Consider the following 112,767-nt stretch of genomic DNA (forward strand, 5'->3'; position numbering starts at 1 on the left):
CCCCTTTTCATGTTTGTATATAACGAATCGATTAGGCGATTACGCTAGCTACAACACCGGCACCTACGGTACGGCCACCTTCACGGATAGCGAAACGCAGGCCGTCGTCCATCGCGATCGGGGCAATCAGGGTAACAACCATTTTGATGTTGTCGCCCGGCATTACCATCTCTACGCCTTCCGGCAGTTCGATGGTACCGGTCACGTCGGTAGTACGGAAGTAGAACTGCGGACGGTAGCCTTTGAAGAACGGGGTATGACGACCACCTTCTTCTTTGGACAGTACGTACACTTCAGATTCGAACTTGGTGTGCGGCTTGATAGAACCCGGCTTGGCCAGTACCTGACCACGCTCTACGTCTTCACGCTTAACACCACGCAGCAGCGCGCCGATGTTCTCGCCTGCACGACCTTCGTCCAGCAGCTTACGGAACATTTCAACACCGGTACAGGTGGTAGAAACGGTATCTTTGATACCAACGATTTCTACAGTCTCACCTACTTTAACGATACCGCGCTCTACACGACCGGTAACTACAGTACCACGGCCAGCGATAGAGAATACGTCTTCGATAGGCATCAGGAACGGCTGGTCAATCGCGCGCTCCGGCTCCGGGATGTAGGTATCCAGGTGGCCAGCCAGCTCGATGATCTTCTCTTCCCACTGAGCTTCGCCTTCCAGCGCTTTCAGTGCGGAACCACGAACTACCGGCAGGTCATCACCCGGGAAGTCGTACTCGGTCAGCAGTTCACGAACTTCCATTTCAACCAGTTCGAGCAGCTCTTCGTCATCAACCATGTCACACTTGTTCATGAACACGATCATGTACGGGATACCAACCTGACGACCCAGCAGGATGTGCTCACGAGTCTGCGGCATCGGGCCGTCAGTCGCTGCTACTACCAGGATCGCGCCGTCCATCTGGGCAGCACCGGTGATCATGTTTTTAACGTAGTCGGCGTGACCCGGGCAATCTACGTGAGCGTAGTGACGGGTAGCGGTGTCGTATTCTACGTGGGAGGTGTTGATGGTGATACCACGCTCACGCTCTTCCGGTGCCTTGTCGATCTGGTCGAAGGCGAAAGCTTTACCACCGAAGTGCTTGGCCAGCACGTTGGTGATAGCTGCAGTCAGGGTGGTTTTACCGTGGTCAACGTGGCCGATGGTGCCGACGTTTACGTGCGGTTTATTACGCTCAAATTTTTCTTTAGACACGACGTAGTCCTTCTAGGTTAAACCCGCCTACCGTCGTAGGCGGGGAATCTTAAATTACTTGGATTTGCGCTCTTCGATCACGGCTTGTGCAACGTTGGTCGGTGCATCGTGATACTTGGCGAATTCCATAGCGTAGGAAGCACGACCTTGGGTAGCGGAACGCAGTGCAGTTGCATAACCGAACATTTCGGCCAGCGGCACCAGAGCACGTACGATCTTGCCGGACGGGCCATCTTCCATACCTTCGATCAGGCCACGACGACGGTTCAGGTCACCGATAACGTCGCCCATGTAATCTTCCGGAGTTTCAACTTCTACTTTCATGATCGGTTCGAGCAGAACCGGGTTGGCTTTCATGAAGCCAGCCTTAAAGGCCATGGAAGCAGCGATTTTGAACGCCAGTTCGGAAGAGTCGACATCGTGGTAAGAACCGAAGTGCAGACGCACACCCAGATCCATAACCGGGTAACCAGCCAGCGGACCAGATTTGAGCTGCTCACGGATACCTTTATCAACACCCGGGATGAATTCACCAGGAATGACACCACCTTTGATGTCGTTGACGAATTCGTAGGCTTTGCCTTCTTCCAGCGGGTACATGTCGATAACAACATGACCGTACTGACCGCGACCACCAGACTGCTTGGCATGCTTGCCTTCGATGTCTTTAACGGTGGTACGGATGGTTTCACGGTAGGCAACCTGCGGCTTACCTACGTTGGCTTCAACCTTGAACTCGCGACGCATACGGTCAACGATGATGTCCAGGTGCAGCTCACCCATACCAGCGATGATGGTTTGACCTGACTCTTCGTCAGTCCATACGCGGAAGGACGGATCTTCCTGAGCCAGACGGCCCAGTGCCAGACCCATCTTCTCTTGGTCAGCCTTGGTTTTCGGCTCAACCGCGATAGAAATTACCGGCTCCGGGAATTCCATACGCTCGAGGATGATCGGTGCGTTCGGGTCACACAGGGTGTCACCAGTGGTCACGTCTTTCAGACCGATTGCAGCAGCGATGTCACCAGCGCGTACTTCTTTGATCTCTTCACGCTTGTTGGCGTGCATCTGAACGATACGGCCAAAACGCTCGCGCTTGTCCTTGACGGAGTTCAGCACGGTGTCACCGGAGTTGATCACGCCAGAGTAGACACGGAAGAAGGTCAGGTTACCAACGAACGGGTCGGTAGCGATCTTGAACGCCAGAGCAGAGAACGGCTCGTCATCAGAAGCGTGACGCTCGTCTTTGGTCTCGCCGTCCATTTTCAGGCCGTCGATAGCAGCAACGTCGGTCGGAGCCGGCAGGTACTCGATCACGGCATCCAGCATGGCCTGTACGCCCTTGTTCTTGAACGCGGAGCCACAGGTTACCAGGATGATTTCGTTGTTCAGCACGCGCTGACGCAGAGCACCTTTGATCTCTTCCTCGGTCAGCTCTTCGCCGCCCAAGTATTTTTCCATCAGGTCTTCAGACGCTTCAGCAGCGGCTTCAACCAGATTCATGCGCATTTCTTGCGCCTGTTCCAGCAACTCGGCCGGGACGTCTTCGTAATCGAAGGATACGCCCTGATCAGCTTCATTCCAGTTGATGGCCTTCATCTTGACCAGGTCAACAACGCCCTTGAAGTTCTCTTCGGCGCCGATGTTCAGCTGAAGGGGAACCGGAGTACCTTTCAGACGGGTCTTGATGTGCTCAACGCAGCGCAGGAAGTTGGCGCCGGTACGGTCCATCTTGTTGACGAACGCGATACGGGGAACCTTGTACTTGTTAGCCTGACGCCATACGGTTTCAGACTGTGGCTGTACGCCACCTACGGCACAGTACACCATCACGGCACCGTCCAGAACACGCATTGAACGCTCTACTTCGATAGTAAAGTCAACGTGGCCCGGGGTATCGATGATGTTGATACGGTGCGGTTGGAACTGTTTACCCATACCGGACCAGAAAGCGGTGGTCGCGGCGGAGGTGATGGTGATACCACGCTCTTGTTCCTGTTCCATCCAGTCCATGGTGGCAGCGCCATCGTGAACTTCACCGATCTTGTGACTTACACCGGTGTAAAACAGTACGCGCTCGGTAGTAGTAGTCTTACCGGCGTCAATGTGAGCGGAGATACCGATGTTACGATAACGCTCAATGGGGGTTGTACGAGCCATTGTCATCCTCTTACTAAGGCGCTTGTCCCTAGATAATTAAAGGTGCGCAGAGTCAAAAGACCCTGCGCAAGCGGATTACCAGCGGAAGTGAGCGAAGGCTTTGTTCGCTTCAGCCATACGGTGAACGTCTTCACGTTTCTTGACAGACGAACCCTTATTGTCAGCGGCATCCAGCAGCTCGCCAGCCAGACGCTGAGCCATTGATTTTTCACCACGTTTACGAGCGGCATCAACCAACCAGCGCATTGCCAGGGCATTGCGACGTACCGGACGAACTTCTACCGGCACCTGATAGGTTGCACCACCGACGCGACGAGATTTAACCTCGACCGCCGGACGAATGTTATCCAGAGCTTCTTCGAATACGGCCAGGTGCTCTTTGCCAGATTTGGTGGCAATGATGTCCAGGGCGCCATATACAATGGCTTCTGCAACAGATTTCTTACCGTCAACCATTACTACGTTGACAAATTTAGCCAGCAGCTCTGATCCGAACTTGGGATCTGGCAGGATTTTACGCTGACCAACAACACGACGTCTTGGCATTTCAAATTCTCCGTAACTTCAGGGATTACCCAAAACTAGAAAGCTATCTAACTAGAAACGAATTAACGTTTGGCCTTACTTAACGGAGAACCATTAAGCTTTAGGACGCTTCACGCCATACTTGGAGCGAGCCTGCTTACGGTCTTTAACACCGGCACAGTCCAACGCACCACGAACGGTGTGATAACGAACACCTGGCAAGTCTTTTACACGACCGCCACGGATCAGAACAACAGAGTGCTCTTGCAGGTTGTGACCTTCACCACCGATGTAGGAGGTGACTTCGAAGCCGTTGGTCAGACGTACACGGCACACTTTACGCAGTGCAGAGTTAGGCTTCTTCGGGGTGGTGGTATATACACGAGTGCATACGCCACGCTTCTGAGGGCACGCTTCCAGCGCCGGCACGTTGCTTTTCACAACGAGCTTGATGCGTGGCTTGCGAACCAACTGGTTAATAGTTGCCATCAAAAGGCTCCTGATAATGACTTCATAAACGTGTGGAAAATCCTCCCCGCAGATACGGGGACGCGAAATTTTATGCCCTGTTGTCTGGGGAGTCAAGATTTATACAATTTGCGTCACAAAAGGGCAATTCGGATCCGTTTGATTTCACGACATCACCTTGAATTTTCTTGAAAATATGCTTCTCAACCACCCCAGGTGCGCGGGGAACCTTTTTGCGCAATCAGTGCCACCAGACCCGCCATATCGAGCACATTGCCCACCCGATGCTGCAATCCGCGAGCTTGCAGATCTTCCTGCATCACATACAGCGGGATACCCGCCAGCCGCTCGCTCCACTGGGGAGCCGATGCCGCAATCACGGCATCCTGCATCAGTACCAGCTCATCCTCGGGCTGAAGGTATGAGAGCGCCTCTGCCAGAGCCTGACTCTGAAAGGGGGAGTTCAATATCAGATGCAACATGGAGACCTCAAAAGCTGATGTGAGTCGAACACTGTGCCCAGCGCCGAGCCAGTTCCTGGCGCGGCAGACTCTCGACGGGGATCAGCAGCTCATCCACTGTCACGCCACGCTCTGCCAGCGAGTCAGCACAAACATAGACCTCTTCAATGTCGTAGAGTTCCAGCATTTTGAAGGTGGGCGCGTAGTGGCGCTGCAAAATGGCAGCAGGTTGCTGATCCTTGAGCAGTTGCAGCACGCCGTCCCCAATCAGGAAGAGGGCCAGCTCATCGGTCATGGCAGAGGTGGCCAACAAGGCATCCAACCCTTCCCGGCCGGCGGCATGACCATGGGGGCCACGACTGCAGATAAAGGCGATTTTCTTGCTCATGACTCCCCCTAGAACTGAACCAGCCGATCGGCGGTGAGCGCCGCCTCGGCCAACTGGCCCAGACCGCTCAGACAAAATGGCGGTTGCAGATTGAAGTGCACCTGCCCTGCCCCCTTGGCTTCCTGCTCATCGAGCACACCGCGTCGCATGGCGGCGGCGACGCAGACGTCGATACGGATCCCCTGATCTTCTGCCAGCTCTCGCCACAGACGCACCAGGTCGGTCTCATCGGATGCAGGCAGATGCAGACCGTTGCCGTTGCAGACCCCGTCCTGATAGAAGAACAGGTGGGACAAGGTATGCCCCTGTGCCAACAGGGTGCGGGCAAAACGATAGGCGGTGCTGGCTGATTGGGTGCCATAGGCAGGCCCCGTGACCAGGATGGCAAAACTCAGACTCATAGCAGGACTCCTGTGCTGACCCGGTCCATTTTACGCCAAAAACAAAAAAGCCCCTGCCAGGAGGGGCTTGATTCGATCTGTTGATCAGAGATGGGCAATCGCCTCGACCTCGACCAGCACATCTTTCGGCAGACGAGCCACCTCCACGCAGGAGCGGGCTGGCGCCGCATCGCCAAAGTAGCGGGCATAGACCTGGTTGAAGGCAACGAAGTTGTTCATGTCGCTCAGGAAGCAGGTGGTTTTTACCACTTTGCTGGCATCAGCACCCGCAGCTTGCAACACGGCGACCAGATTCTTCATCACCCGCTCGGCCTGCTCTTCGATGCCGCCGGCCACGATCTCCATGGTGGCAGGATCGAGCGGGATCTGCCCGGAGGTGAAGATCATCTCGCCAACCTTGGTAGCCTGAACATACGGACCAATCGCGGCAGGCGCCTTGTCGGTTGCAATCACTTCTTTAGCCATTCATCTATCCCCTTCTGGAATGAGTTACTCGTTCTCGTCTTCACCCTGCTTGCGCTGTCGGATGTAAAGATAAACGGTATGTTTTGAAATATTGAGTTTGTCCGCCACCAGATTGATCGAATCCTTGATGTCGAAAATGCCCTTCTCGAACAGCTGGGTCACGATGAAGCGGTTCTTGGCATTGTTGGCCACGGTGGGATCGCGGTTGATCTCGTCGATGGTGTTATCCACCGTCTGGGCAACCAGCTCTTCCACGCTGTTGGCGAAGGTCTCTGGTGACTGACGCGCCGCCTGCTGGGGCGTCGGGAAAAATTCGGCCACGAACTCGTGGAAAGGCGCATTGATGTGCAGGTTGATGCAGATCAGCCCCACTACTTGCCGCTCGCTGTTGCGAATGGCGATGGTGCTCGACTTCATCAGCGCGCCGGTACGGCTGCGAGCGAAATAGCTCTGGGTGTAATCCTGGCCAGTGCTCTCGATATCCTTGAGCATGCGCAGGGCGAGATCGGTGATAGGCGCCCCGAGGGTGCGTCCGGTATTGAAACCATTGGCGATCTTGATCACCGACTCGTGCAGATTTTCCAGGGAGTGGAGTACCACTTCACAATGCTTGCCAAACAGCTCGGCCAAGCCATCGATGAGCCCATCGTATGAGCGCAACAATTCCCTGTCTTCATCTGTAAAAGTGCGGCTGATCAGCTGTTCTTCGGGAAGCATGGCTTCCTCGATACCGACAGTCATGTTCTACCCCTGTAATAACCATTCAACTTTCCCGAGTTTTAAATTGCAGGGGAGTAAAGTCAACTTTTTTTGATTTTTTACTCTACAACTTTGCTCTGGATCATCCTGAAACACGCGCTGCGTCTACCTTTGCCGAGGAATTGGCCAACAAAAAGGGCTCCTTGAAGGAGCCCTTTTCAATCACGGATGACGAGTTACTCTTCGTCGAAGCTACCGGCTGCGTTCAGCAGATCCGCCAGGTTCTGCTCCGCTTCATCAGCGGTCACCTGCGGGGTACCAACAGCACGAGCTGCGGCAGCACGCTGGTTGATCCGGCTATGGTGGTAGGCAAAGCCGGTGCCAGCCGGGATCAGACGACCCACGATGACGTTCTCTTTCAGACCACGCAGTTCATCACGCTTGCCACCTACGGCGGCTTCGGTCAGAACGCGAGTGGTTTCCTGGAAGGAAGCCGCGGAGATGAAGGACTCGGTGCTCAGAGATGCCTTGGTAATACCCATCAGTACATGACGGTAGGTCGCAGGGGTCTTGCCCTCGGCAACCAGCTTACGGTTGGCAATCTTCACACGAGCAACTTCAACCTGTTCGCCTTCGATCAGATCGGTATCGCCAGCGCTCAGGATCTCGCACTTGCGCAGCATCTGACGAACGATGACTTCGATGTGCTTGTCGTTGATCTTAACGCCTTGCAGACGGTAAACGTCTTGCACTTCGTTGGCGATGTAGTTGGCGACCGGGCTGATACCGCGCAGACGCAGGATGTCGTGAGCAGACTCAGGACCGTCCGCCAGCACTTCACCCTTCTCAACTTTTTCACCTTCGAACACGTTCAGGTTACGCCACTTCGGAATCATCTCTTCGTAGACGTTGCCACCATCGGTCGGAGTGATGACCAAACGGCGTTTGCCCTTGGTCTCTTTCCCGAAGGAGATGGTACCGGAGATCTCGGCCAGAATTGCCGGTTCCTTCGGTTGACGTGCTTCAAACAGATCCGCAACGCGCGGCAGACCACCGGTGATGTCCTTGGTACCGCCAGACTCTTGCGGGATACGCGCTACCGCGTCACCCACGCCCACGTTGGCACCATCTTCCAGGTTCACGATCGCCTTGCCCGGCAGGAAGTACTGGGCGGCTACATCGGTACCCGGGATCATCACGTCTTTGCCGTTCAGGTCGACCAGTTTAACGGTCGGACGCATCTCTTTACCGGCGCTCGGACGCTCGTTGACATCCAGAACAACGATAGAAGAGAGACCGGTCAGCTCGTCGGTCTGACGAGTGATAGTCACGCCATCGATCATGTGTTCGAACTGCAGGCGACCTGCCACTTCGGTGATGATCGGGTGGGTGTGCGGATCCCAGTTGGCAACGGTCTCGCCAGCGCTCACGGCCTGGCCGTCCTTCACTTCCAGCACGGCACCGTAAGGCAGCTTGTGGCTTTCCTTGGTACGGCCCATGTCGTCCATGATGGTCAGTTCGGTAGAGCGTGAGGTGATAACCAGTTTGTCATCGCTGTTGTGAACGAACTTGGCGTTCTGCAGCTTGATGGTACCGGTGTTCTTGACCTGGATGCTGCTTTCAGCAGCGGCACGAGATGCAGCACCACCGATGTGGAAAGTACGCATCGTCAGCTGGGTACCCGGTTCACCGATGGACTGGGCGGCGATAACACCGACAGCCTCACCCTTGTTAACCAGGTGACCACGGGCCAGATCACGGCCGTAGCAGTGAGCACAGTTACCGAAGTCAGTTTCACAGGTGATGGCAGAACGTACCTTCACACGGTCAACGGAGTTGCGCTCCAGCAGGTCACACAGCTGCTCGTCGAGCAGGGTGTTGCGAGCAACCAGGATCTCGTCCTCGGTACCCGGCTTGATGACATCTTCTGCCACCACACGACCCAGCACGCGCTCACGCAGCGGCTCGACCACGTCGCCACCCTCGATCAGCGGAGTCATCCACAGACCGTCGGTAGTACCGCAATCGTCCTCGGTGATCACCATGTCCTGCGCCACGTCTACCAGACGACGAGTCAGGTAACCGGAGTTCGCAGTCTTCAGTGCGGTATCCGCCAGACCCTTACGAGCACCGTGGGTAGAGATAAAGTACTGCAGTACGTTCAGACCTTCGCGGAAGTTCGCGATGATCGGGGTCTCGATGATGGAGCCATCCGGCTTGGCCATCAGGCCACGCATACCGGCCAGCTGACGGATCTGGGCGGCGGAACCACGCGCACCAGAGTCGGCCATCATAAAGATGCTGTTGAACGAGGCCTGCTCTTCTTCTTCACCCAGCGAGTTGACGTTACGCTCTTTGGACAAGTTCTCCATCATGGCCTTGGAGACGCGCTCGTTGGCGCTGGCCCAGATATCGATAACCTTGTTGTAACGCTCGCCCGCAGTTACCAGACCAGACAGGAACTGGTCCTGGATCTCGGCAACTTCGGCTTCGGCTGCTGCAATGATGTCTTTCTTGGCATCCGGGATGACCATGTCATCGATACCAACGGAAGCACCGGACAGGGCCGCGTAGTGGAAACCGGTATACATCAGCTGGTCAGCGAAGATAACGGTGTCCTTCAGACCCTGCTTGCGATAGCAGGTGTTCAGCAGACGGGAGATGAGCTTTTTGCCCAGCGCCTTGTTGGATACGCACTTGATCCAGTTCTGCGGATTGGCATCCAGATCAGCCTGTTCTGCAGCAGTCAGCACCTTCGGCTCGTCGATCAGGGCGTATTCCATACCTTTCGGCAGGATCAGGCTCAGGATCGCACGACCAACGGTGGTGTTCTTCATCTCGGTGTGTTCACGCAGAGAACCGTCTTCCTGACGCAGGTATTCGGTAATGCGTACTTTCACACGAGCATGCAGATCGGCCAGACCGGCGCGATATACTTTCTCGGCTTCTTTCGGGCCAGCCAGCACCATACCTTCGCCTTTGGCGTTGATACGGGCACGGGTCATGTAGTACAGACCCAAGACCACGTCCTGAGAAGGAACGATGATCGGCTCACCGGAGGCAGGCGACAGGATGTTGTTGGTAGACATCATCAGCGCACGCGCTTCCAGCTGGGCTTCCAGGGTCAGCGGTACGTGGACCGCCATCTGGTCACCATCGAAGTCCGCGTTATACGCAGCACAAACCAGCGGGTGCAGCTGGATTGCCTTGCCTTCGACCAGAGTCGGTTCGAATGCCTGGATACCCAGACGGTGCAGAGTCGGTGCACGGTTCAGCAGAACCGGGTGTTCGCGGATCACTTCGTCCAGGATATCCCAAACGACAGCTTCCTCGCGCTCCACCATTTTCTTGGCGGCCTTGATAGTGGTCGCCAGACCGCGGGTTTCCAGCTTGCCATAGATGAACGGCTTGAACAGTTCCAGAGCCATCTTCTTCGGCAGACCGCACTGATGCAGACGCAGAGTCGGGCCTACGGTGATAACGGAACGACCGGAGTAGTCGACACGCTTACCGAGCAGGTTCTGACGGAAACGACCCTGCTTACCCTTGATCATGTCGGCCAGGGATTTCAGCGGGCGCTTGTTGGAACCGGTGATGGCACGACCGCGACGGCCGTTATCCAGCAGGGCATCGACGGACTCTTGCAGCATACGCTTTTCGTTGCGCACGATGATGTCCGGAGCAGCCAGATCCAGCAGACGCTTCAAGCGGTTGTTACGGTTGATCACGCGACGGTACAGATCGTTCAGATCGGAAGTCGCGAAACGGCCGCCGTCCAGCGGTACCAGCGGACGCAGGTCCGGCGGCAGCACAGGCAGCACTGTCATGATCATCCACTCCGGCTTGTTGCCGGACTGCAGGAAAGCTTCCATCAGCTTCAGACGCTTGGTGGTCTTCTTGCGCTTGGTCTCGGAGTTGGTTTGATCCAGCTCCTCACGCATGGTTTTGACTTCACCTTCCAGATCGATAGCGCGCAGCAATGCCAGGATTGCTTCGGCACCCATCTTGGCGTCAAATTCGTCGCCCCACTCTTCCAGCGCATCCAGGTACTGCTCTTCAGAGAGCATCTGGCTGCGTTCGAGGTTGGTCATGCCCGGCTCGATTACGACGAAAGATTCGAAGTAGAGCACACGCTCGATGTCGCGCAGGGTCATGTCCAGCAGCAGACCGATACGGGACGGCAGGGACTTCAGGAACCAGATGTGGGCAGTCGGGCTGGCCAGCTCGATGTGGCCCATACGCTCACGACGGACCTTGGTCTGGGTCACTTCAACGCCGCACTTCTCACAGATCACACCACGGTGTTTCAGGCGCTTGTACTTGCCGCACAGACACTCGTAGTCCTTCACCGGTCCGAAGATACGGGCGCAGAACAGACCATCACGCTCCGGCTTGAAAGTCCGGTAGTTGATGGTCTCAGGCTTTTTGACCTCACCGAATGACCAGGAGCGGATCATGTCAGGAGAGGCCAGACCGATCTTGATACTGTCAAACTCTTCGGTCTTGGTCTGAGCCTTCAAAAACTTGAGTAAGTCTTTCACGTGTTTCCCCTGTCAGGAGTCTAACCTCGGCGCCCCGGCTGCCAAAACAGCGGGGCGCCCACGTCAATTCTCGAACAATAAGAGCGAGCTCTTACTCTTCGTCCAGCTCGATGTTGATACCCAGAGAGCGGATTTCCTTCAGCAATACGTTGAAGGATTCGGGCATGCCCGGCTCCATACGGTGGTCGCCATCCACGATGTTCTTATACATCTTGGTACGGCCATTCACATCGTCAGACTTGACGGTCAGCATTTCCTGCAGGGTATATGCCGCACCGTAAGCCTCCAGGGCCCACACTTCCATCTCACCGAAACGCTGACCACCGAACTGAGCCTTACCACCCAGCGGCTGCTGGGTAACCAGGCTGTAAGAACCGGTAGAACGCGCGTGCATCTTGTCGTCGACCAAGTGGTTCAGCTTGAGCATGTACATGTAACCAACGGTTACTTTACGCTCGAAGCGGTTACCGGTACGGCCATCGAACAGATCAATCTGACCGGATTCCGGCAGATCGGCCAGCTTCAGCAGGGCTTTGATTTCGCGCTCTTTGGCACCATCAAACACTGGAGTAGCAACCGGCAGACCCTTACGCAGGTTACCCACCAGGGTACGTACGTCGTCATCAGACAGTTCGGCGATGTTCACTTGCTGGGTGTCCTTCTCGCCCAGGTCATAGACCTGTTGCAGGAAGTTGCGCATCTCGTGCAGCTCGCGCTGCTCTTTGACCATGCGATCGATCTTCTCGCCGATACCCTTGGCCGCAAGGCCCAGGTGCACTTCGAGGATCTGACCGATGTTCATACGGGATGGTACGCCCAGCGGGTTCAGTACGATGTCGACCGGACGGCCGAACTCGTCATGAGGCATATCCTCGACCGGACAGATCTTGGAGATAACACCCTTGTTACCGTGACGGCCCGCCATCTTGTCACCCGGCTGGATGCGACGCTTGACTGCCAGATAAACCTTGACGATTTTCAGTACGCCCGGCGCCAGATCATCACCCTGGATAATCTTGCGACGCTTGTTCTCGAATTTCTTGTCGAACTCGGCTTTCAGCTCAACGTGCTGTTCAGCGATCTGTTCCAGTTCGGTCTGCTTGCCTTCGTCTTCGATGGCCAGTTCAAACCACTTGGAGCGATCGAGCTTGTTCAGACGATCTTCGCTGTAACCGGCGGCCAGCAGCAGGTTGCGGGAGCGGCCGAAAATGCCGTCTTCCAGGATCTTGAACTCTTCGGTCAAGTCCTTCTTCGCTTCCTTCAACTGCATCTCTTCGATTTCTTTGGCGCGCTTGTCTTTTTCCACGCCATCGCGGGTAAAGACTTGCACGTCAACCACGGTACCGTACACACCGTTCGGCACACGCAGGGAGGAGTCCTTCACATCGGACGCCTTCTCACCGAAGATGGCGCGCAGCAGCTTCTCTTCCGGCGTCAGCTGGGTTTCACCTTTCGGCGTTACCTTACCAACCAGAATGTCGCCGCCCTTCACTTCGGCACCCACGTAGACGATACCGGACTCGTCCAGCTTGGACAGAGCGGCTTCACCCACGTTCGGGATGTCAGCAGTGATCTCTTCCGGACCCAGCTTGGTGTCACGGGAGATACAGGCCAGTTCCTGGATATGGATGGTGGTCAGGCGATCTTCCTGAACAACACGCTCGTTCACCAGGATCGAGTCTTCGAAGTTGTAACCGTTCCACGGCATGAACGCGACGCGCATGTTCTGACCCAGCGCCAGTTCACCCAGATCGGTGGACGGGCCGTCAGCCAGTACGTCGCCAGCCATGACCGGCTCACCCAACATCACGCAAGGACGCTGGTTGATACAGGTGTTCTGGTTGGAACGGGTGTATTTGGTCAGGTTGTAGATGTCGATACCGGCTTCGCCTGGCATCAGCTCATCTTCATTGACCTTCAGGACGATACGGGAGGCATCGACATAGTCGATTACGCCGCCACGCTTGGCCACTACGGTTACACCGGAGTCAACGGCCACAGCGCGTTCCATACCGGTACCTACCAGCGGCTTGTCAGCACGCAGAGTCGGTACAGCCTGACGTTGCATGTTTGAACCCATCAATGCGCGGTTCGCGTCATCGTGTTCCAGGAACGGGATCAGAGCGGCTGCCACAGATACGATCTGCTGCGGGCTCACGTCCATATACTGGATCTGGTCGGCGTTCATAAAGGTGGATTCACCTTTGTGACGGCACGGGATCAATTCATCTTTCAGACGGCCATCTTCGGTGGTCGCGGCGTTAGCCTGTGCGATCACGTACTTGCCTTCTTCAATAGCAGACAGGTAGTCCACTTCGTCGGTGATCACACCGTCAATGACCTTACGGTACGGGGTCTCGAGGAAACCGTACTCGTTGGTACGAGAGTACACGGACAGAGAGTTGATCAGACCGATGTTCGGACCTTCAGGAGTCTCGATAGGGCACAGACGACCGTAGTGAGTCGGGTGTACGTCTCGGACTTCAAAGCCGGCACGCTCACGAGTCAAACCGCCCGGGCCCAGCGCGGAAATACGACGCTTGTGGGTCACTTCGGAGAGCGGGTTGTTCTGGTCCATAAACTGGGACAGCTGGCTGGAACCAAAGAACTCTTTGACTGCGGCGGAGATCGGCTTGGCGTTGATCAGATCCTGCGGCATCAGGGTGTCCAGGTCGCCCAAGGAGAGACGCTCCTTGACCGCACGCTCGACACGCACCAGACCGACGCGGAACTGGTTTTCAGCCATTTCACCGACAGAACGGATACGACGGTTACCCAAGTGGTCGATATCGTCCACTTCGTCGTTACCGTTACGGATGTCGATCAGGCGCTTCATCACATCGACGATGTCGTCTTTGGTCAGTACACCAGCGCCAGTCTCGTCTTCACGACCCAGACGGCGGTTGAACTTCATCCGACCTACGGTAGACAGGTCGTAACGCTCGGCGGAGAAGAACAGGTTTTCGAACAGCTGTTCTGCAGCTTCGCGAGTAGGCGGCTCGCCCGGACGCATCATGCGATAGATCTCGACCAGCGCTTCCAAACGGTTGGAGCTGGAGTCGACACGCAGGGTCTCGGACATGTAAGCACCGTGATCCAGTTCGTTGGTGAACAGAACCTCGAAATGCTTGAAGCCGGCTTGGGACAGGTTGGCGATCGCTTCCAGGCTCAGTGCCTGGTTGGCGGTCACGACCATCTCGCCAGTTTGCGGATGTGCGTAGTCCTTGGCAGCAACTTTGCCAACAACATACTCAACCGGAACCTCAATCTGGGTAACGGCGTCTTTTTCCAACTGACGGATGTGACGCGCAGTCACACGACGACCGGTCTCAACCACCACGGCGCCATTGGCCACGATGTCAAAGGTCGCAGTTTCACCACGCAGACGCTCCGGCACCAGATCCATCATCAACTTGCCATCTTTTACTTCAAAACCGATGGTCTCGAAGAAGGTGGCCAGGATTTGTTCGGAAGTGAAGTCCAGGGCGCGCAGAATAATGGATGCTGGCAGTTTGCGACGACGGTCGATACGGACAAACAGGTTGTCTTTCGCATCAAACTCGAAGTCCAGCCAGGAGCCACGGTAGGGGATAACGCGAGCGTTATACAGTACCTTACCGGATGAATGAGTTTTGCCTTTATCGTGGTCGAAGAAGACGCCCGGGCTGCGGTGCAGCTGGGAGACGATAACCCGCTCGGTACCATTGATAACAAAGGTGCCGTTCTCGGTCATGAGCGGAATTTCGCCCATGTATACTTCTTGTTCCTTGATGTCTTTGACGGTGCCGGCAGCTGCTTCACGGTCGTACAGAACCATACGAAGCTTGACACGCAGCGGCGCGGAGTAGGTCACTCCACGGATCTGGCATTCTTTTACGTCAAATACCGGCTCACCCAGGCGATAGCTGACATACTGAAGCTCAGCACTACCGGAGTAACTGGTGATCGGGAAAACGCTACGGAAAGCGGCCTCTAGGCCATATTCACCTTCCGGGTCAGCCTCGATGAACTGCTTGAAGGAGTCCAGCTGAATGGACAACAGATAAGGCGTGTCCAGTACCTGGTCTCGCTTACCGAAGTCCTTACGAATGCGTTTTTTTTCGGTATAAGAGTAAACCATAGGGTTCCTCAGCTCGCTGATAAGTGACCCACTCTGTCCCGCGGGACAGCTCTGTCTCAACACCGTTTTGTGTTGGCCCGGACGAAAGAAGACAGTCCGGATTGCTGGTGCACCGAGAGTCGTAAACGGTGTGAAATGCTCTCAGTCTACAGCGCAAAAAGGCTGGTGAACAAAAATTCACCAGCCCTAGCCTGTTTTATCAGGCTAATCTACATAAATGCAGATTATTTGATCTCAACAGAAGCACCGGCAGCTTCCAGCTCTTTCTTCAGAGCTTCAGCTTCGTCCTTGGACACGCCTTCCTTCAGGTTAGCCGGAGCAGCTTCTACCAGATCTTTGGCTTCTTTCAGGCCCAGACCGGTAGCGCCACGAACGGCTTTGATAACGGCAACTTTGTTGGCGCCAGCAGCAGTCAGAACTACGTCGAACTCGGTCTTCTCTTCTACTGCTTCAGCAGCAGCCGGGCCAGCCATTACGGCAGCAGCGGCAGAAACACCGAACTTCTCTTCCATAGCTTCGATCAGCTCAACAACTTCCATTACGGACATGGAAGCAACGGCTTCGATGATTTGGTCTTTAGTGATAGACATGACAAAAATTCCTGATGTTGAATAAACTCAAACAGCCTAAATAGGCGAGAATCAAGCAGCAGCTTGTTTCTGGTCGCGAACAGCAGCGATAGTACGAACCAGCTTGCCAGCAGAGGCTTCTTTCATAGTCGCCATCAACTTCGCAATTGCTTCTTCGTAAGTCGGCAGCGTGGCCAGACGATCAATTTGTGCTGCGGCGATAAACTCACCGTTAAAAGCGCCAGCCTTGATTTCGAACTTTTGGTTCGCTTTGGCAAACTCTTTGAACAGACGAGCAGCAGCGCCCGGGTGTTCGTTAGAGAAAGCAATCAAGGTAGGACCGGTAAATGCGTCGTTCAGGCACTCGTATTCGGTACCTTCTACCGCGCGACGCAGCAGGGTGTTACGCACAACGCGCATGTACACACCTGCTTCACGAGCGGTTTTACGCAGGACGGTCATCTTGTCTACAGTTACACCGCGAGAATCGGCAACAACTGCAGAAAGAGCGCCTTTGGCAGCTTCGTTGACTTCAGCAACAATTGCCTTTTTGTCTTCGAGTCCCAATGCCATTGGCTTAACTCCTGGATTGAATCCGGGTCTATTGACCCAGTACTGACACATCCCCCCTACCTTTACAACAGAGGGGAACGATGCGGTAGCAGGATTCCAGAAGAGAAAGAATCTTTCTCGCTGGGTTTCCGGCACCGTCTACGCAGGAAACATTAAGGCTTTGCAGCCTCCTGCGGTCTTGGACGGAGGTCGAAACCCCCAACCAATCAAGGCGCAAAATTATAGATTAAATTTTGCGCCTTGTAAAACCCATCAATTAGGCCTGAGCTTCCAGAGAAGCTTGGTCTACGGCAACACCGGCACCCATGGTGGTGGAGATGCTGACTTTCTTGATGAATTGACCTTTGGCGGAAGAGGGCTTGCCTTTTTTCAGGGCAACCAGCAGAGCTTCCAAGTTTTCTTTCAGCTGAACTTCGTTGAAAGAAACCTTACCCAGAGTGGTATGGATGATACCATTCTTGTCGTTACGGTAACGAACCTGACCAGCCTTGGCGTTCTTGACAGCTTCGGCAACGTTAGGAGTTACAGTACCAACTTTCGGGTTCGGCATCAGGCCGCGCGGGCCCAGGATTTGACCCAGTTGACCAACAACGCGCATGGCATCCGGGGATGCGATAACTACGTCGAAGTTCATCTCGCCTTTCTTAACCAGATCGGCCAGGTCATCCATACCTACCAGGTCAGCACCGGCAGCTTTGGCTGCTTCGGCGTTGGCACCTTGAGTAAATACGGCAACGCGTACATCACGACCGGTACCGTGCGGCAGTACAGTAGCACCACGTACGTTCTGGTCAGATTTACGAGCGTCGATACCCAGGTTGACAGAAACGTCAACGCTTTCAACGAACTTGGCGGTAGCCAGTTCTTTCAGCAGGGCAATGGCTTCGTTGATGGAGTACTCTTTGGTACCGTCAACTTTTTCGCGAATAACGCGCATACGCTTGGAAAGTTTAGCCATTGTCTTAATCCTCCACTACCAGACCCATGGAACGAGCGGAGCCTGCGATGCAACGTACTTTTGCATCCAGATCGGCACCAGTCATATCCGGCTCTTTGGTCTTGGCGATTTCTTGCAGCTGGGCAACGGTCACCTTACCAACCTTGTCTTTGTTCGGCTTGGAAGAACCAGACTTGATGCCAGCAGCTTTCTTCAGCAGGAAGGAAGCAGGCGGAGTCTTGGTTTCGAAGGTGAAGGAACGGTCGCTGTAAACGGTGATCACGACCGGAGTCGGTGAACCTTTTTCCAGCTTCTCTGTACGAGCGTTGAACGCCTTACAGAATTCCATGATGTTAACACCGTGTTGACCCAGTGCAGGACCAACGGGAGGAGACGGGTTGGCTGCACCAGCAGCAACCTGCAGCTTGATATAAGCTGTGACTTTCTTAGCCATTAGGAAAATACCTCAAAAATGGGTTCTAGCGCCTCGGAGACTTGCTCCTGCAAACGGCTCCCCAACTAATAAAGGGGCAGCGAATTATAGAGATATTCGCTGCCCCTGACAACCGTTAAACGTACAGAATTCAATCAGCCTTTTTCGACCTGACCAAAATCCAGTTCAACAGGAGTAGAACGACCGAAAATCAGTACAGAGACCTTCACGCGGCTCTTCTCATAATCGACCTCTTCAACGGTACCGTTGAAGTCGGCAAACGGACCATCGGCAACCCGCACCATTTCACCCGGTTCAAACAGGGTTTTCGGACGCGGCTTGTCGTGGGCATCCTGCAGACGGTTCAGGATGGCATCGGCCTCTTTATCGGAGATCGGTGCCGGACGGTCGGAAGTACCGCCGATGAAGCCCATGACACGCGGTACGTTACGCACCAGGTGCCATGTGGTTTCATCCATGATCATCTGGACCAGGACATAACCCGGGAAAAACTTGCGCTCACTCTTGCGCTTCTGGCCAGCACGCATCTCGACCACTTCTTCGGTCGGGACCAGCACTTCACCGAACATGTCTTCCATGCCATGCATCTTGATATGTTCACGCAGGGATTTGGCTACACGGCCTTCATAGCCGGAAAAAGCCTGCACGACATACCATCTCATACGTTGTTCACGTTGTTCAGTCATGGCTTATCCTTACACACCGGTAATCAGGTTGACCAACCAGACCAAGGCACCGTCCAGAACGAACAGCAGCAGCCCCATCACGGCGGTCACCGCCAGCACAATCAGGGTTGTCTGAATGGCTTCCTGACGGGTCGGCCATACGACCTTGCGGACTTCCAGGCGAGACTCACGGGCGAATGCCAGTGTTGCCTTTCCCTTGGTGGTTTGCAGGGCTACTGCACCAGCAGCAGCAATGACAACGACCACACCCAGGGCGCGGACGGCAGCGACAACATCGTTGAGCAGGTAATTACCCACTACAGCGGCCGCCAGGATAATGAAAACCAGGCCCCAAAGCAGGGTATCCTTGCTTCCGCCCTGGCTCTCAGAACTAACACTCATACAACCCACCTGTATCTGACGTAATCAAAGACACAAAAGCCCCGTACGAGACGAGGTATATGGCAGGGGCGGCAGGACTCGAACCCGCAACCATCGGTTTTGGAGACCGCTGTTCTACCAATTCGAACTACGCCCCTACACAAGAAAGCCCCTATTATAGGGGCTTTGCTTTATTTATGTAAGCCAAAGATTAAGCGATTACGCTGGCTACAACACCAGCACCAACGGTACGGCCACCTTCACGGATAGCGAAACGCAGGCCGTCGTCCATCGCGATCGGAGCAATCAGGGTAACAACCATTTTGATGTTGTCGCCCGGCATTACCATCTCTACGCCTTCCGGCAGTTCGATGGTACCGGTCACGTCGGTAGTACGGAAGTAGAACTGCGGACGGTAGCCTTTGAAGAACGGGGTATGACGACCACCTTCTTCTTTGGACAGTACGTACACTTCAGATTCGAACTTGGTGTGCGGCTTGATAGAACCCGGCTTGGCCAGTACCTGACCACGCTCTACGTCTTCACGCTTAACACCACGCAGCAGCGCGCCGATGTTCTCGCCTGCACGACCTTCGTCCAGCAGCTTGCGGAACATTTCAACACCGGTACAGGTGGTAGAAACGGTATCTTTGATACCAACGATTTCTACGGTCTCACCTACTTTAACGATACCGCGCTCTACACGACCGGTAACTACGGTACCACGGCCAGCGATAGAGAATACGTCTTCGATTGGCATCAGGAACGGCTGGTCAATCGCGCGCTCCGGCTCCGGGATATAGGTATCCAGGTGGCCAGCCAGCTCGATGATCTTCTCTTCCCACTGAGCGTCGCCTTCCAGCGCTTTCAGCGCGGAACCACGAACTACCGGCAGGTCATCACCCGGGAAGTCGTACTCGGTCAGCAGTTCACGAACTTCCATCTCAACCAGTTCAAGCAGCTCTTCGTCATCAACCATGTCACACTTGTTCATGAACACGATCATGTACGGGATACCAACCTGACGACCCAGCAGGATGTGCTCACGAGTCTGCGGCATCGGGCCATCAGTCGCTGCTACTACCAGGATCGCGCCGTCCATCTGGGCAGCACCGGTGATCATGTTTTTAACGTAGTCGGCGTGACCCGGGCAATCTACGTGAGCGTAGTGACGGGTAGCGGTGTCGTATTCTACGTGGGAGGTGTTGATGGTGATACCACGCTCACGCTCTTCCGGTGCCTTGTCGATCTGGTCGAAGGCGAAAGCTTTACCACCGAAGTGCTTGGCCAGCACGTTGGTGATAGCTGCAGTCAGGGTGGTTTTACCGTGGTCAACGTGGCCGATGGTACCCACGTTAACGTGCGGTTTATTACGCTCAAATTTTTCTTTAGACATGATCGTCCCTCTAAACTAACGCTGAGTACGCGGTGGCAAGCTAACCACAGAACAGTTTATATGATGGATTTGAATCTGGTGGGAAAGAGAGAGGTACTGATGGCTGGTTCGCTTGCCGAACTCACCCTAGGGTGCGGCTCTGCTAACGCCTGAGCCATATCAGCATCTTGGAGCGGGCAGCGGGAATCGAACCCGCATCATCAGCTTGGAAGGCTGAGGTAATAGCCATTATACGATGCCCGCATTTCTCTAACCCAAAGAACTCAAACCGCAGAGAAATATGGTGGAGGGAGAAGGATTCGAACCTTCGAAGGCAGAGCCGTCAGATTTACAGTCTGATCCCTTTGGCCGCTCGGGAACCCCTCCAGACGCCAGATTGTCACAACGGTAATTCTGCTTGCACCCGTTGTGTTTATCGCTTTTGCACGGCAAATAGACGACAGACAGTCAAGCGTCGCGCATTTTATTGTAAGGTTTTGGGGGATGCAACCATTGAACCCGGCAAAATATGCTTTATTGCTGGGAAGTTTGCAAAAAAGCGGGGGCAAACAAGCCAATCCTGCTGCGTCCCTTGTCGCTCCCCCACCCTTGGTGTATGGTCGCCGTGCCCAAGAAACAGTGATGACACCATGACGACAGAGCATAACCCCTATCTGCAATTCACCCGCGAACAATGGGCGTTATTGCGCGATTCGGTCCCCCTGACCCTGACCGAACACGATCTGCAGACCCTGCGCGGGATCAACGAGAAGGTGTCATTGCGGGAAGTGGAAGAGATCTATCTGCCTCTCTCCCGCCTGCTCAATCTCTATGTCAAGGCCAAACAGCGCCGCAGCCGGGTGCTGGAGCAGTTTCTCGGCCAGTCCCGCGGCAAGGGCACCTATATCATCAGCATTGCCGGCAGCGTGGCGGGGGGCAAAAGCACCACGGCCCGTATTCTGCAGGCCCTGCTGGAGCGCTGGCCGGAACACCCGCGGGTGGAGCTGGTCACCACCGACGGCTTCCTCTATCCCAACAAGGTACTGGAAGAGCGCGGCCTGATGCGCCGCAAGGGGTTCCCGGAATCCTACGACATACGCCATCTGGTGGAGTTTGTCGCCAACATCCGCGCCGGTCACGAGAAGGTCGAAGCGCCGGTTTACTCCCACCTTATCTACGACATCATTCCCGATGAGAAGAAGGTGGTGGAGCAGCCGGACATTCTGATCCTGGAAGGGCTCAATGTGCTGCAAAGCGGTATGGATTACCCTCAGGAGCCCCATCGGGTCTTCGTGTCGGACTTCGTCGACTTCTCCATCTATGTGGATGCCGATGCCGAACTGCTGCGTACCTGGTATATCGAACGCTTCCTGAAATTCCGCAGCGGCGCCTTCTCGGATCCCGACTCCTACTTCCATAACTACGCCAAGCTGGCGGAGAGTGAGGCGACCCAGATCGCCAGCAACATCTGGCAAGATATCAACTATCTGAATTTGCAAGAAAATATCCTGCCAACACGTGAGCGTGCCAACCTGATCATGACCAAGGGCCATGAGCACGCCATCGAGCAGATCAAGCTGCGCAAATGATGACGGCAGTTACCGGATAACGAAGAGGGGGCCCGCGGGCCCCCTCTTCTGTTTGGCATCATGAGTGGCCTTGCTGACCCTCAGTCACCCCGGCGCAGGGAGAGCTCGCCCCCCAGATAGAATTTGATCCCTTCGCCTGTCTCCAGTCGCAGGGCGCCGCGATCGTCGATGCCACGAGCGATGCCGCGGATCTCCTGATCACCCATCAGCAAGCGCACCGGGCGACCTGCAAAGTGATCGAGCCGGTTCCACTCATCGACAAAGCTCGCCAATCCGCTCTGCTCGAAGGTCTGCATCGCCCGCTGCAGATAGGCGATCATCCGGGCAGCGAGCTCATTGCGATCAACCAGCTCGGGATTGATATGGCGCAGCTCGGCCCAGGCCTGATCAATCTTCTCACCTTCGCGGGCAGGCATCGCCAGATTGAGACCGATGCCGATCACCAGATGACAGCTGGCACCGGCACTACCGCTCATCTCTACCAGAATGCCCGCCAGCTTGCGGCCCTGATAGTAGAGGTCGTTCGGCCACTTGAGCTCAACCCCCTGATAGCCAAGGGACTCCAGCGCCTCAACCACTGCCACGCCGACTGCCAGACTCAGCCCCATGGCCGCAGCCATGCCCTGCTCGAGTCGCCAGTACATGCTGAGGATCAGCTGGCAACCGAACGGCGAAATCCAGGGTTTGCCACGACGCCCGCGCCCGGCGGTCTGGCACTCGGCCAGACAGCTCTCGCCAGAGCGCAGCTCATTGACCCGATCCAGCAGGTGTTGGTTGGTCGAGCCGATGACCGGAAAACAGTGCACCGGAGCCATCGGGGCCAGTGCCTGCAAAGTGGCCTGATCATAGAGCGCCATCGGCACCGCCAGCCGGTAGCCCTTGCCGGTCAGGCTGAACAGATCCAGCCCCAGCTCCTTGAGTGCCGCCATGTGTTTGCTCACCGCCGCCCGGCTGATACCGAGCTGCTCGCCCAGCTGTTCGCCGGAGTGAAACTGGCCATCGCTGAGCAGGGTAATCAGGGTCTGTCTGATGGGAGTCAGGGTCATGAGAGCACCTCGTCGAGCCAGGTCTCGCCCTGCGGCCCCATAAAGCGCACCTCGTGCTCCAGCACCACGCCAAACATCTGCTCCACGCTATCGCGGACATGGGCCGCCAGCGCGATCAGCTCCATGGCGCTGGCGCCCCCCAGATTGACCAACACCAGCGCCTGCTCCTGATGAACAGCTGCACGACCAATGGCGAAACCTTTCAGACCGCACTGATCGATGAGCCAGCCCGCCGCCAGCTTGGCCTGCCCTTCTCCGGCCGGATAGCAGGGCATCTGCGGGTAGCGCGACTTGAGATTCTCCGCCAGCGCGGCAGGCACCACCGGATTTTTGAAGAAGCTGCCGGCATTACCGAGCACCGCAGGATCCGGCAGTTTGGCCATGCGGGTGGCACAGACGGTATCGAAGATGGCCTGCGCCGAAGGCGCATCACCGAGCGCCGCCAGCGGGCCATAGCCCAGCACCGGCTGCCACACCTTGGGCAGCTTGAGCCCGACGGCGGTGATCAGGTGGGAATCCTGATACTCGTGTTTGAAGATGCTGTCGCGATAACCGAAGCGGCACTCAGCCGCCGCGATCCGTTCAATCTCGCCACTCTGCCAGTTGAATGCCTCGACATAGGAACAGAAATCGGCCAGCTCTACGCCATACGCGCCGATGTTCTGCACCGGCGCCGCACCGACCGTGCCGGGAATGAGCGCCAGATTCTCTAACCCGAACCAGCCCTGTTGCAGGCTGTGACGTACCAGCTGATGCCAATCCTCACCCGCCGCCACATGTAGCAACCAGTGATCGCCACCATCTTCAGCGGCAATCCCTTTGAGCCGGTTGAGCACCACCAGACCGAGAAAATCCGTGGTGAAGAGCATGTTGCTGCCGCCACCCAGATTGAGGCGAGGCAACTGGTTGAGTTGCGGATCGGCACGCAGGGTCGCCAGATCGGCAACCTGCTCCACCTCGGCCAGCCAGAGGCAATACGCATCGAGGGCAAGGGTGTTGAGCTTCAACAAGGAGGCGTTGGCATTCAGTTTCATCGGTCTATCCCGGCTTGGTGCAAGGGCGCAGTCTACCTCAAGTTACCCCATGACGAAAAACCCGAACCCTTTTCGTTCGAATAACAGTGGTTTACAGTAGGCGACTCCAACTGTTGAGGAAAAACTCATGAACAACCAGTTTGCCGTCATCGGTCTGGGCCTGTTTGGCAGTGCGCTGTGCGAAGAGCTGCAACAGCAAGATGCCGAGGTGCTGGCCATCGATATCGACGAGAGCAAGACCCGGCAAATCGCCGCCCTCTGCAATCACGTTATCGTGGCAGATGCCACCGACGAGGCCACCGTTGCCGAGCTGGGACTGGCCAATTTCGATATTGTCTTCGTTGCCATCGGTGACAACCTGGAGACCAGCATCCTCACTACTCTTGTCTTGAAAGAGGCGGGCGTGAAGAAGGTATGGGTCAAGGCGCGCGACAAATTCCACGCCAAGATCCTGCAGAAAGTGGGCGCCGACAAGGTAATCAACCCGGAGTGGGATATGGGCCGCCGGGTCGCCCAGAGCATGCTGGACAACCGGCTGTTCGACTATCTGGAACTGGGCCACGACATGGTGCTGACCGAATTCGTCATCGGCCTGCAATTGAACGGCAAGGCCCTCGGCGACTTCCACCTGCTGCAACAGAGCGATTTCCAGCTGCTCGCCATCAAGCGTGGTGATGTGCTGCACAACGTGCTGACCGGCAAGATGGAGCTGCAACTGGGCGACATCCTGATCCTGGCGGGCAACAAGCACGCCATCGACCACTGGCTCGAAACCCTATGATCAACTGGCGCAGCAGCTACGCCTTCGCCCTCCATCGGGAGCAGGACTCTCGCTGGAGCGAAGCCCGGCTGATCCTCGGCAGCTTTCTGATCATTCTGCTGATTGGCACCATCTTTCTGGTGCAACCCTCCAGCCACAATGGCGAGGTCACCTTCATCAACGCCCTGTTTACCGCCACCTCGGCCATCAGCGTGACAGGTCTTGGCGTGGTGGACACCGGTACCGCCTTCACCTTGCAGGGGCAGATTTTCCTGCTGATGCTGATGGAGATTGGCGGTCTGGGCCAGATGACCATGACCCTGCTGCTGATCGCCATCTTCAGCAAGCGGGTCGGTCTGCGCCAGCAGGTGCTGGCCAAGGAGGCGCTGGGACAAGAGGGCTCGGTCAACATCATCCAGCTGGTCAAACGCATCGTGCTGTTTGCCTTTATTGCCCAGCTGATCGGCACCGGCATCATGGCGATCCGCTGGGTACCCGAGATGGGGTGGGTGCACGGCCTTTATGTCAGCTTCTTCCATGCGGTATCGGCCTTCAACAACGCCGGTTTTTCGCTCTTTGCCAACAATCTCATGGACTATAGAGACGACCCCATTATCAGCCTGACCATCGCCGGTTTGCTGATCCTGGGGGGAATCGGCTTTACCGTCATCGTCGATCTGGTGCGCAACCGCCGCTGGCGCAAGCTGAAGCTGCACAGCAAGCTGATGCTGCTGATGACACCGGCGCTGCTGCTGGCCGGTACCCTGATGTTCTGGCTGCTGGAACACAATAACCCGGGCACCCTCGGCAAGGCAGGTATAGGCAGTCAGCTGCTGGCAGCCTTCTTTCAGTCTGCCAGTGCCCGTACCGCCGGTTTCAATACCATCGATATCGGATTGATGACGCCAGCGGCACTGCTGTTCCTGATGATGCTGATGTTTATCGGGGCCGGTGCCACCTCGACCGGTGGCGGTATCAAGGTGACCACCTTCGCGGTGGTGCTGCTGGCGACCAAGGCGTTTCTCACCAAGCGCCCTGATGTCACCGCCTTTGGCCGCACCTTGTCGCCCCAGATCGTGACTCGTTCGCTGGCCATCATCATCGTCAGCACCATGGTGCTGATGCTGGCGATGTTCCTGCTGATGGTGACCGAGGATCTGCCGTTCGACAAAATCATGTTCGAGACCATCTCGGCATTTGCCACCGTCGGCCTCTCTACCGGCATCACCGCCTCCCTGAGCGAGCCCGGCAAGCTGATCCTGGTGCTGGTGATGATCTGCGGCCGTCTTGGCCCGCTGACCCTGGCCTTTATGCTGGCCCGCCCGGTCGAGACCCGCATCCGTTATCCGGAAGAGAACGTCTATACCGGCTAACCAGCCATGAACACGGGGCAGCCACTGGCTGCCCCGTTTTTATTCGACTCGTTCCTTCTGTGCCTTGAGCCAGCGCCCCGGACTCACCCCCAGCTCCCGCTCGAATGCCCGACCAAAGGCAACGCTGCTGCTATACCCTGCCCCCAGCGCAACCTGCACCATGGGCTCCCCCGCCAGCAGTTGCTGACAAGCGCGCGCCATGCGCCAGCGGGTCAGATAACCGAGCGGTGCTTGGCCGACCCGCTCCTGAAACTTCGCGGCAAAGCGGGCCCGCGACATGCCGGCCTCCCGCGCCAGCGTGGCCACCGTCCAGGGTTCATCCCCGCGCTGATGCATCACCGAAATCGCCTTGGCCAACTGGGGATCGGAAATGCCCGCCAACATCCCCTGCTGGCACATCCCCTGTTCGACCAGATGACGCAGCAACAGGATCAACAGCACCTCAAGCAAGCGGGAGATCAGCGGGTCCTGCCCGTAGCGGGGGTGAAATGCCTCGTCAAACAACTGGTTCAACACTGGCGTCAGGGCAGGCAACTCCCGTAGCGGCAGCACCAGCGAGCCTGGTAATGCCAGTTGCAAAGGCGATGCTCCCCCCTTGCCGAAGGTGACATTGGCACACACCAAATCACAACCCCCCAGCGTTCTGGGTTCAAGCTTGTGAGGACGTCCCCGGGGGAACAGGATCAGGGTCGGCTCCTCGAGCAGCAAGCTGGTTCCCCCCTCTTCACGCAGCATGACGGCACCGCTGCGCAGCAGATGAAGATGTCCGCCACTCGGATAATCATCACTGGAGGAGTTCTGGCACAGGTTGCCGGCGAAGAAGATCTTGGCTTCGGGGGAGGCATGAACCAACAGGGCAGAGAGCGGATCCATATTTGAGACGAATAGTATTTATTTGCAGACGATGTGTGATAAACCGTATCACGAATGACGGCACACTGTCTCCCGTACCTTCACAAACACACAGGAGTACATCATGAGCCGTATCCAACCCGTATCTCAACCACAACCGGCTGCCGCACAGACCCTGGCCACCCTGCAACGCAATCTGGGCATGGTACCCAACCTCTACGCCACCCTGGCCCACTCGCCAGCCCTGCTCAATGGCTTCCTGGGCTTTGCCGAGGCGCTTGGCAAGGGGCGCCTCACTGCCCCACAACGGGAGTTGCTGGCACTGGCTATTGGCCAAGCCAACGCCTGCCAATACTGCCTCTCTGCCCACACACTGCTGGCGGGCAAGGCCGGATTCTCGGCCCAGGCGATCCGCGCAGCCCGACTCGGCCAGGCCTCGGCTCCCCTCGATCACGCCCTGCTGCAACTGGCAACAGCGCTGGTCAGCCAGCGCGGGGTCATCAGTGACGAGCAACTGGCTAGCGCCCGCGATGCAGGCATAGACGACGAGCTGCTGCTGGAAGTGCTCGGCCAGGTGGTGGTCAATACCCTGACCAACTATGGCAACCACCTGGCGGCGACCAAGATCGACTTCCCGCCCGTCACTCTGACCCCTTAAGCAAGGAGCCCCCATGCAGCAACATGACAAAGGCTTTCTGGTCGCCCTGGCGGGCGTGGTGTTGACCCTGCTCTGGATCGGCGTGTTCAAGTTCACCCCGACCGAGGCCGCCGCCATCAAGCCACTGGTAGCCAGCCACCCCTTGATGAGCTGGCTCTATGGCCCGCTATCGGAACAGAGCGTATCGAACCTGATCGGGCTGGCCGAGATAGTGATCGCCCTCGGGCTGGTCGCGGGTTTGTGGCAACCCCGTATCGGTTACTGGTGCAGCATGGGGGCGATCGTCATCTTCCTGGTCACTTTGAGCTTCCTGCTGACCCTGACAGGAGTCTGGAAGGTAGTCGACGGGGTACCAGTCACCGAGTTCTTCATTTTCAAGGATCTGGTGTTTCTCGGTGTGGTTCTGCACTACCAGCACAGGATCCGTGCCAGCTTGTCCACTCAGACAGCCTGACAACAATGCCTTTGGCGCCCGGGATGGGCGCCTTTTTTCGTTATGCCGCCCTGGTTTGGCGCTTGCTGGCCGTCTTGCGCGGTCGGGGCCCGCCCGTCGTGCTGGCCGCCGAACTCTTGCGCTTGGTAAAACGCCGCTTTCCGGCACCCGGCGCCTCCTTGGGCAGGGCGCTGAAGCTGGCGCCGGAGTCCTGCCGCGCCCCCTCGATCAGGCCGTTGAGCTGCTCGGTGAGCGGCCCCATAAACTGCTGGTAGCTACCGTGACGCTCGGCGATCTGGCCGAGGCTCTGCTCCCACAGCGCCGTCATATCCGGCGTGGTAGCTGTCGCGGGCAACGCCTGAACCAGCGCCCGTCCGGTCGGGGTCGCCTTGATGCTCTTGCCCTGACGCACCAGAAAGCGGCGCTTGAACAGCAGGTCGATAATGCCTGCTCGGGTCGCTTCGGTGCCGAGGCCATCGGTGTCGCGCAGGGTCTTGCGGATCTCGGGATCCTGCACATAGCGGGCGATGCCGGTCATGGCCGCCAGCAGGGTGGCATCGGTGAATGACTTGGGCGGCTGGGTCATCTTCTCCAGCAGTTCGCCCCGCTCGCACAGCAGTTGCTCCCCCTCTTTCAGGGCAGGCAGGGTACCGGCCTTCTCTTCGTCGTCATCCTCCTCCACCCCGAGCAGTGCCTTCCAGCCTGCCTTGAGGATTCGCCGCGCCTTGGCCTGAAACAGACCACCGGCGATGCGCAGCAGCACCTTGCTGTCGTTGTATTCGAACGGGGGATAGAACTGCAGCAGGTACTGGCGGGCAATCAGACCATAGAGCTTCGCCTCGTCGGCCCCCAGCGTAGCGGGATTGCCCTGCTTCTCGGTGGGGATGATGGCGTGGTGGGCATCCACCTTGCTGTCGTTCCACGCCTTGCTGCGGATCTTGCCGTCCGCCTCGCTCAGCGCCTTGGCCAGCGCAGGCGCCGTGGCGGCGATGGCGCCACGCACCTGCTCGGCCCGCTTGAAGTGATCGGTCGGCAGATAGCGGCTGTCGGAGCGCGGATAGGTGATGAGCTTGTGACGCTCGTAGAGGCTTTGGCAGATGTCGAGCACCCGCTTGGCATCCATGCCGAAGCGCTTGGCGGCATCGATCTGCAGGCTGGAGAGGTTGTAGGGCAGCGGTGCTGCCTGCTTGCGGGCCTGCTCCTCCACCGATTCGACCTGAGCGGGTTGACCGTTGATCCGGCTCACAACCTTGTCGGCCAGCGCCCGGTTGAGCACCCGCCCCTCCTCATCTTGCCACGGCAGGCAGGCTTCGGACGGCAGCCACTTGGCGGTGAAACGCTCGTTGCTATCGGTCAGCAGATGGGCCAGCACCTCGTAGAAGGGTTTAGGGACGAAGGCCTCGATCTCGAGATCCCGCCGCACCACCAGCCCGAGCAGCGGAGTCTGCACCCGGCCAACCGAGAGCAGCTCGCTGCAACCGGCCTTGCGCCCGAGCAGGGTATAGGCGCGGGTCATGTTGATGCCGTAGAGCCAGTCGGCCCGACTGCGAGCCAGCGCGGAGACCGCCAGTGGCACAAACTCCTTATTGTCCCGCAGCTTGTCGAGGGCGCGGCGCACCGCAGGCGGGTTGAGATCGCTGATGAGACAACGCTGCACCGGCTTGGTTTTCGGGTAGCCGAGAAAGTCGATCACCTCGTCCACCAGCAACTGCCCTTCCCGGTCCGGATCACCGGCGTTGACCACGCAGTCGGCCTGCTTGATCAGCCGCTTGATGACGGTGAGCTGGGTTTTGGTCTTGGGCTTGGCTACCAGCTGCCACTGGGCGGGGACGATGGGGAGATGCTCCATTCGCCACTGCTTGAAGGCGGCGTCATAGGCATCGGGCTCGGCCTGCTCCAGCAGATGGCCGATGCACCAGGTGACCACATCCCCCTGGGCTGTTTCGATAAAACCGTCGCCCTTCTTGTGGGGCTTGGGCAGGGCATCGGCAATGGCGCGGCCCAGCGTGGGCTTCTCGGCGATAAAGAGTCGCATCGGTGGCTACCTGCAATACTGTATATGCAGACAGTATACAACTGCCACCGCGAAAGCCCAACTGCCCCTATTCGTCGAACGGGTGATCGTGGATGGCGGCAAACAGCCGCGCCTGATTGAGCAGCGGCGCATAGTGGAAGGCATTCTCGCCATCTTCCGCCAGCAGGTAGTCGGTCAACTGTTCGCGCACCGCCTCTTGCAGGGTCTCCAGCTTCCACGGCTTGGCAAGGTAGTAGTGCAACCCGCCACGATTGACTGCCTCGACGGTCGCTTCCAGCCCCGCTTGCCCGGTCAGCAGCAGTTTGCGGCTGGCCCGGGTGGTGGCACGCCGGTTCAGCTCCACCAGAAAATCGACACCCAGGGTTCCCGGCATGATGTGGTCACAGAGGATCAGCGCCAGCTTGTTGCCGTCGCTCTCCCACTCCTCCACCACCGCACGCGCCTCATCGACGCTCTCGGCCGCCTCCAGTTCGAAGTGGGAACGGAACGGGGCGAGATCGTGGATCACCGCATCCAGTACCTCCCGCTCATCGTCCACGCACAGGATCAGATAGTGTTTGTTCATTGCTCCTCCTTGGCGACATGGTTTGGCACGCCGCGCGATTGATGCTGGCGACTGCTCAGGCCGCATGCTCCTTGTTGTGGTGAGGCTCGCCCCCGTAACCGGCCTGCCCCATGCCGTCCAGCGGCAGACAGACCCGCATCCGGGTGTAACGGCCCGGCGCCGAGGCCACCTCAATCCGGCCGTGGTGCTGCTGAACTATCTGCAGCGAAACGCTCAGACCGATACCGAGGCCGAAATGTCCCTCCCGCTTGGTGGTGAAGTTGAGATCGAAGATCCGCTGCCACAGCTCGGGCTCGATGCCGCAACCGCTATCCTCGATCTCCACCATGACCCACTCGGGATCCAGCAATCCGGTACGGATGGTGAGTCGCCCCGGGCCGCTCATGGCATCCAGACTGTTGGCGATCAGGTTGGTCCACACCTGTTGCAGGGCGATGGGGTGACAGCGCACCAGCGGCAGCGGCTGGTACTCCTTGCAGAGCTCATGATGCTTGAGGCGGTTTTCGAAAATCATCAGGGTATCTTCCAGCCCCTCGTGCAGGTCCACCAGCGAGGGCTCGTCCCTGTCCTGCCGGGCATACTGCTTGAGGCTCTTGACCAGATCGCCGATGCGGCGGGCACACACCTCGATATTGCGCAGGAAGCTGCCGGTCAGCTGGAACAGCTCCAGCCGGGCGAGCAGCGCCTCCCGCTCGTCGGCAGTGCGGCTGGCAAACCAGCGCTGCCAGTTCAGCTCGTCATCCAGATTCATCTGCACCGCCAGCCGCGCCTGCTGGCGATCACCAAAGCGCCCCTCAGCCTGCCGGGTCTTGTCGCGGATCTCGCTGGTCGAGACCGGCTGGGAGGAGAGCGCCTGACAGAGGGTCTGGTTGCCCAGACCCTTGATGGGAGCTGGCAGCTCGAGATTGACCAGATCGGGGATGGCGGCCCGCAAGGTCTCGCTGCCACGGATAATGGCCGCCACCGGGTTGTTCAGCTCGTGGGCGACACCGGCCACCAGTTGACCCAGCATCGCCATCTTTTCACTCTCCACCAGCTGGGCGTGAGCGGCATCGAGGGAGTTGAGGGTCTGTTGCAGCCGCATCTCGGTACGGATGCTGTTTTGCAGGCGGCGGTTGAAGTGGCGCAGCAGCAGGTTGGTAAAGGAGGGGAGCAGTTCGCTGCGCGCCTGCATCACCCGGGAGAATTGCAGCTTGTCGAGCTTGATCACCTCGGCACCGGTCAGGGTCACGCCGGTGGTGAAGGCGGGTTCACCGGTCACGAAGGACATACCCCCCACCAGCGAGCCGGTGCGGTAGTGCACCACCTCCTGATCGATCCCCTGCTCGTCCCGCTTGCGCAGCACCACCTCCCCCTTGGCGATAAACCAGAGGAAGCTGTTGGACTCCCCCTCGCGGGTCAGCACATGGCCCGGGCTGTAGTGGCGGCAGACCCGCTCCTCGTCATTGCCCTCGAAAAACTGGTAGAGGCCGTCGATCACCACCCGCGACAGCTCTTCATCGCTGCAGTGGGTGTAATCCATAAAGCCCTGCCGATAGGCTGCCAACTGGCGTTCGACATGGGCTCGCAGCAGCTTCTGGTTGTCGAGCACGGCGGCATAGCTCAGCAGATCCGCATCGGGACGCTGCAATACAAAGTGGCTGGCCTGCTCGATCACCGCCCGGCGCAGGCTGCCATCGCGCCAGGGGCGTTGCAGGTAGTAGTCGAGACGACCGAGGTTGACCGCCTCGATGATCGATTTCATCTCCGGCTGGCTGCCGAGCAGGATCTTGCGGCACGCCTCGTGACGGCTGCCGAGGCGGATCAGAAAATCGGCCCCTCTCCCATCCCCCAGCTCGCTGTCACACACCACTACGGCGGGTGGCTGCCCCTTGCGATCCAGCTCGTCCAAGGCCAGCTCCGCCGACCCCTGACCGACCACCACCACCAACGCGAAATGGCCGAGCAGCGGGGCCAGCTCCTGTTCGAATTCGGCCAGCAGTTGCACGTTGGCGGCGACACACAGCAGTGAGAAAGGGCTCATCGGCGACACTCCGTTGTGGCTCACTACTCACTATATCAACTAATCTTGTGGGGTTTTGCGAGGGGGCTAACAGCTGTCGTGGAAAGTTTGCGAATAGATAAATCAGCAATTTACTGAATAAAATTCGATTTATACTTCAAAAAAGAAATAAAAGACAAAGTGTGACAACAATCAAAAATATAAATAATGATAAAGGTCAACGCCTTACCCCTGTCATTACTACTACTATTGGGCTAGTACTATGTAGGTAATTATTGACCGTAGGAAAACGCCGCCATGATTGGAAAACTGATAAGAAAAACCTGGTTCTGGCTCCTGCTGCTCGGGGCCCTGCTGGGTGTCGCGGCAATGGGTGTCACCGTGACCGTGCTGCACAAGACCAGCTCCACCGAATTCTGCGTCTCCTGCCACTCCATGCAGACTCCGCTCGCCGAGTATCAGGGCAGTGTCCACTTCCAGAACACCAAAGGGATCCGCGCCGAGTGCGCCGACTGCCACATCCCGGGCAACCCCACCTCCTACCTGTGGACCAAGATCCGCGCCGTGAAGGATATCTATCACGAGGCGATCGGCACACTGGATACCCCGGAAAAGTATGAAGCCCACAAGCTGCGGATGGCCCAGTCCGTCTGGGACGAACTGAAAGCCAACGACTCCGCTACCTGCCGCAGTTGCCACAGCTACGAGGCGATGGACATTCTGGCCCAGCGCCCCAATGCCCGTGCCGAGCACCCGGTCGCCATCAAGGAGGGCCAGACCTGTATCGACTGCCACCGTGGTGTCGCCCACATCATGCCTGACATGAGCGGCCTGGCTGCCGCCGGTGCCAGCGAGCTGGCGCAGGCTGCGGCCCAGACTCCGGCCAATGTCACCACCCGTTACGCCATCGCCACCACCCCGCTGTTCCTCGATGCCGCCGCCAAGACCGACGAAGGCACCCTGATGCCCTCCACTAGGGTGGAAGTGCTGGCCAACGAAAACGGCCGCGCCAAGGTGCAGATCGAAGGCTGGCAACAGGATGGTGTGAGCGAAGTGTTCTACGCCGCACCGGGCAAACGGATCCTCAGCGTACTGGTCGGCGATGCCGCCAAGAAAGCACTGGTCACCGGCCAGAGCGAAACCGACAGCGCCACCAACCTCACCTGGCATCAGGTCAAGCTGACCGCCTGGGTCGACCAAAGCCAGCTTATCGGCGATCAGGGCAAGCTGTGGCAATACGCCTCCACCCTGATGTCCAACAACTGTACCGGCTGCCACGGCCTCACCGCGCTGGAACACTTCAATGCCAACCAGTGGATCGGCGTCATCAAGGGGATGGAATCTCGTACCTCCCTGACCCCGGAACAGGCTCGCATGTTGACCCAGTATGTCCAGAAACACGCCAGTGACATGAGCGCGGCCCACTAAGGCTGGCACAGAGGATAACCGTTATGACTTTTTTCAATGACAAGAAGACCAATCTGTCCCGCCGCAACCTGCTCAAGGGGCTCGGCGCCTGCGCAGCCCTGCCCCTGCTCGGCGGCATTTTTCCCAAGAGTGCGCTGGCACAAGCCATCAGCACCGCATTGAGTCAGTTCCCGACTCTGGTGCCCGCCCAGAAGGGCATTCTGACCGGCGCCCACTGGGGTGCCTTCGAGGCGATCGTCGAAGATGGTCGCATGGTGCGCGTCCAGCCGGTAGCCGATGATCCGGCGCCGAACGATCTTATCGACATGGCGCCGTTCCAGGTGCACGCCAAGAACCGCATCAAGTATCCCATGGTACGCAAGAGCTGGCTGGAGCACGGCCCGGGCGCCAAGCCCGAGCTGCGCGGCGCCGACGAGTGGGTGCGGGTGAGCTGGGAGAAAGCCATCGAACTGGTGGCCGGTGAAATCCAGCGCGTGCAGAGTGACTTCGGCCCGCAGGCGATCCACGCCGGCTCCTACGGCTGGAAGAGTGTCGGCATGTTCCACAACAGCCGCACCCTGCTGCACCGCCTGATGAACCTCTCCGGCGGTTTCACCGGTTATGCCGGTGACTACTCCACCGGCGCGGCCCAGGTGATCATGTCCCACGTGATGGGCTCCATCGAGGTGTACGAGCAGCAGACCGCTTGGCCCAACGTGGTCGAGAACGCCGAACTGGTGGTGCTGTGGGGGGTCAACGCTCAAGTAACTCTGAAGAACAGCTGGAACATGCCGGATCACGAAGGTCAGGCCGGCTTCATGGCGCTGAAAGAGAAGGGCACCCGCGTCATCAGCATCGACCCCATCTACAACGAGACCGCCAAGCTGGTCGGCGCCGAGTGGATTGCCCCGAACGCCTACACCGATGTGGCCATGATGCTGGGTGTGGCTCACACCCTCTACAGCGAGAAAAAGCACGATCAGGCCTTCCTCGATCGCTACACCGTCGGCTTCGACAAGTTCCTGAACTACCTGCTCGGCAAGGATGACGGCCAACCGAAGAGCGCCGAATGGGCGAGCACCGTCTGCGGCGTCGATGCCAAGGTGATCCGCCAGCTGGCTCTCGACATGGCCGCCAAGCGCACCATGATCATGGCCGGTTGGGGCATGCAGCGTCAGCAGCACGGCGAACAGCCGAACTGGATGCTGGTCACTCTGGCCTCCATGCTGGGCCAGATCGGCCTGCCGGGCGGCGGCTACGGCTTCAGCTACCACTACTCCTCCGGTGGCAGCCCCACCGCCAAGGGCGGCATTCTGGCCGGTATATCCGCCGGCAACGCACCGAAGAACAGCCCGGCACCGATCCCGGTGGCCCGCATCGCCGACTGTCTCGCCAATCCGGGCAAGACCATCGACTTCAACGGCCGCAAGGTGACCTATCCGGACATCAAGCTGGTCTACGTGGCAGGCGGCAACCCCTTCCACCACCATCAGGACACCAACAACCTGCTGCAAGCGTGGCGCAAGCCGCAGACCGTGATCGTCCACGAGCCCTACTGGACCGCCACCGCCAAGCACGCCGATATCGTGCTGCCGGTCACCACCAGCTACGAGCGCAACGATCTGGAGATGGGTGGCGACTACTCCCAGCGCTATGTGTTCCCGATGCACCAGTGCGTGCCGCCCCAGCACGAGTCCCGCAATGACTTCGACATCTTCAGCGCCATCGCCGCCAAGCTGGGCGTGCAGGAGCAGTACACCGAAGGCAAGGACGAGATGCTGTGGCTCAAGCAGATGTACGACGGCATGGCGGCGCAAGCCCGTGGTGCCCGCGTGGCGCTGCCGCCGTTCAACATGTTCTGGGAGTCCAACAACTACATCCGCTTCCCGATCCCCGAGGCCAACCGCCAGTGGATCCGTCACGCCGATTTTCGCGAGAACCCGCTGCTCAACCCGCTCGGCACCCCGTCCGGCAAGATCGAGATCTTCTCCAACACGGTGGCGGGGATGGGTTACGCCGACTGTGCCGGCCATCCCAAGTGGTATGAGCCCAAGGAGTGGGTGAAGAGTGAAGTGGCGGCGCGCTATCCGCTGTCGCTCAACACCTCCCACCCGACCCAGCGGCTGCACTCCCAGCTCGACAACACCCCGCTGCGGGACAAGTTCGCCATCGCCGACCGCGAGGCGATCATGATCCATCCGCTGGATGCCAAGGCTCGCGGCATCGCTCAGGGGGATCTGGTGCGCGCCTTCAACGAACGCGGCCAGATTTTGGTGGGCGCCCTGCTCTCCGAGGATGTGCGCCAAGGGGTGGTGCGGATCTGCGAAGGGGCCTGGTACGACCCGGCCAAGCCGGGCGAAGCGGGCAGCATCTGCAAGAACGGCAACGTCAACTGCCTCACCTTCGACGAAGGCTCGTCCAGTCTGGCGCAGGGCAACTGCGGCCACATGGCCCAGCTGCAGATCGAGAAGTACACAGGCCCGGTGCTGGCCAACACCGCCCACGCGGTACCGGCCAACGGCTAAGGCTATTGCCACCCAATCAAAACGGCGCCATCAAGGCGCCGTTTCTTTATCTGTCTGCCAAAGCGCAGGCATGGGGATGGGTTTAGAACTCCCCTTCCTCCATATACTCCTGCGCGCACTCCACCAGTTGTGGCCACAGCTCTTCCGGCACCCAGGCGTCCGGGTCATCTTCGTCCCCGTCGTACTGGCTCCAGAAATAGCGGCGCAGGCCAGAGGCAAACTCGTCGCTGATCTCGGCCAGCTCCGAGAGCGGCCCCAACCAGGCGATGCGACGCAGGCCGGAGGCGAGATCGTTGATGGCATCCATCAGGGTGCGATCGTCGAAGCTTTGCTCCACCAGCAGGGTGAAGCGCTCGCGCGCCTGCTCGGTCTGCTCCTCGTCCAGCTCGCCCACATCGGCCAGCAGGTCGACAAAATCTTCCAGAAGGAACGCGATCAGGCCATCCCTGTCTTCAAACCACTGGATCTGGGCGCCCTTGACCCCCAGTACAGAGGCATCAAACGAATCGTCAAGGTGACACAGTGCCCACGGATCGTCGGTCATGCTTCTCTTCCTCAGGCTAAAACAAATGCCATATGTTATGCCTAGCTCTCGACTCTTGCCACCTTGGGCAACGAGAGGGAGGCGGCCAGACCGCCCAGTTCGGCGCGGCCCATGATGAAACTGCCCCGATAGGCTTCCGCCAGATCGGAGACGATGTTGAGACCCAAGCCCGAGCCCGGCACCTTCTCGTCGAGCCGCACTCCGCGCAGCACAGCTTTGGCGATCTGATCCTCACTCATGCCGGGGCCGTCATCCTCGATGCGTAAGGTGATCCAGCCCCCCAGCTCGGCGCTGGAGATACGCAGCTCGCTGGCGGACCACTTGAAGGCGTTCTCCAGCAAATTGCCCACCATCTCGTCGAAGTCCTGCTCCTCCACCCCGACCGCCAGATTGGCGGGCACTTGCAAGTCCACCGTCTTGCCCGGATAGAGGCGGGAGAAGGCGCGGCAGATGTACTCCACCCGCGCCCGCACCGGCGTCGAGACCCCGAGGATCTTGGCGGCGCCGGTCACCCGCGCCTTGCCGAGGTGATAATCGATGTGGCGCTGGATCTGGTCGAGCTGCTCGCCGATGGCAGCCTGATCTTCCGGCGGCAACTGGGCCACCTGATTGCGCATGATACTGAGCGGCGTCTTGAGGGCGTGGGCCAGATTGCCAGTGTGGGAGCGCGCCCGCTGCAGCAGCTCGCCGTAGTGGTGCAGCAGCCGGTTGATATCCTCCACCAGCGGCTGGATCTCCAGCGGATAGCGCAGCCGGAACCCCTCCTGATGACCCTCGTGAACCCGCCCCAATTCGCGGCGCAGCAGGTGCAGCGGCCGCAAGCCGTAGACGATCTGGAACATGAAGCCGAGCACCAGGCCGGCGGCAGCAAAGCCGAGACCGAGGAACAGGCTGATGCGGGTCTTGTTGAGGGTCTGGGTCAGGGCGCTACTGTCCTTGGCCATCACCAGAGTGAAGACCCGATCCGAACCGGGCAGCAGCACGGTGCGGGTCATGATCAGCAGCGGCTCCTTGTTGGGCCCCTTGCCGACGAAGAGGTCGGGATCGCCAAACGCCGACTTGAGGCCGTCGCTCTTCAGGTTGGTATCCCACAGGGAACGGGAGCGCCCCACCACATCGCGGCCCAGCTCCAGCTGCCAGTAGTAGCCGGAGTAGGGTTGATTGAAGCGGGGATCGGAGAGGGAGCCGGTGACCACCGGCAGGCCGGTTTTGGCCACTTCCAGCCGGGAGAGCAGATCATAAAGCTGCAGACGCAGGCCGTCGGCTTCCGCCTCCTGCCAGTAGTTGCGCATCATGGTCTGCAGGCTGAAGCCGGTGGCGAACAGAAACAGCCCGCACCACACCAGCGCGATGGCGACCAGTCGCCCCCGCAGGGTTCTCACCAGCCTCATTCGTTAATCCGGTACCCGAGGCCGCGCACTGTTTCAATCAGATCGGGGTTGGTTTTCTTGCGGATCCGGCCGATGAACACCTCCACGGTATTGGAGTCGCGGTCAAAATCCTGAGCATAGATGTGGTCGATCAGCTCGCTGCGTGATACCACCTTGCCCCTGTGCTGCATCAGATAACCGAGCACCCGGAACTCGTGGGCGGTCAGTTTGATGGGAGTCCCTTCATACCACACCTGCGACGCAGCCATGTCGAGCCGCACCCCACCGATCTCCAGAATGGAGCTGGCGTTACCCGCCGCCCGGCGCACCAGCGCATGAACCCGCGCCACCAGCTCGGCCACCTGGAACGGCTTGGTCAGGTAGTCATCGGCACCGGCGTTGAGCCCCTCGATCTTCTCGTGCAGCTGGCCACGGGCGGTCAGCACCAGCACCGGGGTATCGATCCCCTTGCTGCGCCACTCCTTCAGCACGCTCAAGCCATCGCGCCCCGGCAGGCCGAGGTCGAGAATGATGGCGTCGTAGGGTTCGGTCTCGCCGAGGAAACCGGCCTCGTTGCCATCGTGGCAGAGGTCGGTGACAAAGCCGGAGAGGCGCAGCTGTTCGGCCAGCTGGCCAGCCAGAATTTTTTCGTCTTCAACAATCAGAATTCGCATGAACAGGCTTCCACACAGGGGTTATTCGTCATCCTCGACCGGGAGCTTGGGCGGTTCGAACAACCGCTCCAGATGGTGGCCCTTGGCCCACACCAGCTCAAGGTTGTCGGCCCGATAGGCCACCTTGATCACGCTGTTCTCCCGATCGATGACTCGCAGTTCATAGAGCCAGATACCATCCTCTTCCCCCAGATCCACCCGCAACACCCGCACCGGCAATCTGGCCGCCACCTCCATCATTTCATGGAAGGGCCGAACCCGTCCCTCATGGACAGCTTGCTGCAGCATGGCTTCATCAGGCGTGACCGCCTGTGCCAGCACCGGCAGCAATAACCCGAGCAGAGGGAGCGCTCTATTCATGGATGATTCATCTCCAAAAACCTAACATAATGGCGTTTATAGTCTGCCAGCCATGAATCCGGAATGAATATGATCCCGCGCAGTTTCCTGCTGATCCTTTGCCTGTTGAGTGCCACAAGCTGGGCGGCCCAGAGCCGTCTCGACATGGCCGGGCTGGTCAAACTCCTGCTGGCGCAAGGGTATCACGACATTCGGGAAGTGGAGCTGGAAGGGGACAAATTCGAGGTCAAAACCCTCAATCGCCAGGATCAGAAGGTGCATCTCATCGTCGATGCCTACACTGGAGATCAAACAACAAGAGGCCGATTAGGCCTCTTTTGCATTCCAGCGTCCCCGCATGGGGCGCAGCAGCTTCTCCCGCCTCGGCCAGAGCAGGGCGCAGGCCAGCAGCAGGTAGATGAGGGGCTCCCCCCAACCGCTCTTGAGCGACCACCAGTAATGCACCGGCACCAGCAGGGCGATGGCATAGACCCAGTTGTGCAGCTTCTGCCATGCGGCACCCATGCGGCGCTGCAATGCGGGCAGCGAGGTGATGCTGAGGGCGGCCAGCAGCAACAGGGCCACCATCCCCACCACGATATAGCTGCGCTTAACCAGCTCGCCGCCAATCAGCCCCCAGTCAAACTGCAGATCCAGCCCCAGCCACGCCATGAAGTGGAGCAGCGCCCAGGCAAAACACCAGAGCCCGAGGGGGCGGCGCAGCTTGATAAGCTGCCCCTGCCGCCAGCGCTTGGCCAGCGGCGACACCAGCAGGGTGAGCAGCAGCAGGTTGAGCGCCCCCTTACCGAGGTAGTGGATAAGCTCGGGCACCGGATCGCCCCCCAGCAGACCTGCCGGAATGGCAAAAACCAGCCAAAGCAGGAAGCCGAGGGAGCCCAGATGCACCAGCGCCCGCAAGCCGCTGATATGGGCCGGTTTCAATCTCAGTACCATTGGCGCAGATCCATCCCCTGATAGAGCGAGGCGACTTCGTCACCATAGCCGTTGAACATCAGGGTCGGCTGACGCTTGGCGCCAAACACTCCGCCCTCGCCGATGAAACGTTCGCTGGCCTGACTCCAGCGCGGGTGATCCACCTGCGGGTTGACGTTGGCGTAGAAGCCATATTCGTTGGGAGCCAGCAGGTTCCAGGTGGTCGGCGGCATCTCCTCTACCAGCCGGATCGAGACGATGCTCTTGATGCTCTTGAAGCCATACTTCCACGGCACCACCAGCCGGATCGGCGCGCCATTCTGGGCGGGCAGGGTCTTGCCATAGAGCCCCATCGCAAGGAAAGAGAGAGGGTGCATCGCCTCGTCGATACGCAGCCCTTCGACGTAGGGATACTCGATGCCGCCCCCCAAACTGGAGGCCTGCCCCGGCAGCTGTTTCGGATCAAACAGGGTTTCGAAGGCAACAAACTTGGCGCGACTGGTGGGCTCGGCACGGCGGATAATCTCCGCCAGCGAGAGGCCGTTCCAGGGCAGCACCATGGACCAGGCTTCGACACAGCGTAGTCGGTAGATCCGCTCCTCCAGCTCGCTCTTGTTGATGAGGTCCCACACATCGAGGGTAAAGGGCTTGGCCACCTCCCCCTCCACCTTGAGGGTCCAGGGTTCGGGCTTGAGGTAATGGCCGTTGCGAGCCGGGTCGGACTTGTCGGTGCCGAGCTCATAGAAGTTGTTGTAACTGGTGGCCTTCTCTTCCGGTGTCAGCACCAGATTGGCCGGGCGCTCGGCAGGCTTGCTGTTGAGCGGCCTGGTGGCTAACTGGGGAGCATCCTCTTTACCGCGCAGCAGATCGAGTACACCGGCCTGAGTGGGAAACGCCAGGGTGGCCGCGCCCAGACCCAACCCTTTGAGAATAAGGCGGCGGTCCTGATAGACGGCTTCCGGGGTGACATCCTGTTCGGTGAGAGGGTGGGCGGTACGACGCTTGATCAACATGAAAAACTCCCGGGGCTGAGTGAGGCAGTATGGATAAGACCCGCCCCGGCAGATTTTTATTTCACACAGATTTACATCATGTGGTGCAGGGGCAGTGCCTTGGCCATGGTGCCGACCAGAAACAGGACTACGAACACCAGCAGGGGAACGATCACATTTGGCGCCATCAGACTCACTCCATGAGCAGGACAGGGCCTCTAACTATGGCCGACTGTCAGGCCGGTCACCAATGAATTTTTTTCGCGAGCGCAAGCGTATTCCTGAGTTGAAAAGGGTGATGAAGATCACACACAATTCTGCCCCCGCTTGCCGCCCCGATTGCCGGGGGTAGGCTGCCCATTTTGCGAAGCCAACTGAAGAGTCGCCCCATGAGCCCACTGATCGCCATCGCCATCACCACTGGAATTCTATCCGCCGTCTGGGGCTGGATTGCCGTTGCGTTCGGCCTTATCTCCTGGGTCGGCTTTCTCGGCTGCACCAGCTATTTCGCGTCAAGCGGCGGCTACAAGGCGCTGCTGCAAACCATCTTCTGCAACACCAGCGGCATGCTGTGGGCACTGCTGCTGATCCATGGCGACAGCCTGTGGGGGGCGGGCGTGGCGGGTTATGTGATGACGGGGGTGGTCGCCACCCTGATGTGCGTACAGGCCAAGCAGCAGTGGCTCGGCTACATTCCCGGCACCTTTGCCGGTTGCTGTGCCACCTTCGGGGCGGCTGGCGAGTGGCGGCTGATCCTGCCCTCCCTCATCATTGGCGCCTTGTTCGGTTACCTGATGAAGGCGAGCGGCCTCTGGCTCTCCCATAAAACCCAGAAAGCTGACGCCGCTCCGGCTGTGGTCGATCCCGCCTGATTTATCCCTTCGATTTGAAGTTTGCTGCTTCGATACCGTGCCGATTCAATAACTTGTAGAAATCGGTACGGTTTCTGCCCGCCATGTTGGCCGCCAGGGTCACGTTGCCCTCGGTGGTGCGCAGCAAACGGATCAGATACTCCTTCTCGAATTCGGCCCGCGCCTCGTTGAACGAGGGGATGCCGCCGCCGCCGCCACTCAGGGCGGACTCCACCATGGAGACCCCGATCACCGGGCTGCAACAGAGGCTGGCGAGCTGCTCCACCACGTTGCAGAGCTGGCGCACGTTGCCGGGCCAGGCCGCGGCCGCCAGCATCGCCAGCGATTCGGGCGAAAACCCCATGGCGGCGCAGTCGCTGTGGCGGCAACGGTAGTCATCGAGCGCCTGGCGGGCCAGCAGGGGGATATCCTCGCTGCGGGCACTGAGAGACGGCAAGGTGATGTTGGCGACGTTGAGACGGTAGAAGAGATCTTCCCGAAAGCGCCCCTCCTCCATAGCCTTGACCAGATCCTGATGGCTGGAGCTGAGCACCCTCACCTCCGGCGTACCCTGACCATACTCCTCCATCACCTGCAGCAGCTTGGCCTGCAGGGATTCGGAGAGGCTGCCAATCTCGTCGAGGAACAGGGTCGCCCCCTTGGCCTGCTCGAACAGCCCTGACTGGCCATCTTCACCAAACAGCTGCAAGTCGAGTGACGCCCACGAAATGGCGGCGCAGTTGATGGTATGGAGCGGCTTGTCGCGCCGCTGGCTGGCCTGATGCAGCGCCTGCGCCATCGCCCCCTTGCCGGAGCCTGACGGCCCCATGATCAGCACCGGCACCTCCATGGTCGCAATGCTGTGAGCCTGGATCAGCAGCTGTTCCAGCTGGGGATTGCGGGTCAGGATCAGCGACTGCCACTCCTGCTGCTGTTTCGGCCGGGTCAGGCTCAGCGCATGTTCGATGGTGGCAAACAGCTCATCCTTGTTGATGGGTTTGGTCAGGAAGCTGAAGACCCCGGAGCGGGTCGCCTGAATGGCGTCCGGGATAGTGCCGTGGGCGGTCATGATGATCACCGGCAACCCCAGCCACTGGGCCTGGATCCGCTCGAACAGCGCCAGACCGTCCATGCCGGCCATCCGCAGATCGCTCAGCACCAGATCGGCCCGTTGCTGACGCAACCGGTCGAGGGCCCCTTCCGCACTGTCGGCGGTATCCACTTCATAACCCTGACTGCGCAGCCGCATGCTCATCAGTTTGAGCAGGCTGACATCGTCATCCACCAACAGGATCCGGCTCATGGTATTACCTCACGATTCTCGTTCAGCTTGCGCTGGTTGAGCTGGTCGTCGATGGCAGTCAGCTGCTCGATCTGGCGGCGCAGCCGCTGGATCTCCTGACTCTGGTCATCGCGACGGCTGTCGCGAGCCAGCAGCTGTTCGCCGAGGGCGATCCAGCTACGTAAAAAGGCCTGCGCATCGAGACCCAGTTCGGGCAGCATCTGCTTCAGGCGCGCCAGACCGGCGGTGCGATTGGCCACAGATTCGGCGGGGTGAGAGTCCACCATCGCCAGACTGACCCGGCTCTCCAGATCGTCGGCCCCTTTCAGACGCTGACGCTCCTGCACCCGTTGTTGGGGGTGACTGGCCAGCAGCCAGTCAGAGTATTGCAGACGCACCTGCATCTCCTTGTTGGCAAACTCCATCCGCTTGGCAAAAGCGATATCGGAGGACTCCCGCTGTGGCTGTTGCGGCAGCAAGGAGCAACCCGCGAGCAGCCCTGCCATCAGAGCTGGAAATACGCGTTGTATCTTCATAGTCCTCATTTCAACGTCAACCTGAAACAGACATCAGCCTGTTCATCCTCTACCAGAACCAGTTCCCCCCCCAGGCTGTTGGCAGACTCGCGGGCGATGGAGAGGCCCATGCCCGAGCCTTTCAAGAGACCTTGCCGCACTGTGCTGCCTTGCTCGAAGGGTTCAAAAATGCGTTGCTGATCGGCCACGGGGATCTTGGGCCCCTCGTTGGCCACTTCCAGCCAGCTTATCTGTTCATCCTGCCCTGCTCTGATCCAGATATTGCCCCCGCTGGCGCCGTAACTGACGGCGTTGGAGAAGAGGTTATCGAGGATCAGTCGTAGCCGGTAGGGCTCCGCCCACAGGGTAACCGGCACGGTCGGCAAGTGTACACGGATCTGCTTGGACTCCAATGCCAGCCGGTACTCTGCAGAAAGTTCCGACAACATCGGCAGCAGGGGGACGGGTTCCAGTTCGAAGGCCTCCTGCTGACTGAGCCGGTTGAAGTCGAGCAGTCGCTCGATCAGGGTCTGCAAACGCCGACTGTTCTCGTCGAGCATCTGGCAGATCTCCAGCTGATCCGGCGTCAAAGGCCCGACCAGCTGCTCGCAGAGCAGATCCGTCCCCTCCCGCAGCACCGCCAGCGGGGTCTTGAGTTCGTGGGAAACATGGCGCAGGAACTGGTATTTCTGCAGCTCCAGTTCCTTGAGTTTGTCGTGCAGCCAGACGATCCGCTCCCCCAGCAATACCAGCTCGGCAGGGCCGTCAACCGGCTTGGGATCGGGTTCGACCCCGGCTCCCAGACTCAAGATGCGCGACTCAATCTGTCGTACCGGGTGGATGATGAGGTAGGTGAAGATAAAGACCATCAGCAGGCTGAGTGCCGCCACGGCGCCGCTCACCCACCAGAGCTCGCTGGTCAGTCCGGCGATGGTGAGCTGCACCCGATCCATGTGTTCGTCAACCCGGCTGCGGGTGACTATTTCGAGCTGCTTGTTGGCATCGTTGAACTGCTCCAGCTTGTCGCCCGCCGCCGCCGCCCGGGCCAATGCGGCATCCTGCAGGCTGTCGAGCCAGGCCAGCCCCTGATCGAGCCCGCTGTAGAGCTGGCCATCGGTGATGGAGTTGCGGTGCTCCGCCAGCAACACCCGATAACCATCGAGTTGCTGCTGGTAGCTGGTGAGACTGCGGCGATCCCCCAGCACCGCGAAGCGGCGCAAGGTGCGCTCGATATCGATGGCTTGCGCCGTCAGCAAGGTTGCGCGGCGGGTATCCTTGACCGCCCGCTCCATCTCGTCGCTGGTGAGCTGACTGAGGTGGGCAAGGGAGGTGCTGTTGTGCCAGATCATGCCGCCCAGCGGCATCAATACCAGCACAAATCCCATCAATACCACCTGCAGCAGGGAGCGTGGGCGAACCTTGGTCATCATCTCGTCTCTTGCATTCTCACCGGTGCGCCAGCATAGCCGCACCGCCCCAAAAAACAAAACCGGCCAACAGGCCGGTTTGTATTATCTGGATTGTGGTGATTCACGCCAACGCGACAGAGGCCAGACAGATAATCATGATCATCGCCAGCGCGCCCGAGGCGGTCAACAGCGCCCATTTCAGCTCCACACTCATGCAAACCTCCTTTCTGCCAATCAGTGCCGGATCACAATAGATAAGATAATGTTAAGCCATAGTTAATCCGATAACCGTGAGCTGCGTATACATTTCAGATGAGCCCAACCCAGGGAAGGTGAGCATGTTCTATCTGTGTAGCATTGGTTCCAATATTGACCCGCATATCCATGTCAGCCGGGCGCTGGCCGAGCTGCTTGCGAACGTCGGCCCCCTGCGGCTGAGTTCGGTGATCCGCACCAAGCCGGTGGGAATGCACTCCAGCCACGACTTTCTCAACTGCCTGCTGGTGGTGGAGAGCCCGCTCGATGCCGCCCGCCTCAAGCAGCACTTTGTCGCCCTCGAGGTGGCCCACGGCCGGGATCGCAGCGATCCGCTCTGCAAGGTGCACGATCGACCGCTCGACATCGATATTCTGGCCAGCGACAGGAGCGGTGACTTTGCCACGGCAGAGGTCGATTCCTATCTGGCGGAGCTGCTGGCCGAGCTCTGTGGCCATGGCGAGGTGCATGACCCCAAGGTGGCGCTGCAAGTGACGCTCCCCGCCCCGTCGGGCAAGCTCAAACCCGGCAAGGGCTTGCTGACCCGGCAGGTAGGGCTGGAGCCGCTGGTGCTTGGCAAATCTTCAGAGAGTGGCCAGCGCGCGCCCGCCATCCACCTTGATGCTGGCCCCCGTCATATAACTGTTCCCCACCAGTAACTGCACCGCCTGCCAGATGGGCTCAAGTCCCCCCTCCCGCGCCAGCGGTGTTTTCGCCAACACCTGCTGGCGCCATGCCTCGTCATGCTCGTCGAGAAACAAGATCGGCCCCGGCTCTATGGTGTTGACCCGTACCTTGGGCGCCAACTCGCGGGCAAAGCTCATGGCCAGCGAATGGGCGCCCGCCTTGGTCGCCACATAGCTGGCAAAACGGGGGGCCGGGGCATGGATATAGATATCGGTGATATGAATGATGCTGGCGTTTGGGTTGCTGGCAAGCTGGGGGGCCAGCGCCCGGTTTAGCTGGAAGGGGGCCGCCATGTGTACCCGGTAGAACTGCTCGAACTGGGCCAGTTGCGCCGCCGGATCAGTTGCCTGCGGCTCGAAGGCCGAGGCGTTGTGGATCACCAGCGCCAGATCCTGATGGGCCACCAGCACATCGATCAGCTTGCCAACGTCCTCTTCCCGACCAAAATCCGCCTGCACCAGTTCGACCCCCAGTGCCGCCAGCGTGGCCAGCTCCGGCCGCTCGCTGCGATAGCTGCCCGTCACCTGCCAACCCGCCGCCACCAGCTGTTCACAGAGATAAAATCCGAGTCGACGGCCGCAGCCCGTAACCAATGCACGCATACGATCTCCTTTCCCTTTCATGGTCTTGCATGAACGAAGCCCGCCTGCCAGCGGATCACCGCCGATGGCTTGTGCCTATCAATCCCTGCGGCACAAGCCATTGGTCGCGGGCCACCCACCCGCGTCATAGTGGCGGCATCCCCCTCTTGTGGAGTCACCACCATGCTGAAAGTACACCACCACATGGGTCGCCTGACCCACTCCCTCACTGCCGGACTCGGCCTGGCCGAAGCGCTGGATCGCCTGCATCAATCGGGCCTCGGCGGCCTGCCGGTGCTGGATGAGCAGAAACGGCTGATCGGCTTTCTTTCCGAACAAGACTGCATCCCCAGCCTGCTCACCGGCAGCTACCACTGCGATACCCGCACCCGGGTGGAAGATCTGATGAACCGTTCGCCCCTCTCGGTCGGGCCGGATGACAGTATTCTGGAGCTGGCCCGCCAGATGGCTGACGCCAAGCCCAAGATCTACCCGGTGCTGCAACAGGGCAAGGTGGTCGGCATCATCAGCCGCCGTCAGGTGATGCAGGCCCTCAACCAGCAGATGAAGGTGTGCCAGCAGACCTAGATCTGGTAACGCCCCTTGTCACCGATATCGAAGTGCAGGGGCATCCGCCACTTGGCCAGCGCCAGCAAAGTCAACAGGGCCCCGCAGACCAGCGCCACCAGTGCGGCGGCCCACTCCACCCGCAACCACTCCAGCAGCCATAACGCCGGCAGCAATACGGGCACCAGCTTGATGCCGGGAATGGCGAAGCAAAACTGCTCCTTGAACGCCAGCCCGGAGAGGGTCGCCAACGCCGCCCCCAGCACCAGCGCATCCGGCGCCCCTACCGCAGCCAGGGCCAACGCGCCCCACCCAAATCCCTGCAGAATCAGGCGAATCCGCTTGTCGTAGATATGCAGCGAGAAGCCGCAGATTGCGCTTGCCACTGCCAGCAACATCAACCATTGTGCCGACGGGAGCAGTGCCATCCCGCTCAGCAGCGCCGCACCGCGGCAAAGCAGCAACAGGGCTGCCGTACTCAAGCCAAGGCGGTAGAGCGAGACGGTCAACTTGTCGATCCCGTCCAGCGGGCTCTCGATTTCAGGATTTGCCATAAACAGTCGCTTCTAACGGATCAGGTGCCATCCAATATACTGGAATCAGGTCTTGGAATATCTTCAAACGGGCTCAGGAGACGTTGTTTGCGTGTGATCCCCCTGTTTTGGTTGCTGTTTCCACTCGGATTGCCCACCAAAGAGCTGGTGATCTGCGGCACCATGGAGCCCCCGCTCAAGTTTCTCGATGCCGATCAGAAACCCCGGACTCGATATCGACATCGTCACCGCCATCTTCGACAAGCTGGAGACGCCCTTTCGGATCGAACTGACCGACTCCGGTGCCCGCCTCACCCGCAATGCCGAAACCGGCGCCTGCGATCTGGTGATGACCCACTCCTACAAGGCAGAGCGGGAGAGTTATCTCATCTATCCCCAACAGGCCCATCTTCGCCACAGCTGGCACTTCTTCGTGCGCAAGACCGACCTGCTGAAGATCCGCTACGAGACGCTGGCCGATCTCAAACCCTGGCGCATCGGCGTGACCAAGGATTTCTCCTATACCCCTGAACTGGCGGCGGCGATGACCGACCCGGCCTATCAGTTTCAGGAGATCACCATGAACCAGCTGCAACTGCGCAAACTGCTGGCCGGACGGATCGATACCGTGCCGATGCCGCTGGTCACCGCCTTCACCCAAATCAAGGAGGAGGGGCTGACGGGAAAGATCGATTACCTGCCCAAACCGCTCAAAAGCAGCCCCTACTTCAACACCTGGACCCGCGCCAGGGCCGACGAGAATACGCCCGCCCAGATGGCGGCCTACGATGCCGAGCTGCTGCGCATGAAGCGCAACGGCAGCCTCAAGGCGCTCTACGACAAGTACGGCATCCCCTATATCGAACCCTGATCAACGGGTCAGGGTTTCACATCCCGCAGGATCGGGTTTTGCAGCGAAATCAGCGTTTCAGTGGACTGGATCTCGTCGATGGTCTGGATCTTGTGGATCAGCACGGTCTGCAACTCGTCGATGGAGCGGGTCATCACCTTCATGAAGATGCTGTAGTGGCCGGTGGTGTAGTAGGCCTCCACCACCTCGTCCAGCGCCTGCAGCTTGGCCAGCGCCGAGGGGTAATCCTTGGCGCTCTTCAGATTGATGCCGATGAAGCAGCAGACGTCGTAGCCCAGCTTCTTGGGGTTCACCTGAACTCGCGTTCCCTCGATGATGCCCGCCTGCTTCATCTTCTCCACCCGCACATGGATGGTGCCCGGGCTGACCAGCAGTTGTTTGGCAAGCTCGGCATAGGGAATGCGCGCATTCTCCATCAGGGCGGTGAGGATGGCCTGATCGAGATTATCGATCCGATAATTTTCCGGCATTTTTTTGCCCTCACGTTAGCGATACATCATTAAAAACGCCCTTATTTTGAAGAAAAAAACACACAAAGCCTATTTCTATTATCGAATATTGAATTTAGTTGGCAATCTGTTGAAGAATCCTCACATCCAACGGGTTCAAGACAGGTATTCAGCATGAAACAGCACTACATTCGCAGCCAGCAACAGATCAGCTTCGTCAAAGAGATGTTCTCCCGCCAACTCGCCCAGCAGCTGGGTCTGATGGAGGTGCAAGCCCCCATCCTGAGCCGGGTCGGTGATGGCACTCAAGACAACCTCTCTGGCCACGAGAATGCGGTGCAGGTCAAGGTGAAGACCCTGCCTGAGCACAGCTACGAAGTGGTCCATTCACTGGCCAAATGGAAGCGCCAGACCCTGGGTCGTTTCGGTTTCGGCCCGGGTGAAGGCATCTACACCCACATGAAGGCGCTGCGTCCGGACGAGGATCGCCTCACCCCCATCCACTCCGTCTACGTGGATCAGTGGGACTGGGAGAAGGTGATGCCGAGCGAGCGCCGCGATCTGGCCTACCTGCAGGAAACCGTGCGCAGTATCTGGGCTGCCATCAAGGCCACCGAGCGCGCGGTCTGTGCCGAGCACGAGCTGACCCCCTTCCTGCCGGCCGAGATCCAGTTCCTGCACAGCGAAGAGCTGCTGACCCGCTACCCGGATCTCGATGCCAAGGGGCGCGAGCGGGCCATCGCCAAGGAGCTGGGTGCCGTGTTCCTGATCGGCATCGGCGGTGCCCTCTCCCACGGCGAGCGCCACGACGTGCGTGCCCCGGACTACGACGACTGGAGCAGCCACAGCGAGCTGGGACTGGCCGGTCTGAACGGTGACATCCTGGTGTGGAACCCGGTGCTGCAGGACAGTTTCGAGATCTCCTCCATGGGGATCCGGGTCGACGCCGAGGCGCTGCGTCGCCAGCTGGCCATCACCGGTGACGAGGATCGCCTGCAGTACGACTGGCATCAGGATCTGCTGGCCGCACGGATGCCGCAAACCATCGGCGGCGGCATCGGCCAATCCCGTCTGGCCATGCTGCTGCTGCAAAAAGAGCACATCGGCCAGGTCCAGGTCGGCGTCTGGCCGGCCGAGATGAAAGCTGCCGTGCAAGGCATGCTGTAACGAATGAAGGTCATGCCGGCGTCATCACGCTGGCATGGCAACAGGCAGGTGGCCGTCGGGGTTGAGCGAGCGCATCCCCGGCAGGCTGTAAGAAGCGAGGCCCCAGTGGCCGCGCTTCGCAATCGGGGGCTTGCCCCTGCGACCCGCTCAACCCACGTCAGGTCGCTTCACTACATTCCTCCCGGCAATCTTCGGATTGCCGTTTTTTTTACGCCGAAAAACTGTGCTCAAAACCCGCCCCGATCTGGCGCTGGCGTGGCAACCCCGCCTTTCTGCTGCCGGTGCAGTGGCAGGCAAACAACCGATCCACCGCCTCTTCCCGCAGATAGGCACCGAGCACCTCCGCCCGCTGTGGGCCGGAAAACTTCAGGTGCAGGCCGCCGATGACGGCATGGATCCGCTCGTCACCACACACCTCCTTGGCCCGCTCGATGATGTTCTCGACCCCGGCGTGACCGCAGCCGATAAAGACGATAAGCCCTTTGGAGCTCTTATAAGCCAGCGCCGAGTCGTCGCTGATGAGGTCTTTCTCCACCCGCCCACCCCGCACTATGTAGCCGAGCAGCGAAGGCGCAGCCCGGTCGCGCCGCACAATGCTGCCGAGGAACACCAGACGATCCGAGAGCCACACCGGCTCGGCCGAGCAGTGGGGGAGCAAGCCTCTGGCCGGCAGCGACTCCCGAGCCAGCGCCCCCGACAGGCGATAGAGGTTGCGCCGCCAGAAGGGCAGCGACAGGAAGTAGCCCCGCTCGCAGAACACGTCCGGACAGGCAATGAGCGGGATGGGTCTTGGATAGGCAGGCAGCGAGCCGACCCCGCCCACATGGTCGTAATGACCGTGGGAGAGCACCACATGGGTGAGCAAGGCGAGATCGATCCCCATCACGGCGGCGTTGTGGCGCAGCGCCCGGCCACGGCCGCTGTCAAACAGCACCCTGAGGCCGTCACACTCCAACAGCAACGCCAACCCTCGCTCGGGCAGACAGCCTGGCAGATGAACGTCGTCATCCACCAGCACGGAAAACTTCAGCATCTCGCTCCCTCTGAAAACAAAACGCAGGCACGAGGCCTGCGTTTTTCATCGACAATCCCGTTACTGGGTCATGGTGAGGCCATTGCTGTCGGCCCCCAGCACCAGCTTTTTGCCCGGCACAATACGGCCGGAGAGCAGCGCTTGCGCCAGCGGGTTCTCCACCTTGTGCTGGATCGCCCGCTTGAGGGGACGCGCCCCGTAGACGGGATCGAACCCGGCGTGCACCAGCTTCTCGAGCAGCGCTTCGCTCACCTCCACCTCGTAGCCCTGAGCCTCCAGTCGGCCCATCAGGCTCTTGAGCTGGATGCGGGCGATGGACTTGATGTGATCCTCGCCGAGCGGATGGAACACCACTGTCTCGTCGATCCGGTTGATAAACTCCGGTCGGAAACTGCGGGTCAGCACATCCATCAGCATGGCCTTCATCTCGTCGTAATCCTTCTCGGAGTGGTGCTCCTGAATCAGATCCGACCCGAGGTTGGAGGTCATGATCACCACCGAGTTGCGGAAATCGACGGTGCGACCCTGACCATCGGTCAGGCGGCCATCATCGAGCACCTGCAACAGGATGTTGAACACATCCGGATGCGCTTTCTCCACCTCGTCCAGCAGGATCACCGAGTAGGGACGACGGCGCACAGCCTCGGTCAGATAACCACCCTCTTCATAACCCACATATCCGGGAGGCGCTCCCACCAGACGGGCCACGCTGTGTTTCTCCATGAACTCGGACATGTCGATCCGCACCATGGCATCCTGGGTATCGAACAGGAACTCGGCCAGCGCCTTGCACAGCTCGGTCTTGCCCACCCCGGTGGGCCCCAGGAACAGGAAGGAGCCGATGGGGCGATTCGGGTCGGAGAGTCCGGCACGGGAGCGACGAATGGCGTTGGAGACCGCATCGACCGCCTCCTCCTGACCAATCACCCGGCTGTGCAGCTGATCTTCCATCCGCAGCAGCTTGTCGCGCTCCCCTTCCAGCATGCGGGCGACCGGAATCCCGGTCCAGCGGGCCAAGACATCGGCTATCTCCACGTCGGTGACACGGTTGCGCAGCAGGCTGGTCTCCTGCATCTCGGCCTGAGTGGCGAGATCCAGCTGTTTCTCCAGCTCCGGAATGCGGCCGTACTGCAGCTCGGACATCCGGCCCAGGTCGCCTGCGCGGCGCGCCACGTCGAGATCCTGGCGGGCCTGCTCGAGGGCCGCCTTGATGTGCTGGGTGCCGGCGAGCGCGGCCTTCTCGGCCTTCCACACCTCATCCAGCTCGTTGTATTCGCGATCTTTTTCGCTAATTTCCTGATTGATCAGCTCCAGCCGCTTGCGGCTGGCGTCATCGTCCTCCTTCATCAGCGCCTGCTGCTCCAGCTTGAGCTGGATGATGCGCCGCTCGAGACGATCGAGCGCCTCGGGCTTGGAGTCGATCTGCAACCGGATGCTGGCTGCCGCCTCGTCGATAAGGTCGATGGCCTTGTCCGGCAACTGACGATCCGCAATGTAGCGGTGCGACAGCTGGGCCGCCGCCACAATCGCGGGGTCGGTGATCTGCACATGGTGGTGCAGCTCGTAACGCTCTTTCAGGCCGCGCAGGATGGCGATGGTGTCCTCCACGCTCGGCTCTTCCACCAGCACCTTCTGGAAACGGCGCTCCAGCGCGGCATCTTTTTCGATGTACTGACGGTACTCATCCAGGGTGGTGGCGCCGACGCAGTGCAGGTCGCCGCGGGCCAGCGCAGGTTTCAGCATGTTGCCCGCGTCCATGGCCCCTTCGCCCTTGCCGGCGCCGACCATGGTGTGCAGCTCGTCGATAAAGAGGATGACGTTGCCCTCCTCCTTGGCGAGATCGGTCAGTACGGCCTTGAGCCGCTCTTCAAACTCGCCGCGATACTTGGCACCGGCCACCAGCGCCCCCATGTCCAGCGACAGCACCCGCTTGTTCTTGAGCCCTTCCGGCACTTCGCCGTTGATGATGCGCTGGGCCAGCCCCTCGACGATGGCGGTTTTACCGACACCGGGAGCACCGATCAGCACGGGGTTGTTCTTGGTACGGCGTTGCAGCACCTGAATGGTACGGCGGATCTCGTCATCACGGCCGATCACCGGGTCGAGCTTGCCGATTTCGGCCCGCTCGGTCAGATCGATGGTGTACTTCTCCAGCGCCTGGCGGTTCTCCTCGGCGTTGGCATCCTCCACCTTCTTGCCGCCACGCACCTTGTCGATGGCAGCTTCGAGTTTTTCCTTGGTCAGCCCCTGAGCGCGCAGCAGCTCACCCAGCGTTCCCTTGTCGTCGAGGGCAGCCAGCACGAACAGTTCGGAGGAGATGAACTGATCCTTGCGCTGCTGGGCCAGTTTGTCGCAGACGTTGAGCAGGCGGCCGAGGCCGTTGGAGAGCTGCACGTCCCCTTCCACACCGCTCACGCGCGGCAGGCGATCCAGCTCCTCACCGAGACGGGAGCGCAGGGCGTTGATATCCATCCCGGTCAGGGTGAGCAACGGACGGATGGAGCCGCCATCCTGATTGACCAGTGCGGTCATCAGGTGAACGGGTTCGATGAATTGGTGGTCACGACCCAGCGCAAGAGACTGGGCATCGGAAATAGCAATCTGGAATTTGCTGGTAAGGCGATCGAGGCGCATTGCACTCCCCCTTCAAACAGGCAGACGCCGCTTGCGCGGCAAACAACATAACTTTCTGAGATGAAAGATGAGGCCCGTACGGGCTATTTCAAGGGCATGGGCTGGTTATTTTTTCTGCAAAGCGGGGAGAGGGCAGGAGCCCCGCCCTTGCACTATGCAGGGCGGGGAGCTTCATCAGGACGCCAACCAGATGAGGGAGGCCATCCGGCCGGTCTGGCCGTCGCGACGATAGGAGTAAAACTGCTCGCTATCGCTGAAGGTGCAGTATTCGCCGCCATAGACGGCGATAACGCCGGCACGGGCAAGGCGCAACCGCGCCAGCTGATAGATATCCGCCAACCATTTGCCGTCGTTGGCGGAAGGCACGAACGCCGCTTCTGCTTCAGCCTGCTCAGCCATAAAGGCCTCGCGCACCTCGCCACCCACTTCAAATGCTGTAGGGCCGATGGCCGGGCCCAGCCAGGCCAGGACCTCGCCCGGCTCGCAGCCCATGGCGGCGATGCTTGCCTCCAGCACGCCCTCTTTCAGTCCACGCCAGCCCGCGTGAGCGGCAGCCACTACGGTACCCGCCCGATCGCAGAACAGCACCGGCAGACAGTCGGCAGTCATCACGATGCAGGCCTGATCCGCCTCATGGGCGCAGGCGGCATCGGCATCCGGTGCTTGCTGATAATGGCTGCTGACCGGATGAACCACGGTGCCATGCACCTGATTGAGCCAGTTAAGGGGCCCCGGGATGGCGGCTGCCTGCTGCAAGCGAGCACGATTAACCTCGACTCGCACCGGTTCGTCACCCACGTGGGCACCCAGATTGAGGCCGGCAAAGACCCCTTCACTGACGCCGCCATCCCGGGTGGTCGACAACGCCCTGACACACGCCGGGGCTGGCCAGTCGGGTTCGATCCATTTCATCTGTGACTCCTTCAATTCACCGATATAAAAACGGGGCTCCTGCAAGGGAACCCCGTTTGGCATCTGTTCGGGCCGGATGACGCCAGAAACCGACGCAGCAGGCCCTATCGCATCAGTTCCAGACTAAATCATCCGGATTGGCGAGCGTATCCGCACGCAGCACTTCCATCAGCTCCACCATGTCTTGCGGTGTAGCTGAATGCCACTGCATCACTTCACCCGTGATGGGGTGAGCCAGTTGCAGCATGGTGGCATGCAGCGCCTGACGGTTGAAGTTGCGCAGTGCCTGGGTCAGCTCGGGGGTCGCGTTGCGCAGCGGGCGCAGACGACCACCATAAGCGGGATCACCCACCAGCGGATGTTTGATATGCGCCATGTGGACACGGATCTGGTGGGTACGGCCGGTCTCCAGACGCAGACGCAGACGGGTGTGGCCACGGAACTTCTCGTGAACCCGGTAGTGAGTTACGGAAGGACGACCATTGGGCACCACGGCCATATGGGTACGCTGGGTCGGGTGGCGACCGATGGGCGCATCGACGGTACCACCTGCGGTCATGTGACCGATGGCGATCGCTTCGTACTCACGGGTGATCTGGCGCGCCTGCAACGCTTCCACCAGATGGGTCTGGGCGGGTACGGTTTTGGCAACCACCATCAAGCCTGTGGTGTCTTTATCCAGACGGTGCACGATACCGGCGCGAGGTACCTCGGCAATGCCGGGGTAGCGGTGCAGCAGGGCGTTGAGGATGGTGCCATCCGGCGTACCTGCGCCCGGGTGAACCACCAGACCGGCCGGTTTGTCGATCACCAGGATGTGTTCATCTTCATAAACGATGTTGAGCTCGATATCCTGGGCATCCCAGCGAGTATCATCTTCCAGCTCGACATTCACATGCACCTGCTGCCCGGCCAGAATCTTCTCGCGCGGGGTGTTGGCAACCTGACCGTCCAGGGTCACTCTGTCCTGTAAAATCCACTCCTTGATGCGGGTGCGGGAGTAGTCTGGAAACAATTCAGCCAGGGCCTGGTCGAGTCGCTGCCCGAATTGGTGATCCTGGAATTCGCCTGTCAGTTCAATATGCTGGCTCATGTATGGTCTCTTGAGCGGGGGGTATCAATTCGAAATAATCCGGGTATTCTAGCTTTTCTTTTAGCCAAGCATAACGGATACTTTGCCAATTTCGTGGAAATGGACCGGATGTTGTTGATGGGAAAGAAGTCTCACCTGCTGATGTCGCTCGCCTTGGTCGCTACCTTGATCACAGGCTGTTCCAGCACCAAACCCAAGGTACCCGACGAACCGCCGGAGACCCTGTACCAGAAAGCACGCCTCAAACTGGACGTTGGCAATTACGTGCAAGCCACTGAATTGTTGGAGGCTTTGGACTCTCGCTACCCGTTCGGCGCCTACTCCAACCAGGTGCAGCTTGACCTCATCTATGCCTACTACAAGCAGGATGATACCGCTCAGGCGATCGCCAATATCGACCGTTTTATCCGCCTCAATCCGGCGCATAAAAATATCGATTACGTCTTCTATATGCGCGGCCTGACCAACATGGCGGCGGATTACAACTTCTTCCAGAGCCTGTTCGGTATCGGTCGTGACGACAAAGACCCGGCTTATGCCCGTCAGGCATTCCAGGATTTCAAGACCCTGTTGCAGAACTACCCCAACAGCGTCTATGCCGCCGATGCCCGTGCCCGCATGATTGGCCTGAAGAATCGTCTGGCCCGATATGACCTGAGCGTGGCCGAGTATTACGTGAAGCGTGATGCACTGGTCGCGGCCGCCAACCGGGCCAAGCTGATTGTCGAAACCTACCCCGACACAGCCGAAACCGAGAAGGCACTGGAGATCATGGTCGAGTCTTACGACGCCCTGAAGATGCCGCAGCTGGCCAAGCATGCCCGCGAAGTGCTAGCCAAGAACTACCCGGAGAACCGCCTCGGCCGTGGCTGAGTGATACGGATAAACCGGTAACAAAAAACCGATGCCTTGGCATCGGTTTTTTTTATCGCTGCAATTTAGCCACTGATATTACCAGCAGAGGCTCTGCAGACTAGGGTCAGCGTAACGGCGCCTTCCCAGCGCCGTCATCGCAGCTCTTACTTCGCGACATTACCTGCCACATTCAGGGCATCCCAGGTGCGGGAGAAGGGCGGCGCGTAGGCAAAGTCCAGCATGCCGAGCTGCTCGGTGGTCACTCCCATGGTGATGGCCACCGCCAGCGCGTCGATGCGGTGTACCGCCCCCTTGCGACCGAGGATCTGGCCGCCCAGCAGCCGCTTGCTGCCCGCCTCGTAGACCAGCTTGACGTGAATGTCGGACTGACCCGGGCAGTAGTTGGTGTGGCACTTGTCCTTGATCACCACGGTGCGATAGTCGATACCCATCGCCTTGGCTTCCTGCTCACAGAGGCCGGTACGACCCGCCTCCAGTCCCAGCACCTTGAGCGCCGCAGAACCGAGGGTACCCGGGAACTCCTGCTCGGCACCCGCCAGGTTCTCGCCTACCATGCGCCCCAGCTTGTTGGCGATGGTGGCGAGCGGTACATAGACCTGCTGCTGCTTCACGCTGTGCCAGACGCTGGCACAGTCACCGGCCGACCAGACGTTGGCCAGCGAGATGCGCCCCTGACGGTCCACCTTGATGGCGCCGTTGCCGAGCCGCTCGATGCCGGTATCGGCCAGAAACTCGGTATTGGGCTTGACCCCGGTGCAGACCACCACGATATCGGCCTCGTAGTCGCCCCGGCTGGTTCGCACGCCGGTCACCCGGCCATCCCCCAGCAGCGCTTCAACTCGCTCACCCAGATGGAGAGAGACCCCCTGCTCGCGCAGTTCGGTTTCGATGTGCTGGGTGATCTCGCCATCAAACGCATCGGGGATGACCCGATCCGCCAGCTCGATGAGACGCACCTCTTTGCCCTGATGGACCAGCGCCTCGACCACTTCCAGCCCGATAAAGCCGGAGCCGATCACCACGGCGCGGCGATTATTCTTGTCTTGCACCGCAGCTTTGAGCGCCAGCCCGTCGGCCATCCGGCGCAGACCGAATACCCCTTGCTGTTGCAAACCGGGGATGGGGGGCATCACTTCGCGGGCACCGGTGGCGATCATCAGCCGATCGTAGCGGTCGGTGAAGGTGTCGCCGTTGTGCTCCACCTGCAGGGTCTGGGCAGTTGCGTCAACGCTCAGCACCCGATGGCCAATCTTGACCTCGATCCCCTTGGCGGCGAACTGCTCGGGGGTGAACTCGGCCATGTAGCCGGGCTCCTGAAACTCGTCACCGACGAAGTAGGGCAGGCCGCAGGCACCGAAAGAGATCACCTCGGAGGCCTCATACACCACGATGTCGGCATCGACGGCCAGACGGCGCGCCTTGGCCGCCGCGCTCATACCGGCGGCTTCGCCACCGATGATCAGAATTCTCATAGTTTTTCCTCTCAATGGCGCAGGGAGGGCATGCCCTCCCTGCGGTCTATGACGGGAAAGAGTCACCCCTTTCCACAGGCAGATCAACCGACAGCAAATCAGACGGTGGACTCTTCGCCGTCCAGACTCACTTCATGATCGCTGTTGAACACATGCATGTCGGTCTCGCCCATCAGGCGGCTGGTGACCGTCCCTGCGGTGATGGAGCCTGAAACGTTGAGCGCGGTACGGCCCATGTCGATCAGCGGCTCGATGGAGATGAGCAGACCGGCCAGCGCCACCGGGAAGTCCAGTGCGGAGAGCACGATCAGCGCGGCAAAGGTGGCGCCACCGCCAATGCCGGCCACCCCGAAGGAGCTGACGGTGATGATGGCGATCAGGGTCATGATAAAGCCGGGATCCATCGGGTTGACCCCGACAGTCGGGGCAATCATCACGGCCAGCATGGCCGGATAGATACCGGCACAGCCGTTCTGGCCGATGGTGGAACCGAAGGAGGCGGCGAAGTTGGCGATCCCCTCAGGAATACCCAGCGACTTGGTCTGGGTTTGCACGTTCATCGGGATGGAGCCCGCACTGGTGCGCGAGGTGAAGGCAAACGCCAGCACCGGCGTGATCTTCTTGAGGAAGCGCAGCGGGTTGATGCCGACCATGCTCACCAGCAGCAGGTGCACGACAAACATGATGGCGATGGCACCGTAAGAAGCCATCACAAAGCTGAGCAGATTGAGAATATCCGCATAGTTGGAGCCGGAGACCACCTTGGTCATCAGCGCCAGTACGCCAAACGGGGTCAGGCGCAGCACCAGAGTCACCATCCGCATCACGATGGCATGCGCCACGGCCACGAAGTGGCTGAAGCTGGCGAAGATCTCCGGCTTCTTGCGAGCGATGCCGGTGGCAGAGAGGCCGATGAAGATGGAGAAGATCACCACGGCGATGGTGGAGGTCTTGCGCGCCCCGGTCATGTCGAGGAAGGGGTTGGCAGGAATAAACTCCAGCATCATCTTGGCAAACGACATGCTCTCGACGCTGCCGAGGGTAGTCTGCAGCGCAGCACCACGGGCGCTCTCGGCAGCCCCTGAGGTGAGCCCTTCAGCGGTCAGGCCAAACAGGTTGGACATCAGGATGCCCGCCCCGGCGGCGATGGCGGTGGTGAAGATCAACACGCCTATGGTCATGGCGCTGATCTTGCCCAGCGCGGTGCCGCCATTGAGCTTCAAGATAGCGCTGATGATGGAGACCATGATCAGCGGGATGATGATCATCTGCAGCAGCTTCACATAGCCGCTACCCACGATATCCAGATAGTCGATGGTCTGAACAATGACGGGCGAACCTGCGCCGTAAAGCAGTTGCAACGCGGCGCCGAACAGAATACCGAGCCCCAGACCGGCAAATACCCGGCGGGTGAAGCTCACATGTTTTTCCTGTAACCGGTAGAGAAAGAACAGCAAGATGGCGGCGATGGCCAGATTGCCGATAACGCTAAATGTCATGGTATGACTCCCCAAAAAGCGGGCTTGCGCCCGAGAAACAAGAGCAAGCGCCATGCTTGCCCTGGCAACCGTGTCAGACGGTCTGCGCCGTCGTGACAAGAACAAGGGGGTCTATCGCCCCCTTGTCACACATTCACTGCTTCTGCTGTTTCGCTCGCATGATGTTGATGATTTCGATGTCGGTATCCAGCATCCCCTCTTTGGAGAGGCGGCCCAGATTGGCAATGGTCTGGTCCACGTCATCGGAGACGATCCCCTCGCTCTGGGGGATATGCAGGTTGTTGATGGCCATCAGCGAGGACTTCACCGCCGCCGAGGTGGAGGTGGAGACCTTCATGGAGCAGGCGCTGCCCGCGCCGTCGCAGATGATGCCGGAGACATCGCCAATCATGTTGTTGATGCAGTGGCTGATCTGCTGATACTGGCCGCCCAGCAGCCAGGTGATGGCGGCACCGGCCCCCATGGCGGCGGTACTGGCGGCGCAGAGGGCCGACAGCTTGTTCTGATAGGTCTTGATGTAGATGGCCACCAGATGGCTCATCACCAGTGCCCGGGTCAGCTGCTCGTCACTCGCCTTGAGGAAGCGGGCGGCCGCGACCACCGGCATGGTGGCGGCAATGCCCTGATTGCCGGAACCGGAGTTGGACATGGCGGGCAGCATGGCGCCATCCATCCGTGCATCGGAGGCAGCGGAGGAGAGGCGCATCGCCAGCGTCATCAGGTCATCGGAGAGCAGCTTGCGCTCCACCTGCTCGGTGAGGATCTTGCCAATCTTCAGGCCGTAACCCTGCAACCCTTCGTCCGCCAGCGCCTGATTCATGGTGGCGGCCTCGCGGATAAAGTCGATCTCCGCCAGCGGCACTTCCAATGCAAAATCGACGATCTCCCGCAGGGTCATGGCCGGTTTGGCAGATTTGGCTGGCTGGATCTGCACGCCGTGGGCACTGGCCTGCTCCATCAGAACCTCGCCATCCTTCTCCATCAGGATGATACGGGTGTGGTCGGTGCAGATCACCACCCGGGCACTATGGTCCTCCACTTCGGCCAGAACCTCGGCGTAGAGCACGTCCGGCACATCCTTAACATCCACCTTGATCACCGGCAGCAGCGCCTTGGCCGCTTCCACCTGTTCTGGTGTGAGGGTCTTGAGCACCTCCAGCCCGGCATCGGGATTGCCCCCTGTGATGCCGACCGCAGCGGCCACCGGCAGGCCGATCATGCCGGTGCCCGGCACCCCGACCCCCATGCCGTTCTTGAACAGATTGCCACTGACCCAGACGCTGATGCGGGTCGGGGTCTCCCCCAGCAGCTTGCGGCAGTTGGCCGCCGCCAGCGCCACCGACATCGGCTCGGTACAGCCCAGGGCCGGCACCACTTCACGCTTGAGCAGGGTAATAAAGTCGGTCCATTGTGCTTTCATCGCAGTGTTTCTCATGTTCAGGGTGCCCGCAGGCAGTTATTGCTTGTTCAGATCCGCTTTGTGATTACGGATATGCAGATAAACAGTATGACGGGAGATGCCGAGCATCCGGGCAACCAGCTGGGCCGCCTCCTTGATCTCGAAGATCCCCATGTCGAAGAGCCGGGTCACTATCTCCTTGTTGCGCACCGTGCAGGAGAGCGAATCGTCCCGATCCACCTTCTCAATCACCTGGGTCACCAGATCGTCCACCGAGCTGGCAAAGGTCTCGTTGTTGAGCGGAGCCGGTGCCGTGGGCAGCGCAAAGGTATCGAGCAGGCAGCCAAGGGAGGTATCCAGACTGAAGTTCACGCAGAGCATGCCGATGGGCTTGCCCTGCCGGTTGCTGATAGTGATGGAGGAGGACTTCATCAGCGTCCCGTCGCGGGTACGGCTGAAGTAGCTGCTCCACTGGCTGCCCGCCTCCCCCTGCAAGCGGTTCAGGGCAAAGTCGGTGACCGGCGCCCCCTCCCGACGACCGGTGACATGGCCGTTGGCAATCTTGATGACCGATGCATCCAGCGTATCGAACGCATGCAACACCACCTCGCACCCCGCGCCAAACAGCGCGGCCAGCGCCTCGACCGCGGGCTCGAAACTGGCGATCAGATGACGTTCTTCATCCGTTAACGAATTGATCTGGTCAGTGGTGGCTGCTGTGGACATATATGAGTAACTTTGAGTAAACCGCAGTTGATTCTACTATCAACAAGATCAACTAATGTTGAGCGGCATCCCCTTTTTGTTCGCCATTATGCCCACCTTTTAACAAAGTGCGACAAATTGTGAAGCGGCGCACAGCAGGGCGGCAACTCAGAGGTGATAGCGAGCCAGCAACTGCTTGTAGGCGGGGGTCTGTTTGAACGCCTTGAGGGCAGAGGAGAAGCGGATAGCCAGCTGGTCGTGGCCGGGCTTGTGGGTAAACGCGAGGAAGTTGCGGTTGTCGTCGGTCAGCAGACGCGAGCCGTGGCTCACCTGATCCTGCAACCCCTGGGTATGCAGCAAATAGCGACCGACCCGCTCGTTGAGCACCACCCCGTCCAGCCGACCGGCCATCATCAGATGCAGCTGTTTGATGGCATTCCCCTCCCCCGTCATCGGCATCCGGATCACCCCGGGATCGGTCAGAAAATCGGGACTGTAGGCATAATCTTCCTGAATACCTATCCGCAGATCCTTGAGGTCGGAGAGCTGCTTGAAATCCACCGGACGAACCGTCGGATAGAAGAGCACTTCGCCGCTGTAAGAGAGCGGCTCTTCGGGGTAGTGAAGCCAGTGCTGGCGGGAAGGTTCAAAGAAGACGTCGACTACCGCATCCCCTTGCTTGAGACGGGCCTGCTGCAGAACCCGCTTCCAGGGGAGCACCCTGATTTCAGTGCGATAACCCATCTGGCGCAACACGGTACAGGCCAGATCGAGATCGGCGCCGGCCAGCTCGCCATTGTCACCACGCATCACATAAGGGGGCCACAGCTCGGTCAGCAGCGTCAGAGTCGGCGGCTCGTCTGCCGCCACGGCCGAACCAGCACCAAACAGGGAGGCCAGCAGCCAGCCGTACAACCCGATCCTTCGCCATCCCTGACACCACATCATGGAGATCCCTCATGGTCCGTATGGATTGAGGATATACAAGGGATGAGCAATAAAAAAGGAGGCCGAAGCCTCCTTGATATGTGGTCCCTGACGGGCACTTACAGTGCCTTGAGGATCGCCTCGACACTGGCCTTGGCATCGCCAAACAGCATCTGGGTATTCTCTTTGAAGAACAGCGGGTTCTGGACACCGGCGTAGCCAGTGTTCATGGAGCGCTTGAAGCCGATGACGTTCTGCGCTTTCCACACTTCCAGTACCGGCATACCGGCGATCGGGCTGCCCGGATCCTCCATCGCAGCCGGGTTGACGGTGTCGTTGGCACCGATCACCAGCACGGTATCAGTATCGGCGAAGTCGTCGTTGATCTCGTCCATTTCCAGCACGATGTCATACGGGACTTTCGCCTCCGCCAGCAGCACGTTCATGTGGCCAGGCAGACGACCGGCAACCGGGTGGATACCGAAGCGCACCTTGACGCCGCGATCACGCAGCTTCTGGGTGATTTCAGCCACCGGATACTGGGCCTGCGCCACCGCCATGCCGTAGCCCGGGGTGATGATGACGGAGCTGGAGTTCTTCAGCAGGTCAGCCACTTCCTCGGCACTGGTTTCGCGGTATTCGCCCATCTCCTGATCAGCCGTGGAGGCCACGCCATCGGAGCCGAAGCCACCGGCGATCACGGAGATGAAGGAGCGGTTCATCGCCTTGCACATGATGTAAGAGAGGATGGCACCGGAGGAACCCACCAGCGCACCGGTGACGATCAGCAGGTCATTGGAGAGCATGAAGCCCGCCGCCGCTGCCGCCCAACCGGAGTAGGAGTTCAGCATGGAGACCACGACCGGCATGTCGGCACCGCCGATGGAGGCAACCAGATGCCAGCCAAAGGCGAAGGCGATCAGGGTCATCACCAGCAGAGCGAAGGTAGAGCCGCCCGCATTGACGAAGTAGACCATCAGGGCCAGAGAGGCGACCACTGCCAGCAGGTTCAGCTTGTGGCGGTGCGGCAGCATCAGCGGCTTGGAGGAGATGAGACCACGCAGCTTGCCGAACGCCACCACGGAACCGGTGAAGGTCACCGCACCGATGAAGACGCCGAGGAAGATCTCGACCAGGTGGATGTTCAGCATGGCGCCGGTCAGGTGCTCGACCTGGGCTACGCTGGCTGCCTGCTCGAACGCCGCACGGGCGGCTGCCAGAGTGGCATCCAGGTTGGAACCGACGGAGACAACCACTTCAGCCGGTGCGGAGGGGTGCAGATCGATGAAGCTGTTGAAGCCCACCAGCACTGCCGCCATACCCACGAAGCTGTGCAGCACGGCCACCAGCTCGGGCATCTCGGTCATCTCGACCTTGAGCGCCAGACGCACGCCGATGGCACCGCCGATCACCATGGCCAGAATGATCCAGTGAACGCCACTGGTCTCCGGGTTGAACACGGTCGCGATCAGGGCGATGGCCATACCCGCGATACCGAACAGGTTGCCATGTTTAGCCGTCTCTTGCTTCGACAGTCCCGCGAGACTGAGGATGAAGAGCACGGCGGCAACGATATAGGATGCTGTTACCAGTCCTTGAGACACGTTAAACCCCCTTAATCCTTACGGAACATCTTCAGCATGCGCTGAGTGACGGTGAAGCCGCCGAAGATGTTGATACTGGCAATCAGCACGGCGATGAAGGCCAATGCGGTGACCAGAGTCGACCCTTGCCCGATCTGCAGCAGGGCACCGACCACGATAATGCCGGAGATGGCATTGGTGACCGACATCAGCGGCGTGTGCAGGGCGTGAGAGACGTTCCACACCACGTAGTAACCGACCACACAGGCCAGGATGAATACGGTGAAGTGGGAGAGGAAGGCTGCCGGGGCAACGGAGGCGATCCAGCCGAAGGCGGCGATACCGATGGCACCGAACACGAACTTCTTGTTGGAGGGCTTGGCCTCTTCTTTCTTGGCGGCCGGTTTGGCGGCGGCCGGTTTCTGCGGGGCGGCAGAGACGGAGATGGCGGGCGGCGGGAAGGTCACTTCACCGGCCTGGATCACCGTCATGTTGCGCTGAACCACGTCTTCGAAGTCGATGGCAACGTTGCCGTCCTTCTCCTTGCACATCAGCTTCATCAGGTTGACCAGGTTGGTACCGTAGAGCTGGGAGGATTGGGCAGGCAGACGACCCGGCAGATCGGTGTAACCAATCACCTTGACGCCGTTGGCGGTGACATGCAGTTCGCCCGGCACTGTGTATTCGCAGTTGCCGCCAGCCTGGGCAGCCATGTCCACGATCACCGAGCCCGGCTTCATGCTGTCCACCATCTCTTTGGTGATCAGTTTGGGTGCCGGCTTGCCCGGGATCAGGGCGGTAGTGATGATGATGTCCACTTCCTTGGCTTGCTGGGCAAACAGCGCCATCTCGGCCGCGATGAACTCCTCGCTCATCACCTTGGCGTAACCGTCGGAGGAGGAACCATCCTCGCCACCGAAGTCCAGCTTGAGGAACTCGCCACCCATGGACTCGATCTGCTCGGCCACTTCCAGACGGGTATCGAACGCACGCACGATGGCACCGAGGGAACCGGCAGTACCGATGGCAGCCAGACCGGCCACACCGGCACCGATCACCAGTACCTTGGCAGGCGGCACTTTACCGGCTGCGGTGATTTGACCGGTGAAGAAGCGACCGAACTGGTGCGCAGCTTCAACCACGGCACGATAGCCACCGATGTTGGCCATGGAGGAGAGGGCATCGAGGGACTGGGCACGGGAGATCCGCGGCACCATATCCATCGCCATCACATTGATGTTGCGCTCGGACAGCTTCTTGACCAGCTCAGGGTTCTGGGCAGGCCAGATGAAGCTCACCAGAGTGGCGCCATCTTTAATTTGTGCGATCTCGGCATCGGTCGGCGCATTGACCTTGAAGATAAGGTCGGCTTGCCAGACATTCGGCACCACGCTGGCACCGGCAGCCTCGAAGGCGGCATCATCGAAGCTGGCCGACAGGCCTGCGCCGGTCTCGATGGCGACCTCGAAGCCGAGCTTTTTCAGCTGCTCGACGGTAGCCGGGGTCGCTGCGACCCGGGTCTCACCGGCGAGACTCTCTCTCGGTATTCCAATCTGCATGACTATTCCCTGATGGTTAATAAACAATCGCTGCCCAGTGTCTCACTTCTGACGAAACAAGACATGACCAAAGTGCAGGTCCAGGGCTCTTTGTTATGAAAATCAGTAGGCTTTACCTCAACCTCCTGTCATGGTCAGGCCCCCGCTTTTCAGGCGCGAAGGTGATTAGTATCAAATTTTGGAGTTTTATTACAACCGCAGTCCCGACGGCACTCGTACAGAATTCAGCCCATCCCTGGCTACGATTAAAAAAAACAAACCAAATTAGAGGCTTATACCAGTAAAAACGGCTGAAAAAAGTGATCCAACCAGTCAAAAAAAATGTTTTACCGGCCCTCTATCTTAGCGTTTTTTGTTCTTACGAAATCCGCTTTCGTCTCACTTCTCGCAGCGAAACGCCGAAAAGTAACATTTTCCCAACAAAAGCGGGGCCGCTCAGCCGCCAGATGGCGGGAGAGGGCCCCGGCAATTCAATCGTTTCGCCCGTTTGGCACCGATTGGCGGCCCTTACCAGGCCGCTTCATAAATATGCTGGCTCTGCACCAGATCGATATCGCCGTGCTCGCCCAGACGGGCCATACCGTGCTCACCCAGCTTGCCGATCAGGGTGTCGATACCCAGATCTTTCAGACCGTAGTCGCGCAGTCGGGTCTTGACCCCCATCCGCTCGAAGAAGTCGCGGGTCGCGGCGATGGCATCGTCGATGCGCTCCGCTTCGCTGCCGCTGTTCAGACCCCACACCCGCTCTGCGTATTGCAGCAGCTTGGCATGTTTCTGTTTGCGCTTGGCCTGCAGCAGGGCAGGCAGCACCACCGCCAGAGTCTGGGCGTGGTCGAGGCCATGCAGGGCGGTCAGTTCGTGACCCAACATGTGAGTGGCCCAATCCTGCGGCACACCGGCACCGATCAAACCGTTCAGCGCCATGGTGGCACTCCACATGATGTTGGCGCGCACCTCATAGTTGTGCGGTTCGGCCAGCGCCTTGGGGCCCTCTTCGATCAGGGTCAGCAGCAAGCCTTCAGCGAAGCGATCCTGCACCTTGGCATTGACCGGATAGGTGAGGTACTGCTCCACGATGTGGACGAAAGCATCCACTACCCCGTTCGCCACCTGACGCTCGGGCAGGGTGTAGGTGAGCACCGGATCCAGCACGGCGAAGCGCGGCATCACGAACGGCGAGAAGAAGTGCACCTTGTCGCCACTGCTGCGACGGGTGATGACGGCGCCCATGTTCATTTCGGAACCGGTCGCCGGCAGGGTCAGCACTGAGCCGAGCGGGATGGCGGAACGCACTTCGCTGCCGACGGTCTCGAGAATGTGCCAGGGATCTTTGGCCAGATCGTAGTGCGCGGCAGCGGCGATAAACTTGGTGCCATCGAGCACGGAACCACCGCCAACGGCGAGCAGGAAGTCGACCCGCTCGGCACGGGCCAGCTCCACGGCGCCCATCAGGGTCTCGTAGGCCGGGTTCGGTTCGATGCCGCCAAATTCAAACAGGGTCATGCTGGCCAGCTCGTTGCGAATCTGCTCCAGCAAGCCGCTGCGTACCACGCTGCCGCCGCCATAGGTGATCATGACGCGGGCATCGCTCGGGAGCTGCTCGCGCAACTGGGCGATCTGCCCTTGGCCGAACAGGATTTTGGTCGGGGTATGGAGAGTAAAGTTGTTCATCGACATTGCCTTCTTCTGATAGTCAGGGCGGCCAGGCCGCGAAATCGTGATTGCATTTTTCTCCAGAACCACCCTACCATCAAGACAACATCCTGCTTGATTCTTGCCTATTTCTACAAAGCAGCGAAAACAGGAACTGTCGAATCAAAGAGCGCCCATGCAAAACCGTTACAGCGACCTCGCAACCAGATTGACCCGCCACGTCACCGCCCCCGGCATCACCCCATCACCGGTGAAACAGGTCAACCTCATCTATACCACCGAGCACCATGGCCGCACCCCGGTGCTCTACCAACCGCGGATGATCGTTATCCTGCAGGGACACAAGGTGGGTTATCTGGCGGATCAGGTGTTTCGCTACGACCCCAACCACTATCTGCTGATGACCCTGCCGCTGCCCTGCGAGTGCGAGTGCTTCGCCTCCCCCGAGCAGCCGCTTATCGGGTTTACCATCGAGATCGATCTGGTAACCCTGCAAGAGCTGCTGCTGGAGCTGGGCGATGCCCTGCCCGCCCCCGCGCCGCAAAAGAGCGGCGTCCACTCGGTCCCCCTGTCCGAAACCATGTTTTGCGCTGCCGAGCGACTGATCGAGCTGATGGACAACCCGCTGCACGCCAGGGTGCTGGGACCGCAGACGGTGCGGGAGATGCTGTTCCACGCCCTCACCGAGGGGGGCGGCCCGGCGCTGCAGGCGCTCGCCAATCGCCACAACCATGTGGGCCAGATCGCCCGGGTGCTGCGTATGATAGAGTCCCGTTATGCCGACAACCTCACCATGGAGGAGCTGGCGCGGGAGGTGAACATGAGCGTCTCCGCCTTTCACCACCACTTCAAGGCGGTCACTGCCACCTCGCCGCTGCAGTACATCAAGTCGTTTCGCCTCCACAAGGCGCGGATGATGATGCTGCACGATGGCATCAAGGCGGGCACCGCGGCGGCCAGAGTCGGTTACGAGAGCAACTCCCAGTTCAGTCGGGAGTACAAGCGCTTCTTCGGCAGCACGCCGACGGATCAGGCCTCCCGCTTTCGGGATGGCCAGCTGCGCATCATCGAGGGATAACAAGAGAGGGATTACTTATGCGTTCACTGCTTTGCCTGTTCACCGCTTTGCTGCTGACGGCCTGTACCGGGATTGCCGATGGCATCCGCCCCGTCACCGGCTTCCAGCTCGATCGTTATCTTGGCACCTGGTATGAGATTGCCCGCCTCGACCACGGTTTCGAACGCGGGCTGGAGCAGGTGAGCGCCACCTACAGCCTGCGGGACGATGGCGGCGTCAAGGTGCTCAACCGCGGCAAGCAGAGCGATGGCAGCTGGCGCGAAGCCGAAGGCAAGGCCTACTTCGTCGGCAACCCGGACGAGGCGCGGCTCAAGGTGAGTTTCTTCGGCCCCTTCTACGGCGGCTACAACGTCATCGACCTCGACCCCGATTACCAGCTCTCGCTGGTGACCAGCTACAACCACGACTACCTCTGGATACTCTCCCGCTCACCCAACCCGCCCAAGACGAAGGTGGATGCGCTGGTCGCCAAAGCGAAGTCGCTGGGCTTTGCCACCGACCAGCTGATTTGGGTCAAGCAGACCCCTTAAGCCAGCCGTAAAATAACAAAGGGCAGCCCGCGGGCTGCCCTTTCGGTTGCTGGCGTGGCGGGATGATCAGAGCCGGAAGCGACCGATCTCCTGCTCCAGCCGCTCGGTCAGCGACTTGAGCTCGGCCGCCTGCGCCGCCTCGTTGCCCGCCTGCTCGGCCAGCTCTTGCGAGACGTGGCGGATATTCTCGGTATTGCGGCTGATCTCGCCGGTCACCGAGGTCTGCTCTTCGGCAGCCGCCGCGATCTGGGTCGCCATGTCGCTGATGGAGCCGATCGCCTCGTTGATCCGGGCAAGGCTCTGGTTGGCGGCTTCCGCATCCTCCACGCTGGTACCCGCCAGCTGACGGCTGGTCTCCATACCACCCACGGCGCGACGAGTGGTCTGCTGCAGGGTCTCGATCATCTGCTGGATCTCGTCGGTGGAGTCGTGGGTACGGCGCGACAGCACCCGCACCTCGTCCGCCACTACCGCGAAGCCTCGGCCCTGCTCACCGGCCCGGGCCGCCTCGATGGCCGCGTTGAGCGCTAGCAGGTTGGTCTGCTCGGCGATGCCGCTGATGGTCGCCAGAATGCCGCTGATCTTCTGGGCATGGCTGTCGAGCTCATTGATGATCTGGCTGGCATCGGCCACTTCGTCCGCCAGACCGGTAATGCTGCGCTGACTCTGGCCGACCTGGGATTGACCGGCGACCGCCAGTGCGACCGCATCGGTGGCGGTGGTGGCGGCAAACTCGGCGTTACCGGCGATCTCCTGAGTAGCGGAAGCCATCTCGGTCACCGCGGTCGCCACCATCACGATCTCGTCCTGCTGCTGGCGCACCCGCTGGCTGCGAGCCTGCGCCCCGGCCGCCTGAGTGCGGGACTGGGCCGCCAGCTCGACGGTCACATCCCGCAACCGGCTGACGATACCGTGCAGCCGCGCCACGAACTGGTTGAAGTTCTGTGCCAGCTGGCCCACCTCATCCTTGCTGTGGGTGTTGATGTGAACGGTGAGATCCCCCTCGCCGTGGGCGATGTCGTGCAGGGCGTGCGCGACCCGACCGAGATCGGCGAACAGGTATTTGAAGGTGGCGGTGAGCAGGGCACTGAATACCAGCATCAGCAACAGGGTCAGCCCCACCAGCTCCCACAGCAGGCTGCTGAGCGGCGCCTCCAGCACATCGCGATACATCACCATGGCCAGCAGCCAATCGGTGCCCGGTACCGGTTGTACCGCCAGCAGCACATCCCGTCCATCGAGGGTGGCGGCGTGCAGCTCGCTGTTTTCGCGGCCCCACTGCTGGAAGGTGGCGGCAGAGAGTCCCGGCGCCAGCTCGGCGATGGGCTTGAGCGCCAAATCCTTCTGCGGATGGCCGACGATGAGGCCGCTGCTGTCGAGCAGCATGGCGTAGCCCTCACCCTGCACCTTCATCGCCAACACTTCGTCGATCAGCTTGTCGAGCGCCAGGTTGGCCCCCACGGCACCGACCAGCTCCCCCTGATGACGCACCGGCTCGGAGAGGGTGACCACCAGCTTCTGCATGGTGACGCTGACATAGGGGGCAGTGACGATCAGCTGCCCCGCCTTCACCGCATCCTGATACCAGGGGCGCTCGCGCGGGTCATAGTTGCCGGTGTTGAGGGAGGGATCCTGCCGGGTCATCACCCCCTGCGCGGAGCCAAAATAGGTGAGTCCGAAGCCGCCGGAGGTATAGGCCTGCTTCAGGTGCGGCACCAGCTCGGCTTGGGGGTTATCGCTGATCAGATTGACCAGCGCATGGACGGTGTTCTTGCGATCCGTCATCCATTCGCCGATGGCGACCGAGTAGGCGTGGCCATAGTTGACCGCCTCGCTCTGGATGGCGCTCATGGTGCGGGATTTTAGGGTGTGAAAGGCAACGATGCCGAGCAGTGATGCCATCAGCAGCACTACGCCAAGACTGGTGGCCAGCAGCTTGCCGCGCAGAGAGAGGGTCATGACGACGAATCCTTGTTGTTGTGTCAGGCAGGGAAAACCCTGATGTATCAAAGGCTATCGGCCACTCTCTGAACAGACTTTAGTGAATCTGTATACTTTTACATCTATCAACAACAGAAGCCGCTATCCGTGTGAGCAAGATCGCTATTCCATGCTACTGACCATCACCACAACAAAGCAGCAGGCCGCCCGAAGGCGGCCTGTCACTTACCCCTGATATGCACCGGCGGAGTAGGTCAGCTCATAGCTGTGGCTGTAGATCTCGACGATATTGCCGAAGGGATCTTCCATGTAGACCATGCGGTAGGGTTTCTCGCCCGGGTAGTACTCGCGTACCGGCATCCGCTGCTTGCCGCCCGCCGCGACGATGCGCGCCGCCAGCCCCTCGACATCCGGATCCTGCACGCTGAAGTGGAACACCCCGGTCTTCCAGAATTCGAAGTTGTTTTCGCGCTGCTCGCTGTTGGGGAACTCGAACAGCTCGATGCCGATCTTGTCGCCGGTAGAGAGGTGGGCGATGCGGAAGGAGCCCCAGCCCGGGCCAAACACGTCGTTGCACATCACGCCGATGGCGGAGTCATCCTCGCTGATGGTTGTCGCCGGCATGATGAGATACCAGCCCATCACCTTGGTATAGAACTCGACCGCCTTGTCGAGGTCAGTCACCGTGATGCCGATGTGGGAGAAGTTGCGCGGGTAAGTCATACGTCACCTTGAAATTGTGTGTGGGAAACAGGTGACATGATAGGAAGGAGCGACATAATGAAAAATAAGGTCAAACTAATGGAAGGCATAATTTAAATTTATGGTTAATCCGCTCTGGCTCCACACCCTGGTGGTGGTGCATGAAACCGGCAGTTTTACCCGCGCCGCCGAGCGGCTGGATCTCACCCAGGCCGCCGAACAGCTGCGGGCCCGTCTCTCTGACGACGACCCTCACCGCGGCGCCATCACCCTCACCACCCCCGGCAGCATCGGCCTGCTGCTCTATCCCCTGCTGCTCGACCAGCAACAGGAGCACCCCGGACTCACCATCCAGCACCGCTTTGCACCCACCCCCGACATAGTGCAGGCGGTACTGGCAGGGCGCAGCGATCTGGGACTGGTGGATCAACCGCCGGAGCACCCCAGCATCGCCGCCGAGCCCTTTGCCCGCGAACCCCTCTGTCTGGTGGTACCCAACGACGGCGAGGATCCGAGCTGGCAGCACCTCTGTCAGCTCGGCTTTATCGATCACCCGGATGGCCGCAGCATGGCCCGGCGCCTGCTGGGACGACGCTACCCTGGCCAGCGCGTTGACGAGATCCCGCTGCGCGGCTTTACCAACCAGATCGGCCTGATCCTGGAGCCGGTCGCCCGCGGCCTCGGCTTTACCGTGCTGCCCCGCTTCGCCGTCACCGCCTTTGCCCAGCAGGAGAAGATCCGGGTGATCCAGAGCCGGATCGAGGTGATCGACACCCTCTGGCTTATCTACCGCGCCGAGTGGCCGCTCCCCGCCCGCCACCAGCGGCTGGTCGCCGTCCTGAAACAGCGGGTTGCTGCACACTGAATGCTCTTGCGGCAGACATCGAGATCAATGTGGCCACAGTCACCGGGGGGCTAACAACAAGAAGAAAAAAGAGAGGAGAGAGGGATAAATTGGCGAACGCCGGAAATGCGAAAGGCCAGCTCAATGAGCTGGCCTTTCTGAAAATGGCAGGGGCGGCAGGACTCGAACCCGCAACCATCGGTTTTGGAGACCGCTGTTCTACCAATTGGAACTACGCCCCTGCAACAAACGAGGCGTAGTATACAAAGTGGAGATCAAAGGTAAAGGCTTTTTTTACACTTTCGATGCGATTGCACAAATCCCGAACAAGTCGCGGTTGTTTGTGCAGCAAAGCGGGATAACTTGCTGTATTTGCAGCCCTGCCGGGGTAGGAATGGGACATAAATGGGGGTAGGGTGAAATCAGGTACCGGGAGGCCACTTATGCTCAATTACCGACTGCTCCAACAACTGGCGCCCCTCAACTTCAGGGATGAACGCAAAACAGAGGCCCTGCCCGCCTATCTTGAACGGGTAGCGCCGCTGGTGCCCTTTATTCCTGAAAATGTGCTCTCCCAGTGGATTTACCGTCATTGGCGCGGTTTTGAGTCCAACTGGAGCTTTATCGATCTCGCCAACCATCAGTTCACCTGTGAAAGCTGGCCCACCGCGCAGCTGGTGGATCAGGTGGACTCCCGCCATATGGAGGTGATCGAGCGCTGGGGCGAGATGCTGCGTAGCAATCGCTATGTGCGCCGCTCCTGGCTCGGCGAGAAGATGCTGAACGATGGCACCTGGCCGGAACCTGTCATCGTACTGGCGCCGGAGGAGGGAGCCAGCTACCCGAACGGCCATCCCCTGCCCCGCCCCTATTGCCTGCTGGAAGGACACCACAGACTCGGTTATTTGCGCGCCATGGCCCGCGATGGGGAATCGCTGCAAGAGACGCACAGAGTGTGGATTTGTCGTCATGTTTCCGCCACTTAAACGTTTTTCATGCTGAAATTGGCATCATAAATAAAATTTTGACAATTAAAAAACCGGCCCTATAATCTGTCCGGTTTTGAAAAAGGTCGGGACGAAACGATGCAGTTTTTGATTCAGAAAACAGCCTTGCAGACGGGTGGTGCGCACCAGAGCGCCCCCGTTGTTTCCGGTTCCCACCCCAACGATCCCCAGCTATTTTTAAAAAAAGCCCCTGTTTCAGGGGCTTTTTTTTGTGCCCGAAAAACCTCCAATGATGTCAAAGGGAATGCAGACGATGACCAATCCACTCTATAAGAAACATGTCATCTCCATTTCGGACCTGACCCGGTCAGAAATGGAACTGGTAGTCTCAACCGCACAACGGTTGAAGGCTGAACCTGACACCAGCCTGTTGAAAGACAAGCTGGTTGCCAGCTGCTTCTTCGAAGCCTCCACCCGCACCCGCCTCTCGTTCGAGACCGCGGTACAGCGCCTTGGCGGCAACATCATAGGCTTCGCCGACGGTGGCAACACCAGCGCCAAGAAGGGTGAGACGCTGGCTGACTCCATCAAGATCATCGGCTCCTACTCGGATGCGGTGGTGATGCGCCACCCGAAAGAGGGCGCGGCCCGTCTGGCCTCCGAATTCTCCCGCGTGCCGGTCATCAACGGCGGCGACGGCTCCAACCAGCATCCGAGCCAGACCCTGCTCGACCTGTTCACCATCCATGAGACCCAGGGTCGTCTGGACAATCTCAACGTCGCCTTCGTCGGTGACCTGAAATATGGCCGCACCGTGCACTCGCTGGCCCAGGCCCTCAGCCTGTTCAACTGCCGCTTCTTCTTCATCTCCCCAGAAGCGCTGGCGATGCCGGACTACATCTGCGAAGAGCTGGAAGAGAAGGGTATCCAGTTCAGCGTCCACCAGACCATGGAAGAGGTGATGCCGGAGCTGGACATCCTCTACATGACCCGCGTCCAGAAAGAGCGCTTCGACGAGACCGAATACAAGCACATGGCCGCCAAGTTCATTCTGGAGCTGGCGACTCTGGAAGGGGCCAAGCCCACCATGAAGATCCTGCATCCCCTGCCCCGCGTCGACGAGATCGATGTGGCGGTCGACAAGACTCCCCACGCTTGCTACTTCCAGCAGGCGGAGAACGGGGTCTATGCACGCCAGGCGCTGCTGGCACTGGTACTGAACGAAACTGTCTGAGCTTAGGGGAATATCATGTCTGACAAGAACCAACTGCAAGTCGAAGCCATCCGTCACGGCTCCGTCATCGATCACATCCCCGCTGGCCAGGGCATCAAGATCCTCAAGCTGTTCCAGCTGGTCGAAACCCAGGAGCGGATCACCGTCGGCTTCAACCTGAAATCCGGCGCGCTGGGCAAGAAGGATCTCATCAAGATTGAGAACACCCGCCTGACCGAGCAGCAGGCCAACCAGCTTGCGCTGTTCGCCCCGAAAGCGACCGTCAACATCATCGAAGACTTCAATGTGGTGAAGAAGCACCAGCTGGAGCTGCCGGAGTTCATCGCCGGGGTGTTCCACTGCCCCAACTCCAACTGCATCTCCCATAACGAGCCGGTTGACAGCTACTTCCGGGTGCGCGAAGTGAAAGGCGTGGTACGGATGAAGTGCAAATATTGCGAGAAGTCCTTCACTCAGGACATCGTCAGCGAGCGTTACTGATATCTGATTGGGCCCCGCGGGGCCCATTTTTGAACCCTGTCACATCACCAAATTTCCAGTCAGCTATAATTTGCCATCGCAAGATGGTAATGCCCGCTCATTCCCTGCATATAGATGGATTATCAGTGTTTTTGCCTGATAACTGACTGCTATGGCAGATATCGCGCGTTTACCTCCGGTCATCATCAAAGGAATTCGCCGTGGTCAAAACCCTCAGTCGTCCCGTTGCCCAAGAGCCCGATCTGGCCCAGCTGGATGCCTGTCGCCAGATCATCGGTCAGCACTGCTACAGCACCCAGGAAGAGATCCGCCGCGAGCTGTCTGAGCGCGGCTTTGCCGACATCAGCCAGTCCACCATCTCCCGCCTGCTGCGCCGTCTCGGCGTCGCAAAGGCCCAGAATGCCAACGGCAAGAAGGTCTACACCCTGGTCGATGAGCAGCTGGAACCCGCCGGCAGTACCCGCTCTATCCACGACATGGTGCGCGAAGTGGTACACAACCAGCAGATGGTGCTGATCCACACCACTCCGGGGGCCGCCACCGTGGTGGCTCGCCTGCTGGATCGCAACGCCAATCCCGAGATCATGGGCGCCGTCGCGGGCAATGACGTGGTGCTGGTCGCGCCGCGCCATATCAGCCGCACCCGTCAGGCCCACGCCGCCGTGGTGCGCACGCTAGCGCAGGCCCGCTAAGCCATTTCCCCTAAATACATCGAGGCGACCCGCGGGTCGCCTTTTTGTTGCCTGCAATTTTCTGCCCATCACTTCTTACGCCCATAAAAAACGGGAGCCCGCAGGCTCCCGTTTCATCTTGCTTGCCATCCTCAGGAGAGCACGGCGCCCAGACTCAGGCAGACCACGATCAGCACGGTCAGGATACCGAGCAGCGGAGCCACCCACTTCAGCCAGCGCACATAAGGCACCTTGGCGATGGCCAGACCGCCCATGACCACGGCGGAGGTCGGGGTCACCAGGTTCACCAGACCGGAGGCAGACTGGTAAGCAGTCACCACCAGATCGCGGCCCACGTTGGCGAAGTCGGCCAGCGGCGCCATGATCGGCATGGTCAGTACGGCCAGACCGGAGGAGGACGGCACCAGGAAGGAGAGCACCACTTCCAACACGAACATCACGTTGATAAAGACGATGGTGGAGAGGCCGGTCACGATCCCTTCTGCACTGTGCAAAATGGTGTGAGTGATCATGCCGTTATCCATTACCACCACGATACCGCGGGCGATACCGATAATCAGCGCCACCCCCAGCAGGTCGCGAGCACCATCGATAAAGTTGGAGGTCAGCTCCTCCTCGCTCATACGGGAGATGAGACCAACGATGATGGCGGCAGCCAGGAACACACCGGAGATCTGCGCCATCCACCAGCCCAGCACGGCCACACCGTAGATCATCACGGCGAAGGCAGCGACGAAGATACCCAGCACGATTTTACGGGTCAGGGTGAACTCCAGCATCTGGTCACTCTTGTTGCCAAGGAAGTGGGCACGGTTCTCTTCCCACTTGTCAGCCACCAGAGATTTGCTCGGATCGCTGCGCACCATCTTGGCGTAACGCATGACGTAGGCAACGCAGAGCAGCCAACCGGCGACCAGCATGGCAACGCGCAGCCAGATACCGTCGGTGAAGGAGATACCGGCCGCGTTGGCGGCAATAACTGTGGCAAACGGGTTGATGGTGGAACCGAGAGTACCGATACCGGCACCCAGCAATACGGTTGCAGCAGCCACCACAGGGTCGAAGCGGGCGGCCATCATCACTGGTACCAGCAGGGTGTAGAACGGCAGCGACTCTTCGGCCATCCCATAGATGGTGCCGCCTGCGGCGAACAGCGCCATCAGGATCGGGATCATCCACTCTTCCCGGCCGCGCAGGCGGTCGGTCACACGTTCAATACCGGCATCGATGGCACCTGTCTTGGTCACAATGCCAAGAAAACCACCGATGATCAGGATAAAGAGGGAGACGTCGATGGCGCCTGCCTCATAGGTGTCGTGGTTGTAGAGGCCATCGATAGGTGCCAGCAGCACGTCGACGATCCCCTGGGGATTGCCCTCTACCAGCTTGTAGGTACCGGCCACCGGCACTTCTTTGCCGAGGGCTTCGTTCATGGTCATCTCATATTTGCCGGCCGGCACTATCCAGCTCAGGGCGGCCACCAGGGCGATCAGCACAAACAGTATCGTGTAGGCTGACGGGAACTTGAATTTGGTCATGGTCCAGCTTCCTTCTGTGGGTGTGGTATCCATGCAGGCTGCGGGTTGTAGGGTTAGAGGTATTATGCCGCTGTCACATGGTCGAAAAGCCGGGGGTCACCCCCCGGCACCACTACTGCGACCTTAGTCGCCCAGCGTAGCAACCATCACTGCCTTGATGGTGTGCATCCGGTTTTCGGCCTCGTCGAACACGATGCTGTGCTCGGATTCGAACACGTCCTCGGTCACTTCCAGGCCTTTCATGCCATATTTGTCAGCCACTTCCTTGCCCATGGTGGTCTCGTCGTTGTGGAACGCCGGCAGGCAGTGCATGAACTTCACATCCGGGTTCTTAGTGGCGTTGATGACATCCATGTTGACCTGATACGGAGTCATCAGTTTGACTCGCTGATCCCAGGCTTCTTTCGCTTCACCCATGGATACCCAGACATCGGTGTAGAGGAAGTCAGCACCCAGTACACCCTCTTTCACATCTTCGGTCAGGGTGATGCGTGCGCCGGTCTCTTCGGCGATCTGGCGGCACTTGGCAACCAGCTCCTCTTCCGGCCAGAAGGCTTTCGGCGCTACCAGACGGATGTCCATGCCCATTTTGGCGGCACCGACCATCAGGGAGTTACCCATGTTGTTGCGGGCATCACCCAGGTAGGCGAACTTGATTTGATCCAGACGCTTGCCCTTGCCGTGCTCCAGCATGGTCATGAAGTCGGCCAGGATCTGGGTCGGGTGGAATTCGTTGGTCAGGCCGTTCCAGACCGGGACACCGGCGTAGGCGCCCAGCTCTTCGACGATCTCCTGACCGTAGCCACGGTATTCGATACCGTCATACATGCGGCCCAGTACCCGAGCGGTGTCCTTCATGGACTCCTTGTGACCGATCTGGGAACCGCTCGGGCCAAGGTAAGAGACTTGCGCGCCCTGGTCGAAGGCCGCTACTTCAAATGCACAACGGGTGCGGGTAGAGGTCTTCTCGAAAATTAGGGCGATGTTTTTGCCGGTCAGGTGTTTGCGCTCGTAGCCACCGTATTTTGCTTTTTTCAGGTCGATGGCCAGGTCAATCATGTATTGGATTTCGCGCGGGGTGAAGTCCAGCAGTTTCAGGAAGTTACGGTTACGCAGATTAAAAGCCATGATGAGTTCTCTCTATATATGTTTCAGACCAGTTCGGGCAGTAGTGTTGACTACGCATTCTCAGTACAGATGTCGGTAATTACGCATGTACGGTGCGGGTGGCGACGATATTGGTGCCGGCTTCTCCCTTGAGGATGGCGAGGCCATCTTCCAGCGAGCCGATGCCAACCATGCCGCCGGTCGCTTTGACAAATTCACAAGAGGCTTCGACTTTCGGCCCCATGGAACCTGCATCGAACTTGACCCCAGCCAGCTCGTCCGGGCTGGTGACTCGCAGCGGACGCTGGGTCGGTTTGCCCCAATCGAGATAGACGGCATCGGCGTCGGTCAGGATCAGCAGGGCGTCGGCCTTGATCTGCTTGGCCAGATAGGCGGCAGACATGTCCTTGTCGATGACGGCTTCGATACCGGTCAGGCTCTGGCCATCCCAGGTCACCGGGATACCACCACCACCGGTACAGATGATGAGGTGGCCCTGGGCAATCAGGGTTTCGATGGCGTCGCCTTCTACAATGCGCTGGGGCAGCGGGGACGGCACTACGCGGCGGAAGAACTTGCCGTCAGCCTTGACCACCCAGTGCTTCTCTTCTGCCAGGGTGCGGGCTTCAGCCTCTTCGTAGACGGGGCCGATAAATTTGGTCGGGTTGGCGAATGCCGGATCCTTGGGATCGACCTGCACCTGAGTCAGCAGCGCGGTGACGTTACGGCTCGGCATCAGGTTTTTCAGCTCCTGGATCAGCATGTAGCCGATCATCTGAGACTCGGCACCCAGCACATCCAGCGGATAGGGGGATACCTTGGTGTAGGCGCTGTTCTGCAGGGCCAGCAGGCCGACTTGCGGGCCGTTGCCATGCACCAGCACCACGTTGTACTCCTGAGCGATCAGGGCGATGGTCTTGGCGGCCGTTGCGATGTTCTTGCGCTGGATATCCGCTTCCAGTGGCTCACCACGACGGAGCAGTGCATTGCCACCCAGAGCGACGACGACAGTTGGTTTTTTCATAGTGGTTAATCTCGAGTTTGGTTCTGTGTGGCGCCAGCTTCTGCCGGCGCCACGCCGTCTCATCAGATGCTGTCGCGTTCCATCGGGCAGCTCATGCAGCGGGCTCCGCCGCGGCCACGGCCCAGTTCATCACCCGGGATGGAGAGAACTGTGATGCCAGCCTTGTCGTATTTCTCGTTGGTGTAGGTATTGCGCTCGTAACCCACCACCACGCCGGGACGCACGGTCAGCACGTTGTTGGCGTCGTTCCACTGCTCGCGTTCGGCTTCGAAGCTGTCACCGCCAGTGGTGATGATCTTCAGCTGATCCACGCCCAGTGCTTTCTCGATAGCAGTGACGAAGTAACCCTCTTCCTTGATGTTCATGCCGGTGGCGCCGCCCGGAGTCAGGCTCCAGCACTGCACATCCTTGCGGATCACTTCCGGATAGACGGAGAAGGTATCGATGTCCATGTGGGTCATCACGGTATCCAGGTGCATGCAGCTGCGGTGTTTCGGCAGCTCCATGGCGATGACCTGTTTGGCCTGACCGTGTTTGAACAGGCTGCGAGCCAGGTGCTCAACACCTTGCGGGGTGGTGCGCTCGGACATGCCGATCAGCACGGCGCCGCGGCCGATAACCAGTACGTCGCCACCCTCGATGGTGGAGTTGTCGTAGTCACGCTCCTCGTCACCGAAGTACTTGATGAAGTCCTGACCGGCAAACATCGGGTGCCAGCGGTAGATGGCCTTCACATGGTTGGTTTCGCGGCGACGAGCCGGCTTGGCCATCGGGTTGATGGAGACGCCGCCATAAACCCAGCAGGAGGTGTCACGGGTAAAGAGGTGGTTGGGCAGCGGCTCAATGATGAAATCGGTCGGAGCGTGCATGCCCACTACCATGTTGACACCGCTGTAGGGCATCTCGGAGTAAGTCAGGCCGCCGGAGAGAATGCGGGCCAGTTCGCGGTGCGGCATGTCAGCCAGGAAGCAGCGCACGTCGTTGGCAAAAGAAGAGCCGAGGCGATAGTCGGAGACCTGATGTTGCAGCAGCCAGGTTTTGGCTTCCGGCACATCCAGGGTTTCCGCCAGCAGATTGGTCAGCAGGAAAACTTCGACATTCTGATCGCGCAGTACCTGAGCGAATTTGTCGTGCTCCTGACCGGCACGTTCAACAGACAGGACGTCATCGAACAGCAGATCCTGGCAGTTGGAAGGAGTCAGACGCTTCAGACTGAGGTTGGGGCGGTGCAACATGACACGGCGCAATTGGCCAACTTCAGAACCTACATAAAATTTGCTCATGATTATATTCCGTCTAGCAGTGGTCCCTGCGAGTGATTGAATAGATTCCTTCTATTCATGCTCGTGGCTAAGGCGGGATATTCTTTATGTAGGGTAATCGGCTTGTGTTCTATCCTGCCCTTGCCTTTCGAGACAGAGGTTAGCCCTGCGAATCACGACAAACTTAGACATTGATCACATTCACTCAGAACTGAATATATTCACCATCCAATCTATGACCCCGGTAGCAAATTGCGCATTTTCCACACAAGGCAAACCGAATAACCATGCAAAACCACCCTGCTATATTTCAGATTGATTCATTTTTTATTCATGTCAGTTCACTGGAGTGATTAAATGAAAATAACAAAAAACGTTAAAAATCATTGCCATAAATAACATTACAAATAAAATTTGAATATTACTCCCTAGGTATTGAATACATCGCCGTGACGGGAGGAACGCGGGAGAAATAAATACTCACCTCGACCACATTCACTGCATAAATCTTTTCTTGTTCCAGATCATGGCATTGATGCCAACCCCATCAGACTCGGCCTCATAAGTCATCACATCTTTGTGCGGTTCAACTTAATATGCACAAAGTCCGCATCAAGCTGGGCAACCATCCTCGTCGGTCACCACAACGCCTTTTGATACTTTTTTCATTAATTGAATTTATTCGTCTCACCTTGCACTGGCGCCAACCTCGGCTTAACTCAGAAAGTGATCCAGATCACACAGGAATGGCACTACCAAGGAGTTGTTATGAAGATGAAACCCATGCTGTTGCTCGCGACTTTGCTGCTCTCTGCGCTCCCCACCCTCAGTCAGGCTGAAGGAGCCCCTGCCATGCCCATGGTGGTATGCCATGTCGACAAGGCCCCCCAGATGCTGGTGCCTGATTATGTCTGCCGCTGGCAGGGAGGCAGCATTCATTACTAGTCGAAACAACGAGAGGAGCATCACTCCTCTCGCCTTGTGATGAGACTGGCCCCTCCTATACTGAAATCAGCGGTTTTCTCATGGATAGGGGAACGTCATGATCTTGTTGGTCGGTGGAGAGAAGGGGGGGAGTGGCAAGAGCTGCCTGGCACAAAATCTGGCGGTCTACCTCAGATCCCAATTTCAGGGGGAGGTATTGCTGGTCGACTGCGACCCACAGCGCACCACCTCTGACTGGATTCAGGAGCGCAATGACAACCCGGAGCTGCCACAAATCAACTGCGTACAGCTCTATGGCAATATTCGCAACGACCTGCTCAGCCTGAAAAACCGCTACGACTACGTCATCGTCGATTGCGGCGGGCAAGACAACCGGGCACTGCGCTCTACCATGGCTGTCGCCACCCACGCCTTGATCCCCTTGCGCCCGAAACGTCGCGACCTCAAGACCCTGCCCCACATGGAAGATCTCATCACCACCTGCAAGATGGTCAATCCGACCCTCAATGCAGCCGTAGTGCTGACCCAGTGTCCCGCCCTGCCCAATCAGGTAAAACGCATTCTGGAAGCGAAAGAGGTTTGCTCCTCGTTCGGTGTCGACGTCCTGAACGCCATCACCTATGGCCGCAACGTCTATGACGACAGCGAGGAGAAGGGACTGTCGGTGATGGAGATCGAACCGGATGGCAAATCCGCCGAAGAGATTCGGGCCATCGCCAAAGAGTTCCTGCAAGTGGGGGGGTGAGATGGGTCTGGCCGATCTGAAGAAAAAGCACCAGCTGCATCACCAGAAGAAGTTCACCGTCGACGAATTTATTGAAGATGCGGAGTTCTACGCCAAGGGCAAACCCAAGGTGGTCAGCCTTGAACTGGGCCTGCATCGTGACGAAGCCTTGTCGGCGCTGGCCTTTATCGAGAGTGGCGAGCACCTGAAGCCCAGCTACAAAAAAGCCACCTTCTCCATGAGCACGGTGGCCATCGACGAGCTGGGTAATCTGACCCAGCAAGACGGCATGAACAAGTCCCTGTTGCTGCGCCTCTTTACCCACTACTTCTCCTCGCTCACCCCGGAAGAGCGCCAGACCATCTATGAGCGGCTCAACCAGCGCTCATAATTTCTCCATTCAACCGCTCTTGTGTGCCTCGCCAACTCACCCCGAATGACCATTATCAGACTGCAAAATCTGTTTCTGAAGCAACCAAAATGCCGTGTAAGAGATCTGCCATTTCATATGTAAGCCAACAGCCTAAAAGATCCCTGAGATAATCGGAAGATAAGATCTTAAAACATGAAGATGAGAAACTTAACTAGCTGTTTATAAATGAATAAATCGAAACTCACCGCTTTCGAAATAGCTAATGGCAAAAACGTTTTCCAATCTGGCGTTGTAGCCGGCTAGAAAATCCTTATAGTTACTCATGCACGGACGCAATGAAGTCGGTCAGGAAGACTGGCTGCTAGGGTTGGGCAAATGGACTCACCACAGGATGTGGTAAAGGACACCTCCCAGGACGGAGAAAGTGCGGCGGGACAGGATGACTCGTCAGGCCAAGATGGCTAAAGGACACCCCAAAGGATTGGGAAGGGGAAACCTAAAGGAAGAGGTAAACAGTCAGGGATTGCAGGGAGCAACTTCGTTCAAGGATCTGAGCGATACGACTACCGGGGGCGACGCAAGTCGCCCCCATCTTTTTATCTGCGTTTCACCGCGACCATTGCCTGATTCCCAATTGCTTGCCTCAGCGCAGAGACTTCTTGCCAGAACCTTCGCGACCTGCAGCCTAAGTAAAAATACATATGAAAGGGGCGCCACGATGGCGCCCTTCTCTGTTTTCTAATCGGCAAACAAGCTTATATCACGCGAGAGAACTGCTGCTGGCGCGCCTTGTTGCGCAAGTACACGTCGAAACACATGCAGATATTGCGGATCAGCAGCTGCCCCGTGGAAGAGACCTCCAGACCATCCTCCGTCATACGCACCAATCCATCGTTGATGAAGGTCTGCAGCAGCTTGAGATCGTCGGCAAAATACTCTCTGAAATTGAGCCCGTGCGCCTGTTCGACAGCGGCAAAATTCAGACGGAAATCACAGATGAGCCGCTTGATCACCTCACGGCGGATCAGGTCATCCTGATTGAGCGAGCAGCCTTTCCACTGGGCATGACCCAGCTCTGCAACCTGTGCGTAATACGCCTTGAGCTCTTTCTGGTTCTGGGAATAGGCCTCACCGATCATGCTGATGGAGGAGACCCCCAGTCCCAGCAGATCGCAATCACCCTGGGTGGTATAGCCCTGGAAGTTGCGGTGCAGCTTGCCCTCGCGCTGCGCTACCGCCAGCTCGTCATCGGGTTTGGCAAAATGGTCCATACCGATGAACTGATAACCCTGGCCAGTGAGGAAGGCGATGGTGTCCTGCAGCATGGCCAGCTTCTCCTGCGGCGCAGGCATATCCACCTCTTTCAACTTGCGCTGGGCGGCAAAGCGACTCGGCAGATGGGCATAGTTGAAGATGGAGAGGCGCGCCGGATCCGTCTTGAGCACCTCTTCCAGCGTATGGTGGAAGCTGGCACGATCCTGATGCGGCAGGCCATAGATAAGGTCGAGGTTGGTCGAGCGGAAACCCAGTTCTCTGGCCCGTTCCAACATGGCTTTAATAAAGTCGTTGTCCTGCTCGCGGTTGACTGCGACCTGTACATCCTTGTTGAAGTCCTGCACCCCAAGGCTGATGCGGTTGAAGCCGACGTCTCGCAGCACATCCAGCATGGTAATGGCAATCTCGCGCGGATCGACCTCGATGCTGAACTCCCCCTCTTCGGCGAAATGGAAGTGCTCACGCAGCATGGCCATCAGGCGGCGCGTTTGTACTTCATCCAGATAGGTGGGAGTACCGCCGCCCCAGTGCAACTGGGTGACCAGACGATGCTTGAAGAGCGGGGCTTGCGCCTTGATCTCCTGCTCCAAATAGTCGAGGTACTCGTCAGCCTTGTGTTGATGACGGGTAATGACCTTGTTGCAGCCGCAGTAGTAGCAGAGCTTGTGACAGAAAGGGATGTGCACGTAGAGCGACAGATTGCGCTCGGGATACTGGCCGGCAGCGCGGACAAAATCCGGATAGCCGAAGCTCTCGTTGAACTCCAGCGCAGTGGGATAAGAGGTGTATCGCGGGCCACTGTAGTTATATTTTTCGATCAGGGCCTGATCCCACACAATCTGTTCTGCTTGCACGCTCGCTTCCTCTCTTGTTGTTATTGTTGGCTCACCGACCTAACTGAAAATCCTTCAGCTGGGCCACATCCTTGAGGATCTGAGCCTCCAGCTCGGCCTCGTAACCGCTGCGTTCGAGATCCATCTTCATCACTTCATTGCGCTTGAGGGCACGTCTGGCCTCATGAGTCGGCATATCTTTCACCTTCTCATACAGCCCGTACAGACCTGGGAACTCGGCAACGAACGCCCGCCCCCCCTTGATCTGCAACGCATCCAGCAGATTGGTCAGCCGAATGGCGCCTTCGGAGTAATCGCACTGCCCCTCCTGCACCGCATGAGCAATGACCCGTACGCTCTCCAGAATTCGTTCATTGCGAGCGGTAATCGCCTGCCGCTGCATCGCTTGCAGCCGTCTCAGCCTGGCCAGCAGCATGCCTGCATAGATGGCCAATCCTGACAAAATCAGGCCGCCCAACAGGGCGGCCAGCATCCATCCACTCATCACTTTTTCTTCGGCTCAGGCTTGGGTTCCGGCTTGAAATCGACCTGGTTGAAACGGTCCCACAACTCCTCTTCGGAGGCTGGTTTCTGCTCGTCGAACTCGGCGTCATCGCCATCATCAAACGGCAGATCATCATCTTCATCATCGTCGTTGTCGATGATGCCCAGCTCATCCATCAGCTCCTGATAACGGTCGACGCGCTGATCAACCCAGGCCTGCTCGGCCGCGTCCAGGGTTTCACCGGCATCAAGACGATCCAGCAGATCATTCAAGCGGTCATCGTTTTCGATGGAAGCCAGCTCCTGCTCGGGCGTCATCACCAGCTTCTTCTCTTTCACCGCCTTGGGTGCTGCCGGCTTCTTCTGTTTGTCATCCACCACCAGTACCACCGGCTTGCGGGAACCGATACGCGGATCTTTGGACTGGCTGTTGCCAGACTTGTTCTTCGGCTGTTCAACTTGCTGACGAGAACCAGCCTTCAGGCCTTTGCGCTTGGCAGCCCGTTTACGCTCACGGCCTTCCTGAGCACTGACATCAGATTCTTTGCGCTTGCCAGTAGGCTTGCGAGTGGGTTGTTTGGCAGACATGAATGGCTAACTCCGAAAATAACTGGTTTGACCCGTACCCGGGATGATCTCACCCGGTGGGATACGATGCGAGGAACAGTAAGGCTGGAACAAGAGCAGGATCCCGCACCAATCCGGCCCAATCAGGCCACTGAACACCGCAGGATCGGTATCCTCTGGGCATGTTGCTGGTATTTTGACACAGAATGACTGATCGGGTTAATGACCCAAAAGAAAAAAGGCAGCCGAAGCTGCCTTGATATGTTCATGCGTGCGCCATCCTGAATGGCAAAACAATCTGTTTCGTCCTCTCCGTGACAACTTGTCGCCGCATCATATCGTTGTGTGGTCATCCTGACCTTATATTGGTCGTTCCTGAATGTGCGTGTGCTTGTTTCACCCGTCTCGACCGCATCCTGCCATCGTGCCGGGGAGTCTGCATCCCGCAACCCCATCCCGCTCCGGAGATGGCCACCATCCTGATCCTTCAATCCTTTGCCAGCTCATCCGAGCCCATGGCATCCCGCCACGCCAGCCATCCTCTGCTCACAACGCCCTGTCGTGAAACTGCCACCCAATCCGTGGGTGAATCCATTAAGCCTACTGTACCAACTCTATAAAGCGGCTCAATCCACTCAAAACATTCTCAACATGTCGAAAAATATCAATATTTATATAATTTATTGATAAATAATGATTATTTAATATTTTATGCAATTTTATGAGCCTTGGCCTGCCTTGAGAATGGGAGATCTCTTACAGAACGGGGGGATTAAACCGAGAATTATCTGAAAGCCATAAAAACAACGGGGAGCCCAGGCTCCCCGTTTCAACTCAAATCGACCGTATCGACTATATCAGTGCAGACCCGCCACATATTTGGAGAGGGCTTCGATATCCTGATCAGTCAGTTTCTTGGCAACATCCCGCATCATGCCATTCGGATCGTTGTCACGCGTGCCGGCACGGAATGCGGTGAGCTGAGCCTTGATATAGGCAGGATGCTGGCCGGACAGGTTGGGATACTTCGCCTGTTCGACACCCGAGCCACGAGGACCATGGCAAGCCGTACAAGCTGCCAGACCGCGACTCATGTCACCACCCATATAGAGAGCCTTGCCCGCTTCGACCACGTCGTCAGGGACAGCGATAGGGGTAACCTTCAGGCTGGAGAAATAAGCCGCCAGGTCATCCATGTCCTGTTCCGACAAAGGTAACGCCATCGGCCCCATCACTGGCGCAACCCGGCCAATTTGACCAGAAGCGGCAGCCTTCAGTTCAACTAACTGCTTTTTGATATATGATGCGTGCTGACCAGCAATTTTGGGGTACATATCAACCAGGCTGTTTCCGTCCGGTCCATGACAAGCCGCACAAACGGCAGCCTTGGTCTGTCCCGCAGCGGCATCGCCCTTGGCTTGTGCCATCCCCGTTACGCCAACCATCAGAGCAAGAGTAATGACTAGGTTCTTCATGGCGTTCCAACTTTTCGTTATTAGGCTTCCAGATCCCATGCCGCTGAAGGCATGTTAAAATAAACGCGTTTAAGCGACGCTATTTTACACCATTTTACAAAAAAGTAACTCTATAACCCTCTATCTCCATGGGGAATTTACGTTGGATACACAAACTCTGAATTTCAATAAGGTGCATTTTGTGACCAGCGCACCCGACATCCGTCACCTGCCAAATGATGGGGGTGTCGAGATCGCGTTTGCCGGCCGTTCCAACGCCGGTAAGTCATCTGCATTGAACACCTTAACCAAACACAAGAACCTGGCGCGCACCAGTAAGACACCCGGTCGTACCCAGCTGATCAACCTGTTTGAGCTGGAACCGGGCAAGCGTCTGGTCGACTTGCCGGGTTATGGTTATGCGCAAGTTCCGCTGGAAATGAAGCTCAAGTGGCAAAAGTCACTGGCAGAGTATCTGCAGCGCCGTGAGTCATTGAAAGGTCTGGTGATCCTGATGGACATCCGCCACCCGCTCAAAGATACCGACATGAACATGCTGGAGTGGAGCTCGCACCGTCAGTTGCCCGTCATGCTGCTGCTGACCAAGGCTGACAAATTGAGCCCCGGCCCGCGCAACAACCAGGTGATCAAGGTGCGCCAGGCCGTTGCCAACCTCGGTTCCCAGATCCAGGTCGAAGCGTTCTCCTCCCTCACCAATATCGGTGTGGAGAAGCTGGCGCAAACCCTGACCGAATGGTACGTCAGTGGTGACGATACCGACCTGCTGGACGCTGATGAACAGCAACCTGCCGAGGAGTAATCTACTCCTCGCTCTCCTTGCAATTGGCGGAGCACTCCTCCGCTGATTGAAAGGGTTTCAGATTGCCGCTTTCACCTGCCTCACGACTAATACCCCGAATTCGTCTCCCCTGTTATATCCATTACCGCTTACAGTTCATATAGATAGATCGTTAATTCATTATAGAAATTAACTTGAGGGGGCGCTGATAGCGTTTTCAAATCTGTTCTTTCAAAACGAACAAGAATTACAGAAAGAGACCAAAATGAAATTTAATTACAAGATCTAGCCGAAAGGGATAAAAATGAGGCCGGACGACAGTGATGCCATCCAGCCTGAAATAATAAGTTCAAAAAATTGGGAAGAAGCTGAATCTTGAGTACCAGACGATAGGTATTCCTCAAGAAACAGCCTCATTCTATCAAATGCATCGCCAATTTAAAGCATTTACTCTAAATGACGTGCATAAAAAAACACCCCGACGAGAACCTCATCGGGGCAGCTATTCAGCCACATTCAATTACGTGAAATAAAAGGTCTGAAAGATAGAACATCTTACCTCTGTACCCTACGCAGACAACTGTACAGCAAAGCAGCAGAAAGTGAAAGTAATTTATGTAATTTAGTTTCACAACTTACAGATTAATAAAAAATCTTTTATTTTCATACAGATAAAAAAATCCCCAGTACGAATACCGGGGAGTTATAAAGGTGACTAGCTAGCACTTCCTCAACTATCTAGTTAGTCAGCGCCATTTCAAAGTAGTTCCGCTACAAAACAAAAAAACTTTGAAAAATCAGAGATAGATAGCACCATCTTCAGCAAACTCTTGTTCTTCAATGAGTTTTTCAGCCAGATCTTCAATGTCAAAACGCACACTTTCAAAGGCTCTGACGATATCATCCTCCCTCGTCAGCGCCAGACCGGTCATTCTCTCCAGCCGCCGCTGGCTGATGTAACAATCTATCAGCGCCCCCATCTGCTGGGCAGGAAAACGCACCCGCTGTTCGTCAGCCTGCCACTCCATCAGATCGGGAAACAGAATACCCTGGTTCATATCACCCCCAAGTTACGCTTCAACTCTCTCAATACCTGTTTAGTCCCGGGACGAATTCCGCGCCACACGGTAAACGCTTCGGCGGCCTGTTCCACCAGCATGCCGAGTCCATCCATGGTTTGACGGGCCCCATGCTGCTTGGCCCAACTGATAAACGCCGTATCCGAGGCGCCATACATCATGTCGTAGATGGCAATATCAGTGTGGATCAGGGCAGGCGCCAACGGTGGCAGCTCTCCTTGCAGGCTGGCAGAAGTCGAATTGATAACGAGATCGAATGGCCCTGCCAACTGCTCATAGGTCTGTGCAGTCACAGGCCCCAGATCGTGGAATTCGACAGCCAACTGTTGCGCTTTTGCGTAGGTGCGGTTGGTGACCACCAGCTCGCTCGGCAACTCAGCCAGCAGCGGCGCCAATGCACCGCGAGCAGCTCCACCGGCACCCAGCAGCAGGATCCGGTTATCCGCCAGCGTCACACCATGGGACTTGAGATCGGCGACCAGACCGGCGCCATCGGTATTATCCCCCAGCAACACACCATCATCGGTCAGCTTGATGGTATTGACCGCGCCCGCCCGCTTGGCCCTCGGGCTCAACCGATCGACCAGAGTAAATGCCAGCTCCTTGAAGGGAACGGTGACATTGCATCCCTTGCCCCCTTGGGCAAAGAAGACCTGCAGGGCGTGGGCAAACTCGTCGACGGCGGGTTCAGCCAGCCCATACTCCAGCTCTTGCTGGGTTTGTCTGGCAAACAGGGTGTGAATGAAGGGGGACTTGCTGTGGCGCACCGGGTGGCCAAAAACCAGATAACGATCCATCAAAGAGTTCCATCAGAGGGCAATATTCCGATTTAACGGGTTTTCGCACTCGGGAACAAGCCGAATATCGGTCAGTAAAAAGGGGCCATCATGGCCCCTCGGGTCACAGCCACTCTCGCGGCGTGAGGTAATCGGTGTAGAGCAAGGCTTCAGGAGTGCCCGCTTCCGGCTGCCAGTCATACTCCCAACGTGCCAACGGTGGCATCGACATCAGGATCGACTCGGTACGTCCGCCGGTCTGCAGCCCGAACAGGGTGCCACGGTCATACACCAGATTGAACTCCACATAACGGCCGCGACGATAGAGCTGGAACTCCCGCTCCCGCTCGCCATAGGGTAGAACCTTGCGTCGTTCAATGATCGGCAGGTAAGCATCGAGATAACCCCGACCGACCGCCTGCATAAAGGCGAAGCAGTCGGCAAAAGGCCAGCGATTCAGATCGTCGAAGAAGAGACCGCCCACCCCCCGTGTCTCGTTGCGGTGCTTGAGGAAGAAGTAGCGATCGCACCAAGATTTGAACTCGGGGTAGATCTCATCACCGAACGGCTGGCAGAGATCACGGGAGACCTGATGCCAGTGCTGCACATCTTCGGCAAACGGATAGAAGGGCGTCAAATCGAAGCCACCGCCAAACCACCAAATGGGCTCTTCGCCTTCCTTCTCGGCGATGAAGAAACGGACGTTGGCGTGGCTGGTCGGCACATAGGGGTTGTGCGGATGGATCACCAGCGACACACCCATCGCCTCGAACTTGCGACCGGCCAACTCGGGCCGATGGGCTGTAGCAGAGGCAGGCATGGCATCGCCATAGACATGGGAGAAGTTGACGCCCCCCTGCTCGATCACCGCGCCGTGGCGCAGCACACGGGTGCGACCACCGCCACCGCCTTCACGGCTCCAGGCATCTTCCACAAAGTGTCCACTGCCATCGGCCTGCTCCAGACCACGGCAGATCTCGTCCTGCAACTGCAACAGGAAGGCCTTGACCTGGGCCACATCCGGTTTGCTCATCTTGTCTCCAGTCAGGCAGGATCGTGAACGCCCTGTCCATTTTTATAGTTAAATCAATCAGATGAGCTCACCGCTCAGCGGATTGATAGCAAATCATGACGTATCCGCCAGCTCAGGAGGGGCGAATAATGGCGCCGGTTCGGGCGTCCTTGATCTCTGATGGATTGGCTTGACCACCCACTTCACCGGGCAGGATATAGGCCAACTTGCTTGCCAACCGCTCACCAATATCGGCCACCCGACGGGCAGGCTCCTCACCGGTCAGGTTGGCGCTGGTAGAGACCAGCGGCTTACCAAAGGCACGGCACAACGCCTGTACCTGAGGATGAGCCGTCACGCGCACCGCCAGGGTCTCGAACTGCCCGGTCAGCCAGGCTGGCGTCGTTGCACGGGCAGGCATGATCCAGGTAAAGGGGCCGGGCCAGCTGGCTTCAACCAGAGCCAGTTGTTCACCGCTAAGTTGGCTCAGATCGATGTAATCCTGCAATTGCGCCACGTCGGCAGCAATCAGGATCAACCCTTTCTCTACCGGACGCTGCTTGATGGCCAGCAGTCGCTGCACCGCAACTTCGGAGTCGGGATCACATCCCAGACCAAACACGGCCTCGGTCGCATAAGCGATCACCCCTTCCTGCTGGAGGGCGGCAACCGCCTGTTCAAATTCATTTGGCATAGGAAAAATGCGGCAGCCAGGCTGCCGCCTCGTCACTTAGTAGCAAGTTGAATCCGTATGGCGGCGACCATGGAAAAGTGACGTTTTGCTGTAGCACAGGAAAAATACGACACATCCGGATCGCCACCCGTTCACTTACTTGAGTTGAGCCTGCAGGGCGGCATCCTTGGCCATCACCTCTTCGGCATTCTTCTGGCGTTCGGCCCGAACCTTGGCCGCCAGTTCATCATCGGCTACTGCCAGCATCTGGGCTGCCAGATAACCTGCGTTCTTGGCACCGGCTTTGCCGATCGCCACGGTCGCCACCGGTACACCACCCGGCATCTGCACGGTGGAGAGCAACGCATCCAGCCCCTTGAGCGGGCCACCATCGATGGGCACCCCGATCACGGGACGAGTCGTGATGCCGGCTACGGCACCCGCCAGATGCGCAGCCAGACCGGCAGCACAGATAAAGACCTTGCAGCCACGGGCCTCGGCATCGGTCACATACTGATGAGTCGCAGCCGGCGTGCGGTGCGCGGAGGTGACTTTGACTTCCACTGCGATATCAAATGACTTGAGCACCTCGAGGGTGGTTTGCATCACGGGGAAATCAGAATCAGAGCCCATCAATACGGCAACAAAGGGTTTATTCATGGTGGGAATTTCCTTACTCCAAGTGGGGGGTTGAAGTTCACCGAAAACGTTTCAATCCGGTTGCGGCGGCGGGATTATACCTGCTCACTTTGGTGGCCGCATTTCTTTTGCGGACAGACCCAACGCAGCGTTCCCCTCACTTTTTTTTCCACCATGATGCCCCAGCCACACGCGGGACAAGGCATGGGGATCGGCTTGTCGTTCACCACATATTTGCAATGGGGATAGCCATCACAAGAGTAAAACTGCTTGCCGTAGCGGGAGGTGCGGCTCACCAGATGCCCCTTGCCGCACTCGGGGCAGAGGATCTGGGTATCATCGCTCTCCTGCAGGGATTCGATGTGCTGACAGGCCGGATACTGGGTACAACCGACAAACAGACCGTAACGCCCCTTCTTTATCGCCAACGGCTCTCCGCAATCGGGACAGGCAGAGCCTTCGAGCACCTTTTCGATGTCGCGGCCGGATGGCGTCAGGGAGCGAATGTAATCACAGGCAGGATAGGCAGAACAGCCGAGAAAGGGGCCATGTTTGCCCTGGCGGATCACCAGCTCGGCCCCGCACTGCGGGCACGGCTCGCGCTCGAAGGCATGTTCGTGGGCTGAAAAGAGGTGATGATCGATTTTTGACATGGGCCGCGCCTTGAAATCCAGATGGCCTGAATTCTACCAGCGCGGCACCGGACTGTCAGTGAATGACGCCGTCTGACTCATCAAACACCAGCTCTTCCATCTGCTGGTAGGCATTTTCACTGCCCGGTACGTTGAACAGCACCATCATGACGACCCACTTCAGGTCATCCAGCTCGATATCCGGCTTGTCCAGCTCGAGCAGGCGCTCGATACAGATCTCGCGGGTTTCGGCATTCAACACCTGGGCCTGTTCCAGAAAGAGCAGGAAGCCGCGGCACTCGGTGCTGAGGCGTGCCAGCTCTTGCGGAGCATAGATACGCATCGAGCCTTGCGCGCTGGCGGTAACATAGACCTCCCGCTCGCTATCGTGCAGATTGGCCAGCCGCTCCAGCCAGTCGAGCGCCTTGTCGATCTCTTCTTTATCGAAACCGGCCCGGCTCAACTCGTCGGTGAGCTCATCCTGCTCGACCATCACATCTGCATCGCTGTGGATGTAGGTCTCGAAAAGGTACATCAATACATCAAACATGATTCGCCCTCCTCGCTCTGACGTATCCACCGGCTACCGCCATCACTGCACCGGCCAGCTCCAGCTCTACCAACCTGCCCAATACCACTTCGACAGGAAGCTGGGCCCGCTCGGCAACGGTATCCACGCTCGTGGTCTCATAATCTACGTTATCCAACAAATCGGCATAAGGCAATTCGCTATTATGCGGTTGCTCAGATGGTGTGACCGACGGATCTGGCCGTACGACCCACTCTGGCAGCTCTTCCACTATATCGGCCGCACTCAGCACAAGTTTGGCCCCCTGCTGAATTAATCTATTGCACCCTATCGCCTGGGCATTTTGCGGGGCGCCGGGTACCGAAAACACTTCGCGCCCCTGTTCAAGCGCATAGCGGGCGGTGATCAGCGAACCGCTCTGCTCGGTCGCCTCCACCACCAGAGTTCCCAGCGACAGACCACTGATAATACGGTTGCGACGAGGAAAATGTTCAGCCAGCGGCCCTTTATCCGGCGCCAGCTCGGAGATAAGCAAGCCACCTTTCTCCAGAATCTGGCCTGCCAGCCCCTGATGGCGTTTGGGGTAGAGGCAATCCAGCCCGGAGCCCAACACAGCAAGGGTGATACCGCCACCAGCCAGCGCTTGCTGATGGCAAACACCATCGATACCAAGAGCAAGGCCCGAGGTGATGGCTAACCCGCATCCAACCAGCTCGCTACAGAGGCGGGAGGCATTATCTTTGCCTGCATAGGTAGGATGGCGTGTCCCCACCATTGCCAGCTGGGGTAGCGACAGCGCAGCAAGATCTCCACGACAGTAGAGCAACAGGGGGGCCGCGGGAATCTCCCGCAACAAGGGTGGATAAATCGGGTGATCTTGCGGAATAAGGATATTGTCAGGCAAAGCGGCCCAAGCCAAGCTCTGCTCAACCACCGGCGAGGGCCAGCGCAGTTGTTTGATCTGTTCTGACGACAGCCCCATACCATGCAGTTGCGCTTCATCGCTCTGAAACAGGGCCTCAATACTTCCCCCGGCCCGCGCCAACAGACGTGCAGCGGTCACCGGACCGATACCGGTGACCGCATCGAGAGTTAGCCAGAGCGCCAGACGCGCGTCGGGGTAATTCACGTCAGAAGTGAGTGACCTGATAACCCGCACTCACCATGTCGTTACTCTGCATGATGAGACCGTAACTCAGCTTGTCATACACCTTGAACAACATGACACGGGCAATCGCTTCAGAGGGCAGTGGTGCCTTCTTGTTGCTGCTGTAAAACACCCGGTTAAAAACCGACGAGAGCTCCTTGTACTGTACATCGCCATTCTTGGTAACCAGAGCAGCACCGGGTCGTCTGACATCCAGTACATCCCCGGCGACTAGCTGATCGCGGCCACCCCGGTTGATCAGCACCACATCAAACTTGCCACCGCCCCGGGTCTTGTTCGGCAAATCGATGATATAGCCCGGCGTGATGGCAGGTGCCGCTTTCGGTGTGAAGACGGCGGGCATGTTCTCTTGAGCCGGCAGCGGCATCACCTTGTCGCCCTGCAGCACTTCGCGCTGGTTATGAGTGAGGGTAACTTCAGTCCGATCGCCATCAAGACGCGCCACGGCCCGCACCACACCGGCAAAGATCGCCTCCTGGCCCAGCAGTTCACCGGTTTCGCGATCCTTGTAGACCACTCCGGGATGATAAATGCCATAGACCTGTCCCGGTGTCAGGGAGCCCTGCACATAGAGGGTGTCCCCCTCCAGCATGCCGATATTCTTCTGATCCGACCCCAGCAGATAGGGCAAGGTTTTCTGCTGCTGGCTGTCAGCCAGAATATGGTCGGTTTGCAGGAAGGGGCCGATCTCGCTGATAGGCAGGGTCGGAATGGGGTTGGCTTTGTTCTCGTAACGGGTTTTCGGGCCGAGACGGATGACTTGCTTGCCACCCTGCATCGCCTTGCCGAGCCGGGGTTCACCATTGACCCAGCTCAGATGCAGTACATCACCGGGGTAGATCCAGTGAGGATTGGCAATCTGCGGATTGATGTTCCAGAGACGGGGCCAGAGCCAGGGTTCGGAAAGATACTTGCCGGAGATATCCCACAGGGTGTCGCCTTTTTGCACTACATAACTTTCGGGGTAACCCGCTTTCAGCCTGAGCTGATCGGCCAATGCTGCCTGACTCACGGTCACCAGCAGGCAGGCGAGGATGGTTTGCTTCAGATACATAACACTCCCTGTTACTTCTGTACGCAAAGTGTTGCTGTTTTTTGTCGGCGTAAATGACTAGAATTACGCCAATATTGACTGCATTTATACGAAACTAAAGAAAAAACTATGGCCATTCTAGATGTATTGCGTTTTCCCGATGAGCGCCTGCGCACCGTTGCAGCCCCTGTCGAGACCTTTACACCCGAGTTACAACAGATTGTAGATGATATGTTCGAAACCATGTACGCGGAGGAAGGCATTGGCCTAGCCGCGACTCAGGTCGACATTCACCAGCGCATCATAGTGATCGATGTCTCTGAAAACCGTGAAGATCCTCTGGTATTGATCAATCCGGAGGTCATCGAGCAGTGCGGCAGCACCGGCATTGAAGAGGGTTGCCTCTCCGTGCCCGGCAGCCGTGCTCTGGTGCCTCGCGCCGAACAGATCAAAATCCGCGCCCTGGATCGCCACGGCAAGCCGTTCGAGCTGGAAGCCGATGATCTACTCGCCATCTGCATCCAGCATGAGATGGATCATCTGGTCGGCAAGCTGTTTGTGGATTACCTGTCCCCGCTCAAGCGCCAGCGCATTCGCCAGAAGCTGGAAAAGATGGCCCGTGAAGATCGCAAAGTCCTCTGAGGATCTGCCCCATTGAATAAGCTGAAACTGATTTTTGCCGGTACTCCCGACTTCGCCGCCCGTCACCTGGCGGCGTTGTTGTCTTCCGACCACGAGGTCGTTGCCGTTTATACCCAGCCTGACAAGCCTGCTGGCCGTGGCCAGAAGCTCACCGCCAGCCCGGTCAAAGAGCTGGCACTGGCCCACAACCTGCCGGTTTACCAACCAGCCTCTCTGCGCAAGGAAGAGGCGCAAGCCGAGCTTGCTGCACTGGGTGCCGACCTGATGGTGGTGGTGGCCTATGGTCTGATCCTGCCCAAGGTGGTACTCGATACCCCGCGGCTGGGCTGCATCAACGTCCATGGCTCCCTGCTGCCCCGCTGGCGCGGTGCCGCACCGATCCAGCGCTCTATCTGGGCGGGCGATGCCGAAACCGGCGTCACCATCATGCAGATGGATGTGGGACTGGATACCGGCGCCATGATCCGCAAGGTAAGCTGCCCCATCGCCGCCGACGAGACCTCCGCCAGCCTCTATGACAAGCTGGCCGAGCTGGGCCCGCAGGCACTGGTCGACACCATCAATGCCATGGCCACCGGTGAAACCGCTGCCGAGGCACAAGATGATGCGCTGGCCAACTACGCCGAAAAGCTCTCCAAGGAAGAGGCCCGCATCGACTGGTCGATGGAGGCTGTTGCCATCGAACGCTGCATCCGCTCGTTCAACCCCTGGCCCATCAGCTGGTTTGAAGTGGCTGACCAGACCGTCAAGGTATGGCAAGCCGCCGTCATTGACAGCGACCACGACCAACCCGCCGGCACCCTGCTCAAGGCCGACAAGCAGGGGATCGATATCGCGACCGGCAAAGGGGTACTGCGCCTGCTGACCCTGCAACCGCCCGGCAAGAAGGCGATGTCCGTTTCGGATCTGCTCAACTCTCGCCGCGACTGGTTTGAACCCGGCACGCAATTGAATTGAACTGGATTGAATTGACACAAGCGGGGCCCAGGCCCCGACTTGCGCATCTAAGGTAACTCTATGAAAACACGTGCACAGGCCGCTCTCGTTATTCAACAGGTGCTGGATCAGGGTCAATCCCTCTCCGCTGTTCTGCCTGCTGCCCAGGAGAAGGTCGCGCCTCGCGATCGTGCTCTCCTGCAAGAACTCTGCTACGGCACCCTGCGCTGGCTGCCCCGCCTCGATGCGGCAGTCAACGAGATGATGGACAAGCCGCTCAAGAACAAGAGCCGCATTTTCCACTACCTCATCCTGGTCGGTCTCTATCAGCTGATCTACACCCGCATTCCGGCTCACGCCGCGGTGGCCGAGACCGTCAACGCCGTCAAACTGCTCAAAGGCACCTCACTGCGTGGCCTCATCAACGGCGTGCTGCGCAACTTCCAGCGCAGCGCCGAAGTCATTCTGCTGCGCATCGACCGCGTTCCCAGCATTCGCCTCGGTCATCCGGAGTGGCTCACCAAGCGCCTGCGTCAGGCCTATCACGATGAATGGGAATTCATCATGGAGGCGAACAACCAACGCCCTCCCATGTGGATCCGCAACAACAGCCAGCGCCAGAGCCGCGATGCCATGCTGGCTCGCATGGCCGAAGCCGGCATCAATGCCGTGGCCGGTGAAGAGGGCGAGGATTGCATCCTGCTGGAGCGTCCTTGCGATGTGACCAAGCTGCCCGGCTTTGAAGTGGGTGACTGCTCGGTACAGGATGGTGCAGCACAGCAGGCCGCGGCACTGCTCGACCCGCAACCGGGTGAGTGGGTGCTGGATGCCTGCGCGGCCCCCGGCGGCAAGACTGCCCACCTGCTGGAGCGTCAGCCCAAGCTGGCTGGCGTGGTTGCCGTCGATGCCGACGAAAACCGCCTCAAGCGGGTGCAGGAGAACCTGGATCGCATCGGCCTGACCGCCAAGGTGATCCACGGCGATGCGGCGGCACCGGAACAGTGGTGGCCGGAGGGTCAGTTCGACCGCATCCTGCTGGATGCCCCCTGCTCCGCCACCGGCGTTATCCGTCGCCACCCAGACATCAAGTGGCTGCGCCGGGATCAGGACATTCGTGAGCTGGCCGAGCTGCAGCGCCGCATTCTGAACGCCCTCTGGGGCAAGCTGAAGAGCGGCGGCACCCTGCTCTACGCCACCTGCTCCGTCCTGCCGGAAGAGAACCGCGACCAGATCCGCGCCTTCCTTGCCGCGGCCAAAGATGCCAAATTGGTACCGTTGCACGAACAGGACACTCCGGACTGCCCGGGTCGCCAGTTCCTGCCAGGTGAAGCCGAGATGGATGGCTTCTACTACGCCAAGCTGGTCAAGCTGTGACGCTGACATGCTTCTTCCGGGGCAATCGCCATGCAGGCGAAATGCCCCTTTACTGCATCAACGTGAGTAGACGTTCCCTATGAAAATCATCATTTTGGGAGCCGGCCAGGTCGGCGGCACTCTGGCCGAGAACCTGGCCGGAGAGAACAACGACATCACCATCGTCGATACCGACAGCGAGCGCCTGCGCGAACTGCAGGACAAGTTTGACCTGCGGGTGGTCAACGGCCATGGCGCTCACCCCAAGGTGCTGCGCGAAGCGGGGGCTCAGGATGCCGACATGCTGGTCGCCGTCACCAACAGTGACGAGACCAACATGATCGCCTGTCAGGTGGCCTACTCCCTGTTCAACACCCCGAACAAGGTGGCACGGATCCGCTCGCCGGCCTATCTGACCGAGCGGGATCGCCTGTTTCTGCCGGAATCGGTACCGGTGGATCACCTGATCGCGCCGGAGCAGTTGGTGACCGACTATGTGCGTCGCCTGATCGAATATCCGGGTGCCCTGCAAGTGGTTGATTTTGCCGGTGGCCGCGTCGGTTTGGTGGCAGTCAAGGCCTACTACGGCGGCCCGCTGGTGGGTAACGCCCTCTCAACCCTGCGCGAGCACATGCCCAACATCGAAACTCGGGTAGCGGCTATCTTCCGTCAGGGCCGCCCGATCCGTCCGCAAGGTACCACCATCATCGAAGCGGATGACGAGGTCTTCTTCGTCGCCGCCGCGGGCCATATCCGTGCCGTGATGTCGGAGCTGCAGCGCCTCGAGAGCCCCTACCGACGCATCATGATCGTCGGTGGCGGCAACATCGGCGCGGGCCTTGCCCGCCAGCTGGAGAAGCGCTACAGCGTCAAGCTCATCGAGCGCAACCAGAAGCGGGCGGAGCAGCTCTCCGAACTGCTGGAAAACACCATCGTCTTCTGCGGCGATGCGGCGGATCAGGAGCTACTGGCCGAGGAGCATATCGATCAAATCGACGTCTTCATCGCCGTGACCAACGAGGATGAGGCCAACATCATGTCTGCCCTGCTCGCCAAGAAGATGGGCGCCAAGAAGACCATGGTGCTGATCCAGCGCGGCGCCTACGTCGATCTGGTGCAGGGTGGCTCTATCGATATCGCCATCTCGCCCCAGCAAGCCACCATCTCGGCCCTGTTGACCCATGTGCGCCGAGCCGATATCGCCAACGTATACAGTCTGCGCCGCGGCGCGGCCGAGGCGATCGAGGCGATTGCCCACGGTGACGAGAACACCTCCAAGGTGGTCGGCAAGACGGTGGGCGAGCTCAAGCTGCCGCCGGGCACCACCATCGGTGCCGTGGTGCGCGGGGATGAGGTGCTGATCGCTCACGATCGCACCAAGATCCAGCAGGATGACCACGTGGTCATGTTCCTGGTGGACAAGAAGTACATCCCGGAAGTGGAGCGGCTGTTCCAGCCAAGCCCCTTCTTCCTGTAACGTCTTCATGCACACAGGCTGTCAAACCAGACCCGGCTCAGCTCCCCCAAGGGGATGGTCCGGGTCTTTTGTTAATCAACGACCAGGTTATCGAACATGATCAAGCTGCGTCCCATTATCTTCACCCTCGGGCTTGTGCTCTCCAAGCTGGCGCTCTTCATGTGGCTGCCCACCTTGCTGGCACTGCTCACCGGGTCAGAGGGATTTGTCGAGTTTCTCAAGTCCGTGCTCATCACCCACGGCGCCGCCCTGCTCTGCCTCCACTACGGCCGCAAAGCGGAGTTTCATCTGGGGGTGCGGGAGATGTTCCTGCTCACCACCTCGGTCTGGGTGGTGGCCTGCGCCTTTGGCGCCCTGCCGTTTGTTTTCATCACCCACATCAACTTCACCGACGCCTACTTCGAGACCATGTCGGGGGTGACCACCACGGGCTCTACCGTGCTCTCCGGCCTCGACAACATGGCCCACAGCATCCTGTTGTGGCGTTCCATCCTGCAGTGGCTGGGCGGAGTTGGCTTTATCGTGATGGCAGTTGCCGTGCTGCCCTACCTCAACGTCGGCGGCATGAAGCTGTTCCAGACCGAGAGCTCGGACTGGTCGGATAAAAGCGCCCCGCGTGCCAAGACGGTCGCCAACAACATCGTCGTGGTCTATCTGGTGCTCTCCATGCTCTGCTTCATGGCCTACTGGGCCAGCGGCATGAACATGTTCGAGGCGATCAACCACGCCATGACCACTCTCAGTACCGGCGGCTACTCCACCTCCGATCAATCCATGTCCCACTTCTCCAACTCGGCACACTGGATTGGCACCCTGTTCATGTTCCTCGGCGGACTGCCCTTCCTGCTCTATGTGCAGAGCCTCAACCACAGGGACAACAGCCTGTTCAAGGATGCCCAGGTACGCGGCTTCTTCTGGCTGGTGGTCTGGGTCACTGTCATCATGACCTTCTATCTGTGGGAGAGAGACCTGTTCGGCTTCTGGGATGCCCTGCGCATCAGCTGCTTCAACATCGTCTCGGTACTCACCACCACCGGCTACGGCCTTGGTGACTTCGGCACCTGGGGGCCGCTCGCCAGCATCGTCTTCATCGTGCTGCTGGCTCTTGGGGCCTGCTCAGGCTCCACTGCGGGTGGTCTCAAGATCTTCCGGGTGCAGGTCGCCTTCGCCCTGTTCAGAAAGCAGATGCGCCAGCTGATGCACCCTTCTGCCGTATTTCCCCAGAAGTACAACGGCCGGACGGTCAATGATGCCATCATCCGCTCGATGATCTCTTTCGTGCTGGCCTACTTCGCCATCATTCTGGTGATCGCGGCGCTACTGGGCGCCATCGGGCTGGACCCCCTGACGGCCATATCCAGCTCCATCACCGCCGTGGCCAACGTCGGCCCGGGCATGGGCCCGGTGGTCGGCCCCAGCACCAACTTTGCCAGCCTGCCGGAATCGGCCAAATGGCTGCTGTCATTCGGCATGCTGCTGGGACGACTGGAGATCCTGACGGTCGCCGTGCTCTTCTTCCCCTCCTTCTGGCGCCAGTAATCCCTCACTGCAAGCCAGCAAAAAGCCGCAGCGGCCACCCGCTGCGGCTTTTTATCTCACCCATCCCCACGACTTTGGTTCGCCGCTTATCAGACCACTCATCATCCATTGCTGATGGCCTGAACGAGCTCATCAGGATGAGCCAGAGTGAATCACAAGCATAAAAAAACGGACCCAAACCAGAGGTTTGGGTCCGTTTATCAGTGAACCGTCAGCGGCCGCAAGGGCTGCCGAGACTCAGCACATGGCATTAACCACGGCCAGAGCGCTTGCGATCCAACTCAGTCAGCAATTTCTTGCGGATACGGATGTTCTTCGGAGTCACTTCTACCAGTTCGTCGTTATCGATGAACTCGAGTGCCTGTTCCAGAGTCATGCGGATCGGCGGAGTCAGCACTTGAGCTTCGTCGGTACCGGAGGCACGCATGTTGGTCAGCTGCTTGCCTTTCAGGCAGTTAACAGTCAGGTCGTTGGAACGGGAGTGAATACCGATCACCTGGCCTTCGTACACTTCGGTCGCGTGACCGATGAACAGACGACCACGGTCTTGCAGACCGAACAGGGCGTAAGTCAGTGCTTTACCGGTAGCGTTGGAGATCAGCACGCCATTCTGACGCTCGCCGATGCTGCCACCCTTGTGCGGACCGTAGTGGTCGAAGGTGTGGTAGAGCAGACCGGTACCTGAGGTCATGGTCATGAACTCGGTCTGGAAACCGATCAGGCCACGGCTCGGGATCATGAAGTCCAGACGGACACGACCCTTGCCATCCGGGGTCATGTTGGTCATTTCGCCCTTACGCAGACCCAGTTGCTCCATCACGGAACCCTGGTGCGCTTCTTCAACGTCCACAGTTACGGTTTCGAACGGTTCTTGCAGAACGCCATCAACGGTACGCAGGATTACTTCCGGACGGGATACCGCCAGCTCGTAACCTTCGCGACGCATGTTTTCGATCAGGATGGAGAGGTGCAGTTCACCACGACCGGATACACGGAACTTGTCCGGATCATCAGTCTCTTCCACGCGCAGGGCCACGTTGTGGACCAGCTCCTGGTTCAGACGCTCCAGAATGTTACGGGAGGTCACGAACTTGCCCTCTTTACCGGCAAACGGTGAGGTGTTGACCTGGAAGGTCATGTTCACGGTCGGCTCGTCAACGGAGAGCGGCGGCAGGGCTTCAACGGCACCGTTGTCACAGATGGTGTCGGAGATTTTCAGCTCGCCCAGACCGGTGATGGCGATGATGTCACCCGCTTGCGCGTCGGTAACTTCAGTACGGGACAGACCCAGGTAACCCAGCACCTGACCGACTTTACCGTTACGGGTCTTGCCATCAGCACCAACGATGGTGACTTGCTGGTTGGTCTTGACGCGACCACGGGTGATACGGCCGATACCGATAACGCCCACGTAGGAGTTGTAGTCCAGCTGGGAGATCTGCATCTGGAAACCACCTTCGGCATCAGCCTTCGGCGCTTCAACGTTGTCAACGATAGCCTGGAACAGCGGCTCCATGTTCTCGGACTCGACGTCCTGATCCATGGTGGCCCAACCGTTCAGTGCAGAGGCGTAAACAACTTTGAAATCCAGCTGTTCGTCAGTCGCACCCAGGTTGTCGAACAGGTCGAATACCTGATCCATTACCCAATCAGGACGAGCACCCGGACGGTCAACCTTGTTGATGACCACGATCGGCTTCAGACCCTGAGCGAACGCTTTCTGGGTCACGAAACGGGTTTGCGGCATCGGGCCGTCTACGGCGTCAACCAGCAGCAGCACGGAGTCAACCATGGACAGTACGCGCTCTACTTCACCACCGAAGTCGGCGTGACCCGGGGTATCAACGATGTTGATACGGTAGTCATTCCAGCGGATCGCAGTGTTCTTGGCGAGAATGGTGATGCCACGTTCCCGTTCCAGATCATTGGAGTCCATGATCCGTTCCTGGCCTTCCGTGGAGCGGTCCAGGGTGCCGGACTGCTGCAGCAGCTTATCAACCAGAGTCGTTTTGCCGTGGTCAACGTGCGCAATAATCGCAATATTGCGTAAATTCTCTAACATTCTCGCCTCAATCACCGGGTAAAATTGGGCGCTAATTGTACTCTTGCCTTTGTGATCTGCCTAGCAGAATTGCAGTACATTCACGCATAACAACAGATCTGGATCATAGACCTCTCTGACAAACCCTGCTTAGATGGGCGGTGACCGTATTTCGCGCACCATTACAGTGCACCAAAACGATCCACCATCGCACTAAATTGATGCAACGCGAGTCGAGATCGCCTGATTTTGGGGAGCCTCTTCAGCGAGATTGCCCTGAAATCAAGCTGTCACAAACTTGGCACGATACTGGCTTATGTGAATACGACGACGCATTCACCCAGAGAGTTTTAACACCGGAGGTTACTTAGCATGTCAGCCCAGAACGTTTTGGCCCTGATCCAGGAACACGAAGTCAAGTTTGTTGATCTGCGCTTTACCGACACCAAGGGTAAAGAGCAGCATGTATCCATCCCTGCTCATCAGGTTGATGAAGATTTCTTCGAAGACGGCAAGATGTTCGATGGTTCCTCCATCGGCGGCTGGAAGGGCATCAACGAATCCGACATGGTACTGATGCCGGACGCAGCCTCCGCCAAGCTGGACCCGTTCACCGAAGAGACCACCCTGAACATCGTTTGTGACGTGCTGGAGCCTGCCACCATGCAGGGCTACGATCGCGATCCGCGCTCCATCGCCAAACGTGCAGAAGATTTCCTGAAGTCCAGCGGCATCGCTGACACCGTGCTGTTCGGGCCGGAGCCGGAATTCTTCATGTTCGACAACATCACCTTCTCCAACACCATGGGCCACAGCTTCGTGAAGATCGAATCTGAAGAAGCCGCATGGAACTCCGGCACTGCCTATGAGCATGGCAACAAGGGTCACCGTCCGTTCGTGAAAGGCGGTTACTTCCCGGTTGCACCGGTCGACTCCTCCCAGGATATCCGTGCCGCCATGTGTCTGGTGCTGGAAGAGATGGGCCAGGTCGTTGAAGCTCACCACCACGAAGTGGCCACTGCCGGTCAGAACGAGATCGCTACCCGCTTCAACACTCTTACGCTGAAAGCTGATGAAGTGCAGGTGCTGAAGTACGTGATCCACAACGTGGCCCACGCCTACAACAAGACCGTTACCTTCATGCCGAAACCCATGTTCGGTGACAACGGCTCCGGCATGCACTGCCACCAGTCTCTGGCCAAGAACGGCGTCAACCTGTTCGCTGGCGACCTGTATGGCGGTCTGTCCGAGATGGCACTGCACTACATCGGCGGTATCATCAAGCACGCCAAGGCCATCAACGCCTTCGCCAACCCGACCACCAACTCCTACAAGCGTCTGGTTCCGGGTTATGAAGCACCGGTCATGCTGGCCTACTCTGCCCGCAACCGCTCTGCCTCCATCCGTATCCCTGTGGTACCGAGCCCGAAAGCCCGTCGTATCGAAGTGCGCTTCCCGGATCCGGCTGCCAACCCGTACCTGGCCTTCGCAGCCCAGCTGATGGCCGGTCTGGACGGTATCATCAACAAGATCCATCCGGGCGATGCCATGGACAAGAACTTGTACGACCTGCCGCCGGAAGAGGCTGCAGAAGTACCGACCGTTGCCGGCTCTCTGGACGAAGCCCTAGCCGCTCTGGATGCTGACCGCGAGTTCCTGACCCGCGGCGGCGTGTTCAGCGATGACTTCATCAACTCCTATCTGGAACTGAAACAGCAGGACGTTGACCGTGTGCGCATGACCCCGCACCCGCTGGAGTTCGAACTGTACTACTCCGTCTAAGTCTCAGCAGACTGGCCGTTTAAATCTGGTCAGCTTGCTTAATCGTGACAAAACCCGCCATCTGGCGGGTTTTTTCTCTGATAGGATTAAGCAAAATACCGTCAAGGAGAGATGGATGAACAACAAGCATGGCATAGGGGTGCTCAGCCTCCTGTTGCTGACCTCGTTCGCTGCGGACGCGGCCAAGGTCTACTCCTGGGTCGATGGCAATGGCATCACCCACTACTCGGATGCCCCCCCCCCCGGCAAAAACGCCAAAGAGGTCGATCTGCGGGTCGCCCCGCTGCTGGGCAGCAGCGCGCCCAGATCGGTGCAGGTGGATAACTTCAACAGCCTGACCGGCGCCGATGCCAAGAAAGAGAAAGAGGCGGCCAAGCTGACCATCGAGCTGCTCTCCCCGGAACAGGGCAGCACCCTGCGCGACAACACAGGCAACATCGTCTTTCAGGGCACCATCAGCCCCAAACCTCCGACCCAGTATGATGTGCGCCTGACCCTGGATGGCAAAGCCGCCCCCATCGTCAGCAACAGCCTCTCTGTCCGGGTCGAAAACGTCGATCGCGGCGCCCACGAGGCTCAACTCGAGCTGCTCGCCAAAGACGGTACGATCCTTGCTAAATCCAGTGCAGTCACCTTTTACCTGCATAGAGCGAGCGTGACGCCGGCTCCCAAACCCACCCCCAAAGCCGACTAGGGGTGATATAGCGCACCGATGCGGGTAAACTCTATGCACCATATCGGTGCATAACAGGTGTGTAGCACCGTTTTAGGGAGAAACCTGTGCCAACCCGCTCGGACAACGCCAAAACACTCTTGGATAATTTGCTGACCGCCGTGATCCTGATGGATGAGCGGCTCTGCATCCAGTTCGTCAACCCGGCGGCTGAACAGCTGCTCTCTCTCAGTGAACGCCGGCTGATCGGCATCGAACTGCCCCATCTACTGGAACATATCTCCCTCGATTTGCAGCGGCTCAAGCAGTGCCTCGTGTCAGGGCAAGGCTTTACCGATAGCGAAGTGACTCTGGTGGTAGAGGGAGAACCGCGACTGGTGGAGCTGAGCGCTACCCCGATGGCCGACCACGAACAGCGTCTGCTGGTGGTGGAGCTGCGCAAGATCGACCAGCAGAAGAAGATCAGTCAGGAACAGCAACAACATGCCCAGCAGCTGGCGGCCAAGGAGCTGGTGCGCGGGCTGGCCCACGAAATCAAGAATCCCCTCGGCGGCCTGCGCGGCGCGGCCCAGCTGCTGCAAAAAGAGCTGCCGGATCCGGCCCTGCGCGAATATACCGGCATCATCATCGAACAGGCTGACCGACTGCGGGTTCTGGTCGATCGACTGCTCGGCCCCCAACGCCCCGGCCGCCACCAGATGCACAATGTCCATTCGGTGCTGGAGCAGGTACGCCGACTGGTGGAGCTCGAACTCCCTCCCTCTGTTCGCATCGAGCGGGATTACGACCCCAGCATCCCCGAATTCGAGATGGAGCCGGATCAGCTGCAGCAGGCGTTTCTCAACATAGTGCGCAATGCCGCCGAAGCACTGGGGGATCAGACCGGGCTTATTCGTATCAAGACCCGCACCGCGTTCCAGATCACCATACACGGCCAGCGTTACCGGCTGGCAGCGGAGATCAAGATCATCGACAACGGCCCCGGTATTCCAGACGCCATTCGCGACACCCTGTTCTACCCCATGATCACCGGCAAGGAGGGGGGAACCGGGCTCGGCCTCTCCATCGCCCAGAACCTGATCGACCAGCACAAAGGGCGGATTGACTGCATCAGCTGGCCGGGTCACACCGAATTCACCATTTTTCTACCGCTTCGCAAGTAAGGGAACCCCATGACCGCCAAAGTGTGGATCGTCGATGACGACAGTTCTATCCGCTGGGTGCTGGAGCGCACTCTCGGCAGCGAAGGCTTCAACTGCGAGAGCTTTGCCGATGGCGAAGCCCTGCTGCACGCCCTTGAGCTGCGCTCGCCCGATGTGATCCTCTCCGATATCCGGATGCCCGGTATCGACGGCCTGAGCCTGTTGGAGCAGATCCACCGCCGTCAGGCCGATCTGCCCATCATCATCATGACCGCCCACTCGGATCTCGACAGCGCGGTCAACGCCTACCAGCGCGGCGCCTTCGAGTACCTGCCCAAGCCATTCGACATCGACGAAGCTGTGACCCTGGTGCGCCGCGCCGAGAATCACCTCAAAGAGCAGCGGACCAAGCGAAAGTCTCGCCAGCAAGAAGCCACTGCTACGCCGGAGATCATCGGTGAAGCACCGGCGATGCAGGAGGTGTTCCGCGCCATCGGCCGCCTGTCGCGCTCCAGCATCTCGGTATTGATCAACGGCCAGAGCGGCACCGGCAAGGAGCTGGTCGCCCATGCGCTGCACAAGCACAGCCCGCGCGCCCACAAAAACTTTATCGCCCTCAACATGGCGGCTATCCCGAAAGATCTCATCGAATCCGAGCTGTTCGGTCACGAGAAGGGGGCATTCACCGGCGCCAACAACATCCGCCATGGCCGCTTCGAGCAGGCCGACGGCGGCACCCTGTTTCTCGACGAGATCGGCGACATGCCGCTGGATGTACAAACCCGGCTGCTGCGGGTCTTGGCCGATGGCCAGTTCTACCGGGTAGGTGGCCACCAGCCGGTGCAGGTGGATGTACGGATCATCGCAGCCACCCACCAGAATCTGGAGAAGCGAGTCGCCGATGGCGAGTTTCGCGAGGATCTGTTTCACCGCCTCAACGTCATTCGCATCCACATCCCCGCTCTCAAAGAGCGCCGTGAGGACATCCCCCAGCTGGCCCGTCACTTCCTGCTGCGCGCCGCCAAGGAGCTGAATGTGGAGGCCAAGAGCCTGCACCCGGATACCCAGACCTATATCAGCCGCCTGCCCTGGCCGGGTAACGTGCGCCAGCTGGAGAACGTCTGCCGCTGGCTCACCGTGATGGCCTCCGGGCAGGAGGTACTGGTGAGCGATCTTCCCCCCGAGTTGCTTACCCCCATTACCCACAACGCCGAGCCCGGCCAACCGGCGTTGCCCGGTTGCTGGCAGCAGCAGTTGCAGGAGTGGGTGGCCAGCAAGCTGGCGCTGGGTGAGACAGACATCCTGGCCGATGCCATGCCCCAGTTCGAACGGATCATGCTGGAGACTGCGCTGGAGCACACCCATGGCCACAAGCAGGAGGCGGCGCGCCTGCTTGGCTGGGGTCGCAACACCCTGACCCGCAAGCTGAAGGAACTCGATCTCTCCTGAGTCCCGGGGAAAAACGATTCCCATCACGCCCTGACAAATCACCGACCAATAAGACCCCGTTTGCCAGCAAACGGGGTATCTTTTTTGAAAGCCCCGCCTAGAATGGCAGGCTTTCAAACCCGACTCGAAGAAGGCGCCATCATGATTGACAGATCTCTCCCCCTGACCGACCTGCACCGCCATCTGGACGGCAACATCCGTCCGCAGACCATCCTCGAGCTGGGTCGCCAACACAATATTCAGCTGCCCGCCTTCGAGCTGGAGGCGCTGCGCCCCCACGTACAGATCGTCGAGAACGAGCCAAGTCTGGTCGCCTTCCTGAAGAAGCTGGACTGGGGTGTTGCCGTGCTGGCCGACTACGACGCCTGCCGCCGGGTTGCCTACGAGAACGTAGAAGACCTGCTGCGCGCCGGTATCGACTATGCAGAGCTGCGCTTCAGCCCGGCCTATATGGCGATGGCCCATAAGCTGCACCCGCAGGGTGTGGTGGAAGCCATCATCGACGGCGTGGCCGCGGGCAGCCGTGACTTCGGCATCAAGGCCAACCTGATCGGCATCATGAGCCGCACCTTCGGCACCGAGCAGTGCAATCAGGAGCTGGCCGCCTGTCTGGCCCATCGCGACAAGCTGGTCGCCATCGATCTGGCCGGTGACGAGCTGGGCTTCCCGGGCGAACTCTTTGTCGACCACTTCCGCAAGGTGCGCGATGCAGGCATGCGCGTCACCGTACACGCCGGTGAAGCCGCTGGCCCCGAGAGCATGTGGCAAGCCATTCGCGAGCTGGGCGCCGAGCGTATCGGCCACGGCGTCAAAGCGATTCAGGATCCGGCCCTGATGGCCTATCTGGCCGAACACCGCATCGGCATCGAATCCTGTCTCACCTCCAACGTCCAGACCACCACGGTCGCGAGCCTGACCGAACACCCGATCCGCCAGTTCCTGGCTGCCGGCGTGCTGGCCTGCCTCAATACCGACGATCCGGCGGTGGAAGGGATTGACCTGCCCCACGAATATGAGGTGGCCGCTCCGGCCGCCGGCATGACCGCCATAGAGATCCGCACCGCCCAGCAGAACGGCCTGACCCTGGCCTTCCTGAGCGATAGCGAAAAAGCCGAGCTGAGCGCCCGCGCCGCCAGCCGCTGATCCACACCGGCACTGCAAATAACAACGGCCCACTTCGGTGGGCCGTTTGCTTTGCAGATTTCTGATGATGGGTAAGCACTGGGCCAACTGACAGATAGCAAAAGACCCAAACCGGGTTTGGGCCTTTTGCGGATGGCGATGCAGGGGAAAACTACTCCCGCTCCTTGTCACGCTCCAGCGCCCGCTCCACCAGCGGCTCGGGCAGACTCTTGGTCACCTCCACCCCCAGCTCGCGGAAACGCTCGACCTGCGCAATCAGGTTGCCACGGCCGTTGACCAGCCGTCCCATTGCCTTGTCGTAGCTCTCCTGCGCCTTGTGCAGGCTGCCGCCCATCTGCTGCATCTCCTCGACAAACAGCCGCAGCTTCTCGTAGAGGCGACCGGCCCGCTCGGCAATCTGGCGGGCATTCTGGTTCTGCCGCTCGTAGCGCCACAGGTTCTCGATGGTACGCAGCGCCACCATCAGGTTGGTGGGGCTCACCAGCAGGATGTTGTTGTCGAGACCGTAACGCACCAGCGAGGGATCGGCCTCCATCGCGGTGAGGAAGGCGGGCTCTACCGCTACGAACATCAACACATAGTCGAGGGTACGCACCCCGGGCAGCTGCTGGTAATCCTTGCGACCCAGCTCGCGGATATGGTTGCGCACCGAGGCGACGTGCTCCTTGAGCGCCACTGCCTTCTCCAGCTCGTCCTCAGCGTTGTACCAGCGCTCGTAGGCGGTCAGCGAGACCTTGGCGTCGATGATGATGTCTTTCTCTTGTGGCAGGTGGACAATCACGTCGGGCTGGTAGCGCTTGCCCTTCTCCACTTCGATATTGACCTGGGTGTGGTACTCGTGACCCTCGCGCAAGCCGCACTCGCTGAGGATCCGTGCCAGCACCACTTCCCCCCAATTGCCCTGCTGCTTGCTGTCACCCTTGAGGGCGCGGGTCAGCGCCGCTGCCTCCTCGGTCATGCGGGCGTTGAGCTCGGCGAGGCGCTCCAGCTCGAACTTGAGGCTGTGGCGCTGGGCCGTCTCCTGGGCGTGAGTCTCCCCTACCTGACGGCGAAAGCCCTCGAGCTGCTCCTTGAGCGGTGTGAGCAACAGATCGAGGCTGTTCTGGTTCAGTTCGCGGAAGTTACCGGAGTTTTGCTCGAAGATCCGGTTGGCAAGGTTCTCGAACTGCTGGCTGAGGCGCTGCTCCGCCTCCTGTTGCAGCTGCAGCTTCTCGGCGGCGGCCAGCCGTTCGCTGCGCAGGGTCGCTTCCGCATCCTTGAGGCGGGCGGTGAGCTTGATCAGCAAGGTCTGCTGCTGCTCCAGCTTCTGCTGGCCCTGCATCCGCTCATCCTGCAACTCGTCGAAGCGATCCTGCAGCGCCTGATAACGCTCCTGCGCCAGCATCAGCTCCTGAGCCTGCGCCGTGGTGGCCCGTCGCCCGATCAGCCAGCCAAGCCCGAGGGCCAGCACGGCGGCGGGCAGCAAGATCCCCCAGAGCCCGGGGTCGATCATTTGCGACTCCGCTGACGCAGGAACAGTTCGAGATAGCGGTTAACCAGGATCCAGATCACCACGTAGATGAGGTAGGCGGCCAGCACCACCCACTTGTGAGTGTTGACGCCGGTGTCGAGCTCGGCGAACTCGATATCCTTAATGCGGCAGTAGGCCCACATCAGCAGGGGAAAGACATAGAGCAGGGACGCACGCCAGAGAAATAGCCACATATGTTTTCATTCAACCACGTAAAAAGACCCGCCTAGCTTACACAAGGGCAACTGCGCTTGCGATCCTGACGGCCGCTATTCTCTGGCCTGCTTCCCGAAACTTCGATAAAATTAACCCCTAATAGGTATCAGGGGCGAGCATGACTCACTATTTCCTCCGTTGGCTGACACAAGGTTGGCAAGCTTCCCGCAAGCCCGCCGTGGTTTGCCATGAAGCGCGCCCGCCATGGGCCATCGAGGAGTCCCAGTACCTCTCCCTCTGCACCCGCTGTGGCGAGTGTTTCAAGGCCTGCCCGCGCGGTCTGCTCAAACCGGCCACCCAGGAGGAGTACGAGGGGAGCCCCATCGCCGGTACCCCGGTACTCGATCTCGCCTGCGGCCAGTGCAGCTACTGCGGCAGCTGCGCCAGAGCCTGTCCCACCGGCGCCCTCGACCTGCAACTGGGCCGTCA

General features: G+C 58.9%; 106 protein-coding genes, 4 tRNA genes and 2 pseudogenes (1 of these 112 only partly in view). 37 read left to right on the forward strand and 75 right to left on the reverse strand.

The annotated features are described in order from the left end of the window. Positions 1 to 31: 31 nt before the first annotated feature. The 21 genes from tuf (ACTG1P_RS11720) to ACTG1P_RS11820 form a co-directional block, all read right to left on the reverse strand. The gene (gene tuf / locus ACTG1P_RS11720; RefSeq protein ID WP_139412139.1) at positions 32 to 1,216 is read right to left on the reverse strand and encodes an elongation factor Tu; all 1,185 of its coding nucleotides are present in this window, start codon (positions 1,214 to 1,216) and stop codon (positions 32 to 34) included. 54 nt (positions 1,217 to 1,270) lie between these two features. Further along, positions 1,271 to 3,376, reverse strand: coding sequence for an elongation factor G (gene fusA, locus ACTG1P_RS11725; protein WP_005339913.1), 2,106 nt, complete (start codon positions 3,374 to 3,376; stop codon positions 1,271 to 1,273). Between the two features lie 75 nt (positions 3,377 to 3,451). Next, positions 3,452 to 3,922, reverse strand: coding sequence for a 30S ribosomal protein S7 (rpsG, locus tag ACTG1P_RS11730; RefSeq protein WP_005339911.1), 471 nt, complete (start codon positions 3,920 to 3,922; stop codon positions 3,452 to 3,454). A gap of 93 nt (positions 3,923 to 4,015) precedes the next feature. Continuing rightward, entirely contained in the window at positions 4,016 to 4,390 is a 375-nt protein-coding gene (gene rpsL, locus ACTG1P_RS11735; protein WP_005306278.1) for a 30S ribosomal protein S12, read from the reverse strand. Between the two features lie 182 nt (positions 4,391 to 4,572). Continuing rightward, positions 4,573 to 4,851, reverse strand: a complete 279-nt coding sequence (gene tusB / locus ACTG1P_RS11740) for a sulfurtransferase complex subunit TusB (RefSeq protein WP_040067657.1) — start codon at positions 4,849 to 4,851, stop codon at positions 4,573 to 4,575. A 7-nt stretch (positions 4,852 to 4,858) separates the two neighbouring features. After that, on the reverse strand, positions 4,859 to 5,218 hold the full coding sequence (gene tusC / locus ACTG1P_RS11745) for a sulfurtransferase complex subunit TusC (RefSeq protein ID WP_440001347.1): 360 nt from the start codon (positions 5,216 to 5,218) through the stop codon (positions 4,859 to 4,861). A gap of 8 nt (positions 5,219 to 5,226) precedes the next feature. After that, on the reverse strand, positions 5,227 to 5,619 hold the full coding sequence (gene tusD / locus ACTG1P_RS11750; RefSeq protein WP_440001348.1) for a sulfurtransferase complex subunit TusD: 393 nt from the start codon (positions 5,617 to 5,619) through the stop codon (positions 5,227 to 5,229). Positions 5,620 to 5,703: 84 nt separating this feature from the next. Continuing rightward, positions 5,704 to 6,084 (reverse strand): RidA family protein, encoded by a 381-nt coding sequence (locus ACTG1P_RS11755; RefSeq protein WP_019446597.1) that lies wholly within the window; start codon positions 6,082 to 6,084, stop codon positions 5,704 to 5,706. Positions 6,085 to 6,108: 24 nt separating this feature from the next. Next, a complete protein-coding gene (locus ACTG1P_RS11760; RefSeq protein WP_005339902.1) occupies positions 6,109 to 6,825 on the reverse strand; it encodes a helix-turn-helix transcriptional regulator in 717 nt (238 codons plus the stop codon). Positions 6,826 to 7,019: 194 nt separating this feature from the next. After that, a complete protein-coding gene (rpoC, locus tag ACTG1P_RS11765; RefSeq protein ID WP_440001349.1) occupies positions 7,020 to 11,324 on the reverse strand; it encodes a DNA-directed RNA polymerase subunit beta' in 4,305 nt (1,434 codons plus the stop codon). Between the two features lie 91 nt (positions 11,325 to 11,415). Continuing rightward, positions 11,416 to 15,444, reverse strand: coding sequence for a DNA-directed RNA polymerase subunit beta (rpoB, locus tag ACTG1P_RS11770; protein ID WP_005339897.1), 4,029 nt, complete (start codon positions 15,442 to 15,444; stop codon positions 11,416 to 11,418). A 224-nt stretch (positions 15,445 to 15,668) separates the two neighbouring features. Further along, entirely contained in the window at positions 15,669 to 16,034 is a 366-nt protein-coding gene (gene rplL, locus ACTG1P_RS11775) for a 50S ribosomal protein L7/L12 (protein WP_005306304.1), read from the reverse strand. Between the two features lie 51 nt (positions 16,035 to 16,085). Next, positions 16,086 to 16,586: a 50S ribosomal protein L10 gene (gene rplJ, locus ACTG1P_RS11780; protein ID WP_005339895.1), complete on the reverse strand. Its 501-nt coding sequence runs from the start codon at positions 16,584 to 16,586 to the stop codon at positions 16,086 to 16,088. A 256-nt stretch (positions 16,587 to 16,842) separates the two neighbouring features. Continuing rightward, positions 16,843 to 17,544: a 50S ribosomal protein L1 gene (gene rplA, locus ACTG1P_RS11785; RefSeq protein ID WP_440001350.1), complete on the reverse strand. Its 702-nt coding sequence runs from the start codon at positions 17,542 to 17,544 to the stop codon at positions 16,843 to 16,845. A 4-nt stretch (positions 17,545 to 17,548) separates the two neighbouring features. Next, the gene (rplK, locus tag ACTG1P_RS11790) at positions 17,549 to 17,977 is read right to left on the reverse strand and encodes a 50S ribosomal protein L11 (RefSeq protein ID WP_005339887.1); all 429 of its coding nucleotides are present in this window, start codon (positions 17,975 to 17,977) and stop codon (positions 17,549 to 17,551) included. A 134-nt stretch (positions 17,978 to 18,111) separates the two neighbouring features. Next, a complete protein-coding gene (gene nusG, locus ACTG1P_RS11795) occupies positions 18,112 to 18,663 on the reverse strand; it encodes a transcription termination/antitermination protein NusG (RefSeq protein ID WP_005306318.1) in 552 nt (183 codons plus the stop codon). Between the two features lie 9 nt (positions 18,664 to 18,672). After that, entirely contained in the window at positions 18,673 to 19,044 is a 372-nt protein-coding gene (gene secE, locus ACTG1P_RS11800) for a preprotein translocase subunit SecE (protein ID WP_005306322.1), read from the reverse strand. A 60-nt stretch (positions 19,045 to 19,104) separates the two neighbouring features. Continuing rightward, positions 19,105 to 19,181: transfer RNA gene (locus ACTG1P_RS11805), tRNA-Trp, on the reverse strand. A 53-nt stretch (positions 19,182 to 19,234) separates the two neighbouring features. After that, positions 19,235 to 20,419: an elongation factor Tu gene (tuf, locus tag ACTG1P_RS11810; RefSeq protein WP_005339879.1), complete on the reverse strand. Its 1,185-nt coding sequence runs from the start codon at positions 20,417 to 20,419 to the stop codon at positions 19,235 to 19,237. 168 nt (positions 20,420 to 20,587) lie between these two features. Further along, positions 20,588 to 20,662: transfer RNA gene (locus ACTG1P_RS11815), tRNA-Gly, on the reverse strand. 38 nt (positions 20,663 to 20,700) lie between these two features. Beyond that, positions 20,701 to 20,785: transfer RNA gene (locus tag ACTG1P_RS11820), tRNA-Tyr, on the reverse strand. 263 nt (positions 20,786 to 21,048) lie between these two features. On the opposite strand from ACTG1P_RS11820, the gene coaA reads away from it, so the two are divergent. After that, positions 21,049 to 21,987 (forward strand): type I pantothenate kinase, encoded by a 939-nt coding sequence (gene coaA / locus ACTG1P_RS11825; protein WP_005339877.1) that lies wholly within the window; start codon positions 21,049 to 21,051, stop codon positions 21,985 to 21,987. Between the two features lie 80 nt (positions 21,988 to 22,067). On the opposite strand, the gene birA is transcribed toward coaA, so the two are convergent. Both birA and murB read right to left on the reverse strand, forming a co-directional pair. Then, positions 22,068 to 23,033 carry a bifunctional biotin--[acetyl-CoA-carboxylase] ligase/biotin operon repressor BirA gene (gene birA, locus ACTG1P_RS11830; protein ID WP_440001351.1) on the reverse strand — a complete coding sequence of 322 codons (966 nt, stop codon included), beginning with the start codon at positions 23,031 to 23,033 and terminating at the stop codon, positions 22,068 to 22,070. Further along, on the reverse strand, positions 23,030 to 24,067 hold the full coding sequence (gene murB / locus ACTG1P_RS11835; RefSeq protein ID WP_440001352.1) for a UDP-N-acetylmuramate dehydrogenase: 1,038 nt from the start codon (positions 24,065 to 24,067) through the stop codon (positions 23,030 to 23,032). The genes birA and murB overlap by 4 nt, the downstream gene beginning before the upstream one ends. 127 nt (positions 24,068 to 24,194) lie before the next feature. Between murB and ACTG1P_RS11840 the strand changes: the two genes are divergently transcribed. Both ACTG1P_RS11840 and ACTG1P_RS11845 read left to right on the forward strand, forming a co-directional pair. Next, positions 24,195 to 24,848, forward strand: a complete 654-nt coding sequence (locus ACTG1P_RS11840; protein WP_108542397.1) for a potassium channel family protein — start codon at positions 24,195 to 24,197, stop codon at positions 24,846 to 24,848. Next, on the forward strand, positions 24,845 to 26,200 hold the full coding sequence (locus ACTG1P_RS11845; protein ID WP_278169905.1) for a TrkH family potassium uptake protein: 1,356 nt from the start codon (positions 24,845 to 24,847) through the stop codon (positions 26,198 to 26,200). The genes ACTG1P_RS11840 and ACTG1P_RS11845 overlap by 4 nt, the downstream gene beginning before the upstream one ends. A 39-nt stretch (positions 26,201 to 26,239) precedes the next feature. On the opposite strand, the gene ACTG1P_RS11850 is transcribed toward ACTG1P_RS11845, so the two are convergent. Then, positions 26,240 to 27,073 carry a cupin domain-containing protein gene (locus tag ACTG1P_RS11850; RefSeq protein ID WP_440001353.1) on the reverse strand — a complete coding sequence of 278 codons (834 nt, stop codon included), beginning with the start codon at positions 27,071 to 27,073 and terminating at the stop codon, positions 26,240 to 26,242. Positions 27,074 to 27,176: 103 nt separating this feature from the next. Here ACTG1P_RS11850 and ACTG1P_RS11855 point away from each other — a divergent pair, with 103 nt between their 5' ends. Both ACTG1P_RS11855 and ACTG1P_RS11860 read left to right on the forward strand, forming a co-directional pair. Continuing rightward, complete coding sequence (locus ACTG1P_RS11855) at positions 27,177 to 27,710, forward strand: carboxymuconolactone decarboxylase family protein (RefSeq protein WP_440001354.1); 534 nt, start codon at positions 27,177 to 27,179, stop codon at positions 27,708 to 27,710. 13 nt (positions 27,711 to 27,723) lie between these two features. Continuing rightward, entirely contained in the window at positions 27,724 to 28,164 is a 441-nt protein-coding gene (locus tag ACTG1P_RS11860; protein WP_108614037.1) for a DUF417 family protein, read from the forward strand. A 40-nt stretch (positions 28,165 to 28,204) separates the two neighbouring features. Here ACTG1P_RS11860 and ACTG1P_RS11865 read toward each other — a convergent pair whose 3' ends face one another. The 3 genes from ACTG1P_RS11865 to ACTG1P_RS11875 form a co-directional block, all read right to left on the reverse strand. Beyond that, a complete protein-coding gene (locus ACTG1P_RS11865; protein WP_440001355.1) occupies positions 28,205 to 30,178 on the reverse strand; it encodes a DNA topoisomerase III in 1,974 nt (657 codons plus the stop codon). Between the two features lie 67 nt (positions 30,179 to 30,245). Further along, positions 30,246 to 30,743: a response regulator gene (locus tag ACTG1P_RS11870; RefSeq protein ID WP_013724182.1), complete on the reverse strand. Its 498-nt coding sequence runs from the start codon at positions 30,741 to 30,743 to the stop codon at positions 30,246 to 30,248. 55 nt (positions 30,744 to 30,798) lie between these two features. Beyond that, positions 30,799 to 32,766 (reverse strand): ATP-binding protein, encoded by a 1,968-nt coding sequence (locus ACTG1P_RS11875; RefSeq protein ID WP_440001356.1) that lies wholly within the window; start codon positions 32,764 to 32,766, stop codon positions 30,799 to 30,801. A gap of 276 nt (positions 32,767 to 33,042) precedes the next feature. Between ACTG1P_RS11875 and ACTG1P_RS11880 the strand changes: the two genes are divergently transcribed. Together ACTG1P_RS11880 and torA are read left to right on the forward strand one after the other, a co-directional pair. Next, positions 33,043 to 34,173, forward strand: a complete 1,131-nt coding sequence (locus ACTG1P_RS11880) for a NapC/NirT family cytochrome c (protein ID WP_440001357.1) — start codon at positions 33,043 to 33,045, stop codon at positions 34,171 to 34,173. 23 nt (positions 34,174 to 34,196) lie between these two features. Next, on the forward strand, positions 34,197 to 36,677 hold the full coding sequence (gene torA, locus ACTG1P_RS11885) for a trimethylamine-N-oxide reductase TorA (RefSeq protein WP_440001358.1): 2,481 nt from the start codon (positions 34,197 to 34,199) through the stop codon (positions 36,675 to 36,677). An 82-nt stretch (positions 36,678 to 36,759) separates the two neighbouring features. On the opposite strand, the gene ACTG1P_RS11890 is transcribed toward torA, so the two are convergent. Genes ACTG1P_RS11890 through ACTG1P_RS11905 form a run of 4 tightly spaced genes read right to left on the reverse strand, consistent with a single transcriptional unit; the run spans position 36,760 to position 39,625 of the window. Next, complete coding sequence (locus tag ACTG1P_RS11890) at positions 36,760 to 37,221, reverse strand: hypothetical protein (protein ID WP_005339830.1); 462 nt, start codon at positions 37,219 to 37,221, stop codon at positions 36,760 to 36,762. 41 nt (positions 37,222 to 37,262) lie between these two features. Then, entirely contained in the window at positions 37,263 to 38,612 is a 1,350-nt protein-coding gene (locus ACTG1P_RS11895) for a sensor histidine kinase (RefSeq protein ID WP_005339828.1), read from the reverse strand. Beyond that, positions 38,609 to 39,265: a response regulator transcription factor gene (locus ACTG1P_RS11900; RefSeq protein ID WP_005339826.1), complete on the reverse strand. Its 657-nt coding sequence runs from the start codon at positions 39,263 to 39,265 to the stop codon at positions 38,609 to 38,611. Before ACTG1P_RS11900 ends, ACTG1P_RS11895 begins: the two co-directional genes overlap by 4 nt. A 21-nt stretch (positions 39,266 to 39,286) precedes the next feature. Then, complete coding sequence (locus tag ACTG1P_RS11905; RefSeq protein WP_440001359.1) at positions 39,287 to 39,625, reverse strand: PepSY domain-containing protein; 339 nt, start codon at positions 39,623 to 39,625, stop codon at positions 39,287 to 39,289. A gap of 63 nt (positions 39,626 to 39,688) precedes the next feature. Between ACTG1P_RS11905 and ACTG1P_RS11910 the strand changes: the two are divergent. Beyond that, a pseudogene (locus ACTG1P_RS11910) lies at positions 39,689 to 39,913 on the forward strand (PepSY domain-containing protein); the annotation flags it as partial. An 18-nt stretch (positions 39,914 to 39,931) separates the two neighbouring features. Here the strand turns inward: ACTG1P_RS11910 and msrQ are convergent. Together msrQ and msrP are read right to left on the reverse strand one after the other, a co-directional pair. After that, complete coding sequence (gene msrQ, locus ACTG1P_RS11915) at positions 39,932 to 40,558, reverse strand: protein-methionine-sulfoxide reductase heme-binding subunit MsrQ (protein WP_005339821.1); 627 nt, start codon at positions 40,556 to 40,558, stop codon at positions 39,932 to 39,934. After that, a complete protein-coding gene (gene msrP, locus ACTG1P_RS11920) occupies positions 40,549 to 41,550 on the reverse strand; it encodes a protein-methionine-sulfoxide reductase catalytic subunit MsrP (RefSeq protein WP_440001360.1) in 1,002 nt (333 codons plus the stop codon). Before msrP ends, msrQ begins: the two co-directional genes overlap by 10 nt. Positions 41,551 to 41,918: 368 nt before the next feature. On the opposite strand from msrP, the gene ACTG1P_RS11925 reads away from it, so the two are divergent. Beyond that, positions 41,919 to 42,401, forward strand: coding sequence for a DUF1097 domain-containing protein (locus ACTG1P_RS11925; RefSeq protein ID WP_005339809.1), 483 nt, complete (start codon positions 41,919 to 41,921; stop codon positions 42,399 to 42,401). Between the two features lies 1 nt (position 42,402). Here ACTG1P_RS11925 and ACTG1P_RS11930 read toward each other — a convergent pair whose 3' ends face one another. From ACTG1P_RS11930 to cydH, 4 genes are all read right to left on the reverse strand, one after another. Further along, positions 42,403 to 43,683: a sigma 54-interacting transcriptional regulator gene (locus ACTG1P_RS11930; RefSeq protein ID WP_440001361.1), complete on the reverse strand. Its 1,281-nt coding sequence runs from the start codon at positions 43,681 to 43,683 to the stop codon at positions 42,403 to 42,405. Further along, the gene (locus ACTG1P_RS11935) at positions 43,680 to 44,198 is read right to left on the reverse strand and encodes a hypothetical protein (protein WP_440001362.1); all 519 of its coding nucleotides are present in this window, start codon (positions 44,196 to 44,198) and stop codon (positions 43,680 to 43,682) included. Before ACTG1P_RS11935 ends, ACTG1P_RS11930 begins: the two co-directional genes overlap by 4 nt. 5 nt (positions 44,199 to 44,203) lie before the next feature. Further along, positions 44,204 to 45,604 (reverse strand): sensor histidine kinase, encoded by a 1,401-nt coding sequence (locus ACTG1P_RS11940; RefSeq protein WP_005339801.1) that lies wholly within the window; start codon positions 45,602 to 45,604, stop codon positions 44,204 to 44,206. Between the two features lie 103 nt (positions 45,605 to 45,707). Then, complete coding sequence (gene cydH, locus ACTG1P_RS11945; RefSeq protein ID WP_005339800.1) at positions 45,708 to 45,800, reverse strand: cytochrome bd-I oxidase subunit CydH; 93 nt, start codon at positions 45,798 to 45,800, stop codon at positions 45,708 to 45,710. Between the two features lie 124 nt (positions 45,801 to 45,924). Between cydH and ACTG1P_RS11950 the strand changes: the two genes are divergently transcribed. Further along, positions 45,925 to 46,500, forward strand: a complete 576-nt coding sequence (locus ACTG1P_RS11950; protein WP_440001363.1) for a 2-amino-4-hydroxy-6-hydroxymethyldihydropteridine diphosphokinase — start codon at positions 45,925 to 45,927, stop codon at positions 46,498 to 46,500. On the opposite strand, the gene ACTG1P_RS11955 is transcribed toward ACTG1P_RS11950, so the two are convergent. Next, the gene (locus ACTG1P_RS11955; RefSeq protein ID WP_440001364.1) at positions 46,426 to 47,130 is read right to left on the reverse strand and encodes an SDR family oxidoreductase; all 705 of its coding nucleotides are present in this window, start codon (positions 47,128 to 47,130) and stop codon (positions 46,426 to 46,428) included. The two genes, ACTG1P_RS11950 and ACTG1P_RS11955, sit on opposite strands and share 75 nt — an antisense overlap. Positions 47,131 to 47,292: 162 nt before the next feature. Between ACTG1P_RS11955 and ACTG1P_RS11960 the strand changes: the two genes are divergently transcribed. Then, positions 47,293 to 47,697 carry a CBS domain-containing protein gene (locus tag ACTG1P_RS11960; RefSeq protein WP_120416191.1) on the forward strand — a complete coding sequence of 135 codons (405 nt, stop codon included), beginning with the start codon at positions 47,293 to 47,295 and terminating at the stop codon, positions 47,695 to 47,697. Here the strand turns inward: ACTG1P_RS11960 and ACTG1P_RS11965 are convergent. Continuing rightward, the gene (locus ACTG1P_RS11965; protein WP_440001365.1) at positions 47,694 to 48,230 is read right to left on the reverse strand and encodes a DUF2301 domain-containing membrane protein; all 537 of its coding nucleotides are present in this window, start codon (positions 48,228 to 48,230) and stop codon (positions 47,694 to 47,696) included. The two genes, ACTG1P_RS11960 and ACTG1P_RS11965, sit on opposite strands and share 4 nt — an antisense overlap. Before the next feature lie 87 nt (positions 48,231 to 48,317). Here ACTG1P_RS11965 and ACTG1P_RS11970 point away from each other — a divergent pair. Next, positions 48,318 to 49,080: pseudogene (locus tag ACTG1P_RS11970) on the forward strand (substrate-binding periplasmic protein). Positions 49,081 to 49,088: 8 nt separating this feature from the next. Here ACTG1P_RS11970 and asnC read toward each other — a convergent pair. Next, a complete protein-coding gene (gene asnC / locus ACTG1P_RS11975) occupies positions 49,089 to 49,550 on the reverse strand; it encodes a transcriptional regulator AsnC (protein ID WP_011707730.1) in 462 nt (153 codons plus the stop codon). Positions 49,551 to 49,703: 153 nt separating this feature from the next. Here asnC and asnA point away from each other — a divergent pair, with 153 nt between their 5' ends. Continuing rightward, positions 49,704 to 50,696 (forward strand): aspartate--ammonia ligase, encoded by a 993-nt coding sequence (gene asnA / locus ACTG1P_RS11980; RefSeq protein WP_440001366.1) that lies wholly within the window; start codon positions 49,704 to 49,706, stop codon positions 50,694 to 50,696. Positions 50,697 to 50,904: 208 nt separating this feature from the next. On the opposite strand, the gene ACTG1P_RS11985 is transcribed toward asnA, so the two are convergent. From ACTG1P_RS11985 to rluD, 4 genes are all read right to left on the reverse strand, one after another. Further along, positions 50,905 to 51,729 carry an MBL fold metallo-hydrolase gene (locus ACTG1P_RS11985; RefSeq protein ID WP_440001367.1) on the reverse strand — a complete coding sequence of 275 codons (825 nt, stop codon included), beginning with the start codon at positions 51,727 to 51,729 and terminating at the stop codon, positions 50,905 to 50,907. A gap of 60 nt (positions 51,730 to 51,789) precedes the next feature. Continuing rightward, on the reverse strand, positions 51,790 to 54,363 hold the full coding sequence (gene clpB / locus ACTG1P_RS11990; RefSeq protein WP_440001368.1) for an ATP-dependent chaperone ClpB: 2,574 nt from the start codon (positions 54,361 to 54,363) through the stop codon (positions 51,790 to 51,792). Between the two features lie 174 nt (positions 54,364 to 54,537). Further along, a complete protein-coding gene (gene pgeF, locus ACTG1P_RS11995) occupies positions 54,538 to 55,275 on the reverse strand; it encodes a peptidoglycan editing factor PgeF (RefSeq protein WP_440001369.1) in 738 nt (245 codons plus the stop codon). 112 nt (positions 55,276 to 55,387) lie between these two features. Next, entirely contained in the window at positions 55,388 to 56,368 is a 981-nt protein-coding gene (rluD, locus tag ACTG1P_RS12000; protein WP_005339771.1) for a 23S rRNA pseudouridine(1911/1915/1917) synthase RluD, read from the reverse strand. Positions 56,369 to 56,485: 117 nt separating this feature from the next. Here rluD and ACTG1P_RS12005 point away from each other — a divergent pair, with 117 nt between their 5' ends. Then, positions 56,486 to 57,241 (forward strand): outer membrane protein assembly factor BamD, encoded by a 756-nt coding sequence (locus ACTG1P_RS12005; RefSeq protein WP_005339769.1) that lies wholly within the window; start codon positions 56,486 to 56,488, stop codon positions 57,239 to 57,241. Between the two features lie 146 nt (positions 57,242 to 57,387). On the opposite strand, the gene ACTG1P_RS12010 is transcribed toward ACTG1P_RS12005, so the two are convergent. The 8 genes from ACTG1P_RS12010 to yqhD all read right to left on the reverse strand — a co-directional run bounded on the left by ACTG1P_RS12010 (position 57,388) and on the right by yqhD (position 68,059). Beyond that, on the reverse strand, positions 57,388 to 58,716 hold the full coding sequence (locus ACTG1P_RS12010; protein WP_440001370.1) for a CoA-disulfide reductase: 1,329 nt from the start codon (positions 58,714 to 58,716) through the stop codon (positions 57,388 to 57,390). Between the two features lie 98 nt (positions 58,717 to 58,814). Then, positions 58,815 to 60,215, reverse strand: coding sequence for an L-cystine transporter (locus tag ACTG1P_RS12015; protein WP_005341918.1), 1,401 nt, complete (start codon positions 60,213 to 60,215; stop codon positions 58,815 to 58,817). A 133-nt stretch (positions 60,216 to 60,348) separates the two neighbouring features. Next, a complete protein-coding gene (locus ACTG1P_RS12020; RefSeq protein WP_440001371.1) occupies positions 60,349 to 61,650 on the reverse strand; it encodes an L-cysteine desulfidase family protein in 1,302 nt (433 codons plus the stop codon). A gap of 21 nt (positions 61,651 to 61,671) precedes the next feature. Beyond that, positions 61,672 to 62,340, reverse strand: a complete 669-nt coding sequence (locus ACTG1P_RS12025) for a helix-turn-helix transcriptional regulator (RefSeq protein WP_158113519.1) — start codon at positions 62,338 to 62,340, stop codon at positions 61,672 to 61,674. A gap of 147 nt (positions 62,341 to 62,487) precedes the next feature. Continuing rightward, positions 62,488 to 63,267 carry a substrate-binding periplasmic protein gene (locus ACTG1P_RS12030; protein WP_440001372.1) on the reverse strand — a complete coding sequence of 260 codons (780 nt, stop codon included), beginning with the start codon at positions 63,265 to 63,267 and terminating at the stop codon, positions 62,488 to 62,490. Between the two features lie 98 nt (positions 63,268 to 63,365). Beyond that, positions 63,366 to 64,850, reverse strand: coding sequence for a Re/Si-specific NAD(P)(+) transhydrogenase subunit beta (gene pntB, locus ACTG1P_RS12035; RefSeq protein ID WP_185228107.1), 1,485 nt, complete (start codon positions 64,848 to 64,850; stop codon positions 63,366 to 63,368). Between the two features lie 11 nt (positions 64,851 to 64,861). Beyond that, positions 64,862 to 66,388: a Re/Si-specific NAD(P)(+) transhydrogenase subunit alpha gene (gene pntA, locus ACTG1P_RS12040; protein ID WP_440001373.1), complete on the reverse strand. Its 1,527-nt coding sequence runs from the start codon at positions 66,386 to 66,388 to the stop codon at positions 64,862 to 64,864. 507 nt (positions 66,389 to 66,895) lie between these two features. Continuing rightward, complete coding sequence (gene yqhD, locus ACTG1P_RS12045; protein ID WP_440001374.1) at positions 66,896 to 68,059, reverse strand: alcohol dehydrogenase; 1,164 nt, start codon at positions 68,057 to 68,059, stop codon at positions 66,896 to 66,898. 157 nt (positions 68,060 to 68,216) lie between these two features. Between yqhD and ACTG1P_RS12050 the strand changes: the two genes are divergently transcribed. Further along, positions 68,217 to 69,119, forward strand: a complete 903-nt coding sequence (locus ACTG1P_RS12050; RefSeq protein WP_005339751.1) for an AraC family transcriptional regulator — start codon at positions 68,217 to 68,219, stop codon at positions 69,117 to 69,119. A 17-nt stretch (positions 69,120 to 69,136) separates the two neighbouring features. Continuing rightward, positions 69,137 to 69,649: a lipocalin family protein gene (locus ACTG1P_RS12055; protein ID WP_440001375.1), complete on the forward strand. Its 513-nt coding sequence runs from the start codon at positions 69,137 to 69,139 to the stop codon at positions 69,647 to 69,649. A 66-nt stretch (positions 69,650 to 69,715) separates the two neighbouring features. Here ACTG1P_RS12055 and ACTG1P_RS12060 read toward each other — a convergent pair whose 3' ends face one another. After that, the gene (locus tag ACTG1P_RS12060) at positions 69,716 to 71,608 is read right to left on the reverse strand and encodes a methyl-accepting chemotaxis protein (RefSeq protein WP_440001376.1); all 1,893 of its coding nucleotides are present in this window, start codon (positions 71,606 to 71,608) and stop codon (positions 69,716 to 69,718) included. Positions 71,609 to 71,815: 207 nt separating this feature from the next. Continuing rightward, positions 71,816 to 72,313, reverse strand: a complete 498-nt coding sequence (locus ACTG1P_RS12065) for a lactoylglutathione lyase family protein (RefSeq protein ID WP_113740328.1) — start codon at positions 72,311 to 72,313, stop codon at positions 71,816 to 71,818. A gap of 100 nt (positions 72,314 to 72,413) precedes the next feature. Here ACTG1P_RS12065 and ACTG1P_RS12070 point away from each other — a divergent pair, with 100 nt between their 5' ends. Continuing rightward, positions 72,414 to 73,157 carry a LysR family transcriptional regulator gene (locus tag ACTG1P_RS12070; protein ID WP_440001377.1) on the forward strand — a complete coding sequence of 248 codons (744 nt, stop codon included), beginning with the start codon at positions 72,414 to 72,416 and terminating at the stop codon, positions 73,155 to 73,157. Between the two features lie 144 nt (positions 73,158 to 73,301). Here ACTG1P_RS12070 and ACTG1P_RS12075 read toward each other — a convergent pair. Then, a tRNA-Trp gene (locus tag ACTG1P_RS12075) sits at positions 73,302 to 73,378 on the reverse strand. Between the two features lie 201 nt (positions 73,379 to 73,579). Between ACTG1P_RS12075 and ACTG1P_RS12080 the strand changes: the two genes are divergently transcribed. From ACTG1P_RS12080 to ACTG1P_RS12100, 5 genes are all read left to right on the forward strand, one after another. Further along, positions 73,580 to 74,122, forward strand: a complete 543-nt coding sequence (locus ACTG1P_RS12080; RefSeq protein ID WP_440001378.1) for a hypothetical protein — start codon at positions 73,580 to 73,582, stop codon at positions 74,120 to 74,122. 99 nt (positions 74,123 to 74,221) lie between these two features. Further along, entirely contained in the window at positions 74,222 to 74,416 is a 195-nt protein-coding gene (locus ACTG1P_RS12085; protein ID WP_440001379.1) for a hypothetical protein, read from the forward strand. Next, a complete protein-coding gene (gene pyrB / locus ACTG1P_RS12090) occupies positions 74,397 to 75,317 on the forward strand; it encodes an aspartate carbamoyltransferase (protein ID WP_005339735.1) in 921 nt (306 codons plus the stop codon). Before ACTG1P_RS12085 ends, pyrB begins: the two co-directional genes overlap by 20 nt. 15 nt (positions 75,318 to 75,332) lie before the next feature. Next, positions 75,333 to 75,797 carry an aspartate carbamoyltransferase regulatory subunit gene (gene pyrI, locus ACTG1P_RS12095; RefSeq protein ID WP_005339730.1) on the forward strand — a complete coding sequence of 155 codons (465 nt, stop codon included), beginning with the start codon at positions 75,333 to 75,335 and terminating at the stop codon, positions 75,795 to 75,797. 200 nt (positions 75,798 to 75,997) lie between these two features. Continuing rightward, entirely contained in the window at positions 75,998 to 76,489 is a 492-nt protein-coding gene (locus tag ACTG1P_RS12100; protein ID WP_005339728.1) for an arginine repressor, read from the forward strand. Between the two features lie 131 nt (positions 76,490 to 76,620). Here the strand turns inward: ACTG1P_RS12100 and ACTG1P_RS12105 are convergent, their stop codons facing one another. The 4 genes from ACTG1P_RS12105 to arcA form a co-directional block, all read right to left on the reverse strand. Further along, positions 76,621 to 78,027 (reverse strand): YfcC family protein, encoded by a 1,407-nt coding sequence (locus ACTG1P_RS12105; protein ID WP_005339725.1) that lies wholly within the window; start codon positions 78,025 to 78,027, stop codon positions 76,621 to 76,623. 123 nt (positions 78,028 to 78,150) lie between these two features. Continuing rightward, positions 78,151 to 79,155, reverse strand: a complete 1,005-nt coding sequence (argF, locus tag ACTG1P_RS12110; RefSeq protein WP_440001380.1) for an ornithine carbamoyltransferase — start codon at positions 79,153 to 79,155, stop codon at positions 78,151 to 78,153. Positions 79,156 to 79,234: 79 nt separating this feature from the next. Continuing rightward, positions 79,235 to 80,158, reverse strand: coding sequence for a carbamate kinase (gene arcC, locus ACTG1P_RS12115; RefSeq protein WP_440001381.1), 924 nt, complete (start codon positions 80,156 to 80,158; stop codon positions 79,235 to 79,237). A gap of 62 nt (positions 80,159 to 80,220) precedes the next feature. Continuing rightward, positions 80,221 to 81,441 carry an arginine deiminase gene (gene arcA / locus ACTG1P_RS12120; RefSeq protein ID WP_005339718.1) on the reverse strand — a complete coding sequence of 407 codons (1,221 nt, stop codon included), beginning with the start codon at positions 81,439 to 81,441 and terminating at the stop codon, positions 80,221 to 80,223. 747 nt (positions 81,442 to 82,188) lie between these two features. Between arcA and ACTG1P_RS12125 the strand changes: the two genes are divergently transcribed. The 3 genes from ACTG1P_RS12125 (at position 82,189) to ACTG1P_RS12135 (ending at position 83,480) form a co-directional block, all read left to right on the forward strand. Beyond that, complete coding sequence (locus tag ACTG1P_RS12125; RefSeq protein WP_206900929.1) at positions 82,189 to 82,365, forward strand: hypothetical protein; 177 nt, start codon at positions 82,189 to 82,191, stop codon at positions 82,363 to 82,365. 97 nt (positions 82,366 to 82,462) lie between these two features. Further along, complete coding sequence (locus ACTG1P_RS12130; RefSeq protein ID WP_335862992.1) at positions 82,463 to 83,110, forward strand: AAA family ATPase; 648 nt, start codon at positions 82,463 to 82,465, stop codon at positions 83,108 to 83,110. A 1-nt stretch (position 83,111) separates the two neighbouring features. Then, on the forward strand, positions 83,112 to 83,480 hold the full coding sequence (locus ACTG1P_RS12135; RefSeq protein WP_005339715.1) for a hypothetical protein: 369 nt from the start codon (positions 83,112 to 83,114) through the stop codon (positions 83,478 to 83,480). 737 nt (positions 83,481 to 84,217) lie between these two features. Here ACTG1P_RS12135 and hemN read toward each other — a convergent pair. The 4 genes from hemN to ACTG1P_RS12155 form a co-directional block, all read right to left on the reverse strand. Continuing rightward, positions 84,218 to 85,591, reverse strand: a complete 1,374-nt coding sequence (hemN, locus tag ACTG1P_RS12140) for an oxygen-independent coproporphyrinogen III oxidase (protein WP_440001382.1) — start codon at positions 85,589 to 85,591, stop codon at positions 84,218 to 84,220. A 31-nt stretch (positions 85,592 to 85,622) separates the two neighbouring features. Next, a complete protein-coding gene (locus ACTG1P_RS12145) occupies positions 85,623 to 86,063 on the reverse strand; it encodes a DUF2489 domain-containing protein (RefSeq protein ID WP_440002303.1) in 441 nt (146 codons plus the stop codon). Positions 86,064 to 86,074: 11 nt separating this feature from the next. Continuing rightward, positions 86,075 to 86,662, reverse strand: a complete 588-nt coding sequence (gene yihI / locus ACTG1P_RS12150; protein WP_335827392.1) for a Der GTPase-activating protein YihI — start codon at positions 86,660 to 86,662, stop codon at positions 86,075 to 86,077. A gap of 836 nt (positions 86,663 to 87,498) precedes the next feature. Continuing rightward, positions 87,499 to 88,116, reverse strand: a complete 618-nt coding sequence (locus ACTG1P_RS12155) for a c-type cytochrome (RefSeq protein ID WP_005339710.1) — start codon at positions 88,114 to 88,116, stop codon at positions 87,499 to 87,501. 142 nt (positions 88,117 to 88,258) lie between these two features. Here ACTG1P_RS12155 and yihA point away from each other — a divergent pair, with 142 nt between their 5' ends. Beyond that, the gene (yihA, locus tag ACTG1P_RS12160; protein WP_026034975.1) at positions 88,259 to 88,915 is read left to right on the forward strand and encodes a ribosome biogenesis GTP-binding protein YihA/YsxC; all 657 of its coding nucleotides are present in this window, start codon (positions 88,259 to 88,261) and stop codon (positions 88,913 to 88,915) included. Between the two features lie 776 nt (positions 88,916 to 89,691). On the opposite strand, the gene ACTG1P_RS12165 is transcribed toward yihA, so the two are convergent. The 9 genes from ACTG1P_RS12165 to ACTG1P_RS12205 form a co-directional block, all read right to left on the reverse strand. Then, positions 89,692 to 89,952 carry a DUF1488 domain-containing protein gene (locus ACTG1P_RS12165; RefSeq protein ID WP_005339708.1) on the reverse strand — a complete coding sequence of 87 codons (261 nt, stop codon included), beginning with the start codon at positions 89,950 to 89,952 and terminating at the stop codon, positions 89,692 to 89,694. Continuing rightward, a complete protein-coding gene (aroE, locus tag ACTG1P_RS12170) occupies positions 89,949 to 90,770 on the reverse strand; it encodes a shikimate dehydrogenase (protein ID WP_440001383.1) in 822 nt (273 codons plus the stop codon). Before aroE ends, ACTG1P_RS12165 begins: the two co-directional genes overlap by 4 nt. Before the next feature lie 103 nt (positions 90,771 to 90,873). Then, the gene (gene hemF, locus ACTG1P_RS12175) at positions 90,874 to 91,782 is read right to left on the reverse strand and encodes an oxygen-dependent coproporphyrinogen oxidase (protein WP_075116086.1); all 909 of its coding nucleotides are present in this window, start codon (positions 91,780 to 91,782) and stop codon (positions 90,874 to 90,876) included. Between the two features lie 112 nt (positions 91,783 to 91,894). Beyond that, positions 91,895 to 92,455: an L-threonylcarbamoyladenylate synthase gene (locus ACTG1P_RS12180; protein ID WP_227341766.1), complete on the reverse strand. Its 561-nt coding sequence runs from the start codon at positions 92,453 to 92,455 to the stop codon at positions 91,895 to 91,897. A 135-nt stretch (positions 92,456 to 92,590) separates the two neighbouring features. Continuing rightward, the gene (gene purE, locus ACTG1P_RS12185) at positions 92,591 to 93,094 is read right to left on the reverse strand and encodes a 5-(carboxyamino)imidazole ribonucleotide mutase (protein ID WP_005339704.1); all 504 of its coding nucleotides are present in this window, start codon (positions 93,092 to 93,094) and stop codon (positions 92,591 to 92,593) included. A 74-nt stretch (positions 93,095 to 93,168) separates the two neighbouring features. Beyond that, on the reverse strand, positions 93,169 to 93,726 hold the full coding sequence (locus ACTG1P_RS12190) for a DNA topoisomerase family protein (protein ID WP_005339702.1): 558 nt from the start codon (positions 93,724 to 93,726) through the stop codon (positions 93,169 to 93,171). Between the two features lie 55 nt (positions 93,727 to 93,781). Next, positions 93,782 to 94,255: a DUF494 family protein gene (locus ACTG1P_RS12195; RefSeq protein ID WP_005339699.1), complete on the reverse strand. Its 474-nt coding sequence runs from the start codon at positions 94,253 to 94,255 to the stop codon at positions 93,782 to 93,784. Beyond that, on the reverse strand, positions 94,248 to 95,363 hold the full coding sequence (dprA, locus tag ACTG1P_RS12200; protein WP_440001384.1) for a DNA-processing protein DprA: 1,116 nt from the start codon (positions 95,361 to 95,363) through the stop codon (positions 94,248 to 94,250). The genes ACTG1P_RS12195 and dprA overlap by 8 nt, the downstream gene beginning before the upstream one ends. A gap of 1 nt (position 95,364) precedes the next feature. Next, positions 95,365 to 96,456, reverse strand: a complete 1,092-nt coding sequence (locus ACTG1P_RS12205) for a LysM peptidoglycan-binding domain-containing protein (RefSeq protein WP_267529387.1) — start codon at positions 96,454 to 96,456, stop codon at positions 95,365 to 95,367. 108 nt (positions 96,457 to 96,564) lie between these two features. Between ACTG1P_RS12205 and def the strand changes: the two genes are divergently transcribed. The 5 genes from def (at position 96,565) to ACTG1P_RS12230 (ending at position 102,382) form a co-directional block, all read left to right on the forward strand. Beyond that, positions 96,565 to 97,077: a peptide deformylase gene (gene def / locus ACTG1P_RS12210; RefSeq protein ID WP_005339694.1), complete on the forward strand. Its 513-nt coding sequence runs from the start codon at positions 96,565 to 96,567 to the stop codon at positions 97,075 to 97,077. Positions 97,078 to 97,089: 12 nt separating this feature from the next. Continuing rightward, positions 97,090 to 98,034, forward strand: coding sequence for a methionyl-tRNA formyltransferase (gene fmt / locus ACTG1P_RS12215; protein WP_440001385.1), 945 nt, complete (start codon positions 97,090 to 97,092; stop codon positions 98,032 to 98,034). A gap of 60 nt (positions 98,035 to 98,094) precedes the next feature. Then, the gene (rsmB, locus tag ACTG1P_RS12220) at positions 98,095 to 99,387 is read left to right on the forward strand and encodes a 16S rRNA (cytosine(967)-C(5))-methyltransferase RsmB (RefSeq protein ID WP_440001386.1); all 1,293 of its coding nucleotides are present in this window, start codon (positions 98,095 to 98,097) and stop codon (positions 99,385 to 99,387) included. Between the two features lie 79 nt (positions 99,388 to 99,466). Then, complete coding sequence (gene trkA / locus ACTG1P_RS12225; protein ID WP_005339689.1) at positions 99,467 to 100,843, forward strand: Trk system potassium transporter TrkA; 1,377 nt, start codon at positions 99,467 to 99,469, stop codon at positions 100,841 to 100,843. Positions 100,844 to 100,939: 96 nt separating this feature from the next. Beyond that, entirely contained in the window at positions 100,940 to 102,382 is a 1,443-nt protein-coding gene (locus tag ACTG1P_RS12230; RefSeq protein WP_005341967.1) for a TrkH family potassium uptake protein, read from the forward strand. Positions 102,383 to 102,632: 250 nt separating this feature from the next. Here the strand turns inward: ACTG1P_RS12230 and typA are convergent, their stop codons facing one another. Further along, complete coding sequence (typA, locus tag ACTG1P_RS12235; protein WP_005339679.1) at positions 102,633 to 104,444, reverse strand: translational GTPase TypA; 1,812 nt, start codon at positions 104,442 to 104,444, stop codon at positions 102,633 to 102,635. A 351-nt stretch (positions 104,445 to 104,795) separates the two neighbouring features. On the opposite strand from typA, the gene glnA reads away from it, so the two are divergent. From glnA to add, 5 genes are all read left to right on the forward strand, one after another. Then, positions 104,796 to 106,205 (forward strand): glutamate--ammonia ligase, encoded by a 1,410-nt coding sequence (gene glnA / locus ACTG1P_RS12240; RefSeq protein ID WP_005339672.1) that lies wholly within the window; start codon positions 104,796 to 104,798, stop codon positions 106,203 to 106,205. 115 nt (positions 106,206 to 106,320) lie between these two features. Then, positions 106,321 to 106,899, forward strand: coding sequence for a DUF4124 domain-containing protein (locus tag ACTG1P_RS12245; RefSeq protein ID WP_021231489.1), 579 nt, complete (start codon positions 106,321 to 106,323; stop codon positions 106,897 to 106,899). Between the two features lie 86 nt (positions 106,900 to 106,985). Next, complete coding sequence (gene glnL / locus ACTG1P_RS12250; RefSeq protein ID WP_005356202.1) at positions 106,986 to 108,041, forward strand: nitrogen regulation protein NR(II); 1,056 nt, start codon at positions 106,986 to 106,988, stop codon at positions 108,039 to 108,041. A gap of 9 nt (positions 108,042 to 108,050) precedes the next feature. Further along, positions 108,051 to 109,469, forward strand: coding sequence for a nitrogen regulation protein NR(I) (gene glnG, locus ACTG1P_RS12255; protein ID WP_033135371.1), 1,419 nt, complete (start codon positions 108,051 to 108,053; stop codon positions 109,467 to 109,469). Positions 109,470 to 109,610: 141 nt separating this feature from the next. Next, on the forward strand, positions 109,611 to 110,612 hold the full coding sequence (gene add / locus ACTG1P_RS12260) for an adenosine deaminase (protein WP_440001387.1): 1,002 nt from the start codon (positions 109,611 to 109,613) through the stop codon (positions 110,610 to 110,612). A gap of 151 nt (positions 110,613 to 110,763) precedes the next feature. Here add and rmuC read toward each other — a convergent pair whose 3' ends face one another. Beyond that, positions 110,764 to 112,104, reverse strand: a complete 1,341-nt coding sequence (rmuC, locus tag ACTG1P_RS12265; protein ID WP_440001388.1) for a DNA recombination protein RmuC — start codon at positions 112,102 to 112,104, stop codon at positions 110,764 to 110,766. Further along, positions 112,101 to 112,316 carry a hypothetical protein gene (locus ACTG1P_RS12270; protein ID WP_021231493.1) on the reverse strand — a complete coding sequence of 72 codons (216 nt, stop codon included), beginning with the start codon at positions 112,314 to 112,316 and terminating at the stop codon, positions 112,101 to 112,103. The genes rmuC and ACTG1P_RS12270 overlap by 4 nt, the downstream gene beginning before the upstream one ends. Before the next feature lie 140 nt (positions 112,317 to 112,456). On the opposite strand from ACTG1P_RS12270, the gene ACTG1P_RS12275 reads away from it, so the two are divergent. After that, positions 112,457 to 112,767, forward strand: the 5' portion of a protein-coding gene (locus ACTG1P_RS12275; protein WP_005339657.1) for a ferredoxin-type protein NapF. Its footprint extends 211 nt past the window's final position; 311 of the gene's 522 nt are visible here — the first part of the coding sequence; it begins with the start codon at positions 112,457 to 112,459; the stop codon falls past the right edge of the window.

This window comes from Aeromonas sp. 11P (assembly GCF_051920165.1).
Lineage (GTDB): Bacteria > Pseudomonadota > Gammaproteobacteria > Enterobacterales > Aeromonadaceae > Aeromonas > Aeromonas veronii.

What these genes read in the sequence shown, in the direction of transcription:
- aroE (WP_440001383.1), bottom strand. Translation starts at nt 90,770, where the DNA reads ATGGATCGTTATCTGGTTTTTGGCCACCCGGTGCGCCACAGCAAGTCC.
- rplL (WP_005306304.1), bottom strand. Translation starts at nt 16,034, where the DNA reads ATGTCTATCACTAAAGACCAAATCATCGAAGCCGTTGCTTCCATGTCC.
- rpsG (WP_005339911.1), bottom strand. Translation starts at nt 3,922, where the DNA reads ATGCCAAGACGTCGTGTTGTTGGTCAGCGTAAAATCCTGCCAGATCCC.
- ACTG1P_RS12055 (WP_440001375.1), top strand. Translation starts at nt 69,137, where the DNA reads ATGCGTTCACTGCTTTGCCTGTTCACCGCTTTGCTGCTGACGGCCTGT.
- murB (WP_440001352.1), bottom strand. Translation starts at nt 24,067, where the DNA reads ATGAAACTGAATGCCAACGCCTCCTTGTTGAAGCTCAACACCCTTGCC.
- ACTG1P_RS12205 (WP_267529387.1), bottom strand. Translation starts at nt 96,456, where the DNA reads ATGTATCTGAAGCAAACCATCCTCGCCTGCCTGCTGGTGACCGTGAGT.
- msrP (WP_440001360.1), bottom strand. Translation starts at nt 41,550, where the DNA reads ATGTTGATCAAGCGTCGTACCGCCCACCCTCTCACCGAACAGGATGTC.
- birA (WP_440001351.1), bottom strand. Translation starts at nt 23,033, where the DNA reads ATGACCCTGACTCCCATCAGACAGACCCTGATTACCCTGCTCAGCGAT.
- ACTG1P_RS11930 (WP_440001361.1), bottom strand. Translation starts at nt 43,683, where the DNA reads ATGAGCCGGATCCTGTTGGTGGATGACGATGTCAGCCTGCTCAAACTG.
- ACTG1P_RS12070 (WP_440001377.1), top strand. Translation starts at nt 72,414, where the DNA reads ATGGTTAATCCGCTCTGGCTCCACACCCTGGTGGTGGTGCATGAAACC.
- ACTG1P_RS12180 (WP_227341766.1), bottom strand. Translation starts at nt 92,455, where the DNA reads ATGCCAAATGAATTTGAACAGGCGGTTGCCGCCCTCCAGCAGGAAGGG.
- hemF (WP_075116086.1), bottom strand. Translation starts at nt 91,782, where the DNA reads ATGAGCAAACCGGATGTGGCCCAGGTCAAGGCCTTCCTGTTGCAGTTG.
- ACTG1P_RS11870 (WP_013724182.1), bottom strand. Translation starts at nt 30,743, where the DNA reads ATGAACAAACACTATCTGATCCTGTGCGTGGACGATGAGCGGGAGGTA.
- ACTG1P_RS11935 (WP_440001362.1), bottom strand. Translation starts at nt 44,198, where the DNA reads ATGAAGATACAACGCGTATTTCCAGCTCTGATGGCAGGGCTGCTCGCG.
- ACTG1P_RS12245 (WP_021231489.1), top strand. Translation starts at nt 106,321, where the DNA reads ATGAACAACAAGCATGGCATAGGGGTGCTCAGCCTCCTGTTGCTGACC.
- ACTG1P_RS12165 (WP_005339708.1), bottom strand. Translation starts at nt 89,952, where the DNA reads ATGAACCAGGGTATTCTGTTTCCCGATCTGATGGAGTGGCAGGCTGAC.
- ACTG1P_RS12025 (WP_158113519.1), bottom strand. Translation starts at nt 62,340, where the DNA reads ATGTCCACAGCAGCCACCACTGACCAGATCAATTCGTTAACGGATGAA.
- ACTG1P_RS12270 (WP_021231493.1), bottom strand. Translation starts at nt 112,316, where the DNA reads ATGTGGCTATTTCTCTGGCGTGCGTCCCTGCTCTATGTCTTTCCCCTG.
- ACTG1P_RS12145 (WP_440002303.1), bottom strand. Translation starts at nt 86,063, where the DNA reads ATGCTGGCCGCCCTGTTGGGCGGCCTGATTTTGTCAGGATTGGCCATC.
- msrQ (WP_005339821.1), bottom strand. Translation starts at nt 40,558, where the DNA reads ATGGTACTGAGATTGAAACCGGCCCATATCAGCGGCTTGCGGGCGCTG.
- rplK (WP_005339887.1), bottom strand. Translation starts at nt 17,977, where the DNA reads ATGGCTAAGAAAGTCACAGCTTATATCAAGCTGCAGGTTGCTGCTGGT.
- typA (WP_005339679.1), bottom strand. Translation starts at nt 104,444, where the DNA reads ATGTTAGAGAATTTACGCAATATTGCGATTATTGCGCACGTTGACCAC.
- ACTG1P_RS11900 (WP_005339826.1), bottom strand. Translation starts at nt 39,265, where the DNA reads ATGCGAATTCTGATTGTTGAAGACGAAAAAATTCTGGCTGGCCAGCTG.
- tusB (WP_040067657.1), bottom strand. Translation starts at nt 4,851, where the DNA reads ATGTTGCATCTGATATTGAACTCCCCCTTTCAGAGTCAGGCTCTGGCA.
- ACTG1P_RS12065 (WP_113740328.1), bottom strand. Translation starts at nt 72,313, where the DNA reads ATGACTTACCCGCGCAACTTCTCCCACATCGGCATCACGGTGACTGAC.
- ACTG1P_RS12155 (WP_005339710.1), bottom strand. Translation starts at nt 88,116, where the DNA reads ATGAAGAACCTAGTCATTACTCTTGCTCTGATGGTTGGCGTAACGGGG.
- nusG (WP_005306318.1), bottom strand. Translation starts at nt 18,663, where the DNA reads ATGACTGAACAACGTGAACAACGTATGAGATGGTATGTCGTGCAGGCT.
- ACTG1P_RS11850 (WP_440001353.1), bottom strand. Translation starts at nt 27,073, where the DNA reads ATGGATCCGCTCTCTGCCCTGTTGGTTCATGCCTCCCCCGAAGCCAAG.
- fusA (WP_005339913.1), bottom strand. Translation starts at nt 3,376, where the DNA reads ATGGCTCGTACAACCCCCATTGAGCGTTATCGTAACATCGGTATCTCC.
- ACTG1P_RS11875 (WP_440001356.1), bottom strand. Translation starts at nt 32,766, where the DNA reads ATGAGCCCTTTCTCACTGCTGTGTGTCGCCGCCAACGTGCAACTGCTG.
- asnC (WP_011707730.1), bottom strand. Translation starts at nt 49,550, where the DNA reads ATGCCGGAAAATTATCGGATCGATAATCTCGATCAGGCCATCCTCACC.
- cydH (WP_005339800.1), bottom strand. Translation starts at nt 45,800, where the DNA reads ATGAGTGTGGAGCTGAAATGGGCGCTGTTGACCGCCTCGGGCGCGCTG.
- pyrB (WP_005339735.1), top strand. Translation starts at nt 74,397, where the DNA reads ATGACCAATCCACTCTATAAGAAACATGTCATCTCCATTTCGGACCTG.
- yihI (WP_335827392.1), bottom strand. Translation starts at nt 86,662, where the DNA reads ATGTCTGCCAAACAACCCACTCGCAAGCCTACTGGCAAGCGCAAAGAA.
- ACTG1P_RS11940 (WP_005339801.1), bottom strand. Translation starts at nt 45,604, where the DNA reads ATGACCAAGGTTCGCCCACGCTCCCTGCTGCAGGTGGTATTGATGGGA.
- ACTG1P_RS12030 (WP_440001372.1), bottom strand. Translation starts at nt 63,267, where the DNA reads ATGATGTGGTGTCAGGGATGGCGAAGGATCGGGTTGTACGGCTGGCTG.
- coaA (WP_005339877.1), top strand. Translation starts at nt 21,049, where the DNA reads ATGACGACAGAGCATAACCCCTATCTGCAATTCACCCGCGAACAATGG.
- clpB (WP_440001368.1), bottom strand. Translation starts at nt 54,363, where the DNA reads ATGCGCCTCGATCGCCTTACCAGCAAATTCCAGATTGCTATTTCCGAT.
- argF (WP_440001380.1), bottom strand. Translation starts at nt 79,155, where the DNA reads ATGGCTTTTAATCTGCGTAACCGTAACTTCCTGAAACTGCTGGACTTC.
- ACTG1P_RS12105 (WP_005339725.1), bottom strand. Translation starts at nt 78,027, where the DNA reads ATGACCAAATTCAAGTTCCCGTCAGCCTACACGATACTGTTTGTGCTG.
- pgeF (WP_440001369.1), bottom strand. Translation starts at nt 55,275, where the DNA reads ATGAAATGGATCGAACCCGACTGGCCAGCCCCGGCGTGTGTCAGGGCG.
- ACTG1P_RS12135 (WP_005339715.1), top strand. Translation starts at nt 83,112, where the DNA reads ATGGGTCTGGCCGATCTGAAGAAAAAGCACCAGCTGCATCACCAGAAG.
- torA (WP_440001358.1), top strand. Translation starts at nt 34,197, where the DNA reads ATGACTTTTTTCAATGACAAGAAGACCAATCTGTCCCGCCGCAACCTG.
- rpoB (WP_005339897.1), bottom strand. Translation starts at nt 15,444, where the DNA reads ATGGTTTACTCTTATACCGAAAAAAAACGCATTCGTAAGGACTTCGGT.
- pntA (WP_440001373.1), bottom strand. Translation starts at nt 66,388, where the DNA reads ATGCAGATTGGAATACCGAGAGAGAGTCTCGCCGGTGAGACCCGGGTC.
- ACTG1P_RS12050 (WP_005339751.1), top strand. Translation starts at nt 68,217, where the DNA reads ATGCAAAACCGTTACAGCGACCTCGCAACCAGATTGACCCGCCACGTC.
- tusC (WP_440001347.1), bottom strand. Translation starts at nt 5,218, where the DNA reads ATGAGCAAGAAAATCGCCTTTATCTGCAGTCGTGGCCCCCATGGTCAT.
- ACTG1P_RS12080 (WP_440001378.1), top strand. Translation starts at nt 73,580, where the DNA reads ATGCTCAATTACCGACTGCTCCAACAACTGGCGCCCCTCAACTTCAGG.
- pyrI (WP_005339730.1), top strand. Translation starts at nt 75,333, where the DNA reads ATGTCTGACAAGAACCAACTGCAAGTCGAAGCCATCCGTCACGGCTCC.
- rpsL (WP_005306278.1), bottom strand. Translation starts at nt 4,390, where the DNA reads ATGGCAACTATTAACCAGTTGGTTCGCAAGCCACGCATCAAGCTCGTT.
- ACTG1P_RS12005 (WP_005339769.1), top strand. Translation starts at nt 56,486, where the DNA reads ATGGGAAAGAAGTCTCACCTGCTGATGTCGCTCGCCTTGGTCGCTACC.
- ACTG1P_RS12010 (WP_440001370.1), bottom strand. Translation starts at nt 58,716, where the DNA reads ATGAGAATTCTGATCATCGGTGGCGAAGCCGCCGGTATGAGCGCGGCG.
- def (WP_005339694.1), top strand. Translation starts at nt 96,565, where the DNA reads ATGGCCATTCTAGATGTATTGCGTTTTCCCGATGAGCGCCTGCGCACC.
- trkA (WP_005339689.1), top strand. Translation starts at nt 99,467, where the DNA reads ATGAAAATCATCATTTTGGGAGCCGGCCAGGTCGGCGGCACTCTGGCC.
- ACTG1P_RS11860 (WP_108614037.1), top strand. Translation starts at nt 27,724, where the DNA reads ATGCAGCAACATGACAAAGGCTTTCTGGTCGCCCTGGCGGGCGTGGTG.
- tusD (WP_440001348.1), bottom strand. Translation starts at nt 5,619, where the DNA reads ATGAGTCTGAGTTTTGCCATCCTGGTCACGGGGCCTGCCTATGGCACC.
- ACTG1P_RS11890 (WP_005339830.1), bottom strand. Translation starts at nt 37,221, where the DNA reads ATGACCGACGATCCGTGGGCACTGTGTCACCTTGACGATTCGTTTGAT.
- ACTG1P_RS11755 (WP_019446597.1), bottom strand. Translation starts at nt 6,084, where the DNA reads ATGGCTAAAGAAGTGATTGCAACCGACAAGGCGCCTGCCGCGATTGGT.
- ACTG1P_RS11960 (WP_120416191.1), top strand. Translation starts at nt 47,293, where the DNA reads ATGCTGAAAGTACACCACCACATGGGTCGCCTGACCCACTCCCTCACT.
- ACTG1P_RS11880 (WP_440001357.1), top strand. Translation starts at nt 33,043, where the DNA reads ATGATTGGAAAACTGATAAGAAAAACCTGGTTCTGGCTCCTGCTGCTC.
- ACTG1P_RS11855 (WP_440001354.1), top strand. Translation starts at nt 27,177, where the DNA reads ATGAGCCGTATCCAACCCGTATCTCAACCACAACCGGCTGCCGCACAG.
- purE (WP_005339704.1), bottom strand. Translation starts at nt 93,094, where the DNA reads ATGAATAAACCCTTTGTTGCCGTATTGATGGGCTCTGATTCTGATTTC.
- rsmB (WP_440001386.1), top strand. Translation starts at nt 98,095, where the DNA reads ATGAAAACACGTGCACAGGCCGCTCTCGTTATTCAACAGGTGCTGGAT.
- ACTG1P_RS11985 (WP_440001367.1), bottom strand. Translation starts at nt 51,729, where the DNA reads ATGCTGAAGTTTTCCGTGCTGGTGGATGACGACGTTCATCTGCCAGGC.
- glnG (WP_033135371.1), top strand. Translation starts at nt 108,051, where the DNA reads ATGACCGCCAAAGTGTGGATCGTCGATGACGACAGTTCTATCCGCTGG.
- arcA (WP_005339718.1), bottom strand. Translation starts at nt 81,441, where the DNA reads ATGAGCAAATTTTATGTAGGTTCTGAAGTTGGCCAATTGCGCCGTGTC.
- yqhD (WP_440001374.1), bottom strand. Translation starts at nt 68,059, where the DNA reads ATGAACAACTTTACTCTCCATACCCCGACCAAAATCCTGTTCGGCCAA.
- ACTG1P_RS11965 (WP_440001365.1), bottom strand. Translation starts at nt 48,230, where the DNA reads ATGGCAAATCCTGAAATCGAGAGCCCGCTGGACGGGATCGACAAGTTG.
- asnA (WP_440001366.1), top strand. Translation starts at nt 49,704, where the DNA reads ATGAAACAGCACTACATTCGCAGCCAGCAACAGATCAGCTTCGTCAAA.
- add (WP_440001387.1), top strand. Translation starts at nt 109,611, where the DNA reads ATGATTGACAGATCTCTCCCCCTGACCGACCTGCACCGCCATCTGGAC.
- ACTG1P_RS11925 (WP_005339809.1), top strand. Translation starts at nt 41,919, where the DNA reads ATGAGCCCACTGATCGCCATCGCCATCACCACTGGAATTCTATCCGCC.
- ACTG1P_RS12230 (WP_005341967.1), top strand. Translation starts at nt 100,940, where the DNA reads ATGATCAAGCTGCGTCCCATTATCTTCACCCTCGGGCTTGTGCTCTCC.
- rmuC (WP_440001388.1), bottom strand. Translation starts at nt 112,104, where the DNA reads ATGATCGACCCCGGGCTCTGGGGGATCTTGCTGCCCGCCGCCGTGCTG.
- ACTG1P_RS12125 (WP_206900929.1), top strand. Translation starts at nt 82,189, where the DNA reads ATGAAGATGAAACCCATGCTGTTGCTCGCGACTTTGCTGCTCTCTGCG.
- secE (WP_005306322.1), bottom strand. Translation starts at nt 19,044, where the DNA reads ATGAGTGTTAGTTCTGAGAGCCAGGGCGGAAGCAAGGATACCCTGCTT.
- ACTG1P_RS12190 (WP_005339702.1), bottom strand. Translation starts at nt 93,726, where the DNA reads ATGTCAAAAATCGATCATCACCTCTTTTCAGCCCACGAACATGCCTTC.
- ACTG1P_RS11895 (WP_005339828.1), bottom strand. Translation starts at nt 38,612, where the DNA reads ATGAGGCTGGTGAGAACCCTGCGGGGGCGACTGGTCGCCATCGCGCTG.
- ACTG1P_RS12130 (WP_335862992.1), top strand. Translation starts at nt 82,463, where the DNA reads ATGATCTTGTTGGTCGGTGGAGAGAAGGGGGGGAGTGGCAAGAGCTGC.
- glnA (WP_005339672.1), top strand. Translation starts at nt 104,796, where the DNA reads ATGTCAGCCCAGAACGTTTTGGCCCTGATCCAGGAACACGAAGTCAAG.
- ACTG1P_RS12015 (WP_005341918.1), bottom strand. Translation starts at nt 60,215, where the DNA reads ATGACATTTAGCGTTATCGGCAATCTGGCCATCGCCGCCATCTTGCTG.
- ACTG1P_RS11955 (WP_440001364.1), bottom strand. Translation starts at nt 47,130, where the DNA reads ATGCGTGCATTGGTTACGGGCTGCGGCCGTCGACTCGGATTTTATCTC.
- ACTG1P_RS12020 (WP_440001371.1), bottom strand. Translation starts at nt 61,650, where the DNA reads ATGAGAAACACTGCGATGAAAGCACAATGGACCGACTTTATTACCCTG.
- ACTG1P_RS12195 (WP_005339699.1), bottom strand. Translation starts at nt 94,255, where the DNA reads ATGTTTGATGTATTGATGTACCTTTTCGAGACCTACATCCACAGCGAT.
- ACTG1P_RS11905 (WP_440001359.1), bottom strand. Translation starts at nt 39,625, where the DNA reads ATGAATAGAGCGCTCCCTCTGCTCGGGTTATTGCTGCCGGTGCTGGCA.
- ACTG1P_RS12060 (WP_440001376.1), bottom strand. Translation starts at nt 71,608, where the DNA reads ATGACCCTCTCTCTGCGCGGCAAGCTGCTGGCCACCAGTCTTGGCGTA.
- rplA (WP_440001350.1), bottom strand. Translation starts at nt 17,544, where the DNA reads ATGGCTAAACTTTCCAAGCGTATGCGCGTTATTCGCGAAAAAGTTGAC.
- ACTG1P_RS12085 (WP_440001379.1), top strand. Translation starts at nt 74,222, where the DNA reads ATGCAGTTTTTGATTCAGAAAACAGCCTTGCAGACGGGTGGTGCGCAC.
- arcC (WP_440001381.1), bottom strand. Translation starts at nt 80,158, where the DNA reads ATGAAAAAACCAACTGTCGTCGTCGCTCTGGGTGGCAATGCACTGCTC.
- ACTG1P_RS11845 (WP_278169905.1), top strand. Translation starts at nt 24,845, where the DNA reads ATGATCAACTGGCGCAGCAGCTACGCCTTCGCCCTCCATCGGGAGCAG.
- ACTG1P_RS11865 (WP_440001355.1), bottom strand. Translation starts at nt 30,178, where the DNA reads ATGCGACTCTTTATCGCCGAGAAGCCCACGCTGGGCCGCGCCATTGCC.
- rplJ (WP_005339895.1), bottom strand. Translation starts at nt 16,586, where the DNA reads ATGGCATTGGGACTCGAAGACAAAAAGGCAATTGTTGCTGAAGTCAAC.
- ACTG1P_RS11760 (WP_005339902.1), bottom strand. Translation starts at nt 6,825, where the DNA reads ATGACTGTCGGTATCGAGGAAGCCATGCTTCCCGAAGAACAGCTGATC.
- tuf (WP_005339879.1), bottom strand. Translation starts at nt 20,419, where the DNA reads ATGTCTAAAGAAAAATTTGAGCGTAATAAACCGCACGTTAACGTGGGT.
- ACTG1P_RS11840 (WP_108542397.1), top strand. Translation starts at nt 24,195, where the DNA reads ATGAACAACCAGTTTGCCGTCATCGGTCTGGGCCTGTTTGGCAGTGCG.
- ACTG1P_RS11950 (WP_440001363.1), top strand. Translation starts at nt 45,925, where the DNA reads ATGTTCTATCTGTGTAGCATTGGTTCCAATATTGACCCGCATATCCAT.
- rluD (WP_005339771.1), bottom strand. Translation starts at nt 56,368, where the DNA reads ATGAGCCAGCATATTGAACTGACAGGCGAATTCCAGGATCACCAATTC.